Source organism: Snuella sedimenti (assembly GCF_016428595.1).
GTDB classification, from domain to species: domain Bacteria; phylum Bacteroidota; class Bacteroidia; order Flavobacteriales; family Flavobacteriaceae; genus Snuella; species Snuella sedimenti.
In genome coordinates this window covers 1-115,343 of the sequence record NZ_JAELVQ010000006.1, presented here as the reverse complement: position 1 = coordinate 115,343, position 115,343 = coordinate 1, and the positions used below count along the sequence as shown (strand labels likewise).

Genomic DNA, 115,343 nt, shown 5'->3' with positions numbered 1-115,343 from the left:
CATTTTTCCTACATTTTTTAATAATATCAATAGTTTCAGGGCTTAAAAGGGCTTTTAGTTTACCCTGGGATATATCAATAATTTTATCGATCGTTAATGCTTCTGTGCCGTATGAGAACATGTCTTTTTTTAATTTTTATTATTACAAAGTTATTTCTAAATTTAATGCTTAACAAGACTATTAAAGTTGTTAAATAATAACTATGGGTTATCAATTAGAGTACAGACATTTGAGATACTTTTTGGCTGTAGCCGAAGATTTGCACTTTAGAAAGGCTGCCGAGAGGCTTTTTATATCGCAACCGGGTTTAAGCAGGCAGATAAAACAAATGGAAGAGGATTTGGAGATTAAATTATTTGACAGGCATAACAGGAGGGTAGTTCTTACCAAGGCTGGAGAATATCTAAAGGAAGCTATTGAACGGAATTTAAAAGAATTGGATCATATCTTAGATCATGCCAAATTGTTACATGATGGTACGGGCGGGAACTTGCGCGTTGGGTATGTTGGTTCTGCCATGCACCAAGTGATTCCCAATTTGTTATTGCAGTTTAAGGAAAGGCACCCGAATATCATTTTTTCATTAAAGGAAATGGATAACCAAAAACAAGTCAAAGATTTACTTTCTTTAGATATTGATCTTGGTTTTGTGCGTTTGGATAGAGTGCCAAAAGGTCTAGAGATTCACCCAGTACTGGAAGATGTATTTTGTTTAGTGTTACCAAAGAACCATCTGGTTAGCGTCGATAATTTCAAAGATTTATCGCAACTTAAAAATGAACCTTTTATTTTATTTGATGCTTCCTATAGTCCGAGTTATTATGAAAAGGTCATGCAAATCTTCGATGATAGTGGGTTTAGTCCGCAAGTATCGCACAATACCATTCATGCCAGTTCAATTTATAGATTGGTAGAGAATAACTTAGGATTGTCCATTGTGCCAAAGTCATTACAACAAGGGTATAACATGGGAGTTAAGTTTATAGACCTTAATAAGATATCCCAACGCGCCATACTGTCTGTTATTTGGAATAAAGAAAATAGAAACCCAGTTTTAAAGAAAACAATTGAATTGTTAACATAAAAAGTTAAAGCCTTTGTGTGTTAACATCAAAGGCTTTAAGGATTAATTCAAAAAAATTAAAAACAACAACTATCGTTACACAAGTAAGATTAAGACTTGTGCTTATTTTTCTTTTTTTATGGAGGGGACTTCCAGTTTAGAAAAGTCTACATCGGGAGTAATACCATTGGCTTCTCTTGTGAATACGGAATTAATCTTGGTGGTTTCATTAAAGAAGCCACAGTTTTTCATATAAAATGTATTGCCTTTAACGCCTCCTGCATAATCCATTCTAGATTCCTTTTTTGCAGTTGCATCAGCAGTAAATTTAGCCTCTGTAAGTTCTGTCCACTGGCCATCGGTTGTATACGCCCATTGGTTTAGGTAATTTGCTTGTCTTGAAATATACCCGGTGTCCGTTCTAAAGTTTTCCAAGAACGAATAGAAGTTTTGTAGGTGTCTGGACGTTTTTGGTCTTCTAAAGCTAGCTATTAGGTGCCAAGTATTATCTTCAGGCGTAAAGAAATAAGCCGTGTAATCAGTTTCATCGTTATTTGTAGGTTTACCTTTTAATAGAAACTTATATGTATTTCCAGCTTTCCAATTAAACACTTTATAGCTTTGTCCGCCAGAACCTTCATTGCCAAACTCACCAGTCGTTACACCGTCGCCTTTTCCTAGGAGTCTAATTTTATGTGCATCGGGAATGTCTTTAGGGTTTTGCGTATTATATGGGCTCCATACAGAAAATAATATACGGCGTTCATTTTCTGAATTCACCTGAATTCCAAAATAACCGTCCTTAAAGCCATTTGCCATATAGTAGGACCCTAAAACGTCCTCGCCTTCGGGAACATTAATTTCACTGTAATACCAAAGTACATCTTTATCTTCGGGTGTTTTGTACGATAAATGTACAGATGGCCCACGGCGTCCGAAGTAAAAATCTTCATTTACGAAATACAGTTTGCTTTTGGTTGCTTCACCATTTAGTATGATGTTTTTAATGTCGGCGATGGTTGTTCCAGTTTTAGTTATTCCTTGTATTTCTATATAATTGTAACCTTCAGAAACATTAAAATCTCCTACTTCAATAGTGGTGTATGTATTGTTCTCTATTTTAATTGTTTTGCTAATATCTCCAATAGTAACTTTAACTGAGGAAAGGCCGTCGACTGCCTTAGCTTCTAGTGCAATACTTAGATTTCCAGAAGTTGTGGTTTTAAAATAGGTATGGATAATACTGTTTACATTCGTCCAATTATGGATACCTTCTTTACCTATAACAGTAGTATTTTCATTTAATTGATTTACTACCCAGCTGTTGCCAGCCGTTGGAATGATGACCTGTGTAGTGTCCGTTTTTTTAGTGTCAATAGCGTTTTGCGCGGTCTCCGATTTGTTGTTAAAACGACAGCCTGTCAAGTTGGACACTAAAGCCAAACAACAGGCTATAGTGGTAATTCTTCTTATGGTTTTTAAACTCATTTTTTTACTTTTTAAAAGGTACTTTAACGATTACAGTTTCTCCTCTACCTGTTTTGTTAGTAATGCTTTGAATGGTCCAGAGGTCTGTAAGGTTATCACCGTCAATTACGCTGCCACTATAATCGCCCCACGATGTGCCATTAGTAGCACCTTTACCGTTACCTAAATTGACGATGTCTCTAACAGTTCCTAATGGATCACTAGCAAAGCGGTAGGCCAATCGGGGACTTATAAACATGTTAGCATTGGTTTCCTGAAAACCGATTAGCACATCGTTGTTTTTATTAACTGCAATGGTCGTTTGTATATAGTTAGTGTCTTCGTTTTCAATCAACCCCGTTTGAACAATGGTACCGTCTGTTTTTATTTGATGCCATTGTACTGCAGATCGGTCATTGTAATTTATTGCATGCGAAAACCAAATGCAGCCATTTTGAAAAACCAGATTTTTAGGGTTTCTGTCTCCGGATGATGTTAGTTGATCTGTATCTTTTTGAGGTGACTTTGGAGGATAATTAGTGTGCTCTAAGTTATGTTTTGTCTTGCTTACCACTTTAGCAATAGGATCACCATTTTCATCGTCAGTCACTTTGGTTATGATAAATTCCTCAGGTGTTAGGTGGAAGAAGTAAAGATCGTCTATGTTGTCTTGGGTAAAAACAGGATGTCCCAAGCTTCCTTCAAAGTGATAAACAGTTGCTAATTTCCCTTTTTTGGCATCTTTCATTCTTAGTACAAAAGTTTTTTCGTTACCACCAGGGAATGAATAACCAATCCATTTTTTGCTAAATCCGATACCGCCACCGTCAACACCATTGGGTGCTGGAACGGGATAGATATTCCACCCTTTAGAAGGATTGTCGGATCTGGAGATAGAGATGTTTACAGGCTTTTTCTTTTCCTTGTCCCATGGGTTCCAAAGGTCAAAACCAAAGACTTTATTATGTGGGTCGAAAAACATTTTGGGGTCTATACCTTTGTTAAAACAATTTTGGGAAACACCATCAATGTAGATTCCTTTCTTGTCGTAAATGATTAGACCTGAATTCGTGGCGTGTAGCACATACCCACCTCCAACAGCTATTTGCGGATCGACTTGTCTGTTACCATCCATGGCACCATTAAACTGCATAAAACCATTATAGATTTTAGTGCCTCCTCCTTGAACGCGTTGTGGACAGTGGTCTTCTCTAAACGATTTTTTTAGGATTGGTGTAATTTGCTCAGTTCTGACAGGTTTTTTTGTTAGCTCGTTTTGAGCAAAAAAAGGAGAGACAAAACCTAAAATTAGTAGTAATGTAGTTGCCTGTAGTTTGTTTAATATCATTTTTGGGAATTTTATAAAATCAAGGCTAGATATTCTAACCTAGCCTTGATTCAACAATTGAAATAACGTATTTAATAACTGTCTTTCATCCAGTTGTATGGGTTGCGCTTAATCCAGTTTCCTCGTGTAAAATCGGGGAAGTCCTGGGGTTCGCCGTTGTTTTCTATTGAAGCTTCTGAGAGCGGGGTTATGGCGCTCCAAGCGGCCGCATCGTAAGCATCCATGGGCGGGGCTATATTGGCCTTAGCCGATTCTACAAAGGCATTCATCACGAAGAAATCCATGCCCCCGTGTCCAGCTCCTGTTGCCAGTTCGCCGTATCTCTTCCAGAGTGGGTGGTCGTACTTCTCTAACCAGGCTTTGGAATCGTCCCAACGGTGTGGTTTTTCCGATTGTCCTTCAATATAGATCCGGTCACCGTCCTTTTCCCATAAACCTTTCGTTCCCTGAACCCTGAATCCTAATGAATAAGGTCTTGGTAATGATACATCGTGGGTAACGATAATGGTTTCCCCATTAGCTGTTTCGATGGTTGAAGTAATTACATCTCCCATTTTAAAATTCACTTTTGCATTGGGATGGTCTTTGCCACCATTATCAACTATGTAATTATGAAGGCCTCGGCTTTTTGTAGCGTGAGAGGTTAAGGATACAAATCGGTTACCTCGGTTGATGTCACACATCGCAGCTATCGGACCAACACCGTGTGTTGGGTATACGTCGGCATTCCTTAATACAGAGTGTTGTGTTCTCCACACAGATTCCGATATGCCCTTTTCGCCAAACTCTACCCCTTTTCCATAGGCTGTTTTACCATCATTTAACATTACAAAGCGCAGGTCGTGCTGGTAGCCACACCTAAAGTGTGCCAGTTCTCCAAACACGTTTTGCTTTACCATGTTTAGTACGGCAAGTACATCGCGGCGGTAGTTCACGTTCTCTAGGATCATCATATGTGTGCCTGTCTGCTCGTGGGTGTTTACCAGGTCCCAGCATTCTTCAAGGGTATTGGCAGCCGATACCTCAAGTCCGGTGTATTTACCAGCCAGCATGGCGTCCTTGGCCATGCGGGTATGCCATAGCCAAGGTGTGGATATAATGACGGCATCTACGTTTTTCAGTTCCAAAAGGTTTCTGTAATCGTAATCGTTGCTACCAAAAACCTCTGGTGCTTTAAATCCGGCCTTGTCGATCTTGTCCAGTGCTATACTAATCCTATTAGGGTCTATATCGCAAATAGCCGTGATCTCCACGTCCTTTCTGTGCAGTGCATTGTTCAAATGGTTGGTTCCTCTTAACCCAACACCTATAAAGGCCAGTTTAAGCTTCTGATCATCAGAGCCCAACATGTTCCCAAACGATAGATTGGGCAATAAGGCTGCGCCTGCTCCCACAAGTGCTGTGGTCTTAACAAAATTTCGTCTTGATGTCATGCGTGTTTTTTTATGATAAAGTTGTATGAACTTAAATTTATATTTCAAATATGCTAATTATATGTGTATATATATGGTGCTATTTTGGGCATAAAGGCGGATATTTTAGTTTTTTTATCGCACTTGCAGAAAGTGTCCACCTTTTTGATTAAATAATTACACCTGTTAAGGACAATAGCGTATGTTGTAAGGTGTTTTCAAAGAAAAATATTAATATATTTACTCGATGATCGAGATTTAAATGTTTTCCTAATTACTACATTGTGGACTAACCCTAAGGTAGTTTACTTACTTCATTAATAGAATTGAGTTTATTGGTATTTCGTCTTGATATGAGGTTTTGATTGTTTATAGAACTATTTATGCACAAATTTAAATTTTACGTGTTTTTAGGAGCTGTTGTGTTTTTTACGCTAATAGTTTCGGGGCAGAACCATACGAACTTCAGTCATATTTCTCCAACATTAAATAATCGGGATATAAGAGTTTTTAAAACGCTTCAGGATTCGATTGGGAATATTTGGATGGCTTACGGCGGTGGTTTGTTAATTTATGATGGGTATAGGTATAAAGCTATAAGTAACAATAGTATTTTTCCAGATCGAAAATCTGGAGACTATCTTAAGGACATGGTATTAGATAGCTCTAAGAATATTTGGTTGCTATCGCATCAAGGTTCGTTAACTAAGTATCATGCTAAGGGTAAACATTTTGAAGCTATTGCTTCCTTAATAAAGGAAGAGACGATTAATGCCATAAAGGTAAAGGGCGATACTGTTTGGATGGGGACTCAAGGAGGGGCAGTATACCGTTATGCTAATGCCGTTATGGACAGTATAATGCATGTCCCTGAAAAAGACTTTCCTGAAAATTTTATTAGTGATATTGAAGTTGGCCCCGATGACGAGCTGTTTTTAAGTATAGGTTACGGAACAGGAAACATCCTTGTTTATTCTAATAAATCAAATCATTTAGAAGTATTGGATGCTCCTTTTAAGGGCTATCCAGGAGGTTTGGTGATAGTTGCCGATAATTATAATAAACTTTGGATTGGAACAGAGACCTATGGTTTGTTTGTATACGATATAGTTAATAAACGATTCATACAGGATACTTTTTTTAAAGGACGCTTGTTTAATATAAGGAACGAAATGTTTCGTGTGTTATATTGTGATAGTAATGGATTTGTATGGGGAGGAACAGATGGAGGAGGCCTGTACAGAATTGATGCGCATAAAGGAGATGTTACTTTATTTACAAAGCAAAATACAAATGAGTCTTCCCTTAGTACAAATACAATATTAGATATAAATGAAGACGCTCATAAAAATTTATGGGTGATAACAAATTATGGAAAGGTTAATATTCTGCCTAACGCCAATAATAGTATTCATTATCATGAAGGATCTCAAACCAATTCGCCATTGCGAATACTAAGTATATATAGAAGTTCTAAGAATGTATTGTGGGTAGGTACTGATGGAGAAGGGATTACAAAAATAACGTTCAATAAAGACGGTAGTTCAAAGGAAAAACAATATTTCAACGATGCCATTTTAAACAAAGGATTTTATGTGCAATCCATTGTTGAGGATGATAATGCTAATTTGTGGTTTGGAACTTACAAGAATGGTTTGTGGTTTAGTAATACGCAGAAAGATAGTTTTAAAAAGATAGAGATATCCAATTCAAAAAAATTAAAAGCTTCCGACGTTAGGGCAGTTTATAAAGACTCCAAAGGACGTATTTGGGTTGGGTCCGATATTTCAATAAATGTCTATTCTAAAAATCAAAAACTATTAGCTTCTTTTGAACATAACTCGTATGGTCTCAAAGGGAGTATTGTCGAATCAATTATTGAGGATCAAAATGAAACTATTTGGTTTGGATTATACGAAGGGGGGCTGTTTCAGTTCATAGAGAATAAAGATGAATTAAAAGCCTCATCGTTTGTAAATTGTTCTACCGTCAATAATGAAACACCAATGGGTGCGCTTGGAATTAAGTCGATGGCAATAGGCGATGCTAATACTATTTGGATGGTGAATGGAAGCGGTAAGTTGTTGAAATTTAATACAGAGCATCATAACTATACCTCGTTTAAGAATATGGATGTTTTAGCAGATAAGTCTTTGTCTGCTGTAGTAATGGAAGATAATGATAATTTATGGTTGAGCACAACTAATGGTATTTGTCATTTTAATGTAAAAGATTCTATTATTAAAACGTATTATAAAGCTGATGGTTTACAGGATAATGTATTTATGTCGAGGAGTGTTTTTAAGGCTTCTGACGGTATGTTGTACTTTGGGGGGGTTAAAGGACTAAATTACTTTTATCCTAAAGACCTGGATAAGAACCAGTCGTTGGCAAGGTTACAAATTAACAGTATAGAAATTTTAAATCAATCTGCTAATGTTTTAATTCCTGAACAAATACCTAATGAACTATTCGATGCTAAATCCTTAATACTAAAGCATTCACAGTCGTCCTTTTCGTTTAGATTTTCGGCTGTAGGCAATAATATCCTAGATCCCAAATACTATTACACATACCGTTTAAAGGGGTTTGATGCAGATTGGATTACAAGTAATACAGAGCGTATAGCAACGTATACCAATATCCCTTCAGGTAATTATACTTTTGAAGTGAAAGCTGGCACTAAAAGAGGCGTGTGGGATATTCCAGTGAAAAAGATTACCATTACCATAGCACCACCGATATGGAATACGCCGCTTGCCTATGTTATATATATATGTGTGCTAGCATTAATAGCTTATGGGGTAAAACGTTGGTATTCTTTAAGAAAAAAACTGTTTTTAGAAAAAATAAGCCATAAGAAAGATAGTGAGTTAAATGCATCAAAGATGAATTTTTTCGCAAAGATGTCACATGAAATTCAAACACCAATTACGCTGATTTTAGGGCCAATTGACGATATGTTAAAGCGTGCCGAAGCTAATGGGAATTTATTGTTAAAGCAACGTCTTAGTATTATTGCTTACAACGCCAAGCGGCTTTCGAAAATTGGTCGCGAACTGACATTGGTTAGGGACAAAGAGTTGGATAAATTGAGGCTCAATGTAACAAAAAATGATCTGTACGAAAACATTCAAGCTGTTGGTTTATCTTTTAAGGAATTAGCAAGAAAAAAGCACATTGATTTTGCTATTAATTGTCCTAAAAATTTATCAGAAGCTTGGTATGATAAAGAGAAATTAGAACATATTGTATATAACCTTCTATCCAATGCATTCAAGTTTACACCACAAGAAGGAAATATTCAGCTAACAGTTATTCCGATTAACTCTAAAAAGATGATAAAGCTTTCTGTAACCGATTCGGGGCAAGGGATACCTAGAGAAGAACTGAATGATATTTTTGAATTGTTTTACCAATCGAAGTCTGGTAAAAATAACAAAGGTGCGGGAATAGGTTTAGCACTTACTAAAGAATTAGTAGATCTCCACAAAGGAAAGATAGAAGTGGAGTCTTCTCCAATCGATGGAACGGTGTTTACTGTTATTATCCCTGTAGCAAAGGAATCTTATAATGATTATGAGCGTATAGTTGCAGACGAACCTAAAGAAGCAGGAACAGTAGAAGAAACAAATACGGTGTCTTTACATGAAAAAGGCAATGGTGATATATTAAAAAAGACGGTTTTAATTGTAGAAGATAATTATGACCTTCAAAGTTTTTTAAAGGATATTTTATGTCATGATTACAATGTCATTTTAGCCGAAAATGGTGAAGAAGGATATTATTATGCAAAAAGTAACTTTCCCGATCTTATTTTAAGTGATATTATGATGCCCGAATTGGACGGGATTGAAATGTGCAGGAAACTTCAAGAAGATCACTTAACGAAACACATACCTGTTGTACTGTTAACAGCAAAGAATTCTACTAAATCAAAGTTAACAGGACTGCAGTCTGGAGCTATTGAGTATATAAGCAAGCCTTTTAATACCAATGAGCTGTTGCTTAAGGTGAAGAATATTATTATGTCTAAAGAACATATAATATCTAAATACCGTAAAGAGTTTATAAGTAGTCCCGATCTAAAAGAGAAAAAATCCCAGGATGAGGTTTTTCTTGAAAATCTTGTGGCGAATATTAACTTAAGAATAGATGATGCCAATTTTAAAATGGAGGAGTTGTCCGATATGCTAAATATGGGGTATTCTAGCATATATCGGAAATGTCAGGCTTTAACGGGGCATAGTTTATTGGATTTTGTCCGGCTCATACGGTTAAAAAAAGCAGCTGTTTTACTTACTAAGTATGGCTATTCTGTTTCAGAATCTGCTTTTATGACAGGTTTTAACGATCCAAAATACTTTTCAAGATGTTTTAAGAAATCCTTTAAAAAAGCACCAGCCGAATTTAAAAAGGAAGCACAGAAAATTGGGGTCGCCGACTATTTAAATAAGCATAAGGTAGATTCGTATTATTAATTAATATTAGAAGAATCCCGGACGATTAATTCAGCATTAAGAATTATTTTATTCAATGTTTGCTTTACCGTAGGCATTTTTACGCGTTCCAGAAATGTTAAAGCAGCCTGTCTTCCTATTTCGCCACTATGTTGATTGATACTCGAAATAGTTGGGCTAACCATGGCTGTAAAAGGTTCATTGCCAAACCCCACAAGAGCGATATCCTTTGGTATATTAATGTTGTTTTCCTTTAATACTTGCAAAGCACCTAAAGCAGCATAATCTCCTGCAACATAGACAGCATCAGGTCTGTTTTTTAATGCTAATAGCTGACTCATTTTTTCTCTTCCGTCCTCAATGGTTAAGCTGCTCTCAAATAATAACTCGTCATCAAGAGGTAATTTATGTTTTTTTATTGCGTCAACATAGCCACGAATTCTATTATTGTATATTCTGGTATGTTTAAAACCACCAATATGCGCAATGCGTTTACAACCCTGACTTACTAGATGTTCTATGATTAAGTGGCTACTTTGGTAATCGTCTATACCTATGTAATCAACGTTTAAATTATTCTCGCCACGATCAAATAAGATTAAAGGAATCCCATAGGACTTAATCTTTTCGTAATAATCAAGATCAACAGTTTCATTAGCCATAGAAGCTATAATGCCATCAACTTGGGTAAATAAAAGTGCATCAATATTGTTACACTCCTTTTTAAAGGACTCATTAGATTGCGTTATAATAATATTGTAACCCTCTTTGTTTAGGATCTCTTCTATATTTTGAATAACCGAAGAAAAAAAGTTGCTGTTGGTTTTAGGTACTATAACCCCCACTAAATTACTTTTACCTTTTCTCAAGGCACTTGCTAGATGGTTGGGTTGGTAGTTTAATTTTTTAGCAACGTCCTTTACGGCTTCTATTGTTTTGGCACTAATGCGTGAGTCCCCATGCATGGCTTTTGAAACCGCTGCAGGCGAAATATTTAAGACGTTAGCAATGTCTTTTATGGTTGTTCTTTTTTTATTTACCAATTTTTTTATAGTTTTGCTTAATCGTTTAAGCAAAACTAATGTATTAATAGGTATAATCAAAACATCTAGATGGTATTTAATGTTTTGATTTCTTTTAAGGCAAATTGCTTAATCGTTTAAGCAAACAATTTAATCAAAAATAGGATATGAGTAAAGTAGTAACATTTGGAGAGATTATGTTAAGATTGGCTCCACAAGGTTTTTTAAGGTTTTCACAAGCCAATAGTTTTGATGTGGTTTATGGAGGAGGAGAATCGAACGTAGCGGTGTCATTGGCAAATTATGGTATACCGGTTGATTTTGTAACGCGCTTGCCAAAGAACGATATTGGTGAATGCGCGATGATGGAAATGCGTAAACGAGGTGTCGGTGTCGATAAGATTGTTTATGGAGGCGACCGTTTAGGTATTTATTTCTTAGAGACCGGAGCGGTATCTAGAGGTAGTAAAGTGGTATATGATAGAGCTCATTCGGCCATGGCAGAAATAGAGCCTGGGATGATCGATTGGGATGCTGTTTTTGAAGGTGTTGAGTGGTTTCATTGGACAGGGATTACACCTGCGATTTCCCAAGGAGCAGCCGATGTGTGCTTAGAGGCAGTTAAAGTAGCCAGTGCTAAGGGGATTACAATTTCAACCGATTTGAATTACCGTGCAAAATTATGGAAATATGGAGGAGATCGAGAAGCTATTATGACCGAATTAACTTCGTATTGTGATGTTATTTTAGGAAACGAAGAAGATGCCGAAATGCACTTTGGTATTAAACCAGAAGGGATTAGTGTACAAACAGAAGGGCATAATGTAAAGGCAGAGGCTTTCTTATCGGTTTGTCAGCAAATGATGAAAAAGTTCCCTAGAGCCAAAAAAGTTATTACAACATTAAGAGGCTCTATTTCTGCATCCCATAATACTTGGGCTGGTGTTTTATACGATGGTAAAAAAATGTATGAAACCCGACAATATCAAATTACAGATATTGTAGACCGTGTAGGTGGAGGCGATTCGTTTATGGGAGGCTTGATCTATGGATTGTTAACCTATCCTGATGACGATCAAAATGCTTTGGACTTTGCTGTGGCTGCATCCTGCTTAAAACATACCATTAAGGGAGATGCTAACTTAGTGACTGTTGCCGAAGTTGAAAAATTAATGGGTGGTGATGCATCTGGACGTGTTGCTAGATAAAATAAACGTGTAATTGTTAAACCGTTACATCCTAAACGATTTAACAATTACATAAATAAAAATTAAACATTTAAATAAAAATGGCTCAATTTACAAGAATAGAAGTTGCAAATGCAATGCAAGAAACAGGGATGATCCCTTTGTTTTTTAACAGTGATATTGAAGTAAGTAAAAGCGTATTAAAAGCTTGCTATAAAGGTGGCGCTCGTTTAATGGAGTTTACTGCACGAGGAGATTTTGCCCATGAAGTTTTTGGAGCATTAACAAAATATGCTATCGAAGAATTACCGGGCATGATAATGGGCGTTGGTTCTGTAACCGATGCCGCAGCTGCATCGTTATATATGGCTTTAGGAGCTAATTTTATTGTAACCCCTGTGTTGCGGGAAGATATAGCCATAGCCTGTAACCGAAGAAAGGTGTTGTGGTCTCCTGGATGTGGGAGCTTAACCGAAATTGCCAGGGCCGAAGAGCTGGGATGTGAAATCGTTAAGCTATTTCCTGGAGACTTGTACGGTCCAAAATTCGTAAAAGGCATTAAAGGGCCACAACCATGGACTAGTATTATGCCTACCGGAGGCGTTGCTCCGACGGAAGAAAATCTTTCAGGCTGGTTTAATGCTGGCGTTACTTGTGTGGGTATGGGCTCGCAATTAATTTCAAAAGAAATATTGGCTAACAAAGACTATGCAAAATTAGAAGCTGACGTAGCAAACGCACTTACTATTATTAGAAGTCTTAGAAAATAAGTTCTCGACAATAAGAGAAGCCGCCTAAAAAATAGGTTCAAGCTGTTACAAACGAAAAGAAGTTAACCAATAGGTAATTGTAATGATGATTCGTTTTTGTTAAGGCGTTTTTGAATACTTTTTTAGGTGGTTTCTTATATTTTACTATGTATTGAACCTTAATTTTTTGTACAGTCGTATTATAAGAACGTATTTTTGTAAATTGCGTTACTTATAAATTATGTGTAAATAGTATGGTTACCTTAAAGCAATTGGCAAAAGAGTTAAATGTCTCAATTTCAACAGTTTCTAAAGCATTGAATAACAGTGAAGAAATAGGGGAAGAGACAGTAAAACGCGTTAAGGAACTTGCCGAACTTTACAATTATAAACCCAATAAGGTTGCTTTAAGCCTAAAACAAAATAAAACCAAAACCATTGGAGTTATTATCCCTGATATTCTTAATCACTTTTTAGCTAAAGTTCTTTTTGGAATAGAAAGAGAAGCTGCCAATCATGGTTATAACATTATAACATGTATTTCTAACGAATCGTTAGAAAAGGAAAAAGAAAGCCTGCAATTGTTGGCCAATGGTAGTGTGGATGGATTTATATTATGTGTAGCCCAAGAAACACAAATGAAAAATGAAGTACAGCACTTTAAAAGTACGATAAAAAAAGGGCTTCCAATTGTTATGTTCGATAGGGTAGCACATGACGTATTGTGTGATAAAGTTATTGTAGATGATTTTGAATCGACTTATAACGCTACCAAAAGTTTGCTGGAAGAAGGTAGAAAACAAATTGCCTTTATAAGTAATATAGACGATTTAAGTGTTGGGAAGTTAAGGGAAAGAGGCTATGCTAAAGCTATTTTGGAAAACCCAGAGCTTAAGGTTTTGGCTTTAAGAATGGGGCGATACGACGATCATCAAAAAAAAATACGTACTTTCTTTGAAGAAAATAAAGGTATAGATGGCGTTGTGGCAGCCGATAGTGCCTCTGGTGTTATAGCCATTAATATGGCCGCAAGCTTAGGGTTCAAAGTTCCAGAAGATGTTTCAGTTATTGGTTTTTCTAGTAAATCGGTATCCAATCACAGTATTCCAAGATTAACAACTATTAGGCAACATGCAAAAGATATTGGAGCCAATGCCGCTCAATTGCTCATTAATAGACTACAAAATAATCTTGGTGAAGACGATGTTAAGACAAAAATTGTAAAAACTAGCCTAATTAGAAGTGGCTCAACACTTTAAAATATTGTTGGTATTTTATACGGAAATAATATAAAAACAACCGTTCATCGAATAAATATGCATTTCATCGATTATATGCGTATACAAAAGGTAGTTTAACCTACTTTAGTAACGTCTTAACGAGCATTTGTAATTTTCCCCTCAGCTCCGCAAGAAAATTAATCCATTTTTAGGCAGAAATGCCACAATCCCTCATTTTTATATAAAAAAATCTGTATGCATTTTTGATGCATTCGATTTTAGATTAATTATCCATTTTTCCCTCAACCGAGACTTTTAGTTTCAAAGTCTTAGTTATTAGTATTTAAATTTTTTTTAAAACAAATAGAGAAAAATAGTTTAACCCTAAAATCGAATGGATATGAAAACCTTAAAAGTTATTTTAGTTCTAGCACTAGTATTTACAGCATTTACATCATGTACTAAACAAGATTTAAACGAAGATGATGTGTTAACCGATACAACTGTTCAATACACTGGAGGAGATATTAAAGAAAGATAATATAAAATCCTAAAATTTACTAATATAAAGCCCTTAACAAGAGATAAGGGCTTTATTGTTTATATTAATTAAAAAATTATAGATACATTTGAGATTGTATATTCTATAATATCTTGAAATTAAAATTATATTTCTTATTTATTTTAAGTTTTTACTTCGGGGTTTTTTACTCTCAGAATAAAGCTGAAGTAATAATAGATAGTATCACTTTTTATTTGTCCATTTCAGAGAGTTCTTCGAAATTCAATTTGCAGCAACGATTAGCTTATGCCAAAAAGGCAAGACAGTTAGCTTTAAAGAAAGGAATAGATTCTTTAGTCGTTGAAAGTGATATCAATTTGGCCTCCCGTTATTTAGAATTAAAGAATGATGCACTGTTTTTACATTTTAGTCATAAAGGGTTAAAATTAGCTAGCAAGAGAAAAGATTCTTCGGCTATAGCTTTAATTTCAAAGAAATTAGGCTATTATTATTATGATAGATCTGTAGATAGCGCATATTATTACGATAACAAAGCAGAGAAACTATTTTTGGCACTAAACGATAAATTCAATAGAGCTGTCGTTCTATTGGATATAGCCTTGCTTCAGGCAGATGAAAAAGACTTTACAGGAAGTGAGTTGACCTCTATTAATGCATTGTCTCTTTTAAATGAACTAAACGAAACTAGTGAAGTGTTGAGGTATAAAGCTTTTGTTTATAATAATTTAGCTTTAGTATTTAAGTATTTAGAACAGTTTGATGAATCTATAGATTACCATTTAAAGGCTTTAGAGTTAAAAAGAAAGTTGTCTGGAGACAATACAATTACAATTGATAATCAGAAGGTGAATTTAGCTAATACTTTTAAGGCATCAGGGAAGCTTGATTTGGCCTTAGAATATTACGATGAAATTTTAAATAAAGAAAACCTGCTTAACGAACGTCCAGACTTTTATGCTTTGGTGCTTGATAACTACGCGCATACGCTTTATTCGTTAGGCAAAGATGAAAAACTTCCAGGATTATATTTAAAAGCATTAAGGATATGTGATAGTATAGGTGATCGTTATAAGTCAATTATTATACACCAGCATTTAGCGGAGTACTATCATAATTATAAGAAGTCAGATTCAGCTAGGTACCATGCATACAAAGCAAAAGATATTTCTGAAGATTATTATAATGATGATCTTCTAAAGTCGTATTTAGTACTCTCTAAAATTGAGACTGATAGTGTCGCGGTTAAATATTACGATGCTTATATTAAGCTTAACGATAGTATCATTAAAAATGAACGTGTTATTCGAAACAAGTTTGCAAGAATTCAATATGAAACGGATCAAATAGAGCAAGAAAATATCCAGATAGCCAAAGAGCGTTTGTGGCTATTAATACTATCTGTTGTGCTGATTGTAACCTCGTTGTTGTTATATGTAGTTATAAACCAACGTAACAAGAACAAGGAGTTACAGTTTATTCAAAAACAACAGGAAACCAATGAAGAGATTTATAATTTAATGCTGTCGCAACACGAAAGTATTGAGGAAGCAAGGGCTTTAGAGAAAAAGCGAATATCCCAAGAGCTGCATGATGGTGTTCTAGGGCGTTTGTTTGGGACGCGATTAAGTTTGGACAGTTTGAATATGAGTAGTAGTGAAGATGCCGTTAAGACCAGAAGCCAATATATAGATGAGCTTAAAACTATTGAGCAGGATATTAGAAAAGTATCCCACGAGTTGAATACCGATTTTGTTTCTGGTGGCGGTTTTATGGATATTATTAAAACCTTTGTGGAAACCCAAACAAAAGTTTATGGACTGGATTACGAATTAAAACCAGATGACAGCATTAATTGGGAAAACTTACCTAATAAAAATAAGATCCATATTTATAGAATCATTCAGGAAACGCTACATAATATCCATAAGCATGCTAAGGCTTCTTTAGTGACCATTAGTTTTAAATTAAAAAAAGATGTAATTTGCTTAACCATTACGGACGACGGTGTTGGGTTTGATGTTAATAAAGCAAAATCTGGTATAGGACTTAAAAATATGAATGCGCGAATTAACGATATTCAAGGTAGCATAAGTATAACTTCAGAAAAAGAGGTAGGAACCTCTGTAATAATAAAAGCCCCAATTAACTAAAACCAAATACCATGACCGAAGACATTAAAATTTTAATGATTGATGATCACCCTATGATCATTGAAGGATATCAAAATACCTTACTGTTTACTAAAAAGGAACATCAAAACTTAGCAATAGATATAGCAAATAATTGCGATCAGGCAGTTACGCTTATGGATGGATCCATTCAAAAAGAGCGACCTTATAACATGCTGTTTGTTGATATAAGCTTACCGCCGTCTAAGGACGGTACGATGACATCGGGCGAAGACTTAGCAGAATATGCCAGAAAGGTATTGCCAAATGCCAAGATTGTAATCCTTACTATGTTTAATGAACCATTTAGAATTCATAACATAATAAAGAACATCGATCCCGAAGGGTTTTTAATTAAAAGTGACTTAACATCCAGTGAGTTGGCCAGTGCATTCCAGGCAGTGCTTAATAACCCGCCATTTTATAGCGGTACTGTAAATAGTTTTATAAGAAAGTCTATTACTAGTGATATTGTAATAGATGAAAAAAATAGAAAAATATTGCACCTTTTGTCGCAAGGCGTTAAAACAAAAAACTTAGCTTCACATTTGGATATTTCTTTAAGTGCTGTAGAGAAAAGAAAGAAGCAATTAAAAGAGTTGTTTTCCATTCAGGATGGGCAAGATGAATCGCTTTTACAGGCAGCAAGGGACAAAGGTTTTGTTTAGTGCTAACAGACCCTAGTCAAAAAAAAGAATTCCTCGAAGCGCAACCTCGGGGTTTTCGTTTACATTGTCATTAACGTGACGAGTACAGCCTAAGACGCTGTCTCGAGGATAGTTTATCTCAATAAATTCTTTGTTAAACCCATATATTTTGATCAAATTGGAAGAAATTTCTTTAAAGTGAATTTTTTTTTAGCCTCTAAAACAATTGATATAATTGAAAAGTATAATTAAACCATAAGGTTGTTGCGGTTTTTCCGCAGTTAAAAGATCAGACTTATTTTTATATTTGATACTGTCAACACTACAAAAATTAATTAATCCCTCAATTTTTTCTTGTTGATAATAGCAATTTACTGCCCTATGGAGGTGAGAGACCCATAGGGCTTCTTCTTTTTAATGTTTTTAATTTTAATAAAATCAATAACTTAACTTTTAAAACTAATTTTTTAGTTTCAACTATAATTTTAGTTATATTTGTTGAACTAAAAACTTAGTTGAATAGGTTTTTGTTCTATTTAAAAGTGAAAACTGAGGTCATGATATGGTAATTAAAAACATAATGAGATGAAGCAACTTACAAAAGCAGAGGAAGAGATCATGCAAATACTTTGGCGTTTGGGAAAGGCCAATGTAAAAGCCATAATAAAAGAATTTCCAGACCCAAAACCCGCTTATAATACGGTATCTACCATTGTTCGGATTTTAGAGGGTAAGGAGTTTGTCGATTATGAAAAGGAAGGGAAGGGGCATGTGTATTTCCCTGTTATACCCAAACAGGAATACAGTAACCAATCTATTAACAAGTTGGTCGATGGCTATTTTCAAGGATCCTTTAAAAGCATGGTATCCTTCTTTGTCAAAAAAAACGATATCAGTTTGGAAGAGTTGGAATCTGTTTTAAAAGAGATCAATAAAAAGAATTAGTTATGCTACATTACATTTTACAAACCATAGTTTTTCAATTGTTCTTTCTATTGGTTTATGATGTATTCTTAAATAAAGAGACCTTTTTTAACTGGAATAGGATTTATTTATTGGGAACGGCTGTTTTATCTATACTATTGCCCTTTATAAAAATAAAGTACTTAAAAGAAACACTCCCAACGGAATATATAGAAGCGCTTCCGGTTGTTATACTGGGACAGGAAAGCACAGAGGTAAATGTACCAATAGCACTAGATGCCGTAACAATAGTACCAACCATGCCTTTCTGGGAAATTATTTTATATATAGGTATTGTAATTGCTTTGGCGTTCTTTTTATTTAAGCTTTCCAGAATATTGTTTTTTGTATTCAAAAACCCAAAACAGCGAATAAGTAAGGCGTTTATTGTTAGTTTGTTAAATAGTAGCGCCGCATTTTCATTTTTCCATTATATATTTTTAGGAGAGCATATTAGAGAAGCAGATAAACAAACTATTGTTAAGCATGAATTAGTACATGTTACACAACGGCACACTATCGATTTAATGTTTTTTGAAATGTTACGTGTGTTCTTTTGGTTTAATCCTCTGGTCTACATGTACCAAATCCGTATGGCCACGCTTCATGAATATATAGCCGATGCACACGCCGTAAAATACCAAGACAAGAATCAATATTATCAAAACTTGTTATCAGAAGTTTTTGATACCAAACATATTTCTTTCATCAATACATTTTTCAATCAATCATTAATCAAAAAACGAATTGTTATGTTAAGTAAATCAAGATCAAAACAAATTAATCTCATCAAGTATGTTCTTTTAATACCAGTGGTCTTTGGTATGTTGGTGTATACCTCTGCAGAAGCTCAGAAAGAAGGTTATAACATCACTACACAACAAATAGATGATGATGGCCAATATCAAGAATTAGATGATGAGGAGCTAAAAGAAAAGCTTTATAGTAATATACTGGAGATGGAAAAAGCGGGTATGACCTTTACGGAGATATTAATCGCATATAAACCCAAATCCGATTTATATATTATATCAAGGGTTGACTACTACAAAAGTCAAATGGCAGATAAGTACATGTTAGACAAAGGAGAAACACCCGTAAAGGATTTGAGTAAGCAGCAAAAAATGACTTATGCCGATTATCTGGCATACAAGAAAACGGATGCAGCCAAATTATTGTGGGAGAGCGATATTAAAGATGGTATCTTAAGACTGGTTGTTTCAGATAGAAAAAAATTAACTGATGCAGAAAAGGCAAGAAAGAAAAGTAAAATAGAGTTACTCAAAAAAGATGATAATTTTAGAGGTTTGCTAACAACAGATGGTAAGTTGTCGACTGTATTTTATAAAAAAGGGAATAGTAAGGAAAACAAGAATGAAGAGTCAGAATTAATCATGCTAAACGAAGTTGAAGTGCCTTTTGCGCTTGTAGACCAAGCTCCTGTGTTTCCTGGCTGTGAGGCATTAGCCAGTAATACAGAAAAAAGGAATTGCATGTCTGGAAAGATTCAAGAATATTTAGCTAGAAATTTTAATGCCGATATAGCAAATACTTTAGGGTTAACAGGAAGACAGCGCATTAATGTTATCTTTAAAATTGATACAAAGGGTGATGTTATTGGTATACGATCAAGAGCGCCCCATCCAGATTTAGAAGCTGAAGCTATTCGTGTTATTAAATCACTCCCTAAAATAACGCCTGGTAAGCAACGAGGTCAAAATGTAATTGTACCTTACACATTACCCATTATATTTCAAGTTCAGGATAAATCGGTTGTTGATGAAACTGTAATAGTTGCCTATGGAGAAAACAATAAGGTAGATGCTTCAACTGATAAAAGGCATGAAAACAACACAGACCAAGATATAGAAGTGCCCTTTGCAGTTATAGACCAAGTACCTGTCTTTCCAGGTTGTGAAGGTTTAACAGCTAACGAAGAGAAAAAACGATGTATGTCTGATAAAATAAGCGGATTTGTAAACCACAAGTTTAATACAGACATAGCAACAGTTTTGGGGTTAACAGGAAGACAGCGTATCAATGTGATTTTTAAAATAGATGCAGAAGGAAATATAACGGGAATACGTTCCAGAGCGCCGCACCCAGAATTAGAAAAAGAAGCGGTTAGGGTAATTTCATTGCTGCCAAAAATGACTCCTGGACAACATAATGGGAAAAATGTAACGGTGCCATATTCTTTACCCATTGTATTTGAGGTAGATAACACACAACTTTTAGATGAAACTGCCATTGTTGGATATGCTGATGATTCCGTTAATAACTCAATACCCTTTGCTGTGGTTAACAAGGCGCCAACTTTTCCAGAATGTGCATCTTTGGATAATGAAAGCGAACAAAAGGACTGTACAATAACTCAAATTCAGGAGCATGTAAATAGAAATTTTAATACCGATTTAGCTAAAAGTCTTGGACTTAAAGGGAAATTGCGTATTAATGTGGTTTTTAGAATTACGAAAGAAGGTGCTATTGCTATTGAAAGATCTAGAGCTCCACATCCAGAGTTGGAAGCAGAGGCCATACGTGTTATTAAATCAATGCCTAAGTTAATACCAGGGGAACATGAAGGGGAAAAAGTTGACGTGCTTTATTCATTACCAATTATATTTCAAGTTCAAAAATAATTATGTTTAGATTAACACTTTTATCTTTATTAATACTGTTTAAAATCGAAGCGCAGACTTCGGATTTAAATAAGGCAGATAGCCTGTATATAAATGGCAATTATTCCAAGGCTATTGAAAATTATAAGGCTTACAAAGAACAATCGGAGGTGTTGGATAAAATAGCCAAAGCATATGTTGCTATTGGTAATTACGACGAAGCCCTAAAAAACTATAAAGCCAGTATTGATGTAAATCCAGAAGACGCTCTGTTAAAATATGAGTACGCTAAATTGCTGCATAAGACAAAAAAATACAACGAAGCCGCCGTTGTTTTTAATGAATTAGTTTATTTAAATCATAAAAACCCAAATTACCATTACGAATTAGGTTTGGCTTTAGAGCGCATAAATGATTCTACAGCTGCAAATAGGTTTTATAATGCAATTGAGTTAGATGCAACACATCAAAAAGCCATTTATAGCCTAGCAAAACTGTACCTTAAAAAAGGAAAGAATACATTAGCCGATAAATATATCGATATTGGCCTGTCATCCTATGAGAACAACAAGGGGTTGATTAATTTAAAAGCCCAGAACTTTTATTTGCGAAAACAGTATGAAAAGGCCGCGGTTTGGTTTGAAAAATTAATAGCGCTCAATGAATCTTCGCAATTTATTCATGAAAAATTAAGCCATTCCTATGCTAAAATATTGGAATATGAAAAAGCGATTGAACAAGGTCTTGAAGCCTTGAAGTATGAACCAAATAATACGAGTAACTTATATGTGTTAGGTCAACTTTATGAACGTATAAATGATTTTGAAAATGCCGAAAAATATATTACCGAATCATTGGAACTACAAGACGTATCTTTGGAAGAAGGCTATAAGAACTTAGGCATGGTTTTAAACAGGCAAAAAAAGCATAAAGAAGCCATAGCAGCCTTTCGTAAAGCAATACACGAAAACCCAAATAGTGACAGTGCCCATTTTTATTTGGTTTATACGAAAGATCGCTATTATGAAGATATTGATACACGAATGGCATTGTACGAGGGCTTTAAAGAAAAGTTTCCTAAAAGTACGTACTTGAACATGGTCAATTTCAGAATGAAGGCTTTGAAAAAGGAAAAATTCATGAAGAATGAATTAAAAGGAGATTAAAAACCAAAAAAATTGTATTTTTCGGTTTCAGATGTAATCGATGAAACAAATTTGTGTTTTTCTTGTCGTTTTGGTACTAGTGTCATGCGAGTATTTTAATGTAAAAAAAACATCGCCCGAAGCCATTTTAAAGGAAGAGTTAAAAACCTTTAACTGGAAAGAGGTTGATGCTTATCCAAGCTTTGCTTTATGTGATACATCGCAAACTAAGCAAGCGCACAAGTTGTGTTTTGAGCATGTGTTGACAACGCATATCGCACAGTATTTACAAAAAGAGTCACTTATTGTAACCCAAGATGTTCAAGATACCATCGTTTTGAAATTTCAGCTTTCCGAAAAGGGTGTATTAGCGCTTTTAAATGCAAAGATAGATTCGCTTACAACCAAAGAAATTCCGAATATAGAACGGTTGTTAGTACAAAGTTTGGATTCACTACCACGAATTTTTCCAGCCTTAAAAAGAGGGCAACAGGTGAAAACAGAATTTGAATTACCCATTATTATTAAGGTAAATTAAACTTATACCCTATGATAAAGTTAACCGGGAAACTGTTGTGGTAGTCTGCAAATACAGCAAATATTTCGTTGTAGTTTAGGGTTATAAAACTTGTATCCCCAACTTTTATATCCATTCCTAATCCAAACACTAAAGGGACACTAAAACTAGCCCGCTTTTCATGTTTATTTTCATCGTTTGAACTTTCAAAAGTACGGTTCGAAAATGTAAAGTTGGCTAATTGTAAGTTGAGGTATTCGTTAAACCAGCTATTTTTAATATACCGAAATCTATAACCAAGTCCAAATTGAGTAGAAGCGTATCCCATATTAACATTACCCAAAGCCTGTTCAATACTAATGTAACCACTTTGTCTAGCAGCACTGTTTTTTTCGTAGACCTCTAAGATGGCTCCAAACAATGCAGCAGAAACTTGTCTTGGCGTATCTATAAAGGGATGATTTGTAACACCACTATATATGCCTATGCGCAATTGCGCCTGTACACGCTCATCGGTGTAAGCATATTTCCTATGGCCATTAGAGTTATAGGCTTTAACAAATTGTTTTAAGCTGTAACGCCCAAAACCAACAAGTTGGGCAGACATATTCTTTCCTTGGGTTAACGATTCTAAGGTTTTTTTGTATGTATTGCCTCCATCTCTGGGATGAATAAGTTCAATAATATCATTGCTTTTGTCTTTGATAAAAAAGCGGGATTGATCCTTATTGCGGTAGGATAGTAGGCTTAAAGCACCTTTAACTTCGGTTTTAAGCAGTAATTGCTCACCATTAACCGTATAGGTTTCTTGTGCCGAACAATACAATGGACTTATTAAAAGAGCGCATAGCAGTGAAAATATAGTTTTCACAGGTTTATATTTTAGTAATTATTCGATAATGTTCGTTTCATACAGAATGCACTTTTCAAAACACACGTAAAGCTACAAAAATAAATCAAACATTATTTTCTAAAAGTGCGACCTTTCCAAGAATAGCCCTTAAAGGTTGAGGCAACAGCAACATAGCTGCTAAAAAAGGGGTACAGTAGGAAACTAAAAAAATAACTCCTTAAAGCCGTTTTTTGATTAAAAAACAAAGCCGTTTTATAGATTAAAAAGAAATCGATACTAAATTTAATGAGCAGGACATAAAGTAAACTTTTAACATAAGTTACACTTATAAAAGTTAGCATAAGCAAGGCAATGGCCAAAGCGTTCATAAGCAAAACAATAAACCCTGTAAATTTTCCGAACCAATTATTGTAGGAACTTGTTTTTGCAGCCCAGCGGATGCGTTGGGATATTAAATCTTGCCACGACATTTGTGGCGTCGTAGTAATTATAGCTTCCCTACATTTCAAATAATGCATTTGTTGCGGATAAGCTTTAGCTACTTTTTCAAGAAAAAAAATATCGTCACCCCCAGCAATATGATCATTGCCCTTAAAACCTTGCAAATCCTTAAAAATCGATTTTTTATAACATAGGTTGGCACCATTGCACATAAACGGTTTGTTTATACCAAAGCCTCCTATTGTGGCACCTTGTAGGCTTAATACATCTAGTAATTGAAAACGCATTAAGAATGTGTTTTTTATGGAGTAAGTCACGGGTGCCGCTATGTATAAAGTGTCGGTTTCTTGGATAAAATTATTGAAGCTTTGTAGCCAGTATTTTGGTAAGTTACAATCGGCATCAGTCGTAATGATCCACTCGTATTTAGCTTGGCTGATAGCAGTGGTTATGGCGTCTTTTTTTGGTGAGTCACTACGTCTGTCATTAGGAATTAACCTGATGTTTAATGGTGATTTAGCTGAAGATGCTTTTATTAAGTCCGCTGAAGCGTCATTGGAGTTATCATCTACAAAAATAATTTCAAACTGATCATGCGGATAATCCAAGTAAGCAATTGATGCTAGTAATGTGGGTAAGTTATCTGCTTCATTTCTAAAAGGAATGATGATAGAAAAAGATATCTCAGCCTTATTATTTTTAATGCTATAAGATCTAAGCTTGTTAAATCCATAAATAAAACTGCCTATTAAAAGTAAATATACAATACTAATCAGGATCATAAAAGATTGGTAGATTTTACGTGTTAAAGGTACGTACTAAAAAGGTTCACTAAAAATGTATTAAAATATTTTAAACGTAATTTGATTTGAAGGAGTTTCTTTGTTGATATAGAGGGGTTTAAGTTTTAAATTTGGTTTTTGTAGAAAAAATAATGTTAAAGTTAAAGCAATTAAGAATATCTAGATAATATTAGAGAGGACATGGTTTATAGATATAGTATTTACTAAATAAATTTCTATATTTGAGAAATTGCTGTTTATAACGATAGATGAAGAAATATTTAAATAATGAAACGTTGGATATAAATGATTCTGATGTATTTCGTAGCGTCTATCTAAAACATTGGGATAAGTTATATGTTTATGCATACAATATCTTAAAAGATAGAGATTTATGTGAAGATTTGATACAGGACATCTTCTTTGCGTTGTGGAAAAATAATAAAACTTCAGATATTCAGAATATATCCGCATACCTGTTTCAATCTTTAAGATTTCGAATATATAAGCACTTTAGAGATACAAAATTTGTTAATATGGATATTGATAAGTTTTACGATATTGTAAAAACTAATAATACTCCATATGATAGTATGACTGCACAGGATCTGGAAAAAATGATTTATAAGCATACTCAAAATTTGCCGAAAAGATGTCAGGAAATATTTTACTTAAGCCGTTTTGAGTGTTTGTCACACAAAGAAATAGCTGATAAATTAAATATTTCTATCAGGACAGTAAAGAATCAGATTTCTATTGCTCTTAAATACTTAAGGGCACATATGGAAGAAGAAACATTTAGTGTGTTGCTTCTCTTTTTGTATGCGTTTATTTCCTAGTTTTATTAACGAACCCTTCCATTAGTTTTCCTTATTTGGTGTTTAATGTTTATTGTTTTTTTTAGATAAGTATGTTATTTCATATTTAAATTTTAAAAAAAAAGATAAAAGTTATGGTACCTAGTTGGTTTAAATGGTACTTAATATATAACATACCAAAACTAACTAACTTTTTACACAACAATGACTAGAAAAGAAATAGAAATACTTGTAGGTAAATACCTTGAAAACAGGTGTGATCCAAATGAGAAAAAGTTGTTAGAAGACTTTTTAGAAAGTTATCAAGGTGATGGCGAAAACTGGATCGCAACCAAGCATGGAAACAGACAGCTAGTGGAGAATAGATTGTATGAAAAGCTCCAAAAACAAATTGCTGGTAATGATAGGCAATATTCAAATAAGTTTGTAAATGCAAAAAACAGATACTTAAGGTTTGCTGCCATTTTGATTCTAGGCATTTTTTGTGCTTCAAGCATTTATATCATTAAAGAGCATTTGTTTTTTAAGGAATCTCTTGATGAAAATGTTATAACCCTAACGTTAGACAATGGTAATGTAGAAGTTATTCGTGAAGATGGTAGTTCTCAAGTTACTGATGCAAATGGTAACATTGTAGGTCAATATACTGGTAAACATTTAATCTACACAAATGATTCCAGTGTAGAAAAACTAGCATATAACACTTTAACAGTACCATATGGTAAGTTATTTGATTTGCACTTATCTGATGGTACGCATGTTTTTTTAAACGCAGGGACGTCACTACGTTATCCAGTGAAGTTTATAAAAGGTATGGAGAGGAATGTATTCCTGGATGGTGAGGCCTATTTTGAAGTTGCCAAAGACCAAGAACACCCCTTTATAGTGACAGTAGATGATAAAATAAATGTTAGGGCCTTAGGAACTACTTTTAATATTTCCAGTTATGAAGAGGACGAAACGATTAATACCGTATTGTTGGAAGGATCGGTGGGTGTATACAATAAAGAAGAGGGCTTTAACTTAAAGGAAGCTACAGTATTAGAGCCTAATCATAAAGCAGCTTGGGATAAAACGCAGAATAAAATTAACATTGAAGAGGTGGAAACGGATATCTATACCGCTTGGATGGACGGAAAGTTGATTTTTAGACATACACCGTTTAAGGTTATTAGAAAAAAATTAGAGCGGTATTACAATGTCACCATACAAAACAAAAACGAAGTTTTAGAGGAAAGTACATTTAATGCCAGTTTTACTAATGAGACTGTCGAACAGGTTTTACAAACATTAAGTAGTGGCTCTAATATTATATATAAAATTAAGAATAACAAGGTGCTTATTGAATAGCAAACCAAACATAATATAGAATTAATTATAAACCATAAAAAGCATTATTGCCTATGAAACATTAAGACGATACCTTCTTTTATTAAAAGTCACAAAAAAACCGGAAAATGGTCGTAACATTTCCCGGTAAAGAAAGTGATTGCATTTAAATCAAAAAAAACAACCAAACACAAATTTATGAAAATACTTTTTAAAGTAAAGAGTAATGACTTTACTCTTTTTAAATTCGATTTGAAAATGAAGATAACCTCATTTTTTATATTGGTAACACTTTTTCAAATACATGCCAATACTTACTCTCAAAATTTTAGGATCTCGTTGGATCTCGAAAATGTGAGTATTGAAAAAGTTCTCGAAGAAATAGAAATGGCCTCCGATTTTAAATTTTTTGTCAATACAGATCAAGTTGACATAAAAAGAATCGTTTCTATTAAAGCAAAAAAAGAGCGCATTTCAAAAATATTAAAGTACTTATTCGATAAGCAACCAGTTACTTTCAGGGTTATAGATGAACAAATTGTTCTGAAATCAAATGTTAAAGAGAACAAAATTAAGCAACCCAAAATCCCACATATTGAACTATCTAATATTAAACCTCAAGAAGGTATAGTTAAAGGTCAGGTGGTAGATGGAAATGCTATGCCATTGCTTGGGGTTACGGTTATTGTAAAAGGCACTAGCATAGGAACTTCAACCGATTTTGATGGAAACTATACGCTAAAAATAAAAGACTCTAACGCTATATTGGTCTTTTCTTATTTGGGGTTTACAACCAAAGAGGTTCCAGTTGCCAATCAAACCACTATTAATGTTACTTTAAAAGAATCTGCATCTGAGTTAGATGAAATAGTTCTTATTGGATATCAAAAAGTACATAAAAGTGAGGTGACGAGTTCCATATCCAGTGTAAAAGCAGAAGCTATAGAAGGCATTCCTGTATTAAATGTTTCAGGTATTTTAGCAACTCAAGTTACTGGAATGCAAAATGTCACTATGACTGGAGCACCTGCTGGTAGAGGGGCTTTAGTTATTAGAGGTAATACTGCTATTGGAGCCGATATCGATCCAGATATTGCCTACAGCAGCCCGCTGTATGTAGTTGATGGTGTACAAACTAGTTTGGAAGATTTGGCTGGATATGGCGTTTCTAACCAAGATTTTTTAGCATCCTTAAACCCAAACGATATTGAAAGTATTGATGTATTAAAAGATGCTTCAGCAGCTGCAATTTATGGATCAAGGGGAGCTAATGGAGTTATCATTATTCAAACCAAACGTGGTGCAGCTTTAGCCAAACCAGAATTCACGTTTTCTTCTAATGTCGGATTTCAGCCTAAACCAGATTTAGTGCCTATGTATGTTGGTGCTGCCGAAAGAAATGCTAAATGGGACATGTTAAATAAATGGTGGGCTACTTACGAAAGACAAAATGGACAGACACCTATGATGTTGTCCGATAGTTTAAACCCAGCATTTAATAATAATGTTGATTATCAAGATTTATTTTACAGATCTGGGGTTACCCAAAAATATAACGTATCGATGCGTGGAGGATCCGAAGAAACAAACTACCGATTTGGCTTAGGATATGATGATATTGAAGGTGTCATTAAGGGTACAGGAGTAGAAAGAATTACATTTTCTTCTAATTTAAACTTTAAGGCAGGAAAAAAATTCAGAAATCAGTTAATTACTAGATTTACGCATAACGATCAGAGAACAGGACAAGGTAACCCTTACCAAGGTGCTTTTAATCTTAACTCAACCTTACCTGTTAATCCTGCGCAATTGAATTCTTCCCTATTCTATATATCAGATGAAAAGAGAATGTCTTTAGCTGGCGAGTTAAATGATAAAATGAACACAGACAGAAGTGTGAACTTAACCTTGTCTAATTTTGCAACATTGGACCTTTTTGATGGATTAAGTTTGAACTCGCAGTTAACATATGTATACGATAGTAACAAAAAGAACTTTTACGAGCCATCTACAATTAGACCTGAAGGTGATGGCTTCGCCAGTTATGCATTGTATAACAGAAACAATTTGAATGCCGATACGTATTTAAGTTATTTTAAGGACTTTGGATCAGGTGATCATTCTGTTACTGCGGTTTTAGGTAATCGTGTTGATTTTAACCAGTATGAAAACATGAGACTTTCTGCCATAGGTTTTGGTAGTGACGCTATTAAAGTTATAAATGCGCGATATACTAATGAAGAAATTTCTGGAGATACAAGTATAGAGTCTAATGCTTTGCTATCCTATTACGGGCGAGGCAGTTATAATTATAAAGATCGTTACCAAATGATGTTAACATATAGTAGAGACGGATCATCAAAATTTGGAAGTGATGTAAGATGGGCTGATTTTTATTCTGTTTCAGGAGGGTGGACATTAACCGAAGAACCTTTTATTGAATCTATTCTTCCAGAAGCAGTAAATTATCTTAAAGTTCGCGGTAGCTGGGGTATTAACGGAAAGCAAATGGGATCTAATAATGCGCGTTTTGGAGCTTATAATTTAGGATATGGGGGTAATGCGTACTGGGCTAACCAAATGAGCGTCTCAACTTATGGAGGTGTTACCGGGGTTATTCCAAATTATAACCGTATGGCAAATAATAAATTATCATGGGAAGAAACAGAGCAATGGGATATAGGAGTAGACCTTGATATGTTTAACCACAGATTAAGTTTAACCTTTGATGCCTATCACAAGACTACCGATCAATTATTATTCGATACAACGTTTCCTAATTACTCAGGATATAATTATGCACAAGCAAATATAGCAGGGGTTATAAATTATGGTTGGGAAGCACAAATTCGTTATAAAGTATTTCCTAGAACCAGTGATTTTAAATTAGATTTAATGGCGGGTTTTGCTAGAAATGAGAATTTCGTTTCAAAGTTACCTAATGGAAATAGAGATTACATAAATAATAATCAAAATTATGGATATGTGGTAGGGTTGCCTTTAAACCTTTACAGAATGTTTGTTAATGATTATATTATAGATGATCTTAGTCAATTACCGGTAAATCCATTTACAGGAGAGGCTTTAAGGGGTAAATCTGCTTGGGCTGCTATTAGACCAGGATTTCCAATCTGGCAAGATTTAAACGGAGATTATTTGTTGAATGAAGATCATGATTTAAAATTAGCTACAGAATTTTCTCCAATACCTGATATTCAAGGCTCGTTTAATATAAACTTCCAATATAAGGGATGGTATTTACAGGCCTATAGCCAATTTTCTTTTGGAGCAGATATTAAGAATACCGTGTTGAATGCTTATATGGATGCCTATGATCGTACTGGAGACGCTTGGGCGAGAACAGGTTTGGCCGATTTAAGTGCCCATACATTCTGGGAACAACCAGGTGATGGTGCTGCTGGTGTAGACTTTCCTGCTCTATACCCTACAACGGGAAGTATAGGTGGCCCTTTCTATGGATTTAGGGGTAATCAAACCATGTGGTTAGACAGTGGGGATTACTGGAGAATTACCAATGCTGCTGTAGGATATACTTTTGATAAAGGAGAAACTTTTATGAAAAATATAGGACTATCTAGATTACGAATTTTTGCTTCAGTACTAAACCCTTACCAGTGGCAACGTTCCAATAAGGTTGTAGATGCTTCGATGGTTGATGCTAGAGGGTATACATATGGAAATGGTTACCCGCAAGCAAAAACAATTTCAATAGGAATTGATACTAAATTTTAAATGAAAGGAGTTATGAAAAAAATTAAAAGTTTAAAAATATATGGATTGGTCTTAACATTGCTAACAATGGTTAGTTGTTCAGACTTATTGGATCAAGAGCCTGTAACTATTACGCATCCAGATGTGTTTTGGGTTAATCAAGCCAATGCAGAACAAGCTGTAGCAGGGTCGTATGCTTTGTTTAAACAAGTTATTATGACACAAGGTAACTTTCTATACTGGGGAGAATGGACCGGTATGACGTTTATGGATAGTCGTAACTGGATTGTTAACTATATTGAAGGTAGTGGTAACTATAATCTGGCTTATAGAGAAGCTTCAAGGGACTGGAAGGGATTTTACCGTGCTGCTAACTGGGCATTTACAACCCAACAGTATATAGAAGGCATGGATGACGATTTATTTGATTCTATAGAAATAAAACATAAATTAATAGGTGAAGCAGCCTTCGTTCAAGCCCTAAGTTATTTTTATATGGCTCGTATATGGGGAGATGTGCCTATCATTTCAGAATCTTTAGAAAGTATTGATCAATTGGTTACACCCGATGGTTTTATAGTTACCGTACCTAGATCGCCTGAACTTGATGTATTAGATTTTGCTTTAGAATCTGTCGAGAAATCAATCAGTTTATTAGAGTATTCTTCTCCAGGATCACCAAACTGGGCCATTCGTGCCAATAAAGCAAGTGCTGAAGCATTAAAAGCACATATAACATTGTGGTATGCTTCTAGGGATAATGATAATTCATTAATGATTGATGAAGCTATAAAAGCAACAACCAATGTTATTAACAATAGTGGGGCAAGTTTAATCGATTATACAGTTGAAGGAGCTGATGGGGTTGAAAGAATGTGTGTTGGTCGTTCTGAAACAGGATTATTTGAAATTAATATAAGTTCAAGTGATAAAGAGTCTTTTAGAGTGTCTACAGGCGATAGTAATCATACAGGATTAACATTAAATGCACCTTTTAATCGTGCAACTGTAGCAACTGGTGCTACACCAGTGTGGAATCCGGATTTTTATGGAAATGAAATGATGGCAATAGACCCTGACCGCGCAAATGATGTTAGAAAAGACCTGTTTTTCTACGAGTATGGAACAACCAATGGCACATTTACAATGAAATATGCATATTCATCCCAAGACCCAGACTCAGAAAGTGTTTATGCTCAGTTTTCAGAATCCAATATTCTAATCTTCCGTTTAGCGGATATGTATTTATTAAGAGCAGAAGCCAATGCTCGATTAAATAAAGGAGTAGATGCGGTTAACGATATTAATATGGTGAGAAGTAAGGCTAATGTGCCTAATTATACAGGAGCTACAGACAGAGCATCATTAATGAAAGCTATTTTTGATGAGAGAGCTATTGAGTTTGTTGGTGAAGCGCAATCAGGTTACGACAGAATCCGAATGGATTATTTTGAAGGGGTCAGTTGGGCTAATACAGCTAGAAATGAAAAGAAAGGCTATTTCTGGCCAGTTCATCCTGGAATTATTTCAACCAACCCTGCAATTATTCAAACAGAATATTGGCAAGGTAAACTGTAACATTTTTTTAATTATTAAAAAACTAAAGATGAAAAAATTAATATTCCCTATACTTTTACTGCTTTTGGTTGCTTATGCATGCGATGGCGGCGGCGACTATTTAATAGATGGAGGGCTAAGTAATGACAACACAGGAAATAGCACTATGGCGTTTTTCAGGTCTCATAGTCAGTTAGACACCTTAGCTATTATTATAGAAAGAGCTGGAATGGAAGATGTGGTAAATGGAGAAACAACCATTTTTGCTCCAAATAACCTTTCCATAAAGAATTATGTAGATCATGTTTTGGCTGATATGCGTGAATCAGATCCATTAGCTGATTTTACTGTAAACGATATCCCGGTAGATACGTTAACTAAATATCTTGGAGGATACATTTTCTCTGGTAAAATAACCCGTGAAAATATGACTTTAAACCAAGGGGAAATTTATACCGCGAACAATGGAGAAGAAAGACGTATTTCTTTGGAACCTGTAAATGCTTATGGTAATGAGTTGGATGCATTTCCAGAGTATGTATTCTTTACTTATAAGGTTGGAACAGAATGGGACGCATGGGATGCTAGCTTAAATGATGCTAACGAAAAAGATGATAAGTTTTTAGTCAGAACTTCCAACATTAAGTCTACAAATGGAGTAATACATGTGCTCCAGGGTGGACATGTGCTATTTAATTATGAATAGGTCTAATAACTTATTCAAGCATAATTTATTAATAAAAAAAACATAAAAATGAAGAATATATTTTATACGTTTTTAGCTACAGTACTTATCATAGTTGCCTGTCAGCCACCAGAAGTAGGTTATTTAAGTGATAACATTCATGCTACTCAAGATACAATTTTTGTGCCTCGGGGAGTTTTTACAATAGGAGCCACTCCTGCTATAGAAGGATCTACATATCCTTTACATTGGGAAATCACTGGAATCACCGATACACAAGGAAACCCGTCTGATGACTTATTTGATTTACATGAATTATTAATTTGGAAAGAAGCTTTTAATGGAGATACCGATACAACCTTGGCTTTGGCAAATGCGAAACTAGAACTAGCAGATAAGCCAAGTATCCTTATAAACTCAGTTAGTGGAGAATTAGCATTCACCCAAGCTACAAAGTATGTGAAAAATACTAGTGATACTTATAAAGTAAATGTTAAGGCTTCCAATGTACGAGGTGAACGCCAATTGGATGATTTCACAGTTATAAAATTAGAACCTTTTAAACCGGTAGAATTTCCAACCGAAATGCGTTCCAGACTTAACTTAGTGAAACAGTCTAACAACTCTTTAAGTGCTTTATATACCTCTAAAATCACGAATGGTTTTGATGATAACGTGCCTAGTGTTTTAGATGGCACACATCCTTATATAACCATTACAAAAATTAGCGAAGAACCTGCTTTTGGGGTAAAGGTTAAGATGATAATTACAGATAGTTATGATAACCCGTTGCATCCCGATAAAATACCGTTCTATCCTAGTGGAGCTTCTTATTTGCAAAACTATCACGATAATTCTGTAGAAACCATATCAGATGCTACATCGACTTCGTTTTCATTACCAGCACCTCCTTTTCCTCAATATGCAAGAAACTACGGAGGTAATAGTTCTTATTTAATGTATTATATTACTACTCGTGATGCTTTTACAGTGGATACAGAGGCTTACGAAGCCGATTTTGGCTCTAAAGATTGGTCTGAGTTTACAGATCCTAATACGGGGGAAATCGTAAATCAAGCTTACATACGCTGGGGTATTAAAATTAATGACTCAGGAACTTGGGAAATTAAAATGCGTATCCCTTATACCAAGCTAAAGGTTTAACCTTTACAGAAAAGGCTTGATTACTATAATTTAAGACGGGGCTAGATCATCTCTAGCCCCGTCTTTATTATTTAGAATATTCTTGTAATATTGTTTTTATTAGAGCAGATTAATGACTTATGTTTATATCACATAATAAATTGGGTCAAAAAAGAATTGATTAGTTTTGCATTGTATCCATTGTTTAAGCCAGTGTATGCAAATTAAACCAATATTATGTTATGACCTCAAATTTAAAAAGATATACAACTCTTTTTTTTCTTGCCTTTATTATATGTGCATTCCAAGGAATGTCACAAGGAGACCCCAGTACGTTTAAAGGACAAATAGCCTTAGGTATCAATAACCCATCCCAATCAGGATTTGTAGGTGATTTTGAGGCTAAGTCTTTAAACTTTCCAAGTATTAATTTAGGAATTCAATATATGTTTGGTCCCTTGTTAGGAGCAAAAGCAGATTTTGGGTATAATCGGTTTTCCAATTTGGATAATACCCCCGAGTTTAAAGTTAATTACACACGGTTTAATGCGCAGTTGGTTTGTAATGCAACACGTGTTTTAGGGTTTGTGCCTCGAAGGATAGGTGTTTTTGCACATGCGGGGCCAGGATTTTCAATGATAAAGCCTTTGGGGGATTATGGACAGAACGATACCTCGTTTCTTAATGCTATGGGAGGTCTGGAATTTCATTTTGGGGTGTCCGATGCCTTGTCGGTTTATCTAGATACTTCTTATATTTTAGGATTTAGTGACGATTTCGATCCAGTAACAGAGGGTTATGGATCGTTTAATGGAAATATGCTCACATTTACCATTGGTTTTTCAATTTCGCTTAGCGGCTGTTACTACTGTGAAAATGAGTAAGGAACGTATTATATTAGGAATCGACCCAGGAACGACCATTATGGGATTTGGGCTTATAAAGGTGGTTGGGAAAACCATGCATTTTTTGCAACTTAATGAGTTGGATTTGAAAAAGTACGATGACCATTATATAAAGTTGAAGCTTATTTTTGAACGTACTATTGAGCTTATCGATACCCATCATCCAGACGAAATAGCCATCGAGGCACCGTTTTATGGGAAGAATGTACAAAGTATGCTTAAATTGGGTCGGGCCCAGGGAGTCGCTATGGCTGCCGGTTTAAGCAGACAGATACCAATTACCGAATACTTGCCAAAAAAAATAAAGATGTCTATAACCGGTAATGGAAATGCAAGTAAAGAACAGGTGGCAAAAATGCTTCAAAGCATGTTAGGGTTGAAAACCTTACCTAAGAATTTGGATGCTACCGATGGTTTAGCAGCAGCCGTTTGCCATTTTTATAATTCGGGTAAAGTGTCGGTAGGTAAAAGTTATTCGGGATGGGCTAGTTTTGTGAAGCAGAATCAGAACAAAATAGGTTGATCCGTTTTTACATAGACACAATTTGGTAATAATAAAGTATATTTTGTAAAATTAAATTGTAATTCTAAAATCGAAAATCATCGCAGGTATTTACATTCATATTCCTTTTTGTAAGCAAGCATGCTATTATTGCGATTTCCATTTCTCTACGTCTTTAAAAAAGAAAGGGATCTTGGTTAAAGCATTGCTTGCCGAATTAGAATTGCGTAAAGGTGAACTCCAGGGGCAGGTTGTCGAAACCATATATTTGGGTGGCGGTACTCCCAGTTTGCTCGGTGATGAGGAATTAACCGCTATCCTTGATACCGTTTATAAAAATTACAGCGTAACAGAAGATCCCGAAATTACACTTGAGGCCAATCCAGACGATTTAACAAATAAACGCATTAATGCATTGTCTAATTCACTAGTTAACCGTTTAAGCATAGGTATTCAATCATTTTTTGAAGATGATCTAAAAAACATGAACAGGGCGCATAATGCACAAGAAGCCAAAGATTGTCTTGCGTTGGCATCTCGGTATTTTGATAATATTACTATCGATCTTATTTATGGCATTCCCAATATGAGCCTTAATAAATGGCAAGAAAATTTAGAAATTGCCTTTGGTTTTGGCGTAAACCATATTTCCAGTTATGCTTTAACAGTCGAGCCTAAGACGGCTTTGGATACTTTTATTAAAAAAGGGACATTTCAGCCCATTGACGAATCCCTGGCATTACAACATTTTAATTATTTGGTAGATAGGACAGCAGAAGAAGGGTTTATACATTATGAAATTTCCAACTTTGGTAAGCCTGGTTATTTTTCAAAGCACAACACATCCTATTGGCAGGGAAAACCTTATGTAGGTATAGGCCCCTCTGCACATTCTTTTCACGGAACAAAACGTAGTTGGAATGTGGCCAATAACTCAAAGTATGTTAAAGCGATTCAAGGCAACGAATTACCAAGTACAATGGAAGTGCTAACTACAACAGATTTGTATAATGAATATATAATGACAGGACTTAGAACCATTTGGGGCGTATCCTTGGATAAGCTAGAAGGTGATTTTGGAATACTGTATAAACAGCATGCCTTAAAAGCATCAAAAAAATATTTGGAAAAAGGCTTATTGTCTATTTCGTGTGATTTAGATGAAAACCAAAAGCCTATTGAAAAGTTGGTTACTACTCAAAAGGGTAAGTTTTTGGTAGATGGGATAGCTTCTGAGTTGTTTATGATTTAATTATCTTTGATTATGCTGGCAACTATTCAATACAGATCGAAAAAACTTCAAGTAGACTTATCTAAGCCCATTGATATTTCAATTCCAATGCAAGCTTCAAAAAAGAATGTAAATGCATGGTATTTGGATCCGCCTAAAATAGAGCCTGTAAAAGATGGCGATTGGATTGCCAGTGTTAAGGAAGGAGCGAGTATTAATTTTAATAATATTCATTTTAATCCACATGCGCACGGAACGCATACAGAGTGTGTGGGGCATATTACAGAAACCTTGTATTCTGTAAACAAAGAATTAAAACAATTTTTCTTTTTGGCAGAAGTTATTACCGTAGCCCCAGAAAAGCTAAATGATGATTTTGTAATTTCTAAAAAACAATTGCAGTTTGCCATAGGAAATAAGAAAAGAGATGCTATTATTATAAGGACCATTCCTAATACTAAGGAAAAGTTGTCGGCACAATATTCGCATACTAACCCCCCTTATTTGTTGGAAGATGCAGCCGTTTATTTACGGGAAAAAGGAATACAGCACTTATTGATTGATTTGCCTAGCATTGATAAAGAGAAAGACGATGGCAAGCTATTGGCGCATCGTGCATTTTGGAATGTTGGAGGCAGTTTACGAAAACATGCAACAATAACCGAATTCATTTTTGTGCCAAATTCCGTGGTAGATGGCATTTATATTTTAAACTTGCAAATAGCACCTTTTAATAATGATGCCACGCCAAGTAAACCCATCCTGTATAAAATTGAAAATTTATGAACCTGATCTTAAAAATTGAAGAACTAGCACTCTTTCTATTAGGGATTTATTTTTTTAATATTTTGGACTTTAGTTGGTGGTGGTTTATAATGTTACTGTTAACTCCCGATATAGGTATGTTGGGGTATTTGATAAATACCCGCATAGGAGCTATAACATACAATGTGTTACACCATAGAGGTGTTGCTGTTCTATTTTATTTAATAGGTATTTATACGCAGAGTCAGACAATACAGTTAATAGGTGTTATTATATTTTGTCATGCTGCGTTAGATAGGGTTTTTGGTTATGGTTTAAAATATTTTGATCATTTCAAGCATACCCATTTAGGAGATTTAAAAAAGTAATATGCATATTGAGCAACTTCGTGATTATTGTTTAAGTAAAAAAGAAACAACAGAAGATTTTCCGTTTGATGAAAATGTATTGGTATTTAAGGTGTTAGGTAAAATGTTTGCCCTAGTGCCTTTAGATGCTTGGGAACGGGGAGAAGCTTCGGTAAATTTAAAGTGTGATCCAGAATATTCAGAAACCTTACGATTAGACTACAGTAGTATACGGCCAGGCTTTCATATGAATAAAAAACATTGGAACACCGTTTACATCCATGAAGGCGAATTGTCGTCAGAATTCATTTTAAACCTTATAGACCATTCGTATAAAATGGTTGTAAAAGCCATGCCTAAAAAAGTAAGAGATACATTAATTTAACTGGAAAATGCTTACGAATGTAAAACGAGTGTTTTTTTGTTGTATATTTAGTACTCTCCTAAATAGTTCCGATTAATAGTAAATAAAAGATTGTCTCAAATCTTGTTTTCGGTCCCCGAACCTTAAAGAAGTATTTAATTTTAACTAGTATACTAATTTAAATTTTATCAGATTATGAAAACAGTCAATCGATTATTTACAGCACTACTAAATTTGGTTTTGTTGTTTAGCACCGTTACGCTTTTTGCGCAACAAGATATGCCTGAGCGTCCACAGTACATCGCAGTAACAACAATGCATTGGAACATGGATTATGAAGGTTTTGATATGGATGCCTGGAAGGCAGTAGAAAAGGAATATTTGGATAAGGTGACCATGAAAAATGAATACATTATGGGAACCTCTACCCATTTACACATGTTTACCGCCGATAACACTGAAATAAAATATGTTCAGGCCTTTGCTTCTTGGAATGATATAGACAAAGCTACAGAAAGGAATGAAGAATTGGAAAAAGAAGCTTGGCCCAACGAAGAAGAAAGAAAAGCATTTATGAAAAAACGAATGGCCTACTACGCTAACGAACATTCCGATGAAATTTATGCAACGATGGGCAGAGCTAAGCTTATGGATGCTAAACCAGATAAGGATTTAATTACTTTTGTTAGAGTGAGCCATTTTGCTTTTCCAGAAGATGGATCGAATGAAGAATTCAAAAAATTAGGAGAAGGTTATTTTGATGAACTAATTAATAAGAATGAATATATAAAAGCCTATTATCCGCATGCACATGCTTGGGGAGCTGACAGAACAGAGTTTGTTGAAGCATTTATTGTTGAGTCTTTAGCCGACCTAGATAAAATGTTCGACAGATTTCAAGAACTCAGTAAAGAAGCATGGCCCGACGAAGAAGCTCGTAAAGAGAGAGGTAAAAAAGTATCTAAATATTTCACAGGCGTTCATGGGGATTATATATATCAATCAGTGCATGAGCTTTCAAAATAATAAAGAATAAAAACATTGCTTTAAGTAAATAAAGATGCCCTTCCGGGCATCTTTTGCGTTGAACTATCGTTATAAAAATAACCTGTTGCGTTTGTAGAACCTTTAATTTATGTATTATTGCAAAATCAAAAACTGTATTATGAGTGTATTGCAAACCTTAAAAGAAAGAAGTCATTCGACCTGTGAATTGTGTTCGGCTACTAACGATTTAAACCAATATGTTATACCGCCTTCATTAAATGAAACAGTTGATAATAGTGTGTTGGTTTGTAAGGTTTGTTTGGATCAAATTGAGGGACATACAGATATGGATGCTAATCATTGGCGTTGCTTAAATGATAGTATGTGGAGTGAGCATGTTGCTGTTCAAATTATGGCTTGGCGTATGTTACAGAGATTACGTAGTGAGGGTTGGCCACAAGATTTGCTGGATATGATGTATTTGGATGATGAAGCTATGGCACTGGCGCGTGCAACAGGAGAACATGAAGAAGAATCGGCAAAAATTGTACATCGTGATGTGAATGGAGTTGTTTTGGAGGTAGGGGACTCTGTTGTTTTGGTAAAAGATTTAAAAGTGAAAGGCTCCAGTATGGTGGCCAAACAAGGAACAGCCGTTAGAAACATTCGGCTAGACCATGAAAATGCCGACTATATAGAAGGTAAGGTCGATGGTCAGAATATTGTAATTATTACAAAATATGTCAAGAAGATCTAAATTAGTGTTAACAGGCCCTAGTCAAGATCTTCATTTTTATGCTGCTTCTTAAACAGTCCAAATCCAAACGGTAAGATTAACAATAGAAAGAAGAACTTACCGGTTAATAGTCCTATAAGCGTAATAATAAGGGCAATACCTAAAAGGATATACAGGTGTTTTTGTTTCATGTTTACTGGTTTTCTTTTCTGTAGTTGTTCGGGGATAAGCCTTTTATGGCTTTAAACTGCCTGTTAAAATTAGAAATATTATGAAAGCCAGATTGTTCTGCAATGGCAATTATGGGTAATTCTTTATGGCTTAATAATAGTTTACAGGCATTTTCTATACGTAATTCGTTTAAAAAACTAAAATACGTTTTATTAGTACGTTTTTTAAAATACTTACAAAAGGCATTTTTGGTCATGTTGGCAATGTTCGCAATGGCTTCCAATGAGATCTCCTTGTGATAGTTGGTCATGGTGTATTCAAAAACATCACGCATACGTTTCCCTTCCACATCGGTATACTTTTTATCATAAATGAATGATGACAAACTTTTATAAGGAGCTGTCGATGCTATTTTAAGAAGTTCCAGCAAAATAATAAACCTGTTTAATTTTGAGGCCGTTTCGAGTTTAAAGAATAAGTCTCTCATGGCTGCTTTGTTAGATGTAACTTTAAATCCGTGTGCAGCACGCTTAAAAAAAGGTTCCAATTCATGTAATTCTTCCAGATTAAAAAAATGAGTTCCAAAGGCGGTCTTGGTAAAAAATAATGTAAGCATGTGCGATTTACGATCAACGTTTAAGTCACTTTTAAATACATGGGGCAAGTTACTGCCAATAACTAAAATATCACCTTTTGCATAGTCGTTAATAGTATCGCCAACAATTAAAGTGCCCTCACCCTCGACCACCAAACTAAGCTGTATCTCTTCATGTTGGTGCAATTGATCATAAAACGCAATATCTAGATCAACCTGATAGACTAACGCGTCTAATTCGGGTTTAGGTATTTTAAAAGGTAAAACTTTCATTATCAATCTTAAATTATTTAAAAATATAAAATTATCCTTATAAATGGTTAATTTAATTATAAATGGATAATATAGTACCGCTTTTGGATAAAACTCACATACTCAACATGAATCTCTGTGTATAATTTTGTAGCATCATAAAACATAAAAACGATGGACATAAAATGGGAAGGCGTTATGCCGGCAGTTACAACGCAATTCACGGCAAATGATGAATTGGATCTTGAATTATTTAAAAAGAATATCAAAGCACAATTGGATGCAGGTGTGCATGGTATTGTTTTGGGAGGAACCTTAGGAGAAGCCAGTACCTTAACAGATGAAGAACGTAGTATACTAACAAAAGAAACAGTTGCATTTGTAGATGGTAAAGTGCCAGTTTTAATGAATATAGCCGAACAAACAACTAAAGCAGCAATCAATTTAGCAAAAGTAGCAGAAGCTGATGGGGCAAAAGGACTTATGATGTTACCTCCTATGCGGTACAAGGCCAGTGATGAAGAAGTAATAGCCTATTTTAAAGCCGTGGCGAATAGTACTTCGTTACCAATTATGATCTACAATAATCCAGTAGATTATAAGATAGAAGTAACACTAGATATGTTCGCTGAATTATTAGAAGCTTGTCCAAACATTCAAGCTGTAAAAGAATCTACACGCGATACAACAAACATCACGCGAATTAAAAACAGATTTGGTAACCGATTGGCGATTATGACAGGCGTTGATACCTTGGCTTTAGAAAGTTTGATACTAGGAGCCGATGGATGGGTGGCTGGCTTAGTGGATGCATTTCCAGCTGAAACGGTAGCCATTTATGAATTGCAGAAAGCAGGAAGGATAAAAGAAGCTATTGCTATTTACAGATGGTTTATGCCATTGCTAGAGTTAGATATTAGCCCTAAATTAGTACAGTATATTAAAATGGCCTCTGTTTACACGAAAATTGGATCGGAGTATGTAAGAGCGCCTAGATTGGTGTTAGAAGGACAAGAGCGAGAAACGATTACTAAAATAATTACGGATGCACTTGCAGTGCGACCTACGCTACCCGACTATAAAAACTTGAGTGCTTTAGTATAAAAACTAACATAGAGATGCTGGAAATTAGACCAACATGCGAGCATTGTAATAAATCATTGCCATTTGATTCCCAAGAGGCAATGATTTGCACGTTTGAATGTACCTTTTGTAAGTCTTGTGTAGAAGACATTTTAAAGCATGTGTGTCCAAACTGCGGTGGAGGTTTTGAAAAACGCCCTATTAGACCGCAATCAATGTTGGAAAAGTATCCAGTTTCTAAAACAATAATTTACAAACCAGTAGATGTGGAGGCGCATTTAAAAAGACTACGATTAAAATGATTACAGGAAAAAATTATATAGGAAATAAACTATCAGCAAAAGGAGATGTAACCCATAGTACCATTAACCCAAAGTTAAACATTGAAAATCCAACTCCTTTTTTTGAAGCAACTCAAGCGGAAGTTAATGAGGCCGTAACACTAGCATGGGATGCTTTTAAGGTATATAGAAAAGTACCTGGATCTAAAAGAGCGGCGTTTTTAAATGCTATTGCTGATGAGATTTTAGCTTTAGACCAAGAGCTGATTGATATGTATACAACTGAATCTGGTTTGCCTGAAGGGCGAGCCATTGGTGAGCGGGGAAGAACCGTATATCAGTTACGTACATTTGCCGATTTGGTTTCAAATGAAGATTGGCGAGAAAATGTTATAGATGAAGCAATACCCGATAGAGAACCATTGCCAAAGGAAGATTTAAGAAAAACGCTAATCCCGCTTGGACCTGTTGTCGTTTTTGCCGCCAGTAACTTTCCCTTAGCGTTTTCTACTGCTGGAGGTGATACTGCGAGTGCCTTAGCAGCAGGCTGTCCCGTTATTGTAAAAGCACATGCTATGCATTCGGGAACGGCCGAATTGGTTGCTTCAGCAATTATTAAGGCAGCCGAAAAAACAGGAATGCCAAATGGTGTATTCTCTAACATTATGGGACGGGGAAGAACGGTTGGTACAGCTTTGGTAAAACACCCAAAAGTAAAAGCGGTTGGATTTACAGGAAGTATTTCTGGAGGTAGGGCACTTTTTGATCTGGCCTCACAGCGTGAAGAACCAATTCCGGTTTTCGCCGAAATGGGAAGCATAAACCCCGTAATCATTACATCAAAAGCGGTTGCTAAGCGATCTGAAGCGATAGCCACTACCTATGCCGGATCCATTACTTTGGGAACAGGGCAGTTTTGTACAAATCCAGGATTGATTTTAACTATTGAAAGTGATAAAACACAAGCATTTATTGAAGACTTAGCCAATAAAACCATAGCCATAGAGCCGCAATGCATGTTAGGTCCAAACATTAAAAGTGGATTTGTTGAGAATGGTGAAAGTGTAATTGCTCAAGAGGGTGTTGAGGTTGTTGGTAAAATAAAAGGAGATATAGAGGCTAATTATGCAGCATCATACATTGCAAGTGTTTCTGGTACAGATTTTTTAGCTAACCCTAAAATGCACCAAGAAGTATTTGGCCCTTTTTCCTTAGTCGTAAGATGTAAAGATGAAACACAGCTAATTCAAATAGTTGATGGTTTAGAAGGACAGTTAACAGGAACCATAATAGCAGAAGAGGAAGAGTATGCAACACTTCATGATTTAGTAGATGCTTTAGAAAATCGTGTTGGAAGAATCATTTTTAACGGTGTGCCTACTGGAGTTGAGGTGTGTCCGTCCATGCAGCACGGAGGCCCATATCCTGCATCGACCGATTCAAGGTTTACAGCAGTTGGAACAGGATCTATAAAGCGTTGGGTGCGACCAATTAGCTATCAATCTTTTCCAGATGCGCTATTACCAATGGCTTTAAAGCGTTAAGAAAATAGTGTTACTTTTCGAAGTTAGTTTTTTAAAAGATTAATTCGTTTATTTTTTTGATAAAGTGCTGTTAATTCAAGTGAATTTTGGGATTAAAATAAGTAAAATTGTTATTGAGAAAACAGGTGTTAAGAAATCTGTTTCGGTTATAGTATTCAACTAGCATGATTGATAACAACTGAAATTACCTTTTATAATGAAATTCAAAAACAAACAATGTTACATGAAAACCGTAAAACTTCTAGGTGTTTTATTGATATTGCTTATGAGCGCTTTTGTTAAAGTATCTCCAAGTGATGAATTAGCTTTAATTATTTCGGAATATGAAACACCAAGAGAATACGGTTTTGAGAAAAATACTTCTTTAGAAAACACGAACAAATTTTTTCAAGCGGAAGCTGATTTCGCAAAACGTTTAATACTAAAGTTAAGAGGTGTTTCAGATGAAGGCTTGTCTGAAAGTGAAAAGATATCCAAAGAATTGCTATTGTTTGTTCTGCAAGATAAAATTGATAGAAACACTTATAAAATGCATTTAAATCCAATAACAAATGAAATTGCTTTTCATTTGTCTTTGGGAAATATGGGAGATAAAACACTTAAGAATAAGAAGGGAGTTCTTGAATATCTAAGGGAATTAGAAGCCTTGCCTGCTATTGTAGACTACAATTTAGAGCTTTTAAGGGCAGGCGTAAAGGAGGGTGTTTCCCAACCCAAAGAAGCATTTGGTAATTACAAAATAACTTATGATAAGCACATCGTTTCAGATGTCACGACAAGTGATTTCTATAAACCCTTTTTAAGTTTGCCAGAGGCATTGTCAATACCGTTCAAAGACTCAATATTGAAAGCAGCTAAAGTTAGTGTTCAGAAAAATGCCATTAATCAATATAGAAAGATTAAAACATTTTTTGAAACCGAATATTTTCCTAATACAAGAAAGGGTTTAGGGGTAAGTGCCATTAAAAATGGTAAAGCGTTTTATCAAAATAGAATTAATTACTATACGACAAGCACACAATATACTGCTGATGACATCCATGAAATCGGATTAAAGGAAGTAGCTCGAATAAAAGGGGAAATGCAGAAAATTATTGATGAATTGGGTTTTGAGGGTTCTTTTGCGGATTTCTTACAGTTTCTAAGAACAGACGAACAATTTTATCCCAAAACAGCCAAGGAATTGTTGATGTTTGCCAGAGATATTGCAAAAAGAATTGATGCTGAGTTGCCTAAATATTTCAAAACCTTGCCAAGGAAACCTTACGGCGTGGTACCAGTTCCAGAAGCCATTGCCCCTAATTATACAAGTGGCAGGTATTCAGGAACCAAAGAAGAAGATAAAGCAGGTTTTTATTGGGTGAACACCTATAATTTGCCAAGTAGAACCTTGTATACAATTCCTGCTTTAACCGCCCATGAAGCGGTTCCGGGACATCACTTGCAAATGTCTTTAAACAATGAGCTGCCCGATACAGTACCTAACTTTAGAAGAAACTTGTACTTGTCAGCCTATGGGGAAGGCTGGGCTTTGTATACCGAAACTTTGGCCGATGAAATGGGTATCTATACAACGCCATACGAGAAGTTTGGAAAGTATACTTATGAAATGTGGCGCGCTTGCCGCTTGGTGGTCGATACGGGCATTCATGCCAAAGGCTGGACGCGGCAGCAAGTAATCGATTATATGGCAGCCAACACAGCCTTGTCAATTCATGAGGTAACAACCGAAACAGATAGGTATATTACCTGGCCCGGACAAGCAATATCTTATAAGATAGGGGAGATTAAAATCCGCCAATTAAGAGATAAAGCAGAAAAAGAATTGGGTGATAAGTTTAACATAAGAGAATTTCACGAAATTATATTAGAAGAAGGTACGGTAACCTTGTCAATTTTAGAAAAAAGAGTTATCGATTATATTAAGAAAACAAAAAATGGGTAAAAGCACATTTGTTTGTATCGATGCACATACCTGTGGCAATCCGGTACGGGTTATTAAAGAAGGTGGACCAGAATTAATTGGTAATACCATGAGCGAAAAGCGGCAGCACTTTTTAAAAGAGTACAATTGGATTCGTAAAGGCCTAATGTTTGAGCCGAGAGGGCATGACATGATGAGCGGTAGTATCTTGTATCCACCACATGACCCAGATAATGATTTTGCTATTTTATTTATAGAAACATCGGGTTGCTTACCCATGTGCGGCCATGGTACTATTGGAACCATAACCATAGCTATTGAAGAAGGTTTGGTGACCCCAAAAGTGCCAGGTAAAATACGAATGGAAGCACCAGCAGGTTTAGTTGAAATCGAATACCAACAAACAGGCAATAAAGTTGAGTGGGTAAAACTAACCAATGTTAAGAGCTATTTAGCCGCTGAAGGGTTAACGATTAATTGCCCCGAATTGGGAGACATTACGTTCGATGTGTCTTATGGTGGAAACTATTATGCCATTGTAGATCCCCAAGCTAACTTTGAAGGCGTACATGCATTTTCTGCTTCCAAGATCATTCAATATTCCCAAGTGGTACGACAGTGCATTAACGAAAAGTACAAAGATATGTTTGTCCATCCCGAAAACCCGACCATACGGGATGTAAGTCATATGTTATGGACTGGTAACCCGATTGATCCTAGTTCTTCGGGACGTAATGCCGTGTTTTATGGCGATAAAGCCATAGATAGAAGCCCTTGCGGTACGGGGACTTCGGCGCGGTTAGCACAGTTGTATGCTAAAGGAAAATTAAAAATACATGAACCCTTTATTCATGAAAGTTTTATAGGATCTAAATTTATTGGACGCGTTGAAGAAGTAACAACATTGGGAGATAAAGTGGCAATTATTCCAAGTATTCAGGGATGGGCTAAAGTATTTGGATATAATACCATTACAATTGATACTGAAGACGACCCGTATGCTTTTGGATTTCAAGTGATATAAATTAAACTGGGCATGAGTAAAAATGTTATTGTAATAGGAGGTGGTATTATTGGTTTATGTTCCGCTTATTATCTTCAGAAAGAAGGTCATAAGGTTACAGTTGTCGATAAGTCTAATATGGATGCCGGTGCATCTTATGTTAATGCAGGATATTTGTCCCCAAGTCATATTGTACCATTGTCTGCTCCAGGAGTGATGAAAAAGGGCTTGAAATGGATGTTTAATCCTGCAAGCCCATTATATATTAAGCCTCGGGTAGATGCCGATTTTTTAAAGTGGGTATGGGCATTTAATAAGTCATGTAGTGTTAAGCATGTTAAAAAAGCCATTCCGGTTATTAAAGATTTATCATTGATGAGCCAAGATTTGTATGATGCCATTAAAAGTGATGAAAACTTTTCATTCCATTATGAAAAGAAAGGCTTGTTGATGTTGTGCCAAACCGAAAAAATGCTAGAGGAAGAAATAGAAACAGCACACATTGCAAAACAAGAAGGTTTGGATGCTGGTGAAATAAGTAAAGAAGACTTAAAAGTATTGGAGCCTCAAGTAAAACTAAATATAAAAGGAGCAACTTATTATAAATGTGATTCACATACAACGCCCCAAGAGTTTATGGAGGAAATGATAGCACATTTAAAAGCTGTTGGTGTAGAGTTTTACTGTAATGAGCAAGTTAAAGATCTAAATCTGGTAAATGGTGCTATTGCTTCAGTAATTACAGATAAACAGACCTTAACCGCTGATGAATTTGTATTGGCAGCAGGTTCATGGAGTTATATGCTAAGTAAAAAAATAGGGTTAAAATTACTATTGCAAGCAGGCAAAGGCTATCGTATTAATACCAATCGTCCAACAGGAATTACAATTCCGGCCATATTAGCAGAGGCCAAAGTGGCAGTAACCCCTATGAATGGTTTTACACGTTTTGCAGGCACTATGGAAATAGCTGGCATTAACCACAAGATTAATAAAACCAGAATTGAGGCCATAGCCAATGCAGCAACACACTATTATCCTGAAGTATCATTAACTCCAGAAGAAAAAGACAACGCTGCTTCAGGATTACGACCTGTGTCCCCTGATGGATTGCCTTATATAGGTAAATCCAATGCATGTAGTAACCTTACTATAGCCACAGGGCATGCCATGATGGGATGGACTATGGGAACAATAACAGGAAAACTGGTTTCAGAAATTATTTCAGATAAAAAGACATCACTAGATTTATCACCACTTCAACCAGATAGAACATTTTAGATGCGATACGACCCAGTACCTAACAGATTATTCATAAAGAATAGAAATAACTTTGTTTCAAAAATGGTTCCCAATAGCATTGCTATTTTAACGTCAAACGATGTTAAGCATAACAATGCAGATGATGTTATGGGCTTTGCCCAAAACAACGACCTGTTTTATTTGTCCGGTATCGATCAAGAAGATACAATTTTAGTCCTATACCCCGATGCTTATAAAGCAGAAAACAGGGAAATATTATTTGTAAAGGAGACGAGTGAACAGATAAAGATCTGGGACGGAGAAAAATTGACCAAAGGAAAGGCCTCAGAAATTTCAGGGGTAAAAAGGGTTGAGTGGGTACAGGATTTTGAGATGATTTTGCAATACATGGCCTTTGAAGCCGATGGCTTTTATTTGGGACATAATGAGCATTTAAAGCGTGTTACCAAAGATCAAGAAACGCAACAGGATAGAATGATTGTATGGTGTAAGGAGAAATATCCCTTACATGCGTATTATCGAGCCGCAAAAATTACAAGGGAATTAAGGCAAGTAAAATCCAAGGAAGAGATTGCGTTAATCCAAAAGGCGGCAGACATTAGTGTTGATGCCTTTAAACGCGTTTTAAAATCTTGTAAACCCAACATAAAAGAGTATGAGTTGGAGGCCGAACTAACATACCATTTAATTAAAGCTGGTGCAACAAGACAAGCTTTTAAGCCCATTGTTGCTTCAGGGGAAAATGCTTGTGCCTTGCATTATAATAGTAACGATTCGGTTTGTAATGATGGAGCTATGATTTTACTGGATTTTGGCGTTTGCTATGCTAATTATAACAGCGATACTACCCGCTGTATTCCTGTAAACGGACAATTTTCAGAAAGACAAAAGCAAATATATACATCCGTTTTACATTGCTTAAAAGAAGGTAGTAAGCTTTTAAAACCAGGTATTGTTCCTAAAGACTACGAACAACAAATGGCCAGTCTAATTGAAATAGAATTAATAAAGTTAGGATTGTTAACTGCTGGGGAAGTTTCCAACCAAGACCCCGAAAGGCCATTGTACAAAAAATACTTTATGCACGGTACGGCCCATCATTTAGGGCTGGACGTACATGATGTCGGTTTGTATTCAAGACCTTTTGAGAAGGGGATGGTATTAACTTGTGAACCGGGAATTTATATTCCCGAAGAAGGTATTGGTTGTCGTTTGGAGAATGATTATTTGATTACAGAAACGGGAAATATCAATTTAACGGAAGCCATGCCCATTGAAATAGAAGCGATCGAATCATTAATGAAACAATAAAACCGTTGTTTATGAAGAACTATATAGTAAAAACAGTTTTACTACTTTTTTTAAGTGCCAGTATTTTTTCCTGTAAAACAGGTCAAACAGCTTTAGAAGGTCTAAGCTTTAAAGAACAATTAAAGGTTTTATTCCCATCAGCCAAAATTAGTGCTATACAAGTGAATGATCATTTTAAAGAAGCGTATCAACTAATTTTAAAGCAGCCTTTAGATCATGATAACCCCTTAAAAGGCACTTTTGATCATTATGTGTATGTGTCACATTCAGGTTATGCGCAACCAACTGTTTTAGTAACCGAAGGGTATAGTGCCAAACATAAAACATACGAATTAAGTAGCATCCTTAAATCCAATCAGGTTATGGTGGAGTACCGGTTTTATGGAAAATCAAGACCCAATCCTATACCGTGGGACTATTTAAAAAACGATCAGGCAATAGAAGATTACCATACAATCGTAAATAAACTAAAACGTTTGTATAAAAATAAATGGATTTCTACAGGAATAAGTAAAGGCGGTGAAACAGTACTAATATATAAATCAAAATACCCAAAGGATGTCGATGTAGTAGTACCCTACGTAGCACCCTTAATTAACACACAGGAAGATATAAGAACAACTCAGTTAATTAATACGGTTGGAACTAAGGATTGTAGAAAAAAGATCGTTGGTTTTCAACGTTTGGTGCTAAAAAATAGAGAAGAGGTATTGAAAGAAATGAGATCTTTTGTTGAAGAAAAGAGCATGAACTTTACAGAGGTGGGCATTGAAGAAGCTCTTGAATATGCGGTTTTAGAGTTTCCTTTTTCGTTCTGGCAGTGGGGCGGTATTTGTGAAGGGATTCCTAATGATAGTGTATCGGCCAAAGAACTTTTTAACTACCTTAATAAAGTAATTCCTATTAGTTTTTATAACGATGAAACCTATTACGACTTATTGCCTTCTTATTATCAACATATGGTGGAATTAGGTTATTACGGATTTGATTTTTCTCCAGTATCGGATTTGTTAAAGATGGTAAAAAGTACATCGAACAAGCGATTTGCTCCAAAAAATGTAGATTTGACCTATGATGCAGAGTATATAAAAACAGTAAGAAGCTATGTGGAGAATAAGGGCAGTAGAATTTTATATATTTATGGAGCCAATGATCCTTGGGGAGCCTGTGCCCCAAATCCAAAAACGAATATCGATGCATTAAAAATGGTCTTGAAGGAGGGTGATCACAGAACAAGAATTAAGCACTTTTCTAAAGAAGACCAACAAAAAATATATGCTAAATTACAAAGCTGGTTGGGTGAAAATATTCAATTAGCTCCATTAAAAACAGAATAAGTATGAAAACAATAGGTGTTGGAGGTTCAAGTATTCAAGAAGAATTAGATAAAATAAGGCCTAAAGCACATTTAGCTAAACCTATTGAAAAGGCTGAGTTTCAAACAAGAATAGATAAGGCCTGTAAGTTAATGAAGACCGAAAATGTAAATGCCATTTACCTACATGCAGGAACCAATTTGTTCTATTTTACAGGTACGAGATGGGGTGTTAGTGAGCGTATGGTTGGCGCCATTTTGTTTTCAAACGGTACATTGCATTATATAGTGCCAGAATTTGAAAGAGGTACTGTTTTAGACTTTATGCAGATTGAGGGAGAAGTACATGGTTGGCACGAGCATGAATCGCCTTATGCTTTGTTTTGTGATGTTTTATCCCAGAATGGAATAACAGAAGGTGCTATTTATATAGATGAAACAACACCTTTTTTTGTGACAGATGGGATTCTAAAAGTTGGGGCATCCTACACTTTAGTGAATGCAAATGCCATTATTTCGGGTTGTAGAACAATGAAATCGTCGGCAGAAATAGCTATTATGCAAGTTGCCATGGATATTACCATGGAAGTACAAAAAGCAGCAGCAAGAATTATGCATGTGGGAATAAGTGCAAAAGCGGTCGAAGATTTTATTCATGAAGCTCACAAACGTTATGGTATTGCCTCTGGATCTTATTTTTGTATTGTACTCTTTGGTGTAGATTCGTCTTTTCCACATGGGGTGAAATCACCAAAAAATTTAGAGGAGAACGATATGGTTTTGGTGGATACTGGTTGTGTACTCCACGACTATATTTCCGATATTACACGTACCTATGTTTTTGGAGAACCAAACGATTTGCAACGCCGAATCTGGAACATAGAAAAGGAGGCGCAGCTAGTTGCTTTCCAAGCAGCACAACTGGGAGCGACTTGCGATGCGGTCGATAGCAAGGTAAGGGAGCTTATAGCATCTTATGGCTTGGGACCTGATTATAATTTACCAGGATTACCCCATAGAACTGGACATGGTATTGGATTGGATATCCATGAATACCCGTACATTGTAAAAGGGAATGCTACGGTGTTAAAACCCGGTATGTGTTTTAGTAATGAACCCATGCTTTGCGTGCCTAATGAATTTGGTGTTCGTTTAGAAGATCATATTTACATGTCCGAAAATGGTTCTCAGTGGTTTACAGAACCCGCTCTTTCAATAGAAGATCCGTTTGGTTTGGCGAAACCTTAAAAAGTTATATTAACAAGAGGTGTCGGCAATGATTTTCCACTCGCCTTCTATTTTTTTCAAAATGATCATAAAAATACCATTGGCGTTACCAATGTCACGGGTTAAATGGTATTCGCCCATCACATAGTAGGCACCGTCATCTATTTTTGTAACCGCATTAATTTTAAAATTCAAATGACCCATATGCGCCTTGGTAGGATAACTCTTTTTGTAACGTGCCAGGGTGTTTTTCCAGCCGTTCGTAACCCCGTTGCTACCGTAAAATTTTAACGAATCACTTTTCCAATAACTGGACATAAAGGTATCAATGTCGTTGTTGTTCCATGCTTGTCTTTGGTCTTCGATTAGGTTAAGAATGGCTGTTTTGTCTTTTGATTCTAAGGTTTGTGCTTGAGTGTTGAAACATACAACTAAACACAGAATACATATAAGTCTTTTCATTTTTTAAAAGGAAATTTATGAAGAGTTCTAAAAAGTTCATTCTGAATGAAATGAAGAATCTACTTAAAAGATTAATTTTTATTATTATAAGGTTCTTTGCTCTGCTCTGAACGTTAATATAAATCACTTCTTAGATAACTTCGTTATGATCGACTAAAAATAACTAATTTTTAAGTTCTGAAAAGCTGTTTCTGTGTTTATTTTAAAGAAGACTACAGCGCGTTCTTTTGATGTTTAAAAAAGGCATCAGCTTGTAACTGCAGAAGTTCCCGGGCTTTTTTACGTTTGTAATTGTATAGTTCGTCCTCTTGTTTTATATCTTCATAAATTCGGTCGTTAATAGCATTTTCTGTTCTCAGTAATACATCTCTTTGGCTTTTGTTTTGAAGTACTATTGTTTTTACAGCCGTTTCTTGGTCTTCGAGTTTAAAATCATAAGCACTTTTTGGAGCTAATAGTTTAGCGATGATGGGAGCTGTTTCAATAGCTAGAAAGAGTAGAAATATAAAAAATGAAGGTAGCCAGGGGAGTTTGTTCAATGCATTAATGCGCGCCATTAAGCCATCAAAATTATTAATAATGGGTTGTGATGTTAAGACTTGTGTTTCATAATCACCTTTAAGGCCTGCAATTTGTGTTTCGAGAGTAGTTATTTTTGTTTTGTTCTCCGCTTTTAGTTGCTGTAATTCGGTTAGTAGCGCATCATGTTTATCACGTTTTTCTTTATAAACAGGTCCTTTACCTTTTAGTTTGGTACCTGCAGAGCCTTCTGCTTCTGCTATGTATGTTTCATATAGCGCATTTACTTCGGCCTCCTTAGTGTCTATTTGTTGTTGGAGGCTTGTGATTTCTTTATTCAGATTGTCTATAGAAGGATCAAATTGTTTGGCTATTTGCTGTTTGTTAAGCAAAGTGAGTTCATTTTTCTGTTCTAATAATACTTGATTGATCTCTTTTTCGAAAATTTTTAGTTCTAGCGGCTTTGCTATAACAATGGCAATAATCACAGCCAATACAATTCTGGGAGCTGCCTGAAGAAGTTCATCCGTAAAAAGATCACTTTTTTTAATGGTAGAAACAATATACCGATCCAAGTTAAAAATGAGTAAACCCCAAATAAGTCCGAAGAAAATAGCAGTATAAAGATTGTCAAATACCATGTATAGTGCATAGCTGGCAGCTATAAAAGCCATAACGGCCGTAAAGAAAACCGTGGCACCAATACCCACATATTTATTTTGTTCGCCTTTAGAGCAGTGTTCTAAAATAGCGGTGTCTGCACCCGAGCAGATAATGAAAAATTGCTTTAACATAACGTGATTGATTTTTGATTGACTGGTTATTAGAACGTTAATAAAGGGGAAATGTTACATTTTATGCGCCAAAAAATCCGGTCAAATTTCATTTAACCGGATTTAGACTGCATATTAGTTTAAGCGTGATTTTACAAATTACATCAATTTTTAATTGATTTTTTTCTTGATGCATCTATTTCTTTGCCATTCACAATAACAATGAAAGAAGCGTTTATGTATTCATCACTATTTGCCACATCAAAATAAGCTTCACCCTCTAGCTCTACTTTACGTATTTGACCTTTGACGAACTTAGCTGGATATTTTAACTTAGCCCCTGATCCTAGAAAAACTTTCGTACCGTCTGATAATTTTAGCTCAAATTTGCCACCATCAGGAACGGTTAAATAATTGTAGGCAATGTTTTCTGCTTTAGATAACGAGCTGTACTGTTTGTATAGTAACATCACTTCTTTATAAAGGTTATGTAATTCGTCAAGTTTACTTTCACCGGTTTTGTAGCCCTGCACAGCTTCCATATAGGTTTCAGCTTTTTCTTCATATTTTTTCCTGGCATCTAATAATGTTTTTGAAGGGTTTTGTGGTTCAGCCGGCGTTGGTGGGGGAGGTGGAGGAGGAAGGACTAATTGATAAAATTGTGTGACCGACCTTTTTTGCGCCTCGGACATTTTATCATAAATATGTTGTAAACGAACCAGATCTTTTTGTTTTATGATGCGCTGACGTTCAGGGAGCGCATTGAGTTTTTTTACAAATTGTTTATATTCTGTGATCTCTTTGTCTGTTGCTTTTTGTTGGCTATTTTGTATTAAATCATTGGTATATTTTGAAATAAGCATTAGGTCATTGCTATTGATAATATAGTTGCTGCTTTTTGGAATTCTTATGGTTATAGAATCATGATCCTCTTTGTCTGTTGCTTTTTGAGGTGATATTGTATGCGGTGATCCTGAATACCCACGCATTAGCTCCCCTTTTTTGTTTGTAAAGTGAAGCGTGTCAGCAGAAAAGGAAATGCCTTTAAATGAATTAGCATGCTCACTACGCTCATCCATTTCTATATAATTGGCTTTTACTTCTGTTATTGAGGTATTTGCCTTTTCTACTTCTTTTTTGAGGTCGAACAGAAAAGCGTTAGATAAGGTTCCTTTTACTTCCACATAAACCCTGGGTTCTGCATTACTTTGATGGTTGATCTTTTGGAGTTCATTCGAAAGGTCTTTAAGAAGAACCTGTTTATTATTAATACTAATAGTGTTGTTCTCGTCGATGTGTATTGTTATTTTATCAGAGGATGTTCCTTGTTCTGTAGCTTGAGGACTTAGGTTTTTTTCAACAATAACTTTACTACTAAAACTATAGATTAGAATAGTGAGTAAAGGCAAGACGAGTAGACGTCGTAGCCATAAGGCTAATTTGGATGTTTGTGTTTTCATAACTGTAAATCGTTTTTTGATTAATGAATGATTGATGGCGTGCGCCAAGGGTGAGTAGGAGGCATTTGATGAGAATGCCAGTAAAATATTTTGATATGTAGGGGTTGCAATACCCTTATTGATAACGGTTTGATCTGCCAGAAACTCATGGTTTAACTTCATGCTGCGTTTTACCAAATATATTATTGGATTGAACCAAAAGACAATCAGGATAATTTCTATAAATAACACGTCCAGACTGTGCTTTTGAACGGCATGGGCTTCTTCATGTAACAATATGGCTTTGGGGATTTGTTGCGCTTCGAATTTGTATTTGTTTAAAAAGACATAACTTAAAAAAGTATGGGGAATAACGGCTTCTGCCAATAAAACATTGGTGACCCTTTTGGTTTTGTACTTTGGGTTTTGTCTTATTTTATAGCCTATGTCAAATAGATTTTTAATGAATTTAAAGCTAAAAAGCAAAACGCCAAGACCATAGATGCTCCATAAAATAACGGGCCAGTAATTTTGTTGCGGGGCTACTATATTGGCCTGGAAGGGTATATTATTGGAAACCACTAGAGGTATTTCTTCGGGGATTACTTTTATGTATTCCGTAAACGTTATGGTAGGAATAATCATTGAAGCCAGTAAGGCGCCTATTAAATAAAACCGCTTAAAAAAGTGCATGTCCTCTTTCTCTAAAAGGAGTTTGTAAACAGCATAAAGAATACCTAAGCAAATACCGGATTTTAAGACATATAAAAGCATGATTACTTCTTTTTTATTTCACTATCAATGAGTGTCTTTAGGTGTTCCAGTTCTTCTTTAGTTAAATTGGTTTCTTTGGTGAAGAAAGAAGCAAATTGGGAAGCACTATCATTAAAAAAGGTTTTTATAAGACTGTTTACATGCTTGGAGAAGTAAGCTTCTTTTTTTATCAAAGGGAAATATTCCCGCGATTTACCAAAAACTTTGTAGTTAATAAACCCTTTCTCCGTCATGCGTTTTAAAAGGGTTGCAATGGTTGTGGAAGCCGGTTTGGGTTCGGGATACTGGTCTAGAATATCTTTCATAAAAGCTTTTTTTAGCTTCCATAAATAATTCATTAGTTCTTCTTCGGTTTTCGATAATTGCATGTCTACAAATTTAGAATGTGTTCTACAAATGTAGAATAAATTTTTTAATTCTACAAGTGTAGAGCCTAAAATAGGTTTTAAAGCCTTTGTTGTGTGACTTTTGTAACATTCTATGCGGCACAAAAGGATTAATTTTAATGGTATAAAACAGGAAATTATGAAAACAACAGTAGTCGTTGGTGGAAATTTTGCAGGAATGACCGCCGCTTTGGAAATAAAACGAAAAGGCAAAACAGGGCACAGGGTAATAGTGGTTGATAAGTCACCATTGTTTTTGTTTATTCCTTCTCTGATTTGGGTGCCTTTTGGAAGACGGGAGGTAAAAGATATTTCATTCAGGAAGGATGCCGTACTAGCAAAAAAGGGTGTTGATTTTTTAAATGCTGAAGCCATTAAAGTGGATGCTAAAAAGCAGGTTGTTGTAACCGATAAAGGCGATGTGTCTTACGATCATTTAGTTATTGCAACGGGTCCCAAAGTGAAGTACGATGTGGCTCCAGGTGTTAAGGAGTTTGCCCATTATATTGGTACGCCTAATGGGGCCATGAAAACCCGAAAAGCCCTTGAGGAATTTAAGAAAAATCCTGGGTCTATTGTTATAGGAGCTACCCAAAATGCTGGTTGTATGGGGGCTGCTTATGAGTTTTTGTTCAATATAGAGAAATGGTTGCGCGAACAACATATAAGAAAGCAAGTGGATTTATACTGGATTACTCCCGAGACTTATTTGGGACACTTCGGAATTGATGGTATAACAGGTGGTGAAACCATGTTAAAATCCTTTATGAAAATGTTCAACATTCACTATCGTACCGAAGTGGGGGTAAAAGAAGTTTTTAAAAATAAAGTATTGCTTAGTTCTGGAGAAGAATTACCTAGTAGGTTTACCATGCTCATGCCTCCGTTTGTAGGTGTCGATTTTGTTTCGAACTCTCCCGATTTGCATGCAACAGCTAACGGCTATTTACCGGTAGGGGAAGACTATAGGCACTTAGACTACAACAACATTTGGGCAGCAGGTATTGCTGTGGATGTAAAATTACCTTTTAAGCCTGGTAAAATACCGTTTTCAGGACCTAAAACAGGCTATCCATCAGATGAAACTGGAAAAATTGTGGCAGAGAATATCATACGGGTAACCAATGGAAAATCAAAATTGAAGAAAAAAGCTTGGGGTAGGATTCCCGGAATATGTGTTATGGATGCTGGTAAAAAAGAAGTGATTATTTTGAGCGATACGTTGTTTAAACCTCGAAAGTTTGCCATTATGATTCCAAATATCTTTTACGATTTCTCTAAAGTACTTTTTGAAAAATACTTTCTTTGGAAAACGCGAAGAGGCTATTCACAGTTACCATAAAGAAACGAACCGTAGTAATTTTTAAGCAGACTTTTTTTGAGAACGGAGGCTTTCAATAATTACTGTTGATAGAATGATGAGTCCACCAAAAAAAGTATTCCAGGTGGGGATCTCACCCAAAAAAATAAAAGCGATAACGATTCCCAAAATAGGTTGCATACTATTAATGATGCTAGCGGTACTTACTGTAAAATGTTTTAAGCTGTATATTAGCATGGTATGTCCAACTGCTGTGGTAAGTATTGCAAGAAGGATAACATATGGGAACTGGGTATTGATATTGGACGCATCCAGTATAAATAATGTAGGGAATAATACAATACTTATAACAAACATTTGATAAACCATAACAGATGAACCGCTATAATGCGTTACAAGCTTTTTGGAAAGTATGTTTCGTAAGGCATAGCACAAGGCCGAGAATAATCCAAATAATATACCCCTTACATGTGTGTTCTCAATATCAAATTCAGGAGCTAACAAATAAATGCCAAATAGAACCATGAGCCCTAAAACAATATATATGGGGTCAAACTTTGTTTTTATAAATAAGGGCTCTAGTAAAGCTGTAAATATTGGATAAACAAAAAGGGATAGCATACCAATGGCCACATTGGATAATTTTAAGGCATAGAAATAAGTAATCCAATGGGTGCCTAACAACAGGCCACTAATAATAGCTGGTAACAAATCCCGTTTAGAACGAATGGTTAAACTAATATGTTTATATCGACAGAAAAAATATAATAAAAGCAATGCAATAATAGAACGCCACCAAATGGTAATGGGGATGGGGAGATCTATAAACCTCCCTAAGGCTCCCGATGTACTTATAAAAAGCGTTGCAAGTAAAAGTTGTAAAAGGTGGTTGAGGTGCTGGTTTTTCATTTAACGGTTGAATGGTTTTTCATTAATCCAGTGAAAGTCTCTAGAATCTAATAATAAATCCTTTTTTCTTAGTTTGATTTCCAAATTATAAAGATAAAGATCACCTTTAAGGGTTAGAATTTCATTGTTTAAGAGTTCGTATTTGAAATTGTAAGTTTCAGATTTGGTTCCTGGACTATAAATCATCACTTTTTTATTTATAGTATCAGTTTTAAATTTGAAAGAATGGTTTACATCATTCATGGTTTTTGCTATAGCATGATTTGCTTGCTCAATAATTAAATAACGCCACCTTTCTGTATCTGTAATTAATGGTTGAAGTGTATCTCCTTCTTTAATGTATTCTGTTACTTCCCATACACCATAAAGAGGCGGTTTATTAGTGTTGCTTTTACCTCTATTGTTGCCGTATGATTGCACAAAAAATATGCTAAAAAAAGCTATGATTAGAATACATTTCGTCCAAAGGATTATCTTATGGTAGGTCTTATTTTTTATGGGATTGAAATAGTCATAAGACCTAATAGGCTTATTGGTAATAAATATTTTTATAAATCGTTTAAGGTCTGTACTAAAAATAAATAATGCCATTAGGGTTAAATGGATCGAAAATATCTTAACAGGAATATCATAAGTAAAATTCATTATAACAACATGTGTCATAACCCCCATTGTTATGAATGCTCCAAGTGTAGACGTTCTTCTTGGAATTAATAATAGTCCTCCAATAATTTCCATCAACCCCATAAAGAGATTGTATCCTTTTGAGTACCCCAGATACGTCCAGGCGAGGCCCATAGGAGAGAAATTGCCTAAAGGTTCTAACATTTTAGCAAGTGATGGGTAGGGAAATTGTAGCTGTATAATTTTTACCGAACCATAAGAAAACATGAAAGAGATTAAAAATATCCTCAGGGCAACTATGAACCAATAAAAGAGCTTGTTGTAATTTTTTCTAGAATTACCCAGCAATATCCAAATTATGGATATGATAATGGCTAAAATTACATTTATAACAAGCGTAACATATGCATATGTGTTATCGCCGCTGCCAAAACCGTTAACATCGTAGCTGTAATTTATGTCTAGAACTGTTTTTCCCAACCATTTAAAAGGTGTTTCGAATAGTCTACTAGAGAACATCAAAAAGATATATAAAGAGAAGTAGGAAAAAACAAACTTAAATAGGTGCTTTTTAGAGGAACTCCAATTTTCTTGATACTCTTGGGTTAAAAGCATGTACTTTTTAATTAAGTAGGTTTATTTTTGTTTTGAGAGTTCTGTAAAATATTTGTAAAAATAGGGAATGGTTTCTATACCCTTTAAGTAATTAAAGATTCCAAAATGCTCATTTGGTGAATGGATAGCATCACTGTCCAAACCAAAGCCCATTAAGATCGTTTTGCTCTTCAATTCTTTTTCAAAAAGAGATACTATAGGGATACTGCCACCGCTTCTTTGCGGGATAGGTGTTTTTCCAAATGTACTTTTGTATGCTTTTGATGCTGCTTGATAACCAATACAGTCAATAGGCGTTACATAACCTTGGCCTCCATGATGGGGTGTTACTTTCACGGTAACGCCTTTTGGGGCAATGCTTTCAAAATGCGATTTGAATAATTGGGTAATTTCTTTCCAATCTTGATGAGGAACTAATCGCATTGATATTTTAGCATAGGCTTTACTCGCAATAACTGTTTTTGCGCCTTCACCGGTGTAGCCGCCCCAAATACCGTTAACATCCAGAGTCGGGCGAATGGAATTGCGTTCGTTGGTGGTGTAGCCTGCTTCACCATAAACAGCATCAATATCAAGAGCCTTTTTGTATGCTTCTAAAGAGAAAGGTGCTTTAGCCATTTCTGCACGTTCGGCTTCTGATAAAATTTCTACCTTGTCATAAAAACCGGGAATGGTAATGTGGTTGTTTTCATCGTGTAAAGAGGCTATCATTTTTGCTAAAACGTTAATTGGGTTAGCAACGGCACCACCATATAATCCAGAATGTAAATCCCGATTAGGGCCGGTCACTTCAACCTCAACATAGCTTAGTCCGCGTAATCCTGTGGTTATGGATGGTGTGTCTTTAGCAATCATGCCAGTATCAGAGATCAATATAACATCATTGCTTAGTTTTTCACGATTAGCTTTAACAAAATCACCTAAATTTTCACTGCCAACCTCTTCTTCACCTTCTATCATAAACTTTACATTACAAGGTAATTGTTTTGTTTTAGTCATGAATTCCAGTGCTTTCACATGCATATACATTTGTCCTTTGTCATCGCAGGCGCCCCGTGCAAAAATAGCACCTTCAGGATGTGAATCCGTTTCCTTTATAACAGGTTCAAAAGGAGGGGAGTTCCATAGATTTAACGGATCGGGTGGTTGTACATCATAATGCCCATATACCAACACAGTAGGCAGGTTTTTGTCAATCATTTTTTCTCCATACACAATAGGAAACCCTTTTGTTTTACAAATTTCTACTGTATCACAACCCGCTTGCTCGAGTTGGGTTTTTACAGCTTCGGCTGTTTTTATAACCTCATTTTTATAGGTGGAATCGGCACTTATGGATGGGATTTTTAAAAGTTCTATAAGTTCATTTAAAAAACGGTCCTTATGCGTGTTAATGTAAGTTTGGATATTTTGCATGGATATTTGTTTTAAAGCGTATCAAAAGTACAAAACATCTGTTAATTGAAATGATTTTAGAAGTAAGAAAGAGTATCATGCTATAGGCTTATGTCGCTATAAGGTCTTTAATTAGCTAACAATTTTGGTTAGTTTGGGAGAGGTATTGTCACTTCAGGAATCCTTGTTTTGTCTTGGTATTGTGAGACTGTTTAAATTCCACCTTTTGGTTTTGTTATGCCCCTTTTTTCACCACTTTTCGTTATAAAAATCCTCATTTAGCGCTGCTAAACTCCGGTTTTAAAGCCTTAATTGGTAAAAAAAATGACCTATAACAAATTTCAAAAACGAATTTTAAACAGTCTCTGTATCTTTTAAAAAAGAAAAGTTTTAGCGCAATTTTTTTATCATAGAAGTATTTGTTTATTAAAACAAATTTATATATTTGCAGTCCTTTTGCGGGCGTGGTGGAATTGGTAGACACGCTAGACTTAGGATTTAACCAAATAAAAGTTCTTAAAATTTTGAAAAAGCGGGCGTGGTGGAATTGGTAGACACGCCAGACTTAGGATCTGGTGCCGCGAGGTGTGGGAGTTCGAGTCTCCCCGCCCGCACTTTTTCACTTAGATATTTTTAATAAAAAGCTTCTCAATTTTGAGAGGCTTTTTTTGTTTAGGTACAACATAGGTACAACATTTCTGTTTTTTTGCTCCTTTAATTTTTATTGATCCTATTTGATTTCTTTTTGGTTTCAATTAAATGACAAATACCTATTTGAAAGAAATAGCAAAAGGTTGCGGTTTGCATTAGGAAATCACCTTTCAGGTAGCCCGGCACACTTTTGCTACAACCGTTATGCTTTCCAATGGAGTGCCTATTGGAACAGTATCGAAATTGTTGGGATACTCCAAGCTTACAACTACGCAGGTTTATGCTCGGGTGGTGAAGAGTAAAATAAGTGAGGACCTCCAAAACCACTTAAGCAGGTTTGAAACGAAAGAACACAACAGGGATATGAAAAAACTAAAAATAATATTTTTTAAAGCCAAAAATAGGACGTCCTTTTAATATGTTTCTCACAGGGTAACAGGGGTGTATTGGAAGGAGTTTTTAAGATTATTAAGTTTTAAAGAATCTTATGGTCTTGGTTAGACCTCAATTTTGTAAATTATTTTTCAAGTAAAGATTCTCCTGTTGCTCTAATTAATCCTTCTAGTTTGTTTATTTCGTTTCTAAGTTCTACACTTATTTTAATATCTGTTTCAACGTCACTTAATAGATTTGATTCTAAAAGGATAATTAATAGTTGTGATAAGGCTTCTTCTTCACCATGTTTAAAATTCAATAATTCATTAATAGGTTCACCGTTGTTTATTCTACTGATAATTATTTTTAGAGTAGTAGGATTATTAAAGGCATCATGGTTAAGATAGTATAAGAAGTCATCCCCAGTTTCAAGGTAGGTATTTATGATTAAATTATAGATGTTATCTGGTAGGTCAATTGTATGTTTTTGTTTCAATTTTTTAATTAAATCATTTCTGAAGCTTTTATCAATAGGTCTTTGAGATTTACTATTGTTTATAAAGTTTATTAGAATTAAACAAATGATAGTTAAAAACACAAAAATCCCAAAGTAATAAAATATACTTTCAAGCCAAGATCTCGTATAAGTGCTTTTTCCCTGAGATTGATATGAACTTATAACTTTAATTCCATTTTTAGCACCATTGATATAGCCTATTGGATTTAAATTTGGATCTATATTGTTTTTTATTATTGCTTCAATTTTGATAATGAAGAAATCATTTACTTCAAGAGGTATTTTGGAAATATGGATTTGATTGTCGTTTTTTAAAAATAAGTCTATGTTATCATCCAAAAAAGTATTAGATGTTTTAATTAATTTGGGACTTTTGATAATTTTAGCATTTTTTAATTCAAATCCAAAAGGGACTTTGCTGTAGTAGTCAGATTCATTTATTCCTTTGTTTCCAATATTTTCAATCTTAATATTTAAAATGATAAGCTTTTCATTACTCTCTCTAAGGTCTTTATTATTGTAGAGGATTTTTAAGCCTTCAACTTTTTCGTTTATTGATATAACATCATTGTTGGTTAATACTTCAAGTAATAATTCAGGATTAGATTTTCTTAGGTAATTTAGGCCTTCTGAAATAAGTAGAAAGGCAAATGATATTGAAATTGAAATTAATATATTTTTTGTCTGTTTGCTCATGTATCTAAACTAAAAGGAAAATGTTTATAATATAAATCTTAATCAGATTTTACATTTTTTAAATAATTTAACAAAACAACAATATATATGTTTTTTCTTATAAATCCTATTAGTTGTTTATATTTGTGAAATGAGTATTAAGGTTTTAAAAAATGATTTGCAACTACTTAATCAAGTTGTAGATTTAGGAACTAAAAATTCTAAAACGTTAGGTCATTTTCCAGAAGGAGCGTTTCACGAATATGCTCAAAAGGGTAATATTTTAGTGGCCCATAAAGGGGATGATTTAATTGGATATCTTTTGTTTTCTATTACGGATAGCAAAAGAATTATTAGAATTGTTCATTTGTGCATTAAGGATGATTATAGAAAACAAGGCATAGCTAAAGATCTTTTGAATTTTCTGAAATTTAAGTATAGCCCACTTTTAAAAGGTATGTCATTGAGTTGTAGAAAAGATTATTTAAGGGCCAGTAAGTTTTGGGAGAGTTATGGATTTAAGGCTATAGGATGTAGGCGTTCTAGAAGTAAAAATGAAAATTACTTAATTAGATGGTACTATGATTTCGGAAATGAAGATCTGTTTTCCACTACTTATAATGAAATTGAGAAGATAAGAGCATTGCTTGATGCAAATGTCCTAATTAAATTAAGAGAGAGATTTGAAGGAGATCAGACGGGAGTAAATTATCTTTTAGAAGATTGGTTAGAGGAAGTAGAATATTATTATGCTCCGGAGATATTTAATGAAATAAACAGAGATCTTGATAGGGAGAGAGCAGAAAAGACAAGAGTGTTCATAAGAGATTTTGTAGTTGCTAAATTTAAGCCAGATAGAAGGGATAAAGTATTAGAGGAGCTTAAGAGAATTATACCTGGAAGTACAATAAATGATGTTTCTGATAAAAAACAGCTTTCAGAATGTATTGCTGCTGAAATCACTTATTTTATTACCGATGATGGTAATATTTTAAATTCAAGTGAGGAAATATATAGAAAATTTGAAGTTCAGATTTTACGTCCGATAGATTTTATTCTTTTAATAGATCAACTAAATAATAGCAGTAATTATTATTCACAGCGTTTAGCGGGTGTTAGGTATGATTATAAAAAAGTACAGTCTAAAGAGGTGGATTTTCTTGTTCAAACATTTTTATGTAAAGAGAAGGGAGAAAAAAAGCATGTATTTAGGGATATAATAACTTCAACAGCTTGTGATTTAAAAAAGTCTGAAATTAAGGTTGTTCAGGATAGAAATAAATCAACATTGGCTATATGGGGAGCTAAGTTTTGTGATGAAGAGGTTGTTGTAAAATTTATAAGAACCTATAAATCTAGGTTAGCAAGTACTTTATTTAAACAGCTTATTTATGACCTTATCAATCTAACTATTTTAAAGGAAAAGCACTATTTTGTTATAAGTGATCCCTTTATTAGCGATAGCGATAAAAATATACTTGAATCTTATGGTTTCGTTTATAAAGATTCACAATGGATTAAGATTGTATTGAAGGGTGTTGTGGATTCTAAAAGTTATTTTTTAGGAAATAAATTAGTTGCTAGAGTGTTCAATAGTGAAAATATTATAAGGAAGTTGAATTATGGAGGATGGAGTTATAAACATCAGATTGAAAGAATGCTATTTCCTTTAAAGTTTGAAGATTTAGAGATTCCTACATATATTATCCCTATAAAGCCATTTTGGTCAGCTCAATTATTTGATTACTATACATCTGAAGGAACATTGTTTGGAGCCCCTCCGGAACTCTCTTGGAATAGAGAAAATGTCTATTACAGGAGCGTAAGACCAGTTTCTGAAAAAAGTCCAGGTAGAATTTTATGGTATGCAAGCAAGGATAGTATTAATTTAAATGGAAGAGGTAGTTGTATTGTTGGGACATCATATATTGATTCAGTTACCGTTGGTAAGCCTAAAGAGTTATTTAATAAGTTTAAAAATTTTGGCGTTTATGAATGGAATCATGTATATGATTTAGCTAAGAATGATATAGAGAATGATATTAAAGCACTTGAGTTTAGTGATACGGAAGTATTCAAAAAACCGGTTAGATTAGATGACATTAATAAAGTTCTTCAAAATAATGGGAGAAGAAAGAATACATTTGCATCACCATTAGAGGTGAATAATAAAATTTTTAACGACATTTATAGAATAGGAATAAAAGATTAAGCTATGAGTAAAATTGTTGTGATATCGTTAAAACCGGAGTTCTCTGAGCTTATTTTTAATGGTTCAAAAAAAATTGAATTAAGGAAATCTATTCCCCAGATAAATGAAGAGGACATTGTTGTTGTTTATAATACGATGCCAGAAAAGGCTTTTGTAGGAGTTTGTAAAATAAAGGAGATTATAACGTCATCTCCTGAGGAGATATGGTCAAATTATTCTCAAGAATTAGGGATAGATAAAGAAAGATATTTTGATTACTATCTAGGTAGAAAAAAGGCAATTGGACTGAAAATAGATAGTTTTAGAAAATTCAAAGAAAAAATTACGCTGAAAGAAATAAAGAAAATAATACCAGAATTTACACCGCCGCAGACGTTTAAATATTTTAGTAGATCAATGGTGATGAGTACTCTCAAATAATTGGAAAGATATGTATTAGGTGTTGTTAAGGTATTCTAAGTTGCCGGAGCCCTAAATAAAAGGCTTTATCCTAATAGTTAATAATCCCGTCCAGACCCTAAGGTTGTATGTAGTGCGATCTTTGTATAACTTAGCTGAGGTTTATTGAAAGTGAATTAATATAAAAGAATCCATTGCTTATTTTCGGTAAATAAAAAACTGGGCAGATTAAATAAGAGAGCCCACGCGTTGTATATGCTGTTTGCATTTAGTGAGTGTAACAATCTACCTCACCTTACGGGTGTACAAGCACCCTCGTAACCAAATCGGTTAATCTATAATGAGTTCGATGCCGGCTTTCTCGGCCTTGTATTTTATTTTGGACATTAAATCGTAATAACTCCAGTTCCTCAGTACAAAGGCTTCTTCTTTGGCTATCCCAACTTTGTCTTCCTGGTTTAATAAAATGAGCGTTCCTGCCTGATGTTTGATGCAAAAATCGATCAATTTTCTACTGTACACATGAAGGCGATGGGACACATAATTGCTTTCGGCTTTTTGAAGCCTGTTCACCGCTTTTAGTTTTCGGTGTCTCCCTTTGCCTGATTTGGAATAGGTGGCGCCAATTTGTGCCCTTTTAAGTGCTGCCTGTATGGAAAGTCTTCTATACAGGAACTCTTCTCTTGTGCCAATAGTGAGCTTTGCCTTATTGGTTTTAACCACTATGGGATATTCAAGGGATAGGGAAGCCTCTGCTATCTTTTCAGGTCTTAGGCAATGTGTTTCCTTTTCAATTTCAAAAACAGGGAGCCAAAAGATCTTGCCGTCCTTCAATTTGATATGGGAAGTACAAAGCTTAATATCTCCATTAGTTACCCGTTGCAATAGTATTCTTTTGTCGGAATGGTCGTTTCCCAAATACGTTCTGAAAGGAATTTGGAACAAACGAAAGCAAAAGGCCTTTTTCTCTTCATTATAGGACAGTCCGCTTATGCCCTCCAGACCAAATGGAAAGGCCATATCCCTTCTGAAATTTTTAAGGGAACGTTCTCCTTTCCAATATTCAGAGCGATTAGTATTGAAAGAGGTTATTAGGCTTCTGTTTAGGTTGGACAATATGTTTGTTGGGATCTCACCTTTAAAGCGATCCGAAATCACTCGATAGGTCGTATTGATACGTGAGCGCTGTAGGATGCCGAAATCATCTTTTTTTTCATCAGCCAGTTTGTACTTTATTCCTTCGGACAGATAAAAGAAATCCTTGATCATTTCCTGAACATACAAATGGGAAACGATGAGGTTAGCTGCTCTATAGCATCGGTTCTGCCACTGGTATAGTTTATCCAGAGCCTCCTTTCTTTCTTCCTTGGTTGGCAGGTCTACCAAAAGCTGGATTTTCCGTGTCAGTTTGAGTGTTAGTTTCTCCATAATTAAGCGGATTCTAATTGCTGTTCATGGTTTTGTTGCATCAGCTTATAAGCTGTCATAAACTCTTTGTGTACTTCCTTTTGGGTGAGGTTAAGCTCTTTGGCAATCGAAGCAAAGGAATGATTCTTTTTAAATCTCAGTTCCAATACTCTTTTTTGATCTTTGGTCATAACACTTTGAACCTTTATACCGTTAGGAGGTCTTTTTTGTTTTTTGGGAATACTTGTATGTAGGACAATGTTTTTGATGTCCTCAATAGCATGCTTTACCTCGTTACTGGTTTCAGTAATGCTTGACCCGATAACCTTGGCAATCGCTTTATACTGGAAACCGTATTTCAAACAGAGCTCAATCAAATGCCTTCTATTAGCACTCAATAAGGGCAATACACTTTTGATTCGGTTAAGGGCTTTTTGTTGCGATTTCTGGTCTTTCAGGTTTTCAGTAACATTTACAGGATTGTATCCTAACATATAATCCTGGTAATTGTCGAAATTCTCTAAGGAATGGACATTCCTAAAGAACTTGTTCTTAGGACTACTGTAGAATGAAATGCATTCCCTTTTCATTACAAACCTTAAGAAACGTACCATATGCTCAGGTGATTCTATCCTGTCCCTATGAACCCATAATTTTAAGAAAGTATCCTGTACGAGGGATTCTATAACGAAATGATCATTGATTATTCCTTTGCCAACCCAAAAGATACTTCTGTAATATTTGGTATGGATATTTTCCAAAGCAGTGGGATCCCCATTCTTTAATAATTTAAAATTACTAAGTAGCATAATAGACCTGGTTTAATATCTTATGCGAGTTCTTAAAGTTTATAAAGGGAAGATAACTTTGAAAAGGGACGAGAAGAGACGACCTTTTTATACAAATAAAAAGGTGTGGAACTCAACTTGCCGGATTGAGGTACTGGTATACCTAACGTACTAATAAGTGAGCCCACACCCGGGTTGTGAGCTAATGTACTTATCATCTCGTACGTTTAAAAATTACCAGTTTTCAATCCGAGATTCAAAGCAATTGCTTCTATATTTTTCTTTCAGAAGAATCGCAAAAATATGTAATCTGATTCAAATATAGTAAATATATTATTCGATACAAATATGTATCGAATAAAAAGAGGTATTTTCTTAATATTTACCTTTATGAGAAAATATACTAATTCTGAAGTAGAGCTTTTGAATATTCAAATAGGAACAATGGTGAAATTGGCGAGATTGCAAAAAGGGATGTCACAGCTTGATTTAGCTTTATTATTAGATTCCAATTCCACAATGGTAGGTAGAATTGAAAGATCAGAAAGTGTAAGTGGATGGGATAAGATTCTTTTGATAAGTCAATTACTAGACATTGATTTTAATAATCTTTTTAGACTTAAAACTAAAAATGAAATGTTATCAATCGTTGAAGAATCATATAAGTTGGATGGCAAACTAACCAATGAAAAGAAAAATTATTATGACTCTCTGAAAAAGGTAATTATAAGTAAATATAATTCTATAGAGCAGTAAATTAAGTAATGTTTATTTTGAGGTTAGATATAGCCTATTTTTTATGATTGGTATTTTCTTTTATGGGTATAGATTTATGTAAGGTCATTGAAGGGAATTTTAAATATTTGACCAGCAGCTGACAATGCAGAAATAAAATTGATGTCACCTATAGAAAGAATTGATTATACTTATTCTAACCCGACAAGTTTAGATTGCATATTCGGAAAACTCCTGATAACCAAGTTTACAAGCAATGATTTAGATGAGAAAAATTATAACAGATACAAATATATGGTATGAAATTACTAATGAGAAAATAGAAAAAATAATTGAAAATTATGAACTTATAATTTCAACAATTGTCCTAAATGAATTATATACAAGTCCTAATGTTTATAAAAGTTCTTCCAGTTTCCGGAGCTTGAAAAAGGCTATAAAAAATATTTTAGAAAATCGTGAAAGAATAACTTTTATAGAATTAAACCCCTTTGAATTTTTGTTAAAACAAATATTTCCTAAATACAAGAATGAGAGTTTAATAGAATTTTACTTGAACGAATTTGAAGCTTTAATTAAATTAGATTTCAAAACAACTAAAGCGAATCATATAGAAAGAGAAAATATCTCTGGATTTTCAGATTTTATAAATAAACAATCTGTTTTTTATGAAAAGGAAATCAATAAAAATCTATCGACAAAAAATCAATTTGAAAAATCATCTACTTTATCGTTAACCGAAGGCCTTATATTAAAGTATGCTAATGACAATTTGCAACATATAAATGCTAAAGTTCCAATTATAGAAAAGCTTAACGCAAATCAAGAATTGCTCTTAAAAGTTTTTGACGGATTGTTAAGACAGGTATCTAAAACAGGGAAAAAGATCGAAGACAATGACTGGATTGACATTTTTAACTTGACTTATGTTGGTAGAGAGGATTTATATTGGACAAAAGATAAATCAAAAGAACTCTTAATTGTTTCTATTTCTTTGGATAATTATTTATTTGAAAAATACTATAGCTAATAGATTCCTCTCATTATTTACTTTTTGATCAATAGTTTCCTCTTAATACTTAGTAAAGAAGCCGAGGCAATGTTTCCTGAAATAAGGATTAAGAAATAGGCATTACAATCCCATTGCAGCCCATTCCCCTTCATTCCGTAACTCTACATTTCGGGAAAAGCGCTTCATTCGATAACCTTGAACACAAGCCCAAAATGCGAAAGGGCATTTTGGACTTCAGTTCGCCAGTGCAGGACTTCGTTACAACATTTGGTTAATATTCAGTAAGTTTATTAATGTTATAGAAGTATTGAGGGCAGTATTATATTCATCCAATATTTATCGAAAAGTAAACGTCGCAAAATATTTGCGTTCAAATTTGTCGGCGTAAAAAATCGGCACCCCCAGGGGTTCCCCCAATTTTTTACTTGAAAATTTGAGACAAAATTTTGACTTCCGTTTGTGATGTGCTCAAATATTGTTTAACTAAAAATTTCATTATCATGGAAACAAAAACAAAGCAAAACGGAACGGCAAAAAGAATAGTAGCTGTTAAAAAGGACGTCAAGGAACAATTGGCCAAACAGGCCATCGGGCAGGATGTCCAAGAGGTAATACACCCCCTTGTGAGCAAAGCGACCATTGACCTTGCCGACCGCATCCAAAGGTTCGAGAAGCTCAGGGGACTGGCCACCCAACGGGAACGCTTGGTACAGACCCTAAGTGAGCTTACAAAGTTCAATTACAACCAAGGGGATTCGGCATCCTTTTATATTAGGGATTCGCACAATCTGGAGTTCAAGACCACCAACACGAACCTGATCAAGTTGGTAACGACCCACTTACAGTCCACTTTGGAAACCAGAAAGACAGAAATCGAACAGGAGATCATCCAGTTTGAACTGTAGTGGACATTCCATCAAACAAGAAAGCCTATTCGAGAGAATAGGTTTTTTTATGTTCTGAACAAACGGGATTGAACAGGGACATTTCCAAAATCTGACGTTCGATTTAGCAATATCTACTCAGATCATAAAATTTAGTTGCAAAACGAAGTGTTTGGGAACAATCCACATTTCGGAATCATCTATTAAATAGATACATTTATAAAGCTGGTTATTTAAAAGCGCAACTGATGGGGAAATCAGTTGTCGGAGAATTTTGCCCCGAGGTTTCGGGGCGGAAATCGTAGAGCAAGAGGGTAGCGTGCTGGCGCAGCGCTACTTGTTTCATTTGCTTCGCAAAGCCCCAGTATATAAGGGTTTAGGAGATTTAGCTTAAAAAGTATAAAACAGTGGTTTGCAGCAAAAACGTTCAAACCCCTAGTAAAAAGGCAAATATTTGCAGCAAAATATGGGAGATTTTTCAAAATACGGGTATTCAGGTATCAACTTCAAGAAAGAAACGGCAGTTAGGTTTAGGGTTTTCTCTAAAGAAATTTCATTATCCAATACTGAAACTATGGATGCCATGCTCGATTTTTTTGAAATTCACCAACTGTCCCCAATGGATTCTATTGATGGTAGTCTAAGTGCTGTAGAAATAAGGATTAAAAGAAGGATAAACAATGCTATAGCCATTATAAAGAGTATAGAACAAAGTCAGACTCTGCCAACGGTTGCTATGTTACAATCCTTATTTGAGCAGCAATTGGAGCATGAAAATGACAATGATTGTTTTGATGATGATGTTGAATTTGTTGAGAAGAAATTTGAGGATATCCAAGCAGGAGAGGAAAAATTGATTGAAGAGACCACCGTTCCCAAAATCCGTTATGAGTGTTTGGAGGACAAAATGAGCTCGTTAAGAAAGGATTTTAGTTATGTGTTGGATAAGGTCAAGCTTGTAAAGAGCAGTTTTGGGAAAAAGCGTTTAAGGTTGGAGCTTACCGAAGAAGAATTGGAGAAATTCAAACGGATATTGAAGAATTTATGAGTTATTCAATTACATTACTAAAGAAGTGGGGCATACCCGAGCGAGATTATTTTCGTATTTTTCCTGTTTGCAGTTTTTGTTTTTATCCTTTTGAAGTATTTCAATTAAACATGCGTTTTTATGTTATATTGTATTTGGCAATTAGTAATATATCAATGTGGTATTTTAGTTAAAGTCAAAAGGAATCAGTGTTCAGGCTTAATATAAATCAAAGTTTAAATGCAAATTACATTAACAATGTATTTTGTCAATTAAAAAGTACATATACTAGCTGTGATTTTTTTTGTTAACTAATAAAATATGATCACAAACCATCACTATATCATCATTTTGATTAAAAACTTCAACATGCTCATTGATTTGACCTAAATGGGGTTTGTTCGATTCTTTTTTTTCGTTAATGGTCACAATTACACGAATAGTGTCGCCAATAAATACTGGTTTAATAAATCGCAGTCTATCATATCCTTTTGAAAAAGCTTCTGGATTTATTTCGGTGGCCGTCATCCCAATGGCAATGCTAAAGGTAAGGGTGCCATGGGCAATTCTTTTTTTAAAAGGTTGTGTCTTGCACCACTCAGTATCCATATGGTGTGGAAAAAAATCACCGGTTTGGCCCGCATGCATCACAATATCGGTTTCGGTAATGGTTCTACCTAGAGTTTCCCTGTGGTGGCCAATTTGGTAATCTTCAAAAAATTGGGTCTTGAAATTCATGCTTTTATGGGTTTATTTTTTGGCCATTAATGTTTTGCTTCCCGAATCACTCGATTGGTATGCTATCTCAACTATTTCCATGGTTTTTATGGCATCTTCAACCGAGGATACCAATACGTCTTGGGAGCCTTCGACGAATTGCATGACATTAGACATGGTGCCGATGAATGCATCTGGGAACCAGCTTCCCTCAATGGTAGCCGAATGCCATTCTGGTTTTCCATGCTCATCTAAAACACAATATTCAAATGCATCTGGAACGCCATGGGGATAATCTAAAAGCAATCCCATTTTGGCAATGATAACACCTTTGGTGCCTTCCCATTTTATAAAACTTTCTTGGTGTTCCTTTCCGAAGTTATGATCGTGATTTGTGTTAATTGAGGCGCTTATTTCATCGCCATAATCGAATAGAATACTGCTTCTTGTTGAGGCCACTCTAGAACTTGGGTGTTTTACGGTTTTTGCCATAATGCCTTTTGGATCTCCCAAAAAAGAACGTATTACGTCAATATAGTGGATGCTATGATACAAGATTTCAACACGTGAAATTTTGGCTAAAAAATCCCATAGGTGCCACGGTGTATAAGTGCATAGTTTTACTTTCATATCATAAACCTCACCAATAGCACCAGAATTAATAATGGATCTGGCAGCATTTACAAAAGGGGCAAAACGTAACTGAAAGTTAATGGCGGCAGTTAAGTTTTTGGATTTGCAAATAGATAAAATGTGTTCAGCATTTTGAAGGTTCTCACCCATAGGTTTTTGTATTAAAACTGCTGAATTGTCGGGTAACTTTGGGAGGATGTTTGCGATTTCTGACGCTGGAACGGCCATATCAAAAATAGCATGGTGCTCTTTCCCCAATGCAACCAAAGATTCAATGGTATGGCATACGGTTTTAATATTGTATTGCTCACTTAATGCTTTTGAATTGTCTGGATAAAGGTCGTATATCCCAATAACATCAAACCCTGCTTTTTTATATGCAGGTAAATGGGCATCTTTTACAATGCCTCCAGCGCCTATAATGACTATGGGTATGTTGGTTTTAGGTAATTCTTGTTTGGATATAATGGGTATCATGGGCTTTCTATGCTATCAATTTTTTGTTGTGCTTCACTAACCAATTCGGCTACTTTTTTATCAGTATTAAAAAGTTCGGTAACCATCACATCGATAACTTCAGAGATTTTACTCCAGTTCATTTTGCGGGGCAGGGTTTTGGCGTTGCTATGCAGTATATCCAATTTATGGTAATACGGTACGGTTTGGTTTACGTCTTGGTCTGTCCAAGTCGATTTTCTACAGCCTATGCCACCTTCTAGGGTGAGTAATTTATCGTTTTCGGGGTTCACAGCAAACTTTATAAAGTCGTAGGCTATATCTTTGTTTTTACTGCCTTTTGCAACGGTGTAAAGCCAATAAACGTTTAAGGAAACGCCCTGTCCATTTTTACCAGCTGGTACGTGAGTGATGTCTACACATCCTTTTACCTTGGAGTCCTGGTATACTTCGCACATCGATGCAAAACCAAACCAGTTAACCATCATGGCTATTTCACCATTGGCAAAGGCCATACCGGATTTTACGGAATCGAAATCCTTGCATTTTGGATGCATGGCATTGGTGTCTTTAATGATGTTTCTGTAAAATTCCAATCCTTCTATGGCTTCGGGGGTATTGATATTGATTGAACCGTTTTTATCCAATAGATTACCGCCTCTGGTCCATAGTTGTAAACAAAAGTCGAACACCGTGTTATGGCCGTCAGGAAATAGGGCAAAGGCCGAACCAAATAAGTTTTGTTCCGGACGGTTAAAAAAACGAGCAATTTCATGGAAATCTTCCCAGGTTTTTGGAGGAGAGAGGGGTTTGTTGTGTAAGTTGAAAAAGGTCTCTTGTTCTTTTGGGGCTTCGAACAAATCTTTTCTGTAAATTAAACATTCCGGGCCATCGTGAAAAGGTAAGCCTAATACTTTGTCTTCAAAGCGTTGCATGTGCAATAGCGAATTGGACCATCCATCAGGAAAATTGTCAGGAGCACTTGATGCTATATATGGTGCTAAATCCTCTAAAGCATTTTTGTGTTGTGCTTCGGTAATCCAATCAGTATTAATATGGGCTATGTCCCAATCGCCATTTATCAAGCCATTGTCCTTGCCAAGTGTAGCGTCATAAAGAGGGTGTAAATCCATGGGGACTGCTTCTAGCTCCATTGTGCAATTATGTGCTTTGCAAAATGCATCCCATGTTTTCTGCAAGGCAGTTTCAAAGGGGCCAAATTTCCTAACGGCTACTCTAAATTTGTTGCTCATGATTTTTATAAATTAAATTCTGAAACAATATGTTTGTTGTGCTCGCCCAGATTGGGGGTTCCCTTAGGAGATAAAAGTATTTCTCCGTCAATACGAATGGGGCATCGTGTGGTTTTAAACTTAAAACCGTCTCCCATTTCAACCATTTGTTCCATTTGGAGGCTTTGGTAGGCCTCGGTTTCCATTAATGTTTTCCAATCCATGACTTCAGAGCACCAAATATCAGCAGGTTCTAATATTGCTAACCATTGTTTTGTGGTCCCCGTCATCAAATGTTTTGATAAAATATATTTTATCTCTTCTCTCTTGTCAAACAAAGAAGAAGGTGTTTTATATGCGGTTAATGCTTCACATTTCAATAGATTACCTAATATAGGTATTTTTCCCATGGCCAAAGCTAAATAACCATCTTTTGTTTTGTAGATGCCATAAGGTGCACCGAGGTAAGAATGGGCATTATTGGATTTTGTTCTTTCAACGGGCTGTCCTCCGTCGGCATAAAAAGTTGTAATTGTTTCAAACTGTAGATCGATTACGGATTCCAGCATACTTACTTCAACTTTGGCTCCTTTTCCTGTAATGCCTTTTCTAATAAGTGCAGCCAAAATACCTTGAACCAAGTGTGCGCCAGAAATTATGTCTACAATCGCAAGCCCCATTGGCACAGGGCCATCGCTTTTGTTTCCACTTAGCCATGTTAGTCCGGAAAGTGATTGCAGTAATAAATCTTGGCCAGGTTTGGCTTTCCATGGGCCTTCTTTGCCATAACCCGATATTTCACCATAAACTATTTCCGGATTTATCTTTGTTAAAGTCTTATAATCCAAGCCAAGCCTTTCAATAACTCCGGGTCTAAAGTTGTGTATGACTACGTCTGCTCGCTTTATGAGTTTTATTAAACGTTCAAGGTCGGTAGAACTCTTTAAATCGGCAGTAAAACTTTCTTTATTTCTGTTGATGGCATGGAATACGGTAGAATTACCATTTACATTTACATTGGATACATAGAGTTTCCTGCAGATATCTCCCGTTTCTGGACGTTCAATTTTAATGACCCTAGCGCCTAAATCTGCTAATTTTAAACTCGCAGAAGGTCCAGACAAAAATTGACTTAAATCGATAACTAATATGTCTTCAAGGGGCTTCATTTAATACTCTTGTTGTTTAATATTATTACATCGGCTTTTCTTGATTCAGGAAACACTTCTAAGGACTTAATTTCCCCATCAACAATATGCCCTTTTAATGTTGTCTCTTTTGGAGCATGGAGTTTAAACTCCACATTCCATTCTTTTGGCCATGACGGTAAGAGGTAAATTTTATCAGAATATGGGTCGCTTTGCATGAGCATAGATTGAAAAGCTTTCATCAAAATACCTCCGTGGTCTTGGTCTGGTGTCCAGTCATAATTAGGCCCCCAAAAGGCAGGGAATCGAGAATTTTTGTCATAATTTCTTGAACGCTCTATTAGGTTTGCTTTTACTTGTTCTGTTTCTCCTAGATAAGCCATAAATATATCGTCTTGTCTCCAACCGAAAGCACCTTTATCCCAGCGATGTTCTAATGCGTTCTTTCCATATTCAATATTTGGCTTACCTACACCGTATAATCTAAAAGGAAAAACGGCATATAATTCGGGGTTTTCTACATTTCTTTTGTCCTCAAAACGTTCGGCTGGAGCCAAAGCTTTACCGGAAGGGGTGTCTCTTAAAGGTAAATCGGGAAGTTTAGCATTCATTTTACTCCAAAATTCCCTGTCTTTAATTTGGGTTAAATTTTCTGGTAGGGATAAAAGTCTTTTTGTAATACTATGGAGGCCAGATAATTCTGGCATGGGATTGGTGCAATCCCACCATGTTTCAGCGGCCATTGAAGGGTACATGACTAATTTCCCTGCATCGTTGGTTTTATAATAGTTGTCAAAGAATTTTATAATTTCATTGGCTACGGGAATTACTTTTTCCTTTAGAAAATCTGTATTCTGTGTGTAATCATAATAGTCCAACATCATAAATGTTAATTCTGGACCTGCTACCCATTCCCATTTATGCCAACCACTTTCTTGTAGTGGGTCTTCTCTTTCTTCATAGGGCGTCCATCCATAGGTCGCCGTGAATGTAGACCCCCAGAAGTAAGTGCATTCTGGAAAATAAGCACCGTCAAATCCAAAATATTTTTTTGTTCTGTATTTTGAAAGTTTAAAGATGTCATCAGCATACATTTTAAAAAGTGGTTGCATTAAGTCATAATCTCCGGATGCACACATGCTTAAATAGGGCAAGCGCGTATTTTGCCACCAGTAACCCGGTCCCCATCTTCTATAATCTGCTCCTCCGGGCTTATCGTTGGTTGGTACTGTAAAAATAGATCCGTTGAATTTTATGGGATAATTTCCCCTTCCGGCTGAAGCATCTAAAAATCGTTGTAATGTATATGCTCGTGATATAATAAAGGCGTTATTGTTTTTATTGTTAGCTTCTATATTGTCATTAGGTGTTGCATTAATCCAACTTCTGTCCCAAAAAGTACGCCACCATTCTTTGTGCGCCCTATAGTGTTCGTCTATTGGTATTTTATTAACATTAGAAATAATGCCTTCCATTGTTTCCAACCAATTTTCGGGTGTTGCAGGATGTTGGGTAAGGACATGAACTTTTATGGTGCTTTCCTTGGCCGATGGTACGGCGAGTGTAGAATCATTTATCTTATCCGCTTTTGTTCCAGTAATTGTGCCTCCAAATGTGCGATGGAGTATGGGGTCCCCTTCAAAGTATTCAGTCAGCCCCTGCAATTTATTTGTTAAATCAAATCCAATCGATTTCTTGTTATGGTGGTACCAACCTATGTAATTTTTATCCCCAGAGATTAAGTTGTCCGGTTTGACAATAACAGGTTGGTAGAGGCTGCCTGGCATATCCCTTTTTTCTAAAAGGTCACTAACACCAATTTCAGGTAGTGAATCACGTTTAGTACGCCAGAGCTCTATATTTGCAGTAAGGGATACGGGTACAGTGCTTGATTGATTAATATAAATAACAGGATGGTTGGCGTCTACCCATATTTTAAAGCTAAGATTTACTGGTTTCCCGCTTATGTTTCCTTTTGAATCTATTTTTATAGTTCCAGATTTTAAATCTAATTCTTGTTTAAAGTCTCCATTGGGAATGGTAATGGGGGGGGTAGATTTTATGCGTACTTTCCCTGCTTTAAGTAAGCGACCATTATCTCCCCAAGTATCTGTTTTTCCAATATAAAAGCAAATGTCACCATTAGTCTCTGTCCAAGCGTTCAATCCAATGTCTCCATTGCCTGTTGGCATTGATCCTGTGTGATCTTTACTAGGTGTCTTCCAAATTATATTGTAAGGGTCTGTGGAGCTAGCGTTTATTGTTAAATCAAGTTCTTTAGCACAGCTTGCAAGTAAAATTATTGGAAGTAAACATTTAATTACATTCATTATTTAATGGTTTTGATGAATATATCCATAGTTATAAACTAAATTCTTTGATGATACGCTCTGTATCCTCTCCCAATTTCGGGCCAGATTTTGTATTGTAGTAACGTTCTTCGTCAATTCTTATAGGGCATCTTGTTGTGCGAATGTTTTTTCCGTTGGATGTTATAATATCTTGATCCATTTGTAAAGCTTTGTAGCCTTCATGTTCCAAAAGATCTTTGTAGCTGTAAACGTTGGAGCACCAAATATTTTCCTTTTCAAGTAATACAAGCCATTGTTCGGTAGTTTTAGTAATAAAGACACTGCGCAGCAGATCCATTATTTCGTTACGTTTGTCAAACCAATTTTTCTCTAGTTTATAGGCTCTAGGAATATCTATTTGCAACAATGTTGCAAGTTTGGTGATCGGTGTCATTGCTAAAGATAAATAGCCATCCTTGGTCTTGTAAATGCCATAAGGAGCACTTAAGTAGGCATGTGCATTCCCTTGCTTTGCACGTTTAGGGTGTTTGCCGCCATCATTAAAGTGAGTTGTTAAAACTTCAAACTGAAAATCGAGGGTAGATTCTAAAAGGCTAACTTCTATCAGACCCCCTTTTTGTGTTTTGCCACGTCTAATAAGTGCCGCTAAAATTCCCTGTGCTAGATGTATACCGGTTAAAATATCGCATACGGCTAATCCCATAGGGGTTGGATGGTCGTTTGCAGATCCGGATAAATAGCTTAAGCCCGACAAAGCCTGAATTAATAAGTCTTGTCCAGGCTTTTTTGCCCAGGGACCTAACGGTCCATAACCAGAAACAACACCATAAACTATTTTTGGATTTATACCTCTTACTGTTTCATAATCCAAACCAATCTTTTCCATAACTCCTGGCCTAAAGTTATGAGTCATGATATCAGCAGATATTATTAATTTTTTTATTCGTTTTAAGTCTTCAGGATTTTTTAGGTCTGCAGTATAGGATTCTTTATTTCTGTTAATTGTATGGAACAACAAGCTGTCATCGTCAATAAATAGGTTTTTAATTGCCAGTTGTCTGGTTCCTTCGCCAACCTCAGGGCGTTCAATTTTAATGACACGAGCACCTAAATCCGCTAATCTCAATCCAGCTGACGGACCAGCCATGAACTGACTAAATTCAATAACTAATATGCCTTCTAAAGGTTTCATTTGATGTATTTCTTATAATTTAAGGGATTCAGCATATAAAGCGTTCATTTTATCTACAGCAGCTTCAATAGAAACTTTTCCAGAAACAGCCTCATGTATTACTGGACTTGCATTGTCCTGAAAATACATGTATCCATAGTACTGAGGGCGCATTATAGCTTTATCTAAGGTTTGTAATGTGTCTTTAAAAAAGTTTTTACTTTGTTTGTTTACTTCTTCGTTCAACCATGACTTCCTATGTCCTGGTTGTCCTCCAAAGTCAAAATATAAACCTGATTGTATTTTTTCAGTAGCGTTAAATTCGGCATACTGCATTGCAACTTTGGCGTGTTTGGTTTTAGAAGATACCGCTATGCCGGCGCCACCTAAAACAGAGCGTAACCTTTTGCCGTTTAAAGTCACCAAACTTCCAGCTTTTAAGACCTTGTCGGCATAATTCTTTTTCGAATAATTGGAGTACCCATAATTAAATGGACTATATACGATCTCATCTGTACTGGTCATAAGTTCAGCGATATGTATTGGATTCATTTCTAAACAATATGAAGGTGCTAAGTCAACCAGCTTTTTGTACATTTTTATGGCATCTATCATGATTTCCCGTGGGGCTACTACGATTTTGCTAGTGAAAACAGAGGCGCCTAAGGCCTCACATAGCATATAATGATGCATTAATGTGTCTATAGGGATGGATGCAAAAGCTACTTTTCCGGTTTTGGTTAGTGTTAATAAATCTTCCCATGTATTAGGAATTTGAATGTTCTGTTGATGTATCAAATCTTCCCTCCAGGTAGCTATAGGGGTTGCTGCATCAGTTGCCAATGTCCATTGTTTGCCATTGACGTTGTAACTGGCATGTGATTTTCCCACACTGTTGTTCGCTAATTCTTCAATAAATTCGGCATTTAAATAATCATTAAAAGCCAGTAGGTTGTTGTCACGAGCTGCTATTGAAACATGAGGGTTGTCCATAATCAACAAATCGTAGTTATTTGTTAATTCATCAAGCGAAGCATCGGCAAATGCTTGAAGCGATCTTTTCTCCCATGTAATTCTCATATTTGGGTTTAACTCTTCAAATCGCTGCGCAGTGGCCACTACAGAGGTGAATCCCCGGGTATGATTCCAGGCAATGCCTTTTAAGGATATGTTGTTTTTATTTGTGTCCATTTTTAACTTATGCTTTTACGGGTATTGTTTGTGCTAGTGGGATCCAAGCGTGCTTCCATAGGTAATTATTACGAAAGAGCATACCAAAACAATCAATCCGGTAATTAGTACTATGTAGGTTTGTTTGGAGACGTTTTTCCATTCTTTCATTAATACCCCAACGAGGTAACTAAAAAAGATAAGCATGGCCATATGGATGGCCCAACTTGCAAATTTGAAATTACCCATTCTAACATGCCCCAGGCCATAAAAGAAAAATTGTAAATACCACAATCCTCCTGTTAGTATGGAGAGAAACGTGTTTAAGCCCCATGTTTTGTAACCCAAAGATTTTACGGCAACTACTTCCTTTATGGTGTTTTTTCGAAAACCCAAAACAACAAACCAGATAAAGTTTGTGGCAAAAGTGCCCGAAGTGGAGAGGAATAGATTGGCATTGCCTTCGAAATGACCTGCTCCATATTTATCGGCAATTTCTGCAACCGGAGCCCCCAATTCAAGGGAAACACCAAAAATGGCAGAAAAAACACCGGCAAATATGGCCAGGGCCAAGCCCTTCCTTAAATTAAAACCGTTGGCATTTAATTGGTTGGATGCTTTCAAATCTTTCTCTTTTTTACGTCCTGCCAATCCGCATAAAAAAACACCAAGCAAAGAGCATAGCATGCCTGCTAAAACAATCATGCTTCCCGGTTTTGAGAACTGTTTTATAAGTGTGCCGTGTATGATTAAAGGGACTATAGTGCCCAAAACGGCAGAGAGCCCAATTGAAATGGTATAAGTAAGTGAAAACCCAATATGTTTTATGGCAAAACCAAATGCCATACCACCAAAACCGTATACAGCTCCCAGTAAAAATGCATTAAGCATGACTGACGAAGGGGACTCAATAAAAACTTTCCATAAGTTTGGAACCGTTAGGTAACCAATAACAAGTGGGAAAACCAACCAGGCAAATATGGCCTGGATCAGCCAGTAGCTATTCCATGACCATTTGTTAACTTTTTGGAATGGTAAGTAACAGGTAGAAGCCGATATGCCTCCTGCAGAATGAAGAAAAATACCGATTATTGTGTTTAGTGAATTCATGTTTTCAAATATAAATATAAAATTTAAATATGGAAAATTGTTTTTTGATTTTATTTTTAAAAACATAATCACGTTAAATTAATTTTATACTTTTATGGCTTAGGTGTGTTTGTATAAAAATGAAGCTATATTATTGTAAGTATGACTAAGTATAACTCTCCAGCTCTGGATAAGGGCTTAGATATTATTGAATATCTTTCGATGCAGGCCGTAGATCAGTCGCAAACTGAGATTGCTACGGGGATCAATAAAAAACCAAATGAAATTTATCGTATGTTGGTTTGTTTAGAGGAAAGGGGGTATATAATAAAGAGTCATGTTTCTGGCAAGTACAAACTGTCTTTGAAATTGTATTACCTGGCTCATAGGCACCCTCCTCTATATGCGTTAAGGTCTGCCGCTTTTTATCCGATGCAAGAATTGGCAGGTTTTTCAAAGCAATCATGTCACTTGTCTATTTTAAACTTTGATGAGCTTCTAATTGTTTCTGAATGCTCTAGTCCTGGTCCCGTGTCGCTTTCGGTGGAAGTAGGGAGTAGGTTTCCTTTGTTTAATTCTACCTCGGGTCGTATTATGTTATCTCAATTAAAAGAAGAGGAGCAGCTGATATATTTAAATAGAAATGCGAATTTCAGTGATTTGAATGAGGTTGATAAGTTAGATTATTTAAGTGAAATAAAGTTGGTCGCTGAAAAAGGGTATGATTTTAAAGAAAGTGAAACGACTAAAGGTGTTATTGATATTGGAGTGCCAATTTATATTCCTGAGATTAATATTCTTGGGGCTTTAGTTGTGACTATGTTGTCAGGTCAGGTTCAAGAGCTTCTTGGCTCGGATAAAATTCTCAATAAGATTAAAGAGACCGTTAAATCAATCAAGAAGAATTTGGGGATCGATCTATAGGGGAAGGTATTTTATTCTGTATTAATTTTTCCATTTCTTAAAATTTGATTAGCCTAATTAATGAGGTTAGTTATTTATATATGAAAAAAATATTCTGAATAAATTATTTATATATGAATAATTTTTGTAAATTGCCTCTCTAAATTTAAAAACAATCTTAATATGTGTAAAAAAACTATTTCAAGTATTGGCTTTTAATAGCGGTGCTAACTAATTAAACAACAATTAATAACCTATTAACAAAAATCTTATGAAATTAAATCAACTAAAAAAGCCATTTCTAGGCATTTTGGTATTAGTATCTCTCTTCTGTTTTAATGCAAGAGCATTAAGTGAAAGTGAGATGTATGTTGCCTTGCAGTCTGACATTTCTGGAACTGTAACAGATGATTCAGGTGTTCCATTGCCAGGTGTTACTGTGTTAAACCTTCAAACAAATGTGGGGGTTGTCACTGATTTTGATGGGAAGTATGTTATTTCTGCATCAAAAGGAAATGTATTACAGTTTTCTTATGTAGGTATGCAGTCTCAAGAAATTACTGTGGGAGATATCTCGTCAATTAATGTAGAGTTGCAGGTATCACAATTGGATGAAATTGTCGTTATTGGATATGGTAAACAAAAGAAAATTAACCTTACGGGGTCCGTAGCTAACATAGATGATGAAGAACTTACCAAACGTCCTATAAATAATGTAGCCAATATGTTACAAGGAAAATTGACAGGAGTTAGAATTAATCAAGGTTCGGGTCAACCTGGAAAAGAAAATACATATATAAGAATAAGGGGTACAGGTACTTTTAGTGGTGCTGGTAGTAATCCTTTGGTAATTATTGATGGTATTGCGGGATCTCTAGATAATATTGATCCGGAGAATGTAGAGTCTATATCGGTTTTAAAAGATGCTGCATCAGCCTCTATTTATGGTGCCAGAGCGGCTAATGGAGTAATTGTTGTTACTACAAAGACCGGAATTAAAGATGGGGTTGATATTAGTTACCATGGAAATGTAGCTTATCATTCTGCTGCTGTATTGCCTGATTTTGTTAATAATTCTGTTGAGTATATGGAAATGTGGAATACGGCACATGAAAGACAGGGAATAGCGAACCTTTTTTCTCAGTCACAAATCGATTCTTACAGAAATGCCGCTCCCAATGATCCTCAGTATCCTAATTTTAATTGGCTGGATCATTCTATTAGAACCGTGCCAGTGTATAGACATAATTTGAGTGTTTCTGGGGGGAGTGAAAAGACGCGATTTTATGCAAACTTAGGGTATTATGATCAGGAAGGAGTCGTTATTGGTCATAACTTTAAAAGGTATACAGGCCAATTAAATATTGATACAAAGATAACTGATAAACTGACTTTTGGAACTAATATTAGTATGGCCATAGGGGATAGAAAAGAGCCATGGTTAACTGATTCCGATTTTCTTTTAGTTGTATACGGCGCACAGCCAATGTATAGTCCTTACTTGGCAGATGGTAGTGGAAGATATAGTCATAACGCTTGGCCAGAATTTTGGGTAAATAGAAATCCTGAGTTTGTTGCTAATGAAGGAGGAAACTTTTATGAGTCGAAGAACATAAGAGTTAATGCATTTTTGAAATATGATATCCTTCCTGAGTTGACTTGGGAGCTAAAGGGGTCTATTGATTATACTGATTCCTTCAATAAATTTGTAAACTATCCAATAGAGGCTTATTCTTTTGCGACAGGCGAGTATTATTCTGATGGTTGGCCTGTTTTTAACGGGGTGCGTAACAGGTTTGAAAAAAGCAAGCTACCAACATTTTATACAACATTAAATTATTCAAAAGAGTTTTCTGGAGGACACAATGTGTCGGCTTTAGTGGGCTATAACCAAGAGGAATTCCATTGGAGATATTTAGAAGGTTCTAGAAGAGATTTTAATTTTCCTCAACTTACTGAAATAAATGCGGGAAATTCAGAGGGTCAAGGTCTTGGTGGTACAGCGACTGAGTGGGCTATTCAATCCTATTTTGGTAGATTGACCTATAATTTTAAAGAGCGCTATTTAATTGAGGCTAATGCAAGATACGATGGGACTTCTAGGATTTTTGAAGACAATAGATGGGGATTCTTTCCATCAGTTTCTGCCGGGTGGCGTGTTTCTAATGAAGCGTTTATGCAAGATGTCGACTGGGTTGATAACCTAAAGCTAAGGGCTTCATGGGGTGAATTGGGTAATCAGAATATAGGTAATTACCCTTATCAAGATGTTTTGTCAACAGTGGCTTATCCTTTAGGTGCAGGTCTAGACCAAGGGGTTGTTCAAAATCGTTTAACAGATAAAACTTTAGAGTGGGAAAAAACAACTAGTACAGATATTGGTGTGGATTTATCATTTGGAGGCGGTCTTTTCTCAATGGTTTTTGATTGGTACAAGAAAGAAACAGAGGGCATCTTGTCACAAGCAGAAATACCAGCTAGTGTTGGACTTTCTGCACCAACTATCAATTTTGCCTCAATGGAAAACAAAGGTATAGAGCTTTTATTGGGTCATAAAAATAAAGTAGGGGAATTGTCATACGCTGTTGATTTTAATTTTTCTAAAAACAAGAATGAAGTAACTAAAGTAAGTGCTCCAAGTTTTGGAAGAAACTCTACAGTTGAAGGACAACCTATAGGTGAATATTATATGATTGAATGGGATGGTATATTTCAGTCTCAGTCAGAGATTGATGCCGCTCCGACACATCCGGGAAGTCCACAGCCGGGAGATTTAAGATTTAGAGATGCGAACGGAGATGGTGTTATTAATGCAGATGATAGGGTTTTCGTTGATGGAGCACAGCCAGATTTTACTTATGGAGGAAATATTTCACTTCAATGGAGAAATTGGGATATGTCCGTATTTTTTCAAGGTGTTGAAGGACAAAAATACTATTTAACTTGGTGGGGCTTTTGGCCCTTTACCCAAGGGACTGCTCCTACAACAGATTGGAGAAATGCCTGGACACCAGAAAATCCAAGTCAAACTATGCCTGCCTTGTGGACATTTTCAACCTATGGTTATACGCCAATGTCCGGAACCGAGAATACATATAACTTGAAAGATGCATCCTATATGAGAATTAAGAACCTTCAAATTGGTTACAACCTGCCAAAAGAAGTGTGTGAGAAGATTAAATTAAAAGATGCTAGAGTGTATTTTTCGGCAGACAACCTGTTTACTTTTACTAAAATGAAGCATGTTGATCCTGAAAGATTGGGGACCGAATGGTGGAGTACTAGAGGAAGTGTATACCCACAAACAAAGATATTGTCTATGGGAGTTAAACTTAAATTATAATAAAAAAAGATATGAAAAATAATATAATAACATTTGGCTTATCCATTATATTAATGTGCTCTTCTTGTAGTGATAATTTTCTGGATAAAAACCCCTTAGATGAAGTTTCTAGCCAGACTTTTTGGAAAAGTGAATCGGATGCATATATTGCTTTAGTGGGAGTTTATAGTCGCCTTCAAGCAAGTGTATATAGTGTAACTAGGTATAATTTAGACTGCCTGACCGATAATGGTTATAATACGCAAAACTCGGATCAGGTAATGAATATTTCAAGAGGAGATATATTGCCTTCGACTGGAGGAGTCATTAATGCCATGTATAATGACGCATATAAAGGCATTTCTTCTTGCAATGTGTTTTTACAAAATATAGCCGACTTGGATATGAATCAAACTACTAAAAGTCGTTATATAGGAGAAGTAAAATTTATTCGTGCTTGGTTTTATTTTAACCTACAGCAATTTTATGGAGATGTTGTGATTTATGGTACACCTCCTACCGTTGAAGAGTCAAAAATAAAGCAAAGTACCAGTCAACAGGTTTTGGATTTTATACATAGTGATTTAGACGATGCTATAGCTAGCCTTCCAAATGAAGCATACATGGGGAATGTTGTAAAGAATTCTGCGTTAGCATTAAAAGCTAAAGTACACTTACATAGTGGGGAATGGACTCAAGCTGCGGCATTAACGGGTCAAGTTATGGCTTCAGGAAATACAAGCCTTTATAACGACTATACAGGGCTTTTCTTAACCTCTGGACAAGAATCCAATCCCGACGAAATCTTGTTCTCTACAAAATTTTTAGCACCGGATAACACCCATTGGTATCAAATTTATGTAGGATGGTGGTCACAGCCAAATCCAAGACAGGAACTCGTTGATGCTTATCAAAGTGTAGATGGTTTGTCAATTGATTTGTCGCCATTGTACGATCCAGCCGATCCTTATGCGGATAGAGATCCAAGATTACTTCAAACCATTCAAGTTGAACCGTGGTTTATTGATGGGCAAGAAATTCAACAAGAGCCTACGGAAACTGGATATAGAGTTCAAAAAGGTGTCGATAAGACAATTGGTCCAATTGGATATGATGTTCTTAGTGATATGGATATTATACATCTTCGTTATGCCGATGTGTTGTTAATGTACGCAGAGGCACAAAATGAAGCTGTTGGGCCAGATCAATCGGTGCATGACGCAGTTAATGAGGTGCGGTCAAGAGTGGGAATGCCTGATCTGCCTTCTGGATTAAGCAAAGATGATATGCGAGAAAGCATCCGATTGGAAAGACAAATAGAATTGGCTTTCGAAGGGCATAGGTATTTGGATCTTAAAAGATGGGGGACGATACAAGATGTACTTAGCGTAGTTGATGAGCCTGGTTTAGGTGTTGGTGGTCTTAACTTTAAATCCCATCATTATAATTGGCCATTTCCTCAGTCTGAGATCGACAGAAATCCTGAGTTAGACCAAAAAACGGGGTATTAAAAGTACAAATTTTGAGTTAGTAGTTTTTTTCAATTTGATAAAATGTCGTCCTTCACTTTGAAAGGCGGCATTTTGCAATTTTGCTCAACATTTTGAAATTGATAGCAGATATCCATATGCATAAAAAATTTGTGTTTACCTAATTGTTTTTTGAAAGGAGTAAATAAATGTTGTAAATTTTAACAATAATGATAGATTTGAATAAAGAAAATAAGGGTCAACTTATCATAATTATTTGGTTTTGTTGTGTAGTTCAATTTGGATTTAGCCAAACCGTTATGCCGTATAAAAGTCCTAAGTTATCTATAAAGGAAAGGGTGTCAGACTTGCTGGGACGCATGACATTAGAAGAAAAAATAGCTCAAATGTCAATGCTAAGTTTAAGTAAGTTAGAAACAGATGAAAATGGAAAGGTAACGGATGAGTCTCTTAAAAAATTGTTTAAAGGAAACAGTGTTGGATGTCTGGAAAGCCCTTTTATTGGAGTGGAGGAGATCGCAAAGTTTTCGGAAGCAGCAGACAAATACTTGAGAGAAAACACCCGATTGGGAATTCCTGGGATACAAATTGCAGAATGCTTGCATGGGCAATTGGCCTTTGGAGCTACCATTTTTCCGCAAGCCATAGCGCAAGGAAGCACCTGGAACCCCGAGTTGATAAAAAAAATGGGGCAAATTATAGCACAAGAGGCCACTGCGGGAGGTGTCGACCAGGCACTATCTCCTTTATTTGATTTGGCCAGAGACCCAAGGTATGGGCGTGTTGAAGAATGTTTTGGAGAGGATCCATTTCATGTGGCTGAGATGGGGAAGTCATTTGTTATAGGAATGCAGGGCGATCCGGAGGTTACAAAAAATCACATTCCAGATAACCATTTAATGTGTACCGCCAAGCATTTTGTAGCCTATAGCACACCCATAGCAGGCATTAATTTGGGCCCGAATGAAGTTGGGATGAGAAATTTAAGGGATCTTCACCTGTATCCATTTAAAAAAGTCGTGCAAGATGCCAATATCTATTCGGTTATGCCTTCATACAACGAATTAAATGGAATCCCGTTACATGCCGACGCATATCTTATACGTGATATTTTAAGAAAGGAGTATGGGTTTAACGGTTATGTGTTTTCCGATTATGGAGCCATACACATGTTGGAGTTTTTTCATAAAACATCGGCAAATAAATCAGAAACGGCATTACAGGCCATTACTGCAGGTGTCGATTTAGAGGCGCCACATCCTTATGCCTATTCAGAATTAAAGAAATTGGTAGAAGATGGACGTTTGTCAGCAGCATTAATAGACGAAGCCGTTACAAACATTTTAACTGTAAAATTTAAAGCGGGGCTTTTTGAAAAACCTTATAAGGCTCCCGAGGATATGTCTAAAATAGTACATACAAAGGAGTCTTTAGAAGTAGCGCGACAAATTGCTGAAGAATCCATTACATTGTTAAAGAACAAAAATGATCTGTTGCCATTAAACCTTTCAGACTACAAGTCCATAGCGGTTATCGGACCCAATGCAGATAGGGTGCAGTACGGAGATTATAGTGCGACCAAGGCAAAATCTTCGGGAATTACGGTTTTGGAAGGGATAAAGCGTTATGTAGGGGGTAAGGTGATAATAAATTATGCGGAAGGCTGTGATATTACCGATTTGAGTACAGAGGGCATTGCCGAAGCTGTAGATGTAGCTACAAAAAGTGATGTTGTAGTTTTGGTTATAGGAGGTACGAGCATGACGCTTTCCGGTATAGGGTGGGGAGAGGATTCCTCTGAAGACCATCCAACATGTGGAGAAGGGTTTGACAGGGCAGATCTAAGACCTCCGGGTGTTCAGCCAGAATTAATAGAAGCAATTCAAAAAACAGGAAAGCCCATTGTAATGGTTATGGTTCATGGAAGGGCTTATAATATAAAATGGGAAAGTGAGCATATACCTGCAATTTTAGACGCTTGGTATCCTGGGGAACAAGGAGGAAATGCCGTGGCAAATATAATTTTTGGTGATGTTAATCCATCAGGTAAGCTTCCTGTTTCATACCCGCAAAGTGTTGGGCATGTGCCTGTCTTTTATAACCACCAACCTTCGGGAAGAGGTTTTTATCATCAGCCGGGAACAAGAGAGGCGCCAGGGCGTGATTATGTGTTTAGCTCAACCGATGCCTTATATCCGTTTGGTTATGGACTAAGTTATACGAAGTTCGAATATTCAGATTTGGTAATAGCACAAGATGGGATATCTGAAGGGCAAAGTGTTAAGCTTTCTCTAAACATTAAAAATACAGGAAAGCGTGCCGGTAAAGAAGTTGTTCAGGTTTATGTTAATGATAAAATAAGCTCGGTGGCAACACCCGTTAAAGAATTAAAGGCATTTCAGAAAGTTGCGCTCAACCCATCGGAATCTAAAACAATTGAGTTCGAGATACCTTTTTCAGAACTGGGGCTGTGGGATAGAAATATGGAATACGTTGTTGAGCCTGGTGAATTTGAAATTATGGTTGGAAGTTCATCTAAGGATATACTACTTACAGAATCAATTTTTATTAAGTAAATTAAGTTTGAAATGAGGGGGAGCTTCAGGATTACAGGGATCATATCCGTATTTTTAGTGGGCATGTTAATGGCGTGTTCTGCTCAAAGTGTTAAAGAATGGCCAGCAGGGGGAGTTCCATATCCCGAAATGCTGGAACAGGCAAAAATTACATTAGATAAGTTAGATTCTGCATCTGAAGATGCAGTTATACAAGGCAATGGGGATTTGCATTCATTACTATATGCAAAACAAAATCAAATTGTTTTAAGACTGGCTAAAAATGATGTTTATGATGCGCGGATTGATACCAAAGAAGACAAAGAGCTTGCAAGAATTGATATAAAATCAGGAAGAACATCCCGTGAACTTGATTTGCCACCAAGTTGGAATAAACCCTATCCCTTGTCGATTAACTTTGCGAATGTAGAAATTGATTATTCGGGAAGCCAACAGGCAACCATCGATGTTTTTCGTGCCAATGCCAATATTAATGGGGGAGAGATAATTGTTAGGGCATTGTTGCAGGACAATGTTTATTATATAAAAACAGCCCATGTAATTAAATTAAAAGACCAGCCCTGGGAGCCAATTCCACATGCTTTAACAGGAAGTAATGATGGGGTACAATGGGTAAAGCAAGAACTGCCACCTGATGAAAGTGGCGATTGGAAAGGCATGCACGTAGCCACCGCTATGGCCAGTAAAGGAGAAAACCATTATATCGCCGTAGTAAGTTCTCTTGAAGCCGAAAACCCTTTGGATAAAGCCATTGCTTTAGCAAATCTATACCTACAAAAAGAGGAAGTAGCCATAGTTGAGAAGCATGAGGGACTTTGGTATAACTATTGGCAGGCGAGCGGCATAAAGCTTTCCGATTTGGACTTGTCAAAAGTATGGTATAGAAATCTTTATTTTGCGCGTTGTGCACAAAACCCAAAATCGCAGGCTATAGGCTTGTTTATAGGCCCGTTACTTCAGCCGCTTGACGGTTGGCACGATAATTATACCATAAACTATAATTTTCAACAGACATTTTGGAGCTTTCTAAATACAAATCATGTAGAGTTTATTAATCCTTACAATAAAGTAGTTCTGAATTATTTGCCTCGTGCCCAATGGTTTGCTAAACAAACCTATGACGTTGAGGGAGCGTTCTATCCCCATAACATTTATCGTCATGAGCCTGTCAATCCAGAGGAATGCAAATCCAACAATAACAGGATGTTTGCAGGAGGGCCTTGGGCTTATACGTTGGGGCTTTCAGGCTTTTTAATGCACAATTTATGGCTCTCCTATAAATATTGTCCAACACAAGAGCAATTGAACAAGATATATCCTGCCATTCGTGAAATGGCCAGGTTCTATGCTGCTTTTTCTGAACAATGTAGCCTTGATAGTGAAGGGTATTTAATTTTAGGGCCGACCGTATCCCCGGAGCACATGCCTTTTGGGGTATATAACTGCCCTTTTGATATTGCTTTCATGAAATTAATGTTTGAAGGTTTTCTTGAAGCTTCCGAAAAACTAAATGCGGATTTAGAATTGGCACAAAAAGTTAGGAGATATTTAAATAGGCTTCCTCCATATCCTGTAGATGAGGAGTCGGGCTATTTAGTAGATAGAAATGCAGGGAAACCATTGGAGTATAATATTCCTGTACCAACAACACCGGTATTTCCAGCAGAACAAATTACGTTTTTTTCCTCTGAACAAGAAAAGGAACTTTTTATAAATACACTACAAAACATTAAAACCAATGGTAATAATTCTACCATTATGCTCGCTGTGGCCAAAGCGCGATTAAGTACTCCCGACGCAAGGTTGTGGTTTCAAAAACAGATTGGATTAAGAGCTAAACCAAACGGTAGTTTACGTTTGTCAAGGGAGTGGGCACCATTTAATAAGTTTGGTCACTATACGGAAATGTTTGCCGTTTCAGGAGCCATATCAGAATTGCTGCTTCAAAGTGTTGAAGGCATTATTAGATTGTTTCCGGCTTGGCCAAAGGACGAAGATGCAAAATTTGAGACGCTAAGGGCAACAGGAGGGTTTTTGGTTTCTGCTGAACAGAAGAATGGAAGTGTACATAGTTTGCGCATTACTTCTACTGTTGGGGGTAAACTTAGGTTATTTAGTCCTTGGAATAATATTGAATGTACAAGTCATGACACAGGGGCTAAAGAAGTTATAAAAGTAAATGCCTTAGGAATTGTTGAATTATTAACCGAAGAGGGCAAAAGATATACATTTAAAAAACAGAATTAGTCAAAAAGAGTTTGTTGATTTTATTCTATGGGATTTGTGGAGATATAGGCTAAGAACAATATTAATGTATCAAATAAAGTATTGTTTATTACAAATATTTGTAGAGCATTTTTATGATAAATGGTCTTAATTGTAGACTTGTTTTAATTAAAAAAGAGTGTCTGTCCCAGTATATTTGGGTTGTTGTGACTTTAAGTTCAAAATGGGATGTATTATGCAGATTGTAGAGCTTTAAGCAATGAAGCAAAATTGAAATAAATAGTAAAATGGTAAAGATAAAATCGGGCAAAAAAGAGATAGACATTCTTTTTTCTATTATATCTCTTTTAATGTTACTTGGTACAGTATCGTGTCATCAAAAGCAAAAACCAGTTGAAGATGTAATTTTGGCCAAACCTTCTGAAATACAGTATAAATGGCATGAACAAGAACGCATTATGTTTCTTTGTTTGGATCCTTGTACATGGCAGGGAAGGGAATATGATAACCATTCCACGCCATTATCTGAAATGAAACTTTCGAAATTAAATACCGATCAATGGTGTGAGACTGCGCTGCTTTGGGGAGCAAAAGAAATTCTTTTTGTAGCCAAGCATACGGGTGGTTTCTGTTGGTGGCAAACAGAAACTACCAATTATGGAATAAAAGAGACACCATACAAAAATGGTAAAGGTGATGTTTTGAAAGAACTCTCTGAGTCCTGTAAAAAGTATGGTTTAAATTTGGGTATTTATGTTTACCCTGGGGATGATAACTGGGGAGCTGGTATTGGTAGTGGTGGACTTACCGTGGATCCCTCTAAACAAGAGGCATACAATAAAGTATATCGCCAGCAATTAACGGAGGTACTAACAAAATATGGGGAAATGATAGAGGTATGGTTTGATGGGAGCTGCAAAATTGATGTTTCTGACATTTTGAAAAAACATGCTAAAAACGCTGTTATTTTTCAGGGACCACATGCTTCCTTAAGATGGCCTGGAACTGAATCTGGAAAATTATTTTATCCTGTCTGGAATACTGTAAAAAGTAAGGATTTCAATACGGGTGTATCCACTCAAGTTCATGGCGATCCTAATGGCGATGTGTGGGCTCCATTAGAAACCAATACCACTTTATATGACCACTACTGGTTTTGGTCTCCAATAAAGGAAGAAAAGAGGATATCCCTGGATAACCTAATGGAATGTTATTACAAGTCAATTGGTTATGGAAGCGTGTTTTTGCTGAATTCAACACCAGATACAACTGGTTTAATTCCTAAAGCGGACCAAAAGTTATACAAAGCTTTTGGTAATGAGATAAACCGTCGGTTCAAAACACCCCTTGCATTTGTTGAAAATGTAAAAGGAACAGAAGTAATCCTTGAATTGCCTTCACCTCAAAAAATAAACCATGTTGTTACGATGGAAGATTACCGTCAGGGACACCGTATCCGCAAATATAGAATAGAAGGTTTTGTAAACGGCAAATGGAAAGAACTTTGTTCTGGACAATCCGTTGGACGAAAAAAAATTGACTATTTTACTGGTATAAAAGTTTCGAAAATAAGATTAACCGTTACAAAGAATGTTAATACCCCATTAATAAGAAATTTGTTGGTTTATTTTGTAGAAGACTTTATCCCTCCTCCCGAGAAGGCTATTAGTCCATGGTCAGAATGGCAATTGGTAAGTAATTTTGATACTACTGAAAATAAAAACATTGATGTTGACCTTACCGGAAAGATTAAAATGCCTGGACAGTTTATCGTTAAAATTGAAAACTATAATCCAGAAGTTGAAATAGAAATTGAAAATGTCGAATTATTTTATAATGGACGAAAAATTCTTGATGATTTTTCTTCAGTACAAGGAAATGAAATAAGAATTAACCGTACATCTCAAGTGATAGATGAAAGTAAGATAACACTTCGGTTTTCCGTAAAAAATGAAACAAGAACTAAAGGGGAAATACAATTTAAACCAGCCTTAATTTATTAAACATATTAAAATATAAACTTTACTATATATGAATATCAATGACGATTTATCGAACAGGTTAGAACAATGTTATTCCGGCGCCGTTTACGATGTTTTGAGAGCGATGGGTTACCCAAACCAAACCTTACCAAATAATATCCGTCCCTTGGATATAGATAAAAAAATGGCAGGCCCTATATATACTGTTAGTGGTAAGTATGATGCTGGCTACGATCCTCATGAAACCCTATTGAACTGGACGGGGTTACTGTCTAAAGCACCGAAAGGTAGTGTTGTTATATGCCAGCCAAATGACGAAACCCTTGCGCATATGGGTGAGTTGTCATCAGAAACATTGCAGCTGCGGGGTGTCCGTGGCTATATTGTTGATGGGGGATGTAGGGATTCAGCTTTCATTAAAAACATTGGTTTTAATGTATTCTGTAAATATTATACCCCTGTTGATGTTGTTGGGAGATGGAAAGCTTTTGGCTATGGAGAACCTATTAAAATAGGAGAGGTTGAAATAAGAACAGGCGACTATGTTATGGCCGATAGGGACGGTGTGGTAATTATACCGCAGGAGATATTAGAAGAGGTTATTACTAAGACAGAGGAAGTTCTTAAAACTGAAAGTTTGGTAAGGAAAGCCATCATGGAAGGGGTAGATCCACAAGAAGCCTATTTAAAATATGGGAAATTCTAGAAAAGTAATTAAACTTTCTTATAATGACAATGTGTTGGTGCTTACGGTAAATTTAGAATCTGGCGATGTTTTCTCTTATGATAAGGCAGGTTAGACCTATTAATTTTTTTAATAATGTATGAAATGGTAATAAGTATACGAAGCATAGGATTTGTAAAAGTACTTGCCATAATATTGGTAGTATTAGCGCTATCCTGTAAGGAGCAGTCAAAATTAGAATTGAAAACGGATACTTTGTCGGTGAAATCGGCAAAGGCGCTTGCGCAAAGGCTGTTAGGAGAGCGCGCCGATGGTTTTGCGTTTGAGGAAATTACAAAGGACGGGGACAAGGACGTCTTCGAGTTGGAGACACGCCGTGATAAGGTAGTTATCCGTGGCAACAACGGGGTGTCCATGGCCATGGGGCTCAACTGGTACCTAAAGGAACATTGCAAGCGAAGTGTGTCCTTGCGGGGCAACAACATCAATTTGCCAGATAAGCTTCCTGAAATTGATGGTGTGTTCAGAAAAGCCAGCTGGGCAAAGCACCGGTACTTTCTAAACTATTGTGCCTTTGGCTATTCAATGCCCTGGTGGGATTGGTCCCAATGGGAACGCTTAATCGATTATATGGCACTAAACGGTATTAACGCACCACTTGCAGTCACGGGTCAGGAAGCCACTTGGCAGGCAGTGTGTAAAAGGCTGGGGATGACCGATGAACAGATTGGCGGATTCCTCGCCGGCCCACCTTACCTGCCCTTTGGGTGGATGGGCTGTCTGGACGGATGGGGAGGTCCATTGCCAGAAAGCTGGATCGATAGCCATGAGAAACTAGGCAGACAAATCCTTGACCGTGAGCGGGCGTTGGGTATGACGCCGGTTCAGCAGGGGTTTACCGGCCATGTGCCCGCGGCACTAAAGGACAAATTTCCTGATGCTAAAATGCATACGGTCAATTGGGTAGAGTGGACAACATACCTTTTGGATCCGCTTGATCCGCTCTTTCAAAAAATAGCCGATCTCTTTATGGAAGAACAGTCCAAACGTTTTGGTTCGGACCATATGTATGCTTCGGATACCTTTATTGAAATGACCCCGCCCAGTGGCGAAACCAGTTATCTTGAAAATTTGGGCAAAGCCATATTCAGGGGCATGAGCAAGAGCGATCCCGAAGCCGTATGGGTATTCCAGACCTGGACGTTTTGGCACCAGAGCAAATTCTGGACACAGCCTCGGATCAAGGCGTTTTTGGATGCGGTTCCCAACGAGCAGATGATATGTCTGGATCTAGCATGTGAAGACCGCCCGATGTGGCGACGGGCCGAATCTTTCCACGGTAAGCCCTGGCTGTGGTGCAACATCCAGAATTATGGGAACAAGGTATTCCTTGGAGGTGGATTGGACAAGATAAACGATGGGATTATGGAGGTACGTCATGATAAGGACAGGGGTAATTTAAGGGGGATTGGCTTTGTCAATGAGGGCCTAGGATATAATCCCGTAATACACGACCTTATGTTCGAGATGGCGTGGCGGGACAATGATGTGGATATAGACTCGTGGACCAAACGGCATGCCGGATACAGATATGGCCACTCTAATAGCGATGCAGAACAGGCCTGGAAAACCCTTCGGGAAACCGTTTATGCAAGTCCTATTAAACATCCCTTTCATTTTCTTTCGGTCATGTCGCGTGTTCCTGGTTTTGAGGAAAAACCGGATGTTCATTATGATAATAATAGGCTGGCAGAGGCCTGGGAGTATATGCTCAAGGCATCCGAGGAATTAGGCGAGATAGATGCTTTTCAGTTCGACTTGGTGAACATAGCCCGTCAGGTTTTGTCGAATTACGCTCTTGTTTTTCATAAACAAATGGAACAGGCCTATAAGGAAAAAGATGCAGATGCCTTTGATGTGTCATCGAAGCACCTTCTTCAATTGTTTTTGGATATCGATGAACTGGTTGGGACCCGTGAGGAATTGCTGTTGGGCAAAAACCTTGAAGATGCAAAACGTTGGGGGCAAACACCTGATGAAAAGGCAATTCTAGAATGGAACGCAAGGCAGATACTGACACTTTGGGGAACTACAGAAATTAACGGTTATGCGCGCAAGGAATGGTCGGGACTTATTTCTGGTTATTACCATAAACGTTGGCAGAAATTTATTGACCACATTAACAAGGAACTCTTAAAAGGGGAGCCTTATGATGATAAGCGTTTTAAAAAGGAACTCATGACCTTTATGGAGATGTGGTCCGATGCTCATGAAACATACCCTGATAAACCCATTGGTAGTAGTGTTGATGTGGCTCAAAGAATGTGGTCCAAGTATGGTATGAATTTTTCATTTTAAATTGAATTGACTTGTAATAAAATGAAGAATAAACAAACGATAAGGTAATTAAGGACTTGTTCTGTTTTTTTGATAGATATTCTATTTTAAGAGAAATATGAGATTATTTTATGGCTGATAGAGATGGCGTAGTAGTTATAACCCGAGCTATAGTAGAAGAGGTTGTTCTTAAAACAGAAGAAGTACTTAGAACAGAAAGTTTGGTAAGAAAAGTCATTATGGAAGGTGTGGCTCTACAAGAAGCTTATTTGAAATATGGAAAATTCTGAACATGTAATAAAACTTTCCGACAAGGATAATGTCTTGGTTCTTACCGTAAATTTGAATAAAGAAGACTCTTTTAAATATAACGGAATAGATTATAAAATTAAAAAGCCCATTAAGTTGGGGGATAAAATAGCTGCAAAAGACATTTATGAAGGTGAGAAAATAATAAAATTCAACATGTCCATTGGAAGTGCAACACAAGATATTATGGCGGGTGAACATGTTCATCTTCATAATATGAAAAGTGATTTTATTGATTCGCATACCAGAGAAAGTTGATGATAATAGCAGTAAAGAAATGGAATTAAAAGGATACCAACGGAAGGATGGGAGAAAGGGCATACGAAATGTTTTATTGGTAGCGTATTTGGTTGAGTGTGCTCACCATGTAGCTTATGAAATAGCAAGACCTTTTAGAGATGATAACGTGCAAGTAATAGGTTTTGGAGGGTGTTATCCAAACGAATATGCTGCCAAGATAATGAAACAATTATGCACGCACCCGAATGTGGGCGGGGTGTTATTGGTGTCCTTGGGCTGTGAAAGTTTTAATAGAAAAAAACTTATTGAGGCAATTGATGAATCTGGAAGACCCGTTGAAACATTAGTCATTCAAAATAATGGAGGTACCTCTAAAACCATTGCCAAAGGACAGGAATGGATTAAGGAAACGGTTATATCCTTAAAGGAAACAAAACAAGTAAACATATTGGTTGAAGACTTGATAATAGGAACAATTTGTGGCGGATCGGATGCAACCAGTGGTATTGCCGCTAATCCATCGGTAGGTTTAACTTTTGATAAGTTGGTAAAAAATAATAGTACGGTTATTTTTGAGGAAACAGGTGAAATGATTGGCTGTTTTGAAGATATTGTAAAGCGAGCAGAAACCCCATTATTAGCAAAAGAACTTCAAAAAACATTAGATAAAGCTGCAAGGTATTATACTATTATGGGGTATGGCAGTTTTGCTCCAGGAAATGCTGATGGTGGGTTGACTACCATAGAGGAAAAGTCATTGGGGGCCTATGCCAAAAGTGGAAGTGCTCTAATTTCTGGATTGATAAAACCTGGTGACTTGCCAAATAAGCCTGGGCTTTTTTTGATGGATATTGTTCCTGATGGTGAACCTAGATTTGGTTTTCCGAATATAAATGATAATTCAGAAATTACCGAGCTCATTGCTTCGGGGTGTCATGTCATTCTTTTTACAACTGGGCGAGGCTCTGTTGTGGGGTCGGCTATATCTCCTGTAATAAAAATATGTGGTAACCCGGATACCTATGAACGCATGTCTGATGACATGGATGTTAATGCAGGAAAGATTATTTCCTCTACTGCAACATTGGAAGAAGTAGCAGAGGAAATTTATGACAAAGTAATAGAAACAGCTTCAGGAATACCAACAGTTTCAGAACGTTTAGGGCATCAAGAATCTGTAATAACCTATAAAACGTTCGAACCCATCGGGCCTAATTGTTTGGTAGGTTGAATTTAAATTATTGTATTTGATGTCATTTAGGTACTTTTGTGACATAGAAAGCGCAGAGTTATTCTTGTTGATGAATAATTATTAATGTCTGGGTAAACAATGTGTTACATAAGTTGTTTTTAATCCTATTACGTCACCAAAATTAAAATAGGGGACTTTCTTTAAATTAACAGTAATTACCCTACTTTCCTAATGACACTTTCTAAAGCTTCATCTGCTGGTTTATGAATGAAATTGGCTTGATAATTAATAGTGGTTTTCAAATCACTATGGCGATAAAGTTTCTGAAGCATTAGTGGGTGAATAGTATCTCCTGCAACGTTTCCGAAGCTATGTCTGGCAATATGCATTGTCAGTTTTTTATTAATGTTAGCCTTTTCGGCAATAGACTTTAAATAGTAGTTGAATTTTTTATTGGCAGTTTTGATTTTATTAAAAACATCCTTTGAATCTTTCAGATTTGCTTTTTTTAATTCCGGAAAAATAAAGTCATCGACATGTCTTTTATCTTTTATATAGTAATCGAGGATATTTTTAACTTTATCTGAAAGTTTTAAGGATAATATCTTGCAGTTTTTACCCATCCTATAGTAAAGTCTATCATCCTTAATATCACTCCATTTGGTTCTCAGGGCATCTGATACCCTAATACCTGCAAAATTAAAACTGTATAGCCAAATATTTCTTGCATGTATTTCACTATGTGATAGGTTGGTTAGAGTTTCAATACGTATTATCTCATCTGCGTTCAATCCAATCTTTTCGGTTTCGGGAAACTTAATTTTAATTTTATTGCCTCCAAATGGATATTGTTTCTGTTTTGCAATTTTATCCTTAATGGCTTTGTTGAATAATAGCCGAATAAAGACAAACACATTCATAATTGAGGTTAAACAAAGGGAGTGTTCTTTTATCAAGTAAATTTTCAATTTTCTTAAGAACCGTTCATCAATTTCATCGAATGATAGTTCTTTAGATTTGTTAAATCTTTGAATATAGTTTACATAGGCAGTATCACTTGATAATCTATTGTGTTTATTGTAAATTTCCAATTCTTCCAGATGTTCTTGTGCAAGCTCGAAGAAGCTTAGTTTTTTCTTAGATTTGTATATTTCCTTTTTAATAAATGTAGCTGTTAAATCATCATTTTTGGTTTGTAAGGTGATCAATCTTTTATTTGCGTCATGAATTTTTGAAGATATCAGTTGATTTAGTTTTTCAGAATTTGGATGTGACTCCCTTACCAATTTATTGTTATTATCCCAATCTTCAATATCGATATAATGTCCAATAAGCTTGTAAGTTGACCTGCGATTTTTTGTAATTCTTATAGCCAATGGATATTGTCCATTTTTATTGGGTTTTCTCCTTAAAGTTATTTGTACACTGGATGCCATTATTGTCCTGGTTTTTAAGAAAGCCAAATCAGGTCCAACAATTCAATGAAGAATGTGTTGTAAAAATACTAAAAATCTAATTGTTTTAGGTACAACATAGGTACAACATTTATTGATTTTTGTAGGTTTTTATTGGTTTTAAATCAAATCAATAAAAATGTAACTAGTTGAAAATGATGTGTTTTGTCTTTCTTTGGTCAAAAATACGCTTAACTTAGGATCTAGTGCCGCGAGGTGTGGGAGTTCGAGTCTCCCCGCCCGCACTAAAAAAGGCAAAGCTTCTCAATTGTGGGAAGCTTTTTTTGTTAGGTACAACATAGGTGCAACATTTCTGTTATTTCTTCTTATAATTTTATTGATCCTATTTGAAACTGTCTAAAGGAAATGGAAAAAGATTAATTGACCATATTTCTTTCCAATGCCTCGTCATAAAAAATTTTAATTTTGGCAGGTAAGTTGGGATCAACTGTTGATAAAAACTCAGTCAAATATTTTTCTGCTTCTGTTTTCACATCTGCAGATAAACTATTAAAAACTTGTTCTAATAAATCCATTTCTGATTTGATTTTTTTATGGTGGAAATGTACAGCACAAAACTCTACAAATTCTTTTAAAGCTTTTTTCGCATTATAAGTTTTGATGTATTTCCTAATCACTCCCAACAAACGAAAAAAGTGCTGCCCTTAAGATCACGGGCAAATCCGGAATGCACATCCCTGACCTTAATATTCCAACAAACCAAGTCCATAAAGTAGCTTCACAATTTAATAGACATATTAAATAGATTTTACTAACTATACCTATCATAGAAAGTCAGCGTTTTAACTTTGCGAAAATATCTACCAGTCATTGTTACACTATTTGGTTATTAAGATAATCGCCGACCCTCTTAATGATAAATATAAGAGCAAAATAAATGAGAAAAAAGCATAGGTGTTTGTCTAAAAACGTCAATTGTTTTAGTTGGAGAAAAAACAACAAATCGAGAAGTGTAAATTTGGATTATTAATTCAAATAGCTCATCTTTTAGTTGATTAGAGCTTTACAAGTTTACCATCAGATTGTTTTAATGTTGATGGGTTTATACCAAACTCTTTTTTAAAGGCTTTACTAAAATGCCCTATGTCTTCAAATCCAGTTTGAAGACAAACATCACTTACCAAATTGTTGGCTTGGATTAGTAGCGTATGGGCCAATTGTAACCGTTTTTTCAATATCCATTTATGAGGCGTTTCATTAAAAATCAATTTAAATTCTCGCTCAAAAGTAGAAAGGCTTCTACCAGATAGTTCTGCTAACTCTTTTAAAGATGTTTTCAACATGAAATTAAGGTTCATAAATAAATACAAATCGGCTCTTTCGGCTAAAGAGAATTCTTTAAAAAGTATAGCTAGTTTATGATTTGAATCTATAATAGCTCTTAAAGATTGTACTATATTCGCTTCTAATTCTATAGTGTCTATATATTGTTTGTTGTCTACAGCAGTTTTAATATTTGTGATAATATTATGTAATCTTTGGGTTGGTGCTAGTTCTAAAATACGCTCACCTATGGGTTGTAGGTCTTTTTCAAATTTAAAATTAGCAATGACGTTCCTTAAAAACTTATCAGGCATTATAAATGTATAAGTTTTTGCTTGCCCTTCTTCTTTAGTAAATCGTTTAGATACTTTTGCGTGAAGATGTTTTCTTATTAAAATAAAACTTCCTTTGCTATATTGGTAAAGTTTATCGTTAAATTCAATTTCTACAACCCCTTGCTCAACATAAGAAAGGAAACTAAAAGGTTGATAATATTCGTTAACAGTGCATTCGCCTTCATCAAAATGCGCTTCACAAGAAGCAGCTATTTCTAAGTTTTCGCATTCAATAAGTTTATAACCTTTTTTTAGATCTTTAAGTTCCATATGTAGAGGGATAGTTTTATGAAACTAAGATATGAAAGTTGATAAGGGTTTTCTAAATATTTAAGCAAAAAAAGCTGAATAACTTTTTGTGGTTGTTATTCAGCTTTTTATAGGTTTCATTGCTGTTGAATCAGCTATAAGTGAAATTTTTAAAGTTTGGTATACGTAACAACAATAATATAATCGTTTGTATTGAAGCCCCCAGAACCAGCAATATTTACATTACCAGTTGCACGTTTTATTAATGCTACGTCATCAGTACTTGTAGTACCCGAGTACCAATCAGAAGAACCATTGTATCTAACACTAATGTTAGAAGTTATAATTTTATCTACACCTGTTAAAATATTGATCGAAGCATTGTAATTACCAGCAAAAGATCTTTCGTAAATTGGTTTTCCATCTATCCAAGTACGACCAGTAAGTTGTTCTGCTGTTGAATAGGCAGTGCTTGTATGAGAATCAACATAAGCCTTTACACTCTCTGCGCTTGGTACGTTACTACTAGAAGCCGTAGCAAAAGTATCGTCGTCTATTACGGTTGTTAAAGAAGGGTCTAATACTGTTTTTTGGGCTTTGATACCAACAATTCTCCATGTAGCTGTACCACTACAATTTATTGTTAGACTTGTACCGGATGCATTTATATCTGCATGAAGATAATATACTGTGTCCGCATAAATTAAAATCCTTTTATTTGCCATGTCTGATACTAATACCGTACCATGAACAGAGTGTAATGCAGAAGCTATATACCAATTATCTGTTTCAAGTCTAATGTATTTATAATCACTTACATTGGCTGGAATGGCAATACTTGTTCCATTGCCACCAGTGGCACTTCCAAGAATTACCTCTACGTCTTCTGTAGCCCCGCCACTTTGCCATTCTGGGGCAGTTGCTCCACTGTTCATTACTAAAGATTGGTTGGCTGTACCTTTTGGTAAACGCACCCAGTCAGTCCCATTAAAATATGCCATATCACCGGCAGTTTCACCAGTTAACGAAATATCGGTGCCATTTATGGCATTGTCTGTAATGGTAAGTGTGCCATCGTTTGCTAAAGTGGCATCGCCGCTTAAGGCAACTGATGTAGCCACATTACTGCTATTACCTACCAGTAGGTTGGTATTTGTCAAGGTTTTATCAAGTTTAGAGTCTTGTAATGTTTTACCTTGTTCGGCAGAAAGCGCATCGGTTGTACCACCTGTAGTAAGGTCGTTTATTATAGTGGTATTAGAATCATCTACATATTTTTTTGTAGCTGGCTCATAATCAGTATCTGGTGTAAACGCATTAGTATTGTCAAGTTCTAATACGTTCGCTTTTGCTGCTTTACTATTTTCTAATGTTTTACCTTGTTCGGCAGAAAGGGCGTCGGTTGTACCACCTGTAGTAAGGTCGTTTATTATAGTGGTGTTTACCTTGGTATCTACTAAATCTTTTAATACTTTTCCTTGTGCCGCAGATAATGCTTCCGTAGTACTTGTAGAAGTAAGGTTATTTGTTATGGTTACTGTTGCATCTGAACCGTCAGCCCCATCATTCCCAGGAATCCCTTGTGGCCCTTGCGCACCAGTTGCACCAACTAAACTTGCTAAAAACTCGGCTTCCGTTCCTGTATTACCAGCATCTAGCCATATTTGATAAGCAGAATCACCATCAGCACCATCAACTCCGTTTGTACCATTTACGCCATCAGCCCCGTCAGCCCCATCATTCCCAGCAACACCTTGAATCCCTTGTGCACCATCATCACCTTTATCGCCTTTGTCCCCCTTTACACCTTGAATTCCTTGTGGCCCTTGCGCACCTGTTTCGCCAACTAAACTCGCTAAAAAGTCAGCTTGTGTTCCTGTATTACCTGCATCTAGCCATATTTGATAAGCAGAATCACCATCAGAACCATCACTTCCGTTTGCGCCATCAGCCCCATCATTCCCAGGAATCCCTTGTGGCCCTTGCGCACCAGTTGCGCCAACTATACTTGCTAAAAACTCGGTTTCCGTTCCTGTATTACCTGCATCTAACCATATTTGGTATGCTGAATCTCCATCTGCACCATCAGCACCGTCAGCCCCATCATTTCCCGGTACACCTTGAATGCCCTGAGGGCCAGGTGTTGAGCTTCCAGAATTTGCTGCGTACAGCGCATAAGGAACACTGGCTAGTTGGCTGGTTCCAGTGATATTGTAACTTGTACCACCGGTAGGATCTATTTCAGTTTTTATGAAATAGGTGTTATTGGCCCAATCTATGGTTGAGAAATTACCACTAACTAAAGTTCCTATACCAATTTCTATACTGAATAAACCATTAGCATTGGTTGTAGGTGTTTGGGTTTCGGCGTAAACTACAGTGCCAGATGGACTGCCTTGTAAAATACTAATCTGTACACCAACATTTTGGTCAGCTAAAATCATGTCGCTAGAGTTTCTAACAATAGCTTGATAGTTCATTTTTTGTGGGGTTTGTGCATATAGGCATATTGTACACAAAAACAAGATGGATAATAGGTAAAAGTTTTTCATTGGGTTAGTTTTTAATGATTTTAAAGGTTTTAATTGTGTTGTTATAATTGTTTATCGCTAATAAATAAGTAGCCATAGGTAAATGGTCTATATCAATTTTAGTGATGTTGCCTGTTACTTCTCCACTAGTCATTAATACACCTAAAAGATTAAATAGTTTATAGAACAGTTTGCCCTTTTCTATACCACTTACTCTTAAATTTAGGGTTGATGAGGAAGGGTTGGGATAGGTGGAAACATTCAGGTTATTTGCTGTATCTACAATTGATAATGTTTCGGATTCAAAATAAAATTGAATACCCTGGTAAGCAAAATCATTGGTTCCCATTAATGTAGCCTGTAGGGTTTGCCCAACAGAATAACTTGCGGAACCACCACTGCCCGAGGCATCGCTACCAGAGGCAAGAACTACTTCTTGGGCCTGTGCTGTGCCAAATAAAGAAAAGCATATAGCAAGTGCTATTCCAACCTTTAACTTAGGTTTGGCTAATTTTTGTTTAATAGGGGTATTTTTCATCATATAAAAAAAGTTTTGAGGTTATAAATGTTTATGGGGAAATAATGTAATTGCTAAAACGCTAGAATTGGTTGAGCTTTGATAGAGCATAAAAGCTTGGAGAATGGCATCTGAAAAATATACGCTTGTATGAAACGTAAGAAGCTACATAACGCGACAAACAAAAGCTATAAAAAATATGATTTAGTAAACAACCAATATTGACATTGGTAAAGGGGATAATAACTAAAAAGTTAGTTTTTTTTAATAAATAGAATGTCATATATACCGCTTTTGGCTATATGACTAGTAGTAATTTTCGCAACACAAATATAGAATTGATTTTGATAAAACAAAAAACTTATCGAATAAATATACTTTTTATTGATTAAATGCATTTGGTCTTAAAAACGAATCAGTTAACTATTGTTTTGCTTAGCTATTGCTGTTTAAAAAAACTTGTAATAAGAAATTGTGATTCTGGTATTTTAGAACTTCTAACCTTTTAGAATGATTTGTTTTTAAAGTAAATGCAAAAAAACAAGGAAAGGGTGGTAAATTATATTACAAAATATTTTGAATATTGCTTAAGTAAAGTAATATGCAAGATTAAGAATTGGTTTAATTACTCTATAATGCATAAATATTGGACTATTGAGAATGGAGCGTAATGTTATTTTCATTTATATCCGTATAATTCGTGTTTTTACGACACCAAAGAAGACTAAATTATATCTTCAAAGCTCTTTTCATGGTTTTGGTGTGCAATTAGGTGTGCATAAATAGATGAAGGATATAGAATAACAGTAAGTATAAGAGATAAGAAAGGTTGAAGTTAGGCCTGTCATCCCGACGAACCTAAAAATAGGTAAAACCAAAACACTGTTAATTGTATGGTTATCAGTGTTTTTTGTTTTTAGGCATTTTATTTGATACCAAATAAAAGCATTTAAAAAGGGTCAAGACCAATTGTAATGGAGGAGGGGGCATCAAAAGTTGTGTTTTTAACTAAATAAACCCTTTTTCCTCGGCAGTATCAATTAAGGCTCTGTCGCCTTTGCCAACTACATTAAAAAGCTCTTTAAGGATACGTTTGCGGCGTTCCAATGCAGCAATGGAAAGTAACAAGATATTGGGCAACTCTTTCATTTTTGTGCCTCTGGATAATTCGTAAAGTAATTTCCTGTCAATAGTGTCTAGTACAAAGTTGCTGGTAGACATTTTTCGGAGTAATTTCAAGACCGGTTTACTATAGTAGGGCGGATTTGTTAAAACGGTAGTAATTGCATCAGTTAGGGTATCTGGAGTTAGTTCACTCTTTATTAAAAAACCATCTGGATTAACATTTTTAAGAATACTGTGCAACCTGTTATTGTCGTCAAACATAGTTGATATAATAATCTTAACAGTGTCTAGTTCCTCTCTTATTTTTAGGCCAAGATCTTCGCCCGATATGATCTTGCCGTCCTTTGAGGGCGGAAGTTTTATATCCAAAAAAACAAGATCGATCCCATCGTTGTTTTGCGATTCAGTGATTTTTTGATAGGCAGAATCGCAATCCGCGGCTGTTTCAATATTGAAATTTACATTTGGGTCTAGTTTGCTAATATGTTGTAAAGCACTATCGTATGCTTTAATAATTAAAGGGTGGTCGTCTACAATCAGTACATTATAAGTGCTTGTCATATTCAATTTTTAAACAGGTATTGTAATAATTATTGATGTGCCCCCATCTCTATTTGAGCGAATCGTTATTTTGCCATTAAGTTTCGATATCCTCGATTCCATATTTTTTAAACCGATACCTTTTCTGGTTTTTTTAATATCGAATCCAATACCATTATCAGAAATAGTCAAATGTAGTAATTCAGGCGTTAAATTAAAACTTATTGTAATAGCAGTTGCCTTTGCATGCTTTACAATATTTTGAATACCCTCTTGTACAATACGATACACACCAACTTTTGCTTCGTCTTCAACTGTGTTCCAAGGAATCTCTGCCGCATTGTTGAATGTATAGTTGAAATTATTGAGTTTGCTTTGATTGGAAACGTATTGCTCAATAATGGAAGCAAAATCTGTTTTAGATGTTAATATGTCATGTTTTAGCTCGTGGGAAATGGTTCTTATCTCCTTTTCAATTTGCTGTATTTCATTTAAATAGGATTTAAATTCATCTGGATCACTTATGGTGTTGCCCATGGTAAGGTAGCCCAGTCCAACCCGTGTGCCGAACAGTTTCCCTAATACACCGTCGTGCAGTTCTTCCGAAATGCGATGACGTTCCTGTAAACGTCCCTCCTCAAGTTTGGATTGTTGTTTTAGCATGAGCGCATACACTTCCTGGTTGATTTTTTGTTGCTCGCTTTCCAAAAGTAATTCTTTGTTTCTGGCTTTTTGCCGTTTAATAAAATACAAGAGCGCAAAAACCAGCACTAGTGCCCCTCCAATAATCGATATAAATAAGTTTTGTTGCGACAAACGTTTGGTCTCCTCAATATATTCATCCGTTTCGTATTGAATACGTGTAAACTTATTGCGTATAGCTCGTTCTTGGGTTTGTAAACTGTCGTTCAAAGCAATATGCTCTTCCAAATAAGCTGGTGCATTTTTTTTATCGAGTTTGGCAAGGAGTTTTAAGGCTTCGAGTCTGTCACGATGGTTGTCCACACTTTTAGCCAAAATGTGGGCATCTTTGGTATGTGACAAGGCTTTGGTAGTATCACCTTTGGAAACATAAAATTCTGCTAAATGGAGTTTGTTTAATACGACACCTGAGACATTATGTATGCTGTCTCGTATTCTCAAAGACTTACTAAAATTTTCTTCTAGTTGTAAAGTGTCTCCGTTAAGAAATTGGGTATAGGTCAAATTGTCGATTAAGGTAGCATATAAATCGATATCATTTTTTTTTAAATTCTGACTATTTAAAGCTTCTTTAAAATAAGAAATGGCATGATCGTATTGTTTTATATGATGATAAGTTAATCCTAAATTATTCAAACCGATTTCTCTATACAAACTTTGGTTTGTAATTTTCTTTGCATATTCCAGAGCTTTATTATAATGTACTATGGCTTTATCATATTCTTTAAGTTCAGAGAAGTTTATTCCCAATAGGTTATAACAAAGGAGAAGGGACGTGTTCTTTTTTAGGGGCTTTAACAATTCAATTGCTTTAAATGCTAAAACTTCACTCCCAGTATGGTCTCTTAAATTACTTTTAATGGCGCCCATGCCATATAACATTTTACCCGTATTGTAATTGTTTTGAATTTTATCGAATAGTTTGTAGGCTTGATTGTAAGCTATGTAAGCACTGTCAAATTCTTCTTTTAAAAAATAATAATTGCCAAATCGGGATAAGGATTCACCGATACTTAAGGTGTCTTTCAATTTTTTTGATAATAAAAGTCTGGAGTTATTAGCGTTTATAAATAGTGTTGAATCTTTAAGATTGATGGCTTGGTCTATTATTTTTAATAAAAGATCTTTTTTTAAGGTTTCATCGTTTATGGTTTTATTGATGTTGTAAGCACCAAGAAGTTTAGTTCTTCTTTTATCGATGCTAAACAAGTTATTATTAGAGTCTTCTAATAAAATGTTTACTCTGATTTCATTTGAATTATCACTTTTATCTTGTTTTAAGTAGCATGCTGTTAATGACAAGATAAAAGAAATACTAAAGGTGAATTTATTAAAGATTATGTTCAAGTGAAAAAGATTTACACAAACCTATAAAAAAAAACCTAAACGAAAGTTTAGGTTTTTGTCGCGTATAAATTACTTTATAGATGATTTCTTTTAAGGTGTTAATCATCAGTTGGGGGAGGAGGGTTTTTGGTTCCTTCAGTAGAAACCACATTTTCTGTGTCTGTAATTAATGTGTCATTATCAGAAATGTCTTGCTTTGTACAAGAAATAATTAAACTAGAAAAAAGAAAAAGAACGATGAGTGTTCGTAAAATTCGCATGTCATTACGTTTTAAAAATTAAACAATAGGGTGTTGAGCCAGAGACTAGCTGAAACTCGTAATGCGCATGTGTTTACTGTATTAAATAGTAGTTGTAACTATTTGTCAATCAGTGTAGAAATTTCTTAACACGACAAATATATAAGGCAGTTAAGAGCTTGCAAAGCGTTTTAATGGAGCTTTAGTGAAACACTAAGTTCTGTGAGTGAAAGGGGTGTTTTTGAGAGGGAAATGATTTAGTTTAAAAGTAGGGCAGAAGACCTCGAAAAGGTGTTAACCATAAAATCGATATTTTCCTGATAGGTCTTTGTAAAGGGTAGGGTATTGTTGTTTTTTTTAATGGTACAGGTTAATTTTCCGTAATTGACGCGGCATACATAATTTTTGTTTACAATGTAGCTTTTATGAATGCGTAAAAAATTTGTAGGCAATATGGATTCAAAAGCCTTAAGGGTTTTAAAGGCATTTATCGTATTGCCGTCAAGCATATGGAAATCGGTAGTGTTATTGTCTGCTTTTAAAAACAGAATTTCATCGGTACGTAAATACCTGTAATCTTTATAAGATTTAAGACAAATGGTCTCTTTTAGTTTAGTAGGGTGTTTTTTTTTAAACCTGAGTATCGATTTTCTTATATCTAATTCACTAACAGGGTTTAATAGATAATCGAAAAAACCAGTTTTAATAGCATCATAGGTTTTTTCTTTTGAAGAAGAAATGGCTATAAATTCAGAATCACTGTGTAAGTATTGTTTAGTCTCTTTTACTAGCTCGAACGGATTATCAATGGATGTGTCAATGTTAATAAAAATTAAATCGGGCATATCTTTTAAGATACTGTTCATAGACTCTGATGCGTCATGTGAACAACCTATAAGATTAAAATCTGGTAGATCATCTAAAACCTTTATAATTCTATTTATAATAGGTTCTTCGGTTTCTATGATAAAATAGTTGTTCAATTATAGTCCCTTTTTTAAGTGGCAATTTATAGAGAAACGAGATATTCCAGTTTGGGAAAAACCTTGAAAATTCTAAGGTGTTTCTATTAAAATCTATAATATGTTTAAATATATTGACAATATGCTAAACAAAACGATTGGTTTTTTTTAGGTTGGTTTACAGTATGTTAGTAGGGTGTAAATGCTTTTTGTTACTTAAAACCATTAATTCTTGTTAGAAATTACCTACCTGTTAATTATAGGGAGCTTAACTCAAATTTGAAGTTTAATTTGTATTTATTGCAGTTTTGTTTTAGGATATTTCTTTATAAAAGATTGCGAGGGTAAAGTTGTTTTGGGTTTGTAGTATTCTTAAAAAGTGTAATAGATATACTGTCTCAAAAACCTTTAAACTAATGCTTTTAATTTTAAGCAATTAAACTTACCTTTGCCGCGATATATATAAACCCTTTGATTGTAAAACAATTAGTTGTTTTTTTTGAAGGTTTTTTTTCAATAAAAAGTTCCTTTTAAGGGCAGAATTAAATAGGTTATCAAACAAGTAAAACATGAACAAAAAAATTGATCAACAAGCAGCAGACAATATCAGGGCATTAGCTGTAGCAATGGTAGAAAAGGCAAAGTCGGGACACCCAGGAGGACCGATGGGAGGCGCCGATTTTATGCACATTTTATATTCGGAGTTTTTTAACTACGATCCATCAGATATGAATTGGCCTTTTAGAGATCGATTTTTTATGGATGCCGGTCACCTGTCTACCTTAATGTATGCCCAGTACTACTTGTTGGGGAATTATGCCAAGAAGGATCTTGAGAATTTCCGCCAATGGGGATCCATTACACCGGGACATCCCGAAGTTGATGTTGCAAGGGGTATAGAAAACACCTCTGGGCCATTGGGACAAGGACATACCATGGGGGTAGGAGCAGCTATCGCAGCTAAATTTTTAGCAGCGCGTTTTGGAGATTGGATCGATCACAAAGTATACGGGTTTATTTCCGATGGTGGTATCCAGGAAGAGATCTCCCAAGGGGCTGGTAGAATAGCAGGGCATTTAGGGTTGAGCAATTTCATCATGTTCTTCGATTCCAACGATATTCAGCTGTCAACATCGACCGATGAGGTAACGACAGAAGATACGGCGATGAAGTATGAGGCATGGGGGTGGAAAGTTGTAACCATAGATGGTCATGACCACGATCAGATTAGACAGGCCTTAACCGATGCCAATAACGAAACAGAAAAACCAACCCTAATTATTGGTAAGACCATTATGGGGAAAGGTTGTGTAGCAGCCGATGGCAGTATGTTTGAAGGTTATTGTGAATTACACGGACAACCTATAGGCAATACAGGTGCCGATTACGAAAAGACCTTATTAAATTTAGGAGCTAATTTAGAAAGTCCGTTTGATATTTACGATGATGTTGAAGCATTCTATAAAACTCTGGTAGCAAACAAACAAGTCAAGGCTGACGAGAAAAAAGCTCAAATTAATATATGGCGACAAGAAAATGAAGTTTTGGCAGCGAAGATGGATCAATTCTTCTCAGGGAAGTTGCCGGAATTGGATTTCGGATCCATAGAGCACAAAGCAGGTTTGGCAACACGGGCAGCCTCATCCAATGTATTGGGCTACTTGGCTGAGAATGTAGAGAACATGATCGTATCCTCAGCCGATTTATCTAACAGTGATAAGACCGATGGGTTCCTAAAGAAAACCCATGCCCTTCAAAAAGGGGACTTTAGCGGATCGTTCCTGCAAGCAGGTGTGGCCGAATTGACTATGGCCTGTATTGCAAATGGATTGGCTTTGCACGGAGGTATTATACCAGTAGTAGCTACTTTCTTTGTGTTCTCAGATTATATGAAGCCGGCCATTAGGTTAAGTGCTATCCAGGAATTGCCTGTAAAATATGTGTGGACACATGACGCCTTTAGAGTAGGAGAAGATGGACCAACCCACCAACCCATAGAACAAGAAGCGCAAATACGTTTGTTGGAAAAAGTAAAGAACCATAGTGGTAAAGCAGGGTTCCTGGCATTGAGACCAGCCGATTCAACAGAAACAAGCGTGGCGTGGAAAATGGCAATGGAAAATGCAGATACCCCTACCGGGTTGATCTTGTCAAGACAAGGCATTAAAGATGTGCCAGCCAGTGGAACTTCAAGATATGAGGAAGCTTTGGCAGCCGAAAAAGGAGGCTATTTGGTAAAAGAAGTTGAAAATCCGGATATTGTGTTAATTGCCAACGGATCGGAAGTGTCAACCCTTGTTGAAGCTGCTAGGCTATTAGAGGAGAAAGAAAACATAAAGGTTAACATCGCGTCTATCATTTCAGAAGGGTTGTTTAGGCAACAACCTAAATCCTATCAGGAAAGCATTATCCCTAAAAACAAGCCATTATTTGGGTTAACTGCTGGTTTACCAGTAAACCTAGAAGGACTTGTTGGAGCTAATGGTACTGTTTTTGGAGTCGACCACTTTGGTTATTCGGCACCAGCAGGAGTACTTGACGAGAAGTTTGGTTTTACTGGAGAAAAGGTAAGTGAAAATGTGATAGCCTATTTAAAAGAGACGGTATCTTTAAGCTAAATTATATTTCAAATTTATAAATAGAGAAAGCATCCCAAACACGGGATGCTTTCTTTTTGGCATGTATTAAAAACAGATCGTCATTTTAAATCTTTAGGTTGTAATAATCTTAGAGAATTGGCGACTACTAAACAAAATAATTAATATTTTTACTATATCTAAAGTTCGATGCCATGATAAAGTGCGACCAACTAGAGTCTCCAATGTTGTTGAAGATAGGCTTTAACAAGCTAATAGAGCAATATGAAGATATGCTTACGAGTGATGATGCGTTTGTAGTAGATAAAGCTAAACAGATTTTAGATATTCAAAAACCCTATCCTGAATTAAGAGATGGTTTTACCGATCTTGGTTTGCTGGATACTTATAAGAAGCAGATCAATTTCATTCTACAAGATGCTTTTAGCCCTGTTCTTACACATAATGAGATTAAGTCGGCATCGGTGCCATTTCAGGATATTATATTTAACAAGTCCGCGCGCTTTAAAAAGATTATTGAATCGGCAGGAGAAGATTTTGAATTGAAAATAACAAACCTGCCTGAAGACGATACTTATATTATGGCTTGTACCGTTATTTTAAGGTTTTGTTATGGCTTTAATGCAAGCTTTAGAAGACCTTTTTATTATGAAATTCCTGATGCTAATGGGGTGGTGCGGTTTTATAAAATAATGTACAATGCCGATTTTTGTGAAATAACTCCAACGGAAAAAGCACCTAAAATAACCCAAGAAGATTTTGATGAACTCCTAGATAATTTTGAAAACATTGACCTATGGAAATCGAAGTTTCCTCCCAATAGCTATGTTTTTAAGGGCTTTGTAATTTCAAATATGTTCGATGTTACAGATGATCAGTCTATCTCTAATATCAAATCTAACCTCATAGAAAAGGGAAAACACCGAGATAAGGATTATGGCGAGGGTTTTCAAAGGATTTTTAATTCGTTATTTGGAGTGAAGAATCTTAGAGTTGGTTTTTCAACTTATAATGCAGAGAAAGACGCCTTCGAGCATGTTTATGGAGCTGGAATAACCAGTTTTTTGTTACATGGCCTAGAAAATGCTAGATGCTGTGATACCTTATGTGATTGGTCATATAACAGGTTAATGAATGAGAATAAATATTTTTCTATTTCTAATGTAGAGAAAATGTTAGCACGTGCTGGAGATCGGGCACCACATCTTAAAATTTTATCCGATCAAAATATTAAGAGTGTCATTTTTGCGCCTGTTGCAAGCGACAGTGGTTTAATGGGAGTGTTGGAAATAGTTTCCGATAAGCCACAAGTGCTTAATAGCATTAACGCAAATAAGTTGGTTGATGTCATGCCATTTATAGTGTCGGCTGTTGAACGATCCAAAAAAGAAGAAGAAAATTTAATTGAAGCTGTGATCCAGCAGGAATGTACATCCATCCACCCAAGTGTTTATTGGCGATTTGAAAAAGAAGCTAAGAATTTTATTAAGTCAGAATACATTGGTGAGCCAGCAACATTTAGTAAAATAGCATTTGAAGATGTTTATCCGTTATATGGACAGATAGACATTAAAGGCTCTTCAGAAGCTCGAAACCTTGCAACAAGGAAGGATTTAACATTGCAGTTAAATGCCGTAAAGTCTATTTTAAAGCAAGCTTCAAAGATTGAAACGCTACCAATTTACGAGCAGTTCATTTATCAAATTAACAGCTATTTAGATGGTCTTAATAAGCACTTTCAGGTAGATAGCGAGCAACAGATTTCCGAATTTTTTAAACAGGACATAGATTCGGTGCTTAGACATTTGTATTTAAAGGATGAGTTGAAGCTGGTAATTGATAGCTATTTTGAAAGTATTGATGCTAAGATTAACTTAGTATATAAGTATAGAAAAGATTATGATGATACCATTGCTTTGATTAATAAAAAGATGGCCGCTCTTTTAGATAAAAAACAAGTAGAGGCGCAAGCAATGTATCCCCATTATTTTGAGCGATTTAAAACAGATGGCGTAGAGCACAATATGTATATTGGAGAATCGATTACCCAAGAAGATAGCTTTAACCCTATTTATCTTTATAATTTAAGATTGTGGCAATTACAGGTTATGTGCGAAATGGAAAATGCCTATTACCAAATGCAAACAAACTTTCCAGTAACCTTAGATGTGGCCTCAATGGTCTTGGTCTTTAATCAGCCGTTATCTATAAGTTTTAGGATGGATGAAAAACAATTCGATGTAGATGGTACCTATAATGCGAGATATGAGATTGTAAAAAAACGTGTCGATAAAGCCTATATAAAAGGAACTAGAAAACGTGTTACCGAAAAAGGGAAAATAACCATTGTATACTCCCAAAAGCAAGATGAGCGCGAATATTTAAGGTATATAAAATTCTTGCAATCAAAAAAGTATGTAGATACAGATGTTGAAATAGTTGAGCTAGAAGATTTGCAAGCGGTTACTGGGCTTAAAGCGATACGGGTAAGCGTGCTATATCATAAAAATGAAGAAGACAAAGCATTTTATACTTACAACGACCTGATGAAGGAACTTAAGTCTTAGTGTGAAGCATGGTTAAATAACCTGAATTTCTATGTTAAAAACCAAATAAAAAGGCATTATTTGTTGTTTTATGGCATTGAAATCCTAGGAACGATTTTCAGTTCCGTTTTATATTTTTGCCCTATTTCTTAAATAACCTACCTCCC

92 protein-coding genes and 1 tRNA gene (1 of these 93 running past the window's edge) are annotated in these 115,343 nt (G+C 35.7%); 57 read left to right on the top strand and 36 right to left on the bottom strand.

The features are described from left to right. A protein-coding gene (gene hutH / locus JF259_RS06695; RefSeq protein ID WP_199114539.1) for a histidine ammonia-lyase crosses the window boundary here: on the bottom strand, positions 1-121 show its start. Its footprint begins 1,370 nt before the window's first position; the window shows 121 of its 1,491 coding nt (coding positions 1-121); the start codon lies at positions 119-121; its stop codon lies beyond the left edge, outside the window. 82 nt (positions 122-203) lie between these two features. On the opposite strand from hutH, the gene JF259_RS06690 reads away from it, so the two are divergent. After that, positions 204-1,085, top strand: coding sequence for a LysR family transcriptional regulator (locus tag JF259_RS06690; RefSeq protein ID WP_199114538.1), 882 nt, complete (start codon positions 204-206; stop codon positions 1,083-1,085). A gap of 102 nt (positions 1,086-1,187) precedes the next feature. Here the strand turns inward: JF259_RS06690 and JF259_RS06685 are convergent, their stop codons facing one another. The 3 genes from JF259_RS06685 to JF259_RS06675 form a co-directional block, all read right to left on the bottom strand. Further along, positions 1,188-2,552, bottom strand: coding sequence for a DUF3472 domain-containing protein (locus JF259_RS06685; RefSeq protein WP_199114537.1), 1,365 nt, complete (start codon positions 2,550-2,552; stop codon positions 1,188-1,190). A 4-nt stretch (positions 2,553-2,556) separates the two neighbouring features. Then, complete coding sequence (locus JF259_RS06680; protein ID WP_199114536.1) at positions 2,557-3,879, bottom strand: hypothetical protein; 1,323 nt, start codon at positions 3,877-3,879, stop codon at positions 2,557-2,559. 71 nt (positions 3,880-3,950) lie between these two features. Next, the gene (locus tag JF259_RS06675; RefSeq protein ID WP_199114535.1) at positions 3,951-5,312 is read right to left on the bottom strand and encodes a Gfo/Idh/MocA family oxidoreductase; all 1,362 of its coding nucleotides are present in this window, start codon (positions 5,310-5,312) and stop codon (positions 3,951-3,953) included. Positions 5,313-5,674: 362 nt separating this feature from the next. Between JF259_RS06675 and JF259_RS06670 the strand changes: the two genes are divergently transcribed. After that, complete coding sequence (locus JF259_RS06670) at positions 5,675-9,772, top strand: ATP-binding protein (RefSeq protein ID WP_199114534.1); 4,098 nt, start codon at positions 5,675-5,677, stop codon at positions 9,770-9,772. Here the strand turns inward: JF259_RS06670 and JF259_RS06665 are convergent. Continuing rightward, positions 9,769-10,794: a LacI family DNA-binding transcriptional regulator gene (locus tag JF259_RS06665; RefSeq protein ID WP_199114533.1), complete on the bottom strand. Its 1,026-nt coding sequence runs from the start codon at positions 10,792-10,794 to the stop codon at positions 9,769-9,771. The two genes, JF259_RS06670 and JF259_RS06665, sit on opposite strands and share 4 nt — an antisense overlap. A gap of 146 nt (positions 10,795-10,940) precedes the next feature. On the opposite strand from JF259_RS06665, the gene JF259_RS06660 reads away from it, so the two are divergent. The 10 genes from JF259_RS06660 to JF259_RS06615 all read left to right on the top strand — a co-directional run bounded on the left by JF259_RS06660 (position 10,941) and on the right by JF259_RS06615 (position 22,534). Next, positions 10,941-11,981 (top strand): sugar kinase, encoded by a 1,041-nt coding sequence (locus JF259_RS06660; RefSeq protein WP_199114532.1) that lies wholly within the window; start codon positions 10,941-10,943, stop codon positions 11,979-11,981. 80 nt (positions 11,982-12,061) lie between these two features. Continuing rightward, positions 12,062-12,730 (top strand): bifunctional 4-hydroxy-2-oxoglutarate aldolase/2-dehydro-3-deoxy-phosphogluconate aldolase, encoded by a 669-nt coding sequence (locus JF259_RS06655; protein WP_199114531.1) that lies wholly within the window; start codon positions 12,062-12,064, stop codon positions 12,728-12,730. Between the two features lie 233 nt (positions 12,731-12,963). Beyond that, positions 12,964-13,968, top strand: a complete 1,005-nt coding sequence (locus JF259_RS06650) for a LacI family DNA-binding transcriptional regulator (RefSeq protein WP_199114530.1) — start codon at positions 12,964-12,966, stop codon at positions 13,966-13,968. Positions 13,969-14,323: 355 nt separating this feature from the next. Next, positions 14,324-14,470: a hypothetical protein gene (locus JF259_RS06645; RefSeq protein WP_199114529.1), complete on the top strand. Its 147-nt coding sequence runs from the start codon at positions 14,324-14,326 to the stop codon at positions 14,468-14,470. A gap of 248 nt (positions 14,471-14,718) precedes the next feature. Beyond that, the gene (locus JF259_RS06640; RefSeq protein WP_199114528.1) at positions 14,719-16,602 is read left to right on the top strand and encodes a tetratricopeptide repeat-containing sensor histidine kinase; all 1,884 of its coding nucleotides are present in this window, start codon (positions 14,719-14,721) and stop codon (positions 16,600-16,602) included. A gap of 11 nt (positions 16,603-16,613) precedes the next feature. After that, positions 16,614-17,288, top strand: coding sequence for a helix-turn-helix domain-containing protein (locus JF259_RS06635; RefSeq protein ID WP_199114527.1), 675 nt, complete (start codon positions 16,614-16,616; stop codon positions 17,286-17,288). A gap of 564 nt (positions 17,289-17,852) precedes the next feature. After that, complete coding sequence (locus JF259_RS06630) at positions 17,853-18,212, top strand: BlaI/MecI/CopY family transcriptional regulator (protein ID WP_199114526.1); 360 nt, start codon at positions 17,853-17,855, stop codon at positions 18,210-18,212. Between the two features lie 2 nt (positions 18,213-18,214). After that, the gene (locus tag JF259_RS06625) at positions 18,215-20,872 is read left to right on the top strand and encodes a M56 family metallopeptidase (protein WP_199114525.1); all 2,658 of its coding nucleotides are present in this window, start codon (positions 18,215-18,217) and stop codon (positions 20,870-20,872) included. A gap of 2 nt (positions 20,873-20,874) precedes the next feature. Next, positions 20,875-22,017 carry a tetratricopeptide repeat protein gene (locus JF259_RS06620; protein ID WP_199114524.1) on the top strand — a complete coding sequence of 381 codons (1,143 nt, stop codon included), beginning with the start codon at positions 20,875-20,877 and terminating at the stop codon, positions 22,015-22,017. A 40-nt stretch (positions 22,018-22,057) separates the two neighbouring features. Further along, positions 22,058-22,534, top strand: a complete 477-nt coding sequence (locus tag JF259_RS06615; RefSeq protein ID WP_199114523.1) for a hypothetical protein — start codon at positions 22,058-22,060, stop codon at positions 22,532-22,534. Here the strand turns inward: JF259_RS06615 and JF259_RS06610 are convergent. Together JF259_RS06610 and JF259_RS06605 are read right to left on the bottom strand one after the other, a co-directional pair. Next, positions 22,521-23,384: a hypothetical protein gene (locus JF259_RS06610; protein ID WP_199114522.1), complete on the bottom strand. Its 864-nt coding sequence runs from the start codon at positions 23,382-23,384 to the stop codon at positions 22,521-22,523. The genes JF259_RS06615 and JF259_RS06610 overlap by 14 nt on opposite strands. Before the next feature lie 92 nt (positions 23,385-23,476). Beyond that, positions 23,477-24,589: a glycosyltransferase family 2 protein gene (locus JF259_RS06605; protein WP_199114521.1), complete on the bottom strand. Its 1,113-nt coding sequence runs from the start codon at positions 24,587-24,589 to the stop codon at positions 23,477-23,479. A gap of 269 nt (positions 24,590-24,858) precedes the next feature. On the opposite strand from JF259_RS06605, the gene JF259_RS06600 reads away from it, so the two are divergent. The 14 genes from JF259_RS06600 to JF259_RS06535 all read left to right on the top strand — a co-directional run bounded on the left by JF259_RS06600 (position 24,859) and on the right by JF259_RS06535 (position 39,711). After that, on the top strand, positions 24,859-25,428 hold the full coding sequence (locus JF259_RS06600; protein WP_199114520.1) for an RNA polymerase sigma factor: 570 nt from the start codon (positions 24,859-24,861) through the stop codon (positions 25,426-25,428). A gap of 183 nt (positions 25,429-25,611) precedes the next feature. Continuing rightward, on the top strand, positions 25,612-26,757 hold the full coding sequence (locus tag JF259_RS06595) for a FecR family protein (RefSeq protein WP_199114519.1): 1,146 nt from the start codon (positions 25,612-25,614) through the stop codon (positions 26,755-26,757). 177 nt (positions 26,758-26,934) lie between these two features. Then, positions 26,935-30,489 (top strand): SusC/RagA family TonB-linked outer membrane protein, encoded by a 3,555-nt coding sequence (locus tag JF259_RS06590; RefSeq protein WP_199114518.1) that lies wholly within the window; start codon positions 26,935-26,937, stop codon positions 30,487-30,489. Positions 30,490-30,501: 12 nt separating this feature from the next. Beyond that, positions 30,502-32,046, top strand: coding sequence for a RagB/SusD family nutrient uptake outer membrane protein (locus tag JF259_RS06585; protein WP_199114517.1), 1,545 nt, complete (start codon positions 30,502-30,504; stop codon positions 32,044-32,046). Positions 32,047-32,074: 28 nt separating this feature from the next. After that, entirely contained in the window at positions 32,075-32,731 is a 657-nt protein-coding gene (locus JF259_RS06580; RefSeq protein ID WP_199114516.1) for a fasciclin domain-containing protein, read from the top strand. Positions 32,732-32,779: 48 nt separating this feature from the next. After that, positions 32,780-33,874 (top strand): DUF5007 domain-containing protein, encoded by a 1,095-nt coding sequence (locus tag JF259_RS06575; RefSeq protein ID WP_199114515.1) that lies wholly within the window; start codon positions 32,780-32,782, stop codon positions 33,872-33,874. A gap of 221 nt (positions 33,875-34,095) precedes the next feature. Then, on the top strand, positions 34,096-34,737 hold the full coding sequence (locus JF259_RS06570) for an outer membrane beta-barrel protein (protein ID WP_199114514.1): 642 nt from the start codon (positions 34,096-34,098) through the stop codon (positions 34,735-34,737). Continuing rightward, positions 34,730-35,281 carry a crossover junction endodeoxyribonuclease RuvC gene (gene ruvC / locus JF259_RS06565; protein ID WP_199114513.1) on the top strand — a complete coding sequence of 184 codons (552 nt, stop codon included), beginning with the start codon at positions 34,730-34,732 and terminating at the stop codon, positions 35,279-35,281. Before JF259_RS06570 ends, ruvC begins: the two co-directional genes overlap by 8 nt. Before the next feature lie 55 nt (positions 35,282-35,336). Continuing rightward, the gene (gene hemW / locus JF259_RS06560) at positions 35,337-36,512 is read left to right on the top strand and encodes a radical SAM family heme chaperone HemW (RefSeq protein ID WP_317192068.1); all 1,176 of its coding nucleotides are present in this window, start codon (positions 35,337-35,339) and stop codon (positions 36,510-36,512) included. A 12-nt stretch (positions 36,513-36,524) separates the two neighbouring features. Next, entirely contained in the window at positions 36,525-37,277 is a 753-nt protein-coding gene (locus JF259_RS06555) for a cyclase family protein (RefSeq protein WP_199114512.1), read from the top strand. Further along, entirely contained in the window at positions 37,274-37,624 is a 351-nt protein-coding gene (locus tag JF259_RS06550) for a DUF4260 domain-containing protein (RefSeq protein ID WP_199114511.1), read from the top strand. The genes JF259_RS06555 and JF259_RS06550 overlap by 4 nt, the downstream gene beginning before the upstream one ends. 1 nt (position 37,625) lies before the next feature. Then, the gene (locus JF259_RS06545; protein WP_199114510.1) at positions 37,626-37,988 is read left to right on the top strand and encodes an MmcQ/YjbR family DNA-binding protein; all 363 of its coding nucleotides are present in this window, start codon (positions 37,626-37,628) and stop codon (positions 37,986-37,988) included. Between the two features lie 174 nt (positions 37,989-38,162). After that, positions 38,163-38,993, top strand: a complete 831-nt coding sequence (locus JF259_RS06540; protein WP_199114509.1) for a hypothetical protein — start codon at positions 38,163-38,165, stop codon at positions 38,991-38,993. A gap of 139 nt (positions 38,994-39,132) precedes the next feature. After that, positions 39,133-39,711 (top strand): PhnA domain-containing protein, encoded by a 579-nt coding sequence (locus tag JF259_RS06535; RefSeq protein WP_199114508.1) that lies wholly within the window; start codon positions 39,133-39,135, stop codon positions 39,709-39,711. Between the two features lie 17 nt (positions 39,712-39,728). On the opposite strand, the gene JF259_RS06530 is transcribed toward JF259_RS06535, so the two are convergent. Beyond that, positions 39,729-39,881: a hypothetical protein gene (locus tag JF259_RS06530; protein WP_199114507.1), complete on the bottom strand. Its 153-nt coding sequence runs from the start codon at positions 39,879-39,881 to the stop codon at positions 39,729-39,731. A gap of 2 nt (positions 39,882-39,883) precedes the next feature. Further along, positions 39,884-40,729: an AraC family transcriptional regulator gene (locus tag JF259_RS06525; RefSeq protein WP_199114506.1), complete on the bottom strand. Its 846-nt coding sequence runs from the start codon at positions 40,727-40,729 to the stop codon at positions 39,884-39,886. Positions 40,730-40,882: 153 nt separating this feature from the next. Between JF259_RS06525 and JF259_RS06520 the strand changes: the two genes are divergently transcribed. The 9 genes from JF259_RS06520 to JF259_RS06480 all read left to right on the top strand — a co-directional run bounded on the left by JF259_RS06520 (position 40,883) and on the right by JF259_RS06480 (position 51,680). Further along, a complete protein-coding gene (locus JF259_RS06520; protein WP_199114505.1) occupies positions 40,883-41,812 on the top strand; it encodes a dihydrodipicolinate synthase family protein in 930 nt (309 codons plus the stop codon). A gap of 14 nt (positions 41,813-41,826) precedes the next feature. Then, positions 41,827-42,093, top strand: a complete 267-nt coding sequence (locus tag JF259_RS06515; protein WP_199114504.1) for a DUF1272 domain-containing protein — start codon at positions 41,827-41,829, stop codon at positions 42,091-42,093. Next, on the top strand, positions 42,090-43,616 hold the full coding sequence (locus tag JF259_RS06510) for an aldehyde dehydrogenase (NADP(+)) (RefSeq protein ID WP_199114503.1): 1,527 nt from the start codon (positions 42,090-42,092) through the stop codon (positions 43,614-43,616). Before JF259_RS06515 ends, JF259_RS06510 begins: the two co-directional genes overlap by 4 nt. A gap of 223 nt (positions 43,617-43,839) precedes the next feature. After that, positions 43,840-45,561: a DUF885 domain-containing protein gene (locus JF259_RS06505; protein WP_199114502.1), complete on the top strand. Its 1,722-nt coding sequence runs from the start codon at positions 43,840-43,842 to the stop codon at positions 45,559-45,561. After that, on the top strand, positions 45,554-46,564 hold the full coding sequence (locus JF259_RS06500; protein ID WP_199114501.1) for a 4-hydroxyproline epimerase: 1,011 nt from the start codon (positions 45,554-45,556) through the stop codon (positions 46,562-46,564). Before JF259_RS06505 ends, JF259_RS06500 begins: the two co-directional genes overlap by 8 nt. Before the next feature lie 12 nt (positions 46,565-46,576). Beyond that, the gene (locus JF259_RS06495) at positions 46,577-47,824 is read left to right on the top strand and encodes an NAD(P)/FAD-dependent oxidoreductase (RefSeq protein WP_199114500.1); all 1,248 of its coding nucleotides are present in this window, start codon (positions 46,577-46,579) and stop codon (positions 47,822-47,824) included. After that, positions 47,825-49,117: an aminopeptidase P N-terminal domain-containing protein gene (locus tag JF259_RS06490; protein WP_199114499.1), complete on the top strand. Its 1,293-nt coding sequence runs from the start codon at positions 47,825-47,827 to the stop codon at positions 49,115-49,117. It abuts the gene before it with no gap. An 11-nt stretch (positions 49,118-49,128) separates the two neighbouring features. Then, positions 49,129-50,454 carry a S28 family serine protease gene (locus JF259_RS06485; RefSeq protein ID WP_199114498.1) on the top strand — a complete coding sequence of 442 codons (1,326 nt, stop codon included), beginning with the start codon at positions 49,129-49,131 and terminating at the stop codon, positions 50,452-50,454. Positions 50,455-50,456: 2 nt separating this feature from the next. Next, positions 50,457-51,680 (top strand): M24 family metallopeptidase, encoded by a 1,224-nt coding sequence (locus JF259_RS06480; RefSeq protein WP_199114497.1) that lies wholly within the window; start codon positions 50,457-50,459, stop codon positions 51,678-51,680. A gap of 9 nt (positions 51,681-51,689) precedes the next feature. On the opposite strand, the gene JF259_RS06475 is transcribed toward JF259_RS06480, so the two are convergent. The 4 genes from JF259_RS06475 to JF259_RS06460 all read right to left on the bottom strand — a co-directional run bounded on the left by JF259_RS06475 (position 51,690) and on the right by JF259_RS06460 (position 55,994). Next, positions 51,690-52,121: a YybH family protein gene (locus JF259_RS06475; RefSeq protein ID WP_199114496.1), complete on the bottom strand. Its 432-nt coding sequence runs from the start codon at positions 52,119-52,121 to the stop codon at positions 51,690-51,692. Between the two features lie 212 nt (positions 52,122-52,333). Then, the gene (locus JF259_RS06470; protein ID WP_199114495.1) at positions 52,334-53,434 is read right to left on the bottom strand and encodes a DUF4407 domain-containing protein; all 1,101 of its coding nucleotides are present in this window, start codon (positions 53,432-53,434) and stop codon (positions 52,334-52,336) included. Positions 53,435-53,577: 143 nt separating this feature from the next. Beyond that, the gene (locus tag JF259_RS06465) at positions 53,578-55,626 is read right to left on the bottom strand and encodes a M56 family metallopeptidase (RefSeq protein WP_199114494.1); all 2,049 of its coding nucleotides are present in this window, start codon (positions 55,624-55,626) and stop codon (positions 53,578-53,580) included. Between the two features lie 2 nt (positions 55,627-55,628). Beyond that, complete coding sequence (locus tag JF259_RS06460) at positions 55,629-55,994, bottom strand: BlaI/MecI/CopY family transcriptional regulator (protein WP_199114493.1); 366 nt, start codon at positions 55,992-55,994, stop codon at positions 55,629-55,631. A gap of 157 nt (positions 55,995-56,151) precedes the next feature. Between JF259_RS06460 and JF259_RS06455 the strand changes: the two genes are divergently transcribed. Then, complete coding sequence (locus JF259_RS06455; RefSeq protein WP_199114492.1) at positions 56,152-57,354, top strand: NAD(P)/FAD-dependent oxidoreductase; 1,203 nt, start codon at positions 56,152-56,154, stop codon at positions 57,352-57,354. A 21-nt stretch (positions 57,355-57,375) separates the two neighbouring features. Here JF259_RS06455 and JF259_RS06450 read toward each other — a convergent pair whose 3' ends face one another. The 3 genes from JF259_RS06450 to JF259_RS06440 all read right to left on the bottom strand — a co-directional run bounded on the left by JF259_RS06450 (position 57,376) and on the right by JF259_RS06440 (position 60,897). After that, positions 57,376-58,242 (bottom strand): DMT family transporter, encoded by an 867-nt coding sequence (locus JF259_RS06450; protein ID WP_199114491.1) that lies wholly within the window; start codon positions 58,240-58,242, stop codon positions 57,376-57,378. Continuing rightward, positions 58,243-59,385: a DoxX family protein gene (locus tag JF259_RS06445; protein WP_199114490.1), complete on the bottom strand. Its 1,143-nt coding sequence runs from the start codon at positions 59,383-59,385 to the stop codon at positions 58,243-58,245. It abuts the gene before it with no gap. Between the two features lie 117 nt (positions 59,386-59,502). After that, positions 59,503-60,897, bottom strand: a complete 1,395-nt coding sequence (locus JF259_RS06440) for a dipeptidase (RefSeq protein ID WP_199114489.1) — start codon at positions 60,895-60,897, stop codon at positions 59,503-59,505. 511 nt (positions 60,898-61,408) lie between these two features. Here JF259_RS06440 and JF259_RS06435 point away from each other — a divergent pair. Both JF259_RS06435 and JF259_RS06430 read left to right on the top strand, forming a co-directional pair. After that, a tRNA-Leu gene (locus tag JF259_RS06435) sits at positions 61,409-61,490 on the top strand. A gap of 241 nt (positions 61,491-61,731) precedes the next feature. Then, positions 61,732-61,944 carry a site-specific integrase gene (locus JF259_RS06430; protein ID WP_394370588.1) on the top strand — a complete coding sequence of 71 codons (213 nt, stop codon included), beginning with the start codon at positions 61,732-61,734 and terminating at the stop codon, positions 61,942-61,944. A gap of 100 nt (positions 61,945-62,044) precedes the next feature. Here JF259_RS06430 and JF259_RS06425 read toward each other — a convergent pair whose 3' ends face one another. Then, positions 62,045-63,115, bottom strand: coding sequence for a hypothetical protein (locus JF259_RS06425; RefSeq protein WP_199114488.1), 1,071 nt, complete (start codon positions 63,113-63,115; stop codon positions 62,045-62,047). Positions 63,116-63,245: 130 nt separating this feature from the next. Between JF259_RS06425 and JF259_RS06420 the strand changes: the two genes are divergently transcribed. Together JF259_RS06420 and JF259_RS06415 are read left to right on the top strand one after the other, a co-directional pair. Then, the gene (locus JF259_RS06420; RefSeq protein ID WP_199114487.1) at positions 63,246-65,306 is read left to right on the top strand and encodes a GNAT family N-acetyltransferase; all 2,061 of its coding nucleotides are present in this window, start codon (positions 63,246-63,248) and stop codon (positions 65,304-65,306) included. 3 nt (positions 65,307-65,309) lie between these two features. Beyond that, positions 65,310-65,726: an ASCH domain-containing protein gene (locus JF259_RS06415; protein WP_199114486.1), complete on the top strand. Its 417-nt coding sequence runs from the start codon at positions 65,310-65,312 to the stop codon at positions 65,724-65,726. A gap of 309 nt (positions 65,727-66,035) precedes the next feature. Here the strand turns inward: JF259_RS06415 and JF259_RS06410 are convergent, their stop codons facing one another. Continuing rightward, the gene (locus JF259_RS06410) at positions 66,036-67,133 is read right to left on the bottom strand and encodes a hypothetical protein (protein WP_199114485.1); all 1,098 of its coding nucleotides are present in this window, start codon (positions 67,131-67,133) and stop codon (positions 66,036-66,038) included. A gap of 2 nt (positions 67,134-67,135) precedes the next feature. Continuing rightward, positions 67,136-67,921 carry an RNA polymerase sigma factor gene (locus JF259_RS06405; RefSeq protein WP_199114484.1) on the bottom strand — a complete coding sequence of 262 codons (786 nt, stop codon included), beginning with the start codon at positions 67,919-67,921 and terminating at the stop codon, positions 67,136-67,138. A gap of 369 nt (positions 67,922-68,290) precedes the next feature. On the opposite strand from JF259_RS06405, the gene JF259_RS06400 reads away from it, so the two are divergent. The 4 genes from JF259_RS06400 to JF259_RS06385 all read left to right on the top strand — a co-directional run bounded on the left by JF259_RS06400 (position 68,291) and on the right by JF259_RS06385 (position 71,579). Beyond that, the gene (locus JF259_RS06400; RefSeq protein ID WP_199114483.1) at positions 68,291-68,656 is read left to right on the top strand and encodes a helix-turn-helix domain-containing protein; all 366 of its coding nucleotides are present in this window, start codon (positions 68,291-68,293) and stop codon (positions 68,654-68,656) included. Between the two features lie 244 nt (positions 68,657-68,900). Then, the gene (locus tag JF259_RS06395; protein WP_199114482.1) at positions 68,901-69,665 is read left to right on the top strand and encodes a hypothetical protein; all 765 of its coding nucleotides are present in this window, start codon (positions 68,901-68,903) and stop codon (positions 69,663-69,665) included. A 482-nt stretch (positions 69,666-70,147) separates the two neighbouring features. Further along, positions 70,148-70,552 (top strand): hypothetical protein, encoded by a 405-nt coding sequence (locus JF259_RS06390; protein WP_199114481.1) that lies wholly within the window; start codon positions 70,148-70,150, stop codon positions 70,550-70,552. Positions 70,553-70,997: 445 nt separating this feature from the next. Then, positions 70,998-71,579 (top strand): BfmA/BtgA family mobilization protein, encoded by a 582-nt coding sequence (locus JF259_RS06385; protein WP_199114480.1) that lies wholly within the window; start codon positions 70,998-71,000, stop codon positions 71,577-71,579. 267 nt (positions 71,580-71,846) lie between these two features. Here JF259_RS06385 and JF259_RS06380 read toward each other — a convergent pair whose 3' ends face one another. The 8 genes from JF259_RS06380 to JF259_RS06345 are packed head-to-tail and all read right to left on the bottom strand — an operon-like array spanning position 71,847 to position 81,507. Next, entirely contained in the window at positions 71,847-72,296 is a 450-nt protein-coding gene (locus JF259_RS06380; protein WP_199114479.1) for a MaoC family dehydratase, read from the bottom strand. Between the two features lie 12 nt (positions 72,297-72,308). Continuing rightward, positions 72,309-73,385, bottom strand: coding sequence for a Gfo/Idh/MocA family protein (locus JF259_RS06375; protein WP_199114478.1), 1,077 nt, complete (start codon positions 73,383-73,385; stop codon positions 72,309-72,311). Next, complete coding sequence (locus JF259_RS06370; RefSeq protein WP_199114477.1) at positions 73,382-74,617, bottom strand: ABC transporter substrate-binding protein; 1,236 nt, start codon at positions 74,615-74,617, stop codon at positions 73,382-73,384. Before JF259_RS06370 ends, JF259_RS06375 begins: the two co-directional genes overlap by 4 nt. Positions 74,618-74,622: 5 nt before the next feature. Next, complete coding sequence (locus JF259_RS06365; protein WP_199114476.1) at positions 74,623-75,765, bottom strand: CaiB/BaiF CoA transferase family protein; 1,143 nt, start codon at positions 75,763-75,765, stop codon at positions 74,623-74,625. Continuing rightward, a complete protein-coding gene (locus JF259_RS06360; protein WP_199114475.1) occupies positions 75,762-78,074 on the bottom strand; it encodes a DUF5703 domain-containing protein in 2,313 nt (770 codons plus the stop codon). The genes JF259_RS06365 and JF259_RS06360 overlap by 4 nt, the downstream gene beginning before the upstream one ends. A 31-nt stretch (positions 78,075-78,105) precedes the next feature. Beyond that, positions 78,106-79,248, bottom strand: coding sequence for a CaiB/BaiF CoA transferase family protein (locus JF259_RS06355; protein WP_199114474.1), 1,143 nt, complete (start codon positions 79,246-79,248; stop codon positions 78,106-78,108). A 12-nt stretch (positions 79,249-79,260) separates the two neighbouring features. Beyond that, complete coding sequence (locus JF259_RS06350; RefSeq protein ID WP_199114473.1) at positions 79,261-80,418, bottom strand: extracellular solute-binding protein; 1,158 nt, start codon at positions 80,416-80,418, stop codon at positions 79,261-79,263. 33 nt (positions 80,419-80,451) lie between these two features. Beyond that, positions 80,452-81,507: an L-rhamnose/proton symporter RhaT gene (locus JF259_RS06345; protein WP_199114472.1), complete on the bottom strand. Its 1,056-nt coding sequence runs from the start codon at positions 81,505-81,507 to the stop codon at positions 80,452-80,454. 141 nt (positions 81,508-81,648) lie between these two features. Between JF259_RS06345 and JF259_RS06340 the strand changes: the two genes are divergently transcribed. From JF259_RS06340 to JF259_RS06290, 11 genes are all read left to right on the top strand, one after another. After that, positions 81,649-82,410: an IclR family transcriptional regulator gene (locus JF259_RS06340; RefSeq protein ID WP_199114471.1), complete on the top strand. Its 762-nt coding sequence runs from the start codon at positions 81,649-81,651 to the stop codon at positions 82,408-82,410. A gap of 250 nt (positions 82,411-82,660) precedes the next feature. Further along, positions 82,661-85,732 (top strand): SusC/RagA family TonB-linked outer membrane protein, encoded by a 3,072-nt coding sequence (locus JF259_RS06335; RefSeq protein ID WP_199114470.1) that lies wholly within the window; start codon positions 82,661-82,663, stop codon positions 85,730-85,732. A gap of 11 nt (positions 85,733-85,743) precedes the next feature. Next, entirely contained in the window at positions 85,744-87,222 is a 1,479-nt protein-coding gene (locus JF259_RS06330) for a RagB/SusD family nutrient uptake outer membrane protein (RefSeq protein ID WP_199114469.1), read from the top strand. A 278-nt stretch (positions 87,223-87,500) separates the two neighbouring features. Next, on the top strand, positions 87,501-89,777 hold the full coding sequence (locus JF259_RS06325; protein ID WP_199114468.1) for a glycoside hydrolase family 3 N-terminal domain-containing protein: 2,277 nt from the start codon (positions 87,501-87,503) through the stop codon (positions 89,775-89,777). 12 nt (positions 89,778-89,789) lie between these two features. Beyond that, positions 89,790-92,024, top strand: coding sequence for a glycosyl hydrolase family 95 catalytic domain-containing protein (locus tag JF259_RS06320; protein ID WP_199114467.1), 2,235 nt, complete (start codon positions 89,790-89,792; stop codon positions 92,022-92,024). A gap of 266 nt (positions 92,025-92,290) precedes the next feature. Next, a complete protein-coding gene (locus JF259_RS06315) occupies positions 92,291-94,006 on the top strand; it encodes an alpha-L-fucosidase (RefSeq protein WP_199114466.1) in 1,716 nt (571 codons plus the stop codon). 28 nt (positions 94,007-94,034) lie between these two features. Continuing rightward, positions 94,035-94,691, top strand: a complete 657-nt coding sequence (locus JF259_RS06310; RefSeq protein ID WP_199114465.1) for an RraA family protein — start codon at positions 94,035-94,037, stop codon at positions 94,689-94,691. Between the two features lie 114 nt (positions 94,692-94,805). Next, complete coding sequence (locus tag JF259_RS06305) at positions 94,806-97,028, top strand: alpha-N-acetylglucosaminidase (RefSeq protein ID WP_317192067.1); 2,223 nt, start codon at positions 94,806-94,808, stop codon at positions 97,026-97,028. Positions 97,029-97,138: 110 nt separating this feature from the next. After that, positions 97,139-97,297 (top strand): RraA family protein, encoded by a 159-nt coding sequence (locus JF259_RS06300; RefSeq protein WP_199114463.1) that lies wholly within the window; start codon positions 97,139-97,141, stop codon positions 97,295-97,297. Continuing rightward, entirely contained in the window at positions 97,284-97,574 is a 291-nt protein-coding gene (locus JF259_RS06295; RefSeq protein WP_199114462.1) for a UxaA family hydrolase, read from the top strand. Before JF259_RS06300 ends, JF259_RS06295 begins: the two co-directional genes overlap by 14 nt. After that, the gene (locus tag JF259_RS06290; protein WP_199114461.1) at positions 97,549-98,787 is read left to right on the top strand and encodes a UxaA family hydrolase; all 1,239 of its coding nucleotides are present in this window, start codon (positions 97,549-97,551) and stop codon (positions 98,785-98,787) included. Before JF259_RS06295 ends, JF259_RS06290 begins: the two co-directional genes overlap by 26 nt. A gap of 176 nt (positions 98,788-98,963) precedes the next feature. Here JF259_RS06290 and JF259_RS06285 read toward each other — a convergent pair whose 3' ends face one another. From JF259_RS06285 to JF259_RS06245, 9 genes are all read right to left on the bottom strand, one after another. Continuing rightward, entirely contained in the window at positions 98,964-100,184 is a 1,221-nt protein-coding gene (locus JF259_RS06285; protein WP_199114460.1) for a site-specific integrase, read from the bottom strand. A 395-nt stretch (positions 100,185-100,579) separates the two neighbouring features. Beyond that, positions 100,580-100,738, bottom strand: a complete 159-nt coding sequence (locus tag JF259_RS06280; protein ID WP_199114459.1) for a hypothetical protein — start codon at positions 100,736-100,738, stop codon at positions 100,580-100,582. 480 nt (positions 100,739-101,218) lie between these two features. Beyond that, the gene (locus JF259_RS06275; protein ID WP_199114458.1) at positions 101,219-102,091 is read right to left on the bottom strand and encodes an AraC family transcriptional regulator; all 873 of its coding nucleotides are present in this window, start codon (positions 102,089-102,091) and stop codon (positions 101,219-101,221) included. A gap of 149 nt (positions 102,092-102,240) precedes the next feature. Further along, positions 102,241-104,550: a collagen-like domain-containing protein gene (locus tag JF259_RS06270; RefSeq protein ID WP_199114457.1), complete on the bottom strand. Its 2,310-nt coding sequence runs from the start codon at positions 104,548-104,550 to the stop codon at positions 102,241-102,243. Positions 104,551-104,626: 76 nt separating this feature from the next. Beyond that, positions 104,627-105,142, bottom strand: a complete 516-nt coding sequence (locus JF259_RS06265) for a T9SS type A sorting domain-containing protein (RefSeq protein WP_199114456.1) — start codon at positions 105,140-105,142, stop codon at positions 104,627-104,629. A 984-nt stretch (positions 105,143-106,126) separates the two neighbouring features. Beyond that, positions 106,127-106,804 carry a response regulator gene (locus JF259_RS06260; RefSeq protein ID WP_199114455.1) on the bottom strand — a complete coding sequence of 226 codons (678 nt, stop codon included), beginning with the start codon at positions 106,802-106,804 and terminating at the stop codon, positions 106,127-106,129. Positions 106,805-106,813: 9 nt separating this feature from the next. Then, positions 106,814-108,832 (bottom strand): tetratricopeptide repeat-containing sensor histidine kinase, encoded by a 2,019-nt coding sequence (locus JF259_RS06255; protein ID WP_199114454.1) that lies wholly within the window; start codon positions 108,830-108,832, stop codon positions 106,814-106,816. Positions 108,833-108,930: 98 nt separating this feature from the next. Beyond that, complete coding sequence (locus tag JF259_RS06250) at positions 108,931-109,092, bottom strand: hypothetical protein (RefSeq protein WP_199114453.1); 162 nt, start codon at positions 109,090-109,092, stop codon at positions 108,931-108,933. 236 nt (positions 109,093-109,328) lie between these two features. After that, positions 109,329-110,054, bottom strand: a complete 726-nt coding sequence (locus JF259_RS06245; RefSeq protein WP_199114452.1) for a LytR/AlgR family response regulator transcription factor — start codon at positions 110,052-110,054, stop codon at positions 109,329-109,331. 548 nt (positions 110,055-110,602) lie between these two features. Here JF259_RS06245 and JF259_RS06240 point away from each other — a divergent pair. Together JF259_RS06240 and JF259_RS06235 are read left to right on the top strand one after the other, a co-directional pair. Continuing rightward, a complete protein-coding gene (locus JF259_RS06240) occupies positions 110,603-112,651 on the top strand; it encodes a transketolase family protein (RefSeq protein ID WP_199114451.1) in 2,049 nt (682 codons plus the stop codon). Positions 112,652-112,824: 173 nt separating this feature from the next. Beyond that, positions 112,825-115,197 (top strand): GAF domain-containing protein, encoded by a 2,373-nt coding sequence (locus JF259_RS06235; RefSeq protein ID WP_199114450.1) that lies wholly within the window; start codon positions 112,825-112,827, stop codon positions 115,195-115,197. Positions 115,198-115,343 lie beyond the last annotated feature (146 nt).

Coding starts and splice junctions, on each gene's coding strand:
- JF259_RS06355 (WP_199114474.1), bottom strand. CDS start 79,248: ATGAAACCTTTAGAAGGCATATTAGTTATTGAATTTAGTCAGTTCATG.
- JF259_RS06320 (WP_199114467.1), top strand. CDS start 89,790: ATGAGGGGGAGCTTCAGGATTACAGGGATCATATCCGTATTTTTAGTG.
- JF259_RS06260 (WP_199114455.1), bottom strand. CDS start 106,804: ATGACAAGCACTTATAATGTACTGATTGTAGACGACCACCCTTTAATT.
- JF259_RS06545 (WP_199114510.1), top strand. CDS start 37,626: ATGCATATTGAGCAACTTCGTGATTATTGTTTAAGTAAAAAAGAAACA.
- JF259_RS06415 (WP_199114486.1), top strand. CDS start 65,310: ATGAGTAAAATTGTTGTGATATCGTTAAAACCGGAGTTCTCTGAGCTT.
- JF259_RS06660 (WP_199114532.1), top strand. CDS start 10,941: ATGAGTAAAGTAGTAACATTTGGAGAGATTATGTTAAGATTGGCTCCA.
- JF259_RS06605 (WP_199114521.1), bottom strand. CDS start 24,589: ATGATCCTGATTAGTATTGTATATTTACTTTTAATAGGCAGTTTTATT.
- JF259_RS06335 (WP_199114470.1), top strand. CDS start 82,661: ATGAAATTAAATCAACTAAAAAAGCCATTTCTAGGCATTTTGGTATTA.
- JF259_RS06350 (WP_199114473.1), bottom strand. CDS start 80,418: ATGGACACAAATAAAAACAACATATCCTTAAAAGGCATTGCCTGGAAT.
- JF259_RS06515 (WP_199114504.1), top strand. CDS start 41,827: ATGCTGGAAATTAGACCAACATGCGAGCATTGTAATAAATCATTGCCA.
- JF259_RS06360 (WP_199114475.1), bottom strand. CDS start 78,074: ATGAATGTAATTAAATGTTTACTTCCAATAATTTTACTTGCAAGCTGT.
- ruvC (WP_199114513.1), top strand. CDS start 34,730: ATGAGTAAGGAACGTATTATATTAGGAATCGACCCAGGAACGACCATT.
- JF259_RS06445 (WP_199114490.1), bottom strand. CDS start 59,385: ATGTTCTCTAGTAGACTATTCGAAACACCTTTTAAATGGTTGGGAAAA.
- JF259_RS06265 (WP_199114456.1), bottom strand. CDS start 105,142: ATGATGAAAAATACCCCTATTAAACAAAAATTAGCCAAACCTAAGTTA.
- JF259_RS06425 (WP_199114488.1), bottom strand. CDS start 63,115: ATGAGCAAACAGACAAAAAATATATTAATTTCAATTTCAATATCATTT.
- JF259_RS06250 (WP_199114453.1), bottom strand. CDS start 109,092: ATGCGAATTTTACGAACACTCATCGTTCTTTTTCTTTTTTCTAGTTTA.
- JF259_RS06430 (WP_394370588.1), top strand. CDS start 61,732: ATGCTTTCCAATGGAGTGCCTATTGGAACAGTATCGAAATTGTTGGGA.
- JF259_RS06455 (WP_199114492.1), top strand. CDS start 56,152: ATGAAAACAACAGTAGTCGTTGGTGGAAATTTTGCAGGAATGACCGCC.
- JF259_RS06585 (WP_199114517.1), top strand. CDS start 30,502: ATGAAAAAAATTAAAAGTTTAAAAATATATGGATTGGTCTTAACATTG.
- JF259_RS06385 (WP_199114480.1), top strand. CDS start 70,998: ATGGGAGATTTTTCAAAATACGGGTATTCAGGTATCAACTTCAAGAAA.
- JF259_RS06460 (WP_199114493.1), bottom strand. CDS start 55,994: ATGCAATTATCGAAAACCGAAGAAGAACTAATGAATTATTTATGGAAG.
- JF259_RS06295 (WP_199114462.1), top strand. CDS start 97,284: ATGGAAAATTCTGAACATGTAATAAAACTTTCCGACAAGGATAATGTC.
- JF259_RS06685 (WP_199114537.1), bottom strand. CDS start 2,552: ATGAGTTTAAAAACCATAAGAAGAATTACCACTATAGCCTGTTGTTTG.
- JF259_RS06575 (WP_199114515.1), top strand. CDS start 32,780: ATGAAGAATATATTTTATACGTTTTTAGCTACAGTACTTATCATAGTT.
- JF259_RS06500 (WP_199114501.1), top strand. CDS start 45,554: ATGGGTAAAAGCACATTTGTTTGTATCGATGCACATACCTGTGGCAAT.
- JF259_RS06620 (WP_199114524.1), top strand. CDS start 20,875: ATGTTTAGATTAACACTTTTATCTTTATTAATACTGTTTAAAATCGAA.
- JF259_RS06300 (WP_199114463.1), top strand. CDS start 97,139: ATGGCTGATAGAGATGGCGTAGTAGTTATAACCCGAGCTATAGTAGAA.
- JF259_RS06240 (WP_199114451.1), top strand. CDS start 110,603: ATGAACAAAAAAATTGATCAACAAGCAGCAGACAATATCAGGGCATTA.
- JF259_RS06470 (WP_199114495.1), bottom strand. CDS start 53,434: ATGTTAAAGCAATTTTTCATTATCTGCTCGGGTGCAGACACCGCTATT.
- JF259_RS06235 (WP_199114450.1), top strand. CDS start 112,825: ATGATAAAGTGCGACCAACTAGAGTCTCCAATGTTGTTGAAGATAGGC.
- JF259_RS06525 (WP_199114506.1), bottom strand. CDS start 40,729: ATGAAAGTTTTACCTTTTAAAATACCTAAACCCGAATTAGACGCGTTA.
- JF259_RS06540 (WP_199114509.1), top strand. CDS start 38,163: ATGAAAACAGTCAATCGATTATTTACAGCACTACTAAATTTGGTTTTG.
- JF259_RS06675 (WP_199114535.1), bottom strand. CDS start 5,312: ATGACATCAAGACGAAATTTTGTTAAGACCACAGCACTTGTGGGAGCA.
- JF259_RS06680 (WP_199114536.1), bottom strand. CDS start 3,879: ATGATATTAAACAAACTACAGGCAACTACATTACTACTAATTTTAGGT.
- JF259_RS06440 (WP_199114489.1), bottom strand. CDS start 60,897: ATGCAAAATATCCAAACTTACATTAACACGCATAAGGACCGTTTTTTA.
- JF259_RS06555 (WP_199114512.1), top strand. CDS start 36,525: ATGCTGGCAACTATTCAATACAGATCGAAAAAACTTCAAGTAGACTTA.
- JF259_RS06340 (WP_199114471.1), top strand. CDS start 81,649: ATGACTAAGTATAACTCTCCAGCTCTGGATAAGGGCTTAGATATTATT.
- JF259_RS06325 (WP_199114468.1), top strand. CDS start 87,501: ATGCCGTATAAAAGTCCTAAGTTATCTATAAAGGAAAGGGTGTCAGAC.
- JF259_RS06380 (WP_199114479.1), bottom strand. CDS start 72,296: ATGAATTTCAAGACCCAATTTTTTGAAGATTACCAAATTGGCCACCAC.
- JF259_RS06330 (WP_199114469.1), top strand. CDS start 85,744: ATGAAAAATAATATAATAACATTTGGCTTATCCATTATATTAATGTGC.
- JF259_RS06410 (WP_199114485.1), bottom strand. CDS start 67,133: ATGGAGAAACTAACACTCAAACTGACACGGAAAATCCAGCTTTTGGTA.
- JF259_RS06570 (WP_199114514.1), top strand. CDS start 34,096: ATGACCTCAAATTTAAAAAGATATACAACTCTTTTTTTTCTTGCCTTT.
- JF259_RS06270 (WP_199114457.1), bottom strand. CDS start 104,550: ATGAACTATCAAGCTATTGTTAGAAACTCTAGCGACATGATTTTAGCT.
- JF259_RS06690 (WP_199114538.1), top strand. CDS start 204: ATGGGTTATCAATTAGAGTACAGACATTTGAGATACTTTTTGGCTGTA.
- JF259_RS06550 (WP_199114511.1), top strand. CDS start 37,274: ATGAACCTGATCTTAAAAATTGAAGAACTAGCACTCTTTCTATTAGGG.
- JF259_RS06600 (WP_199114520.1), top strand. CDS start 24,859: ATGAAGAAATATTTAAATAATGAAACGTTGGATATAAATGATTCTGAT.
- JF259_RS06405 (WP_199114484.1), bottom strand. CDS start 67,921: ATGCTACTTAGTAATTTTAAATTATTAAAGAATGGGGATCCCACTGCT.
- JF259_RS06615 (WP_199114523.1), top strand. CDS start 22,058: ATGAAACAAATTTGTGTTTTTCTTGTCGTTTTGGTACTAGTGTCATGC.
- JF259_RS06630 (WP_199114526.1), top strand. CDS start 17,853: ATGAAGCAACTTACAAAAGCAGAGGAAGAGATCATGCAAATACTTTGG.
- JF259_RS06365 (WP_199114476.1), bottom strand. CDS start 75,765: ATGAAGCCCCTTGAAGACATATTAGTTATCGATTTAAGTCAATTTTTG.
- JF259_RS06590 (WP_199114518.1), top strand. CDS start 26,935: ATGAAAATACTTTTTAAAGTAAAGAGTAATGACTTTACTCTTTTTAAA.
- JF259_RS06510 (WP_199114503.1), top strand. CDS start 42,090: ATGATTACAGGAAAAAATTATATAGGAAATAAACTATCAGCAAAAGGA.
- JF259_RS06420 (WP_199114487.1), top strand. CDS start 63,246: ATGAGTATTAAGGTTTTAAAAAATGATTTGCAACTACTTAATCAAGTT.
- JF259_RS06400 (WP_199114483.1), top strand. CDS start 68,291: ATGAGAAAATATACTAATTCTGAAGTAGAGCTTTTGAATATTCAAATA.
- JF259_RS06395 (WP_199114482.1), top strand. CDS start 68,901: ATGAGAAAAATTATAACAGATACAAATATATGGTATGAAATTACTAAT.
- JF259_RS06285 (WP_199114460.1), bottom strand. CDS start 100,184: ATGGCATCCAGTGTACAAATAACTTTAAGGAGAAAACCCAATAAAAAT.
- JF259_RS06480 (WP_199114497.1), top strand. CDS start 50,457: ATGAAAACAATAGGTGTTGGAGGTTCAAGTATTCAAGAAGAATTAGAT.
- JF259_RS06370 (WP_199114477.1), bottom strand. CDS start 74,617: ATGAGCAACAAATTTAGAGTAGCCGTTAGGAAATTTGGCCCCTTTGAA.
- JF259_RS06305 (WP_317192067.1), top strand. CDS start 94,806: ATGTATGAAATGGTAATAAGTATACGAAGCATAGGATTTGTAAAAGTA.
- JF259_RS06490 (WP_199114499.1), top strand. CDS start 47,825: ATGCGATACGACCCAGTACCTAACAGATTATTCATAAAGAATAGAAAT.
- JF259_RS06650 (WP_199114530.1), top strand. CDS start 12,964: ATGGTTACCTTAAAGCAATTGGCAAAAGAGTTAAATGTCTCAATTTCA.
- JF259_RS06310 (WP_199114465.1), top strand. CDS start 94,035: ATGAATATCAATGACGATTTATCGAACAGGTTAGAACAATGTTATTCC.
- JF259_RS06655 (WP_199114531.1), top strand. CDS start 12,062: ATGGCTCAATTTACAAGAATAGAAGTTGCAAATGCAATGCAAGAAACA.
- JF259_RS06390 (WP_199114481.1), top strand. CDS start 70,148: ATGGAAACAAAAACAAAGCAAAACGGAACGGCAAAAAGAATAGTAGCT.
- JF259_RS06280 (WP_199114459.1), bottom strand. CDS start 100,738: ATGGATTTATTAGAACAAGTTTTTAATAGTTTATCTGCAGATGTGAAA.
- JF259_RS06450 (WP_199114491.1), bottom strand. CDS start 58,242: ATGAAAAACCAGCACCTCAACCACCTTTTACAACTTTTACTTGCAACG.
- JF259_RS06635 (WP_199114527.1), top strand. CDS start 16,614: ATGACCGAAGACATTAAAATTTTAATGATTGATGATCACCCTATGATC.
- JF259_RS06485 (WP_199114498.1), top strand. CDS start 49,129: ATGAAGAACTATATAGTAAAAACAGTTTTACTACTTTTTTTAAGTGCC.
- JF259_RS06595 (WP_199114519.1), top strand. CDS start 25,612: ATGACTAGAAAAGAAATAGAAATACTTGTAGGTAAATACCTTGAAAAC.
- JF259_RS06315 (WP_199114466.1), top strand. CDS start 92,291: ATGGTAAAGATAAAATCGGGCAAAAAAGAGATAGACATTCTTTTTTCT.
- JF259_RS06530 (WP_199114507.1), bottom strand. CDS start 39,881: ATGAAACAAAAACACCTGTATATCCTTTTAGGTATTGCCCTTATTATT.
- JF259_RS06535 (WP_199114508.1), top strand. CDS start 39,133: ATGAGTGTATTGCAAACCTTAAAAGAAAGAAGTCATTCGACCTGTGAA.
- JF259_RS06625 (WP_199114525.1), top strand. CDS start 18,215: ATGCTACATTACATTTTACAAACCATAGTTTTTCAATTGTTCTTTCTA.
- JF259_RS06495 (WP_199114500.1), top strand. CDS start 46,577: ATGAGTAAAAATGTTATTGTAATAGGAGGTGGTATTATTGGTTTATGT.
- JF259_RS06645 (WP_199114529.1), top strand. CDS start 14,324: ATGGATATGAAAACCTTAAAAGTTATTTTAGTTCTAGCACTAGTATTT.
- JF259_RS06345 (WP_199114472.1), bottom strand. CDS start 81,507: ATGAATTCACTAAACACAATAATCGGTATTTTTCTTCATTCTGCAGGA.
- JF259_RS06580 (WP_199114516.1), top strand. CDS start 32,075: ATGAAAAAATTAATATTCCCTATACTTTTACTGCTTTTGGTTGCTTAT.
- JF259_RS06475 (WP_199114496.1), bottom strand. CDS start 52,121: ATGAAAAGACTTATATGTATTCTGTGTTTAGTTGTATGTTTCAACACT.
- JF259_RS06275 (WP_199114458.1), bottom strand. CDS start 102,091: ATGGAACTTAAAGATCTAAAAAAAGGTTATAAACTTATTGAATGCGAA.
- JF259_RS06375 (WP_199114478.1), bottom strand. CDS start 73,385: ATGATACCCATTATATCCAAACAAGAATTACCTAAAACCAACATACCC.
- JF259_RS06520 (WP_199114505.1), top strand. CDS start 40,883: ATGGACATAAAATGGGAAGGCGTTATGCCGGCAGTTACAACGCAATTC.
- JF259_RS06505 (WP_199114502.1), top strand. CDS start 43,840: ATGAAAACCGTAAAACTTCTAGGTGTTTTATTGATATTGCTTATGAGC.
- JF259_RS06465 (WP_199114494.1), bottom strand. CDS start 55,626: ATGCTTTTATATGTCTTAAAATCCGGTATTTGCTTAGGTATTCTTTAT.
- JF259_RS06670 (WP_199114534.1), top strand. CDS start 5,675: ATGCACAAATTTAAATTTTACGTGTTTTTAGGAGCTGTTGTGTTTTTT.